This is a genomic window from Bradyrhizobium sp. UFLA03-84, from assembly GCF_002289535.1.
Classification (GTDB): Bacteria; Pseudomonadota; Alphaproteobacteria; order Rhizobiales; family Xanthobacteraceae; genus Bradyrhizobium; species Bradyrhizobium viridifuturi.
Map to the genome: position 1 here is coordinate 674,022 of NZ_NSJY01000017.1, position 113,480 is coordinate 787,501.

Annotated in this window: 107 protein-coding genes and 1 pseudogene (1 of these 108 only partly in view); 42 read left to right on the forward strand and 66 right to left on the reverse strand. The window is 63.1% G+C overall.

All coding sequences use genetic code 11. The features are described 5' to 3' along the window. Window positions 1-298: 298 nt before the first annotated feature. The 5 genes from CK489_RS35890 (at window position 299) to CK489_RS35910 (ending at window position 5,748) form a co-directional block, all read left to right on the forward strand. A complete protein-coding gene (locus tag CK489_RS35890) occupies window positions 299-1,888 on the forward strand; it encodes an ABC transporter substrate-binding protein (RefSeq protein WP_095735595.1) in 1,590 nt (529 codons plus the stop codon). Window positions 1,889-1,943: 55 nt separating this feature from the next. Continuing rightward, window positions 1,944-2,879, forward strand: coding sequence for an ABC transporter permease (locus tag CK489_RS35895; protein ID WP_095735596.1), 936 nt, complete (start codon window positions 1,944-1,946; stop codon window positions 2,877-2,879). Window positions 2,880-2,946: 67 nt separating this feature from the next. Beyond that, window positions 2,947-3,768 (forward strand): ABC transporter permease, encoded by an 822-nt coding sequence (locus CK489_RS35900; RefSeq protein WP_095735597.1) that lies wholly within the window; start codon window positions 2,947-2,949, stop codon window positions 3,766-3,768. Further along, window positions 3,765-4,745, forward strand: a complete 981-nt coding sequence (locus tag CK489_RS35905; RefSeq protein ID WP_095735598.1) for an ABC transporter ATP-binding protein — start codon at window positions 3,765-3,767, stop codon at window positions 4,743-4,745. The genes CK489_RS35900 and CK489_RS35905 overlap by 4 nt, the downstream gene beginning before the upstream one ends. After that, a complete protein-coding gene (locus CK489_RS35910) occupies window positions 4,738-5,748 on the forward strand; it encodes an ABC transporter ATP-binding protein (protein WP_095735755.1) in 1,011 nt (336 codons plus the stop codon). Before CK489_RS35905 ends, CK489_RS35910 begins: the two co-directional genes overlap by 8 nt. Before the next feature lie 61 nt (window positions 5,749-5,809). Here the strand turns inward: CK489_RS35910 and CK489_RS35915 are convergent, their stop codons facing one another. Beyond that, complete coding sequence (locus CK489_RS35915; protein WP_095735599.1) at window positions 5,810-6,952, reverse strand: epoxide hydrolase family protein; 1,143 nt, start codon at window positions 6,950-6,952, stop codon at window positions 5,810-5,812. Between the two features lie 215 nt (window positions 6,953-7,167). Here CK489_RS35915 and CK489_RS35920 point away from each other — a divergent pair, with 215 nt between their 5' ends. Then, window positions 7,168-7,623: a hypothetical protein gene (locus CK489_RS35920; protein WP_095735600.1), complete on the forward strand. Its 456-nt coding sequence runs from the start codon at window positions 7,168-7,170 to the stop codon at window positions 7,621-7,623. A gap of 9 nt (window positions 7,624-7,632) precedes the next feature. Here the strand turns inward: CK489_RS35920 and CK489_RS35925 are convergent, their stop codons facing one another. The 5 genes from CK489_RS35925 to xoxF5 all read right to left on the reverse strand — a co-directional run bounded on the left by CK489_RS35925 (window position 7,633) and on the right by xoxF5 (window position 12,892). Next, the gene (locus CK489_RS35925) at window positions 7,633-8,586 is read right to left on the reverse strand and encodes a hypothetical protein (RefSeq protein WP_095735601.1); all 954 of its coding nucleotides are present in this window, start codon (window positions 8,584-8,586) and stop codon (window positions 7,633-7,635) included. A 136-nt stretch (window positions 8,587-8,722) separates the two neighbouring features. Then, complete coding sequence (gfa, locus tag CK489_RS35930; protein WP_050628634.1) at window positions 8,723-9,286, reverse strand: S-(hydroxymethyl)glutathione synthase; 564 nt, start codon at window positions 9,284-9,286, stop codon at window positions 8,723-8,725. Between the two features lie 33 nt (window positions 9,287-9,319). Then, complete coding sequence (locus CK489_RS35935; protein ID WP_095735756.1) at window positions 9,320-10,429, reverse strand: S-(hydroxymethyl)glutathione dehydrogenase/class III alcohol dehydrogenase; 1,110 nt, start codon at window positions 10,427-10,429, stop codon at window positions 9,320-9,322. A gap of 50 nt (window positions 10,430-10,479) precedes the next feature. Then, window positions 10,480-10,962 (reverse strand): c-type cytochrome, methanol metabolism-related, encoded by a 483-nt coding sequence (locus CK489_RS35940; protein ID WP_050628684.1) that lies wholly within the window; start codon window positions 10,960-10,962, stop codon window positions 10,480-10,482. A gap of 124 nt (window positions 10,963-11,086) precedes the next feature. Then, window positions 11,087-12,892, reverse strand: a complete 1,806-nt coding sequence (gene xoxF5, locus CK489_RS35945; protein WP_050628636.1) for a lanthanide-dependent methanol dehydrogenase XoxF5 — start codon at window positions 12,890-12,892, stop codon at window positions 11,087-11,089. A gap of 420 nt (window positions 12,893-13,312) precedes the next feature. Here xoxF5 and CK489_RS35950 point away from each other — a divergent pair, with 420 nt between their 5' ends. Both CK489_RS35950 and CK489_RS35955 read left to right on the forward strand, forming a co-directional pair. Continuing rightward, a complete protein-coding gene (locus CK489_RS35950) occupies window positions 13,313-14,287 on the forward strand; it encodes a helix-turn-helix domain-containing protein (RefSeq protein WP_050628685.1) in 975 nt (324 codons plus the stop codon). A 30-nt stretch (window positions 14,288-14,317) separates the two neighbouring features. Then, entirely contained in the window at window positions 14,318-14,713 is a 396-nt protein-coding gene (locus tag CK489_RS35955) for a YkvA family protein (RefSeq protein WP_095735602.1), read from the forward strand. Here the strand turns inward: CK489_RS35955 and CK489_RS35960 are convergent. Beyond that, on the reverse strand, window positions 14,694-16,067 hold the full coding sequence (locus tag CK489_RS35960; protein ID WP_095735603.1) for a histidine kinase: 1,374 nt from the start codon (window positions 16,065-16,067) through the stop codon (window positions 14,694-14,696). The two genes, CK489_RS35955 and CK489_RS35960, sit on opposite strands and share 20 nt — an antisense overlap. A gap of 181 nt (window positions 16,068-16,248) precedes the next feature. On the opposite strand from CK489_RS35960, the gene CK489_RS35965 reads away from it, so the two are divergent. Together CK489_RS35965 and fghA are read left to right on the forward strand one after the other, a co-directional pair. Then, entirely contained in the window at window positions 16,249-16,869 is a 621-nt protein-coding gene (locus CK489_RS35965) for a response regulator transcription factor (protein WP_095735604.1), read from the forward strand. Window positions 16,870-16,899: 30 nt separating this feature from the next. Continuing rightward, window positions 16,900-17,739 carry an S-formylglutathione hydrolase gene (fghA, locus tag CK489_RS35970; protein ID WP_095735605.1) on the forward strand — a complete coding sequence of 280 codons (840 nt, stop codon included), beginning with the start codon at window positions 16,900-16,902 and terminating at the stop codon, window positions 17,737-17,739. 13 nt (window positions 17,740-17,752) lie between these two features. On the opposite strand, the gene CK489_RS35975 is transcribed toward fghA, so the two are convergent. Next, window positions 17,753-18,229, reverse strand: coding sequence for a DUF3280 domain-containing protein (locus tag CK489_RS35975; protein WP_095735757.1), 477 nt, complete (start codon window positions 18,227-18,229; stop codon window positions 17,753-17,755). 176 nt (window positions 18,230-18,405) lie between these two features. On the opposite strand from CK489_RS35975, the gene CK489_RS35980 reads away from it, so the two are divergent. From CK489_RS35980 to CK489_RS36005, 6 genes are all read left to right on the forward strand, one after another. Further along, on the forward strand, window positions 18,406-19,587 hold the full coding sequence (locus CK489_RS35980; RefSeq protein ID WP_095735606.1) for a lanthanide ABC transporter ABC transporter substrate-binding protein PedA1: 1,182 nt from the start codon (window positions 18,406-18,408) through the stop codon (window positions 19,585-19,587). A 5-nt stretch (window positions 19,588-19,592) separates the two neighbouring features. Then, window positions 19,593-20,570 carry a YVTN family beta-propeller repeat protein gene (locus CK489_RS35985; protein ID WP_095735607.1) on the forward strand — a complete coding sequence of 326 codons (978 nt, stop codon included), beginning with the start codon at window positions 19,593-19,595 and terminating at the stop codon, window positions 20,568-20,570. Next, window positions 20,567-21,382: a lanthanide ABC transporter ATP-binding protein PedB/LutE gene (locus CK489_RS35990; RefSeq protein WP_095735608.1), complete on the forward strand. Its 816-nt coding sequence runs from the start codon at window positions 20,567-20,569 to the stop codon at window positions 21,380-21,382. Before CK489_RS35985 ends, CK489_RS35990 begins: the two co-directional genes overlap by 4 nt. Beyond that, window positions 21,379-22,227, forward strand: coding sequence for an ABC transporter permease (locus tag CK489_RS35995; RefSeq protein WP_502694158.1), 849 nt, complete (start codon window positions 21,379-21,381; stop codon window positions 22,225-22,227). Before CK489_RS35990 ends, CK489_RS35995 begins: the two co-directional genes overlap by 4 nt. Next, complete coding sequence (locus CK489_RS36000) at window positions 22,224-22,841, forward strand: hypothetical protein (RefSeq protein ID WP_245350640.1); 618 nt, start codon at window positions 22,224-22,226, stop codon at window positions 22,839-22,841. The genes CK489_RS35995 and CK489_RS36000 overlap by 4 nt, the downstream gene beginning before the upstream one ends. 126 nt (window positions 22,842-22,967) lie before the next feature. Continuing rightward, window positions 22,968-23,264 carry a copper-binding protein gene (locus CK489_RS36005; RefSeq protein WP_095735610.1) on the forward strand — a complete coding sequence of 99 codons (297 nt, stop codon included), beginning with the start codon at window positions 22,968-22,970 and terminating at the stop codon, window positions 23,262-23,264. A 37-nt stretch (window positions 23,265-23,301) separates the two neighbouring features. Here CK489_RS36005 and CK489_RS36010 read toward each other — a convergent pair whose 3' ends face one another. Continuing rightward, the gene (locus CK489_RS36010) at window positions 23,302-23,856 is read right to left on the reverse strand and encodes a PQQ-dependent catabolism-associated CXXCW motif protein (RefSeq protein ID WP_095735611.1); all 555 of its coding nucleotides are present in this window, start codon (window positions 23,854-23,856) and stop codon (window positions 23,302-23,304) included. Then, window positions 23,853-24,734 carry a substrate-binding domain-containing protein gene (locus CK489_RS36015; RefSeq protein ID WP_050628648.1) on the reverse strand — a complete coding sequence of 294 codons (882 nt, stop codon included), beginning with the start codon at window positions 24,732-24,734 and terminating at the stop codon, window positions 23,853-23,855. The genes CK489_RS36010 and CK489_RS36015 overlap by 4 nt, the downstream gene beginning before the upstream one ends. A 167-nt stretch (window positions 24,735-24,901) precedes the next feature. Here CK489_RS36015 and CK489_RS36020 point away from each other — a divergent pair, with 167 nt between their 5' ends. Together CK489_RS36020 and CK489_RS36025 are read left to right on the forward strand one after the other, a co-directional pair. Continuing rightward, complete coding sequence (locus CK489_RS36020) at window positions 24,902-25,828, forward strand: quinoprotein relay system zinc metallohydrolase 2 (protein ID WP_095735612.1); 927 nt, start codon at window positions 24,902-24,904, stop codon at window positions 25,826-25,828. Window positions 25,829-25,871: 43 nt separating this feature from the next. Next, window positions 25,872-26,696, forward strand: coding sequence for a quinoprotein dehydrogenase-associated SoxYZ-like carrier (locus CK489_RS36025; RefSeq protein ID WP_095735613.1), 825 nt, complete (start codon window positions 25,872-25,874; stop codon window positions 26,694-26,696). Window positions 26,697-26,723: 27 nt separating this feature from the next. Here CK489_RS36025 and CK489_RS36030 read toward each other — a convergent pair whose 3' ends face one another. Continuing rightward, window positions 26,724-27,068, reverse strand: coding sequence for a hypothetical protein (locus CK489_RS36030; protein ID WP_502694159.1), 345 nt, complete (start codon window positions 27,066-27,068; stop codon window positions 26,724-26,726). Between the two features lie 101 nt (window positions 27,069-27,169). Here CK489_RS36030 and CK489_RS36035 point away from each other — a divergent pair, with 101 nt between their 5' ends. Genes CK489_RS36035 through CK489_RS36050 form a run of 4 tightly spaced genes read left to right on the forward strand, consistent with a single transcriptional unit; the run spans window position 27,170 to window position 29,984 of the window. Continuing rightward, window positions 27,170-28,150: an ABC transporter substrate-binding protein gene (locus CK489_RS36035; RefSeq protein WP_095735615.1), complete on the forward strand. Its 981-nt coding sequence runs from the start codon at window positions 27,170-27,172 to the stop codon at window positions 28,148-28,150. Window positions 28,151-28,152: 2 nt separating this feature from the next. Then, window positions 28,153-28,890 carry an ABC transporter permease gene (locus CK489_RS36040; RefSeq protein ID WP_050628651.1) on the forward strand — a complete coding sequence of 246 codons (738 nt, stop codon included), beginning with the start codon at window positions 28,153-28,155 and terminating at the stop codon, window positions 28,888-28,890. Then, on the forward strand, window positions 28,880-29,590 hold the full coding sequence (locus tag CK489_RS36045; RefSeq protein WP_095735616.1) for an ABC transporter ATP-binding protein: 711 nt from the start codon (window positions 28,880-28,882) through the stop codon (window positions 29,588-29,590). Before CK489_RS36040 ends, CK489_RS36045 begins: the two co-directional genes overlap by 11 nt. 40 nt (window positions 29,591-29,630) lie before the next feature. After that, window positions 29,631-29,984: a hypothetical protein gene (locus tag CK489_RS36050; RefSeq protein ID WP_095735617.1), complete on the forward strand. Its 354-nt coding sequence runs from the start codon at window positions 29,631-29,633 to the stop codon at window positions 29,982-29,984. A gap of 3 nt (window positions 29,985-29,987) precedes the next feature. Here CK489_RS36050 and CK489_RS36055 read toward each other — a convergent pair whose 3' ends face one another. Beyond that, complete coding sequence (locus CK489_RS36055; protein WP_050628654.1) at window positions 29,988-30,221, reverse strand: hypothetical protein; 234 nt, start codon at window positions 30,219-30,221, stop codon at window positions 29,988-29,990. 210 nt (window positions 30,222-30,431) lie between these two features. Here CK489_RS36055 and CK489_RS36060 point away from each other — a divergent pair, with 210 nt between their 5' ends. Together CK489_RS36060 and CK489_RS36065 are read left to right on the forward strand one after the other, a co-directional pair. After that, window positions 30,432-31,499 (forward strand): efflux RND transporter periplasmic adaptor subunit, encoded by a 1,068-nt coding sequence (locus CK489_RS36060; protein WP_245350643.1) that lies wholly within the window; start codon window positions 30,432-30,434, stop codon window positions 31,497-31,499. Next, window positions 31,492-34,620, forward strand: a complete 3,129-nt coding sequence (locus tag CK489_RS36065; protein WP_050628655.1) for an efflux RND transporter permease subunit — start codon at window positions 31,492-31,494, stop codon at window positions 34,618-34,620. Before CK489_RS36060 ends, CK489_RS36065 begins: the two co-directional genes overlap by 8 nt. Window positions 34,621-34,724: 104 nt before the next feature. Here the strand turns inward: CK489_RS36065 and pqqA are convergent, their stop codons facing one another. Together pqqA and lanM are read right to left on the reverse strand one after the other, a co-directional pair. Further along, window positions 34,725-34,805, reverse strand: coding sequence for a pyrroloquinoline quinone precursor peptide PqqA (gene pqqA / locus CK489_RS36070; RefSeq protein ID WP_009031067.1), 81 nt, complete (start codon window positions 34,803-34,805; stop codon window positions 34,725-34,727). A 341-nt stretch (window positions 34,806-35,146) separates the two neighbouring features. Further along, complete coding sequence (lanM, locus tag CK489_RS36075; RefSeq protein ID WP_095735760.1) at window positions 35,147-35,545, reverse strand: lanmodulin LanM; 399 nt, start codon at window positions 35,543-35,545, stop codon at window positions 35,147-35,149. Window positions 35,546-35,747: 202 nt separating this feature from the next. Between lanM and CK489_RS36080 the strand changes: the two genes are divergently transcribed. The 4 genes from CK489_RS36080 to CK489_RS36095 all read left to right on the forward strand — a co-directional run bounded on the left by CK489_RS36080 (window position 35,748) and on the right by CK489_RS36095 (window position 39,186). Then, window positions 35,748-35,993 (forward strand): hypothetical protein, encoded by a 246-nt coding sequence (locus CK489_RS36080; protein ID WP_050628656.1) that lies wholly within the window; start codon window positions 35,748-35,750, stop codon window positions 35,991-35,993. A 229-nt stretch (window positions 35,994-36,222) separates the two neighbouring features. After that, window positions 36,223-37,887 carry a methanol/ethanol family PQQ-dependent dehydrogenase gene (locus CK489_RS36085; protein ID WP_050628657.1) on the forward strand — a complete coding sequence of 555 codons (1,665 nt, stop codon included), beginning with the start codon at window positions 36,223-36,225 and terminating at the stop codon, window positions 37,885-37,887. Window positions 37,888-37,957: 70 nt separating this feature from the next. Next, the gene (locus CK489_RS36090; RefSeq protein ID WP_244486165.1) at window positions 37,958-38,251 is read left to right on the forward strand and encodes a c-type cytochrome; all 294 of its coding nucleotides are present in this window, start codon (window positions 37,958-37,960) and stop codon (window positions 38,249-38,251) included. Beyond that, the gene (locus CK489_RS36095; protein ID WP_095735618.1) at window positions 38,248-39,186 is read left to right on the forward strand and encodes a substrate-binding periplasmic protein; all 939 of its coding nucleotides are present in this window, start codon (window positions 38,248-38,250) and stop codon (window positions 39,184-39,186) included. Before CK489_RS36090 ends, CK489_RS36095 begins: the two co-directional genes overlap by 4 nt. Before the next feature lie 16 nt (window positions 39,187-39,202). On the opposite strand, the gene CK489_RS36100 is transcribed toward CK489_RS36095, so the two are convergent. From CK489_RS36100 to CK489_RS36150, 11 genes are all read right to left on the reverse strand, one after another. Then, window positions 39,203-40,111: a flagellin gene (locus CK489_RS36100; RefSeq protein WP_050628659.1), complete on the reverse strand. Its 909-nt coding sequence runs from the start codon at window positions 40,109-40,111 to the stop codon at window positions 39,203-39,205. A gap of 16 nt (window positions 40,112-40,127) precedes the next feature. Next, on the reverse strand, window positions 40,128-41,906 hold the full coding sequence (gene flgK, locus CK489_RS36105; RefSeq protein ID WP_095735619.1) for a flagellar hook-associated protein FlgK: 1,779 nt from the start codon (window positions 41,904-41,906) through the stop codon (window positions 40,128-40,130). 27 nt (window positions 41,907-41,933) lie between these two features. Continuing rightward, on the reverse strand, window positions 41,934-42,389 hold the full coding sequence (locus CK489_RS36110; protein WP_050628688.1) for a hypothetical protein: 456 nt from the start codon (window positions 42,387-42,389) through the stop codon (window positions 41,934-41,936). A 19-nt stretch (window positions 42,390-42,408) separates the two neighbouring features. Then, window positions 42,409-42,666 carry a hypothetical protein gene (locus CK489_RS36115; RefSeq protein WP_347336300.1) on the reverse strand — a complete coding sequence of 86 codons (258 nt, stop codon included), beginning with the start codon at window positions 42,664-42,666 and terminating at the stop codon, window positions 42,409-42,411. Continuing rightward, window positions 42,663-43,934, reverse strand: a complete 1,272-nt coding sequence (gene flgE, locus CK489_RS36120) for a flagellar hook protein FlgE (RefSeq protein ID WP_095735620.1) — start codon at window positions 43,932-43,934, stop codon at window positions 42,663-42,665. The genes CK489_RS36115 and flgE overlap by 4 nt, the downstream gene beginning before the upstream one ends. Before the next feature lie 19 nt (window positions 43,935-43,953). Next, on the reverse strand, window positions 43,954-44,625 hold the full coding sequence (locus CK489_RS36125) for a flagellar hook assembly protein FlgD (RefSeq protein ID WP_095735621.1): 672 nt from the start codon (window positions 44,623-44,625) through the stop codon (window positions 43,954-43,956). 231 nt (window positions 44,626-44,856) lie between these two features. Beyond that, window positions 44,857-45,423: a hypothetical protein gene (locus CK489_RS42800; RefSeq protein ID WP_349626975.1), complete on the reverse strand. Its 567-nt coding sequence runs from the start codon at window positions 45,421-45,423 to the stop codon at window positions 44,857-44,859. Between the two features lie 103 nt (window positions 45,424-45,526). After that, the gene (locus tag CK489_RS36135) at window positions 45,527-45,970 is read right to left on the reverse strand and encodes a flagellar export chaperone FliS (RefSeq protein ID WP_050628663.1); all 444 of its coding nucleotides are present in this window, start codon (window positions 45,968-45,970) and stop codon (window positions 45,527-45,529) included. Further along, window positions 45,970-47,676: a flagellar filament capping protein FliD gene (gene fliD / locus CK489_RS36140; protein ID WP_095735622.1), complete on the reverse strand. Its 1,707-nt coding sequence runs from the start codon at window positions 47,674-47,676 to the stop codon at window positions 45,970-45,972. The genes CK489_RS36135 and fliD overlap by 1 nt, the downstream gene beginning before the upstream one ends. Window positions 47,677-47,739: 63 nt before the next feature. Beyond that, entirely contained in the window at window positions 47,740-48,564 is an 825-nt protein-coding gene (locus tag CK489_RS36145) for a flagellin (protein WP_050405219.1), read from the reverse strand. 139 nt (window positions 48,565-48,703) lie between these two features. Beyond that, window positions 48,704-49,405, reverse strand: a complete 702-nt coding sequence (locus CK489_RS36150; protein ID WP_095735623.1) for an RNA polymerase sigma factor — start codon at window positions 49,403-49,405, stop codon at window positions 48,704-48,706. Window positions 49,406-50,132: 727 nt separating this feature from the next. On the opposite strand from CK489_RS36150, the gene CK489_RS36155 reads away from it, so the two are divergent. From CK489_RS36155 to CK489_RS36165, 3 genes are read left to right on the forward strand one after another with little or no spacing between them, the layout of a single operon-like run. Beyond that, a complete protein-coding gene (locus tag CK489_RS36155; RefSeq protein WP_349626976.1) occupies window positions 50,133-52,418 on the forward strand; it encodes a hypothetical protein in 2,286 nt (761 codons plus the stop codon). A 58-nt stretch (window positions 52,419-52,476) separates the two neighbouring features. Then, window positions 52,477-53,835 carry a hypothetical protein gene (locus CK489_RS36160; protein WP_095735625.1) on the forward strand — a complete coding sequence of 453 codons (1,359 nt, stop codon included), beginning with the start codon at window positions 52,477-52,479 and terminating at the stop codon, window positions 53,833-53,835. Between the two features lie 29 nt (window positions 53,836-53,864). Then, window positions 53,865-54,590, forward strand: a complete 726-nt coding sequence (locus CK489_RS36165; protein ID WP_095735761.1) for a formyltransferase family protein — start codon at window positions 53,865-53,867, stop codon at window positions 54,588-54,590. A 14-nt stretch (window positions 54,591-54,604) separates the two neighbouring features. Here the strand turns inward: CK489_RS36165 and CK489_RS36170 are convergent, their stop codons facing one another. Further along, window positions 54,605-57,640: an ATP-binding protein gene (locus CK489_RS36170; protein ID WP_095735626.1), complete on the reverse strand. Its 3,036-nt coding sequence runs from the start codon at window positions 57,638-57,640 to the stop codon at window positions 54,605-54,607. A 292-nt stretch (window positions 57,641-57,932) separates the two neighbouring features. Between CK489_RS36170 and CK489_RS36175 the strand changes: the two genes are divergently transcribed. Next, the gene (locus tag CK489_RS36175; RefSeq protein WP_050628668.1) at window positions 57,933-58,421 is read left to right on the forward strand and encodes a hypothetical protein; all 489 of its coding nucleotides are present in this window, start codon (window positions 57,933-57,935) and stop codon (window positions 58,419-58,421) included. Window positions 58,422-58,515: 94 nt separating this feature from the next. Here CK489_RS36175 and CK489_RS36180 read toward each other — a convergent pair whose 3' ends face one another. The 4 genes from CK489_RS36180 to CK489_RS36195 all read right to left on the reverse strand — a co-directional run bounded on the left by CK489_RS36180 (window position 58,516) and on the right by CK489_RS36195 (window position 65,031). Next, complete coding sequence (locus tag CK489_RS36180) at window positions 58,516-59,469, reverse strand: aliphatic sulfonate ABC transporter substrate-binding protein (RefSeq protein WP_095735627.1); 954 nt, start codon at window positions 59,467-59,469, stop codon at window positions 58,516-58,518. Between the two features lie 23 nt (window positions 59,470-59,492). Next, the gene (locus tag CK489_RS36185) at window positions 59,493-59,735 is read right to left on the reverse strand and encodes a hypothetical protein (protein WP_095735628.1); all 243 of its coding nucleotides are present in this window, start codon (window positions 59,733-59,735) and stop codon (window positions 59,493-59,495) included. Window positions 59,736-60,102: 367 nt separating this feature from the next. Continuing rightward, window positions 60,103-61,557: a short-chain fatty acid transporter gene (locus CK489_RS36190; protein WP_050628671.1), complete on the reverse strand. Its 1,455-nt coding sequence runs from the start codon at window positions 61,555-61,557 to the stop codon at window positions 60,103-60,105. A gap of 51 nt (window positions 61,558-61,608) precedes the next feature. After that, window positions 61,609-65,031, reverse strand: coding sequence for a molybdopterin-dependent oxidoreductase (locus CK489_RS36195; protein WP_245350645.1), 3,423 nt, complete (start codon window positions 65,029-65,031; stop codon window positions 61,609-61,611). Window positions 65,032-65,151: 120 nt separating this feature from the next. On the opposite strand from CK489_RS36195, the gene CK489_RS36200 reads away from it, so the two are divergent. Further along, window positions 65,152-65,829 carry a GntR family transcriptional regulator gene (locus tag CK489_RS36200; protein WP_095735630.1) on the forward strand — a complete coding sequence of 226 codons (678 nt, stop codon included), beginning with the start codon at window positions 65,152-65,154 and terminating at the stop codon, window positions 65,827-65,829. Between the two features lie 36 nt (window positions 65,830-65,865). Here the strand turns inward: CK489_RS36200 and CK489_RS36205 are convergent, their stop codons facing one another. From CK489_RS36205 to CK489_RS36245, 9 genes and pseudogenes are all read right to left on the reverse strand, one after another. Then, entirely contained in the window at window positions 65,866-67,029 is a 1,164-nt protein-coding gene (locus CK489_RS36205) for an acyl-CoA dehydrogenase family protein (protein WP_245350647.1), read from the reverse strand. A gap of 122 nt (window positions 67,030-67,151) precedes the next feature. Continuing rightward, window positions 67,152-67,919 (reverse strand): crotonase/enoyl-CoA hydratase family protein, encoded by a 768-nt coding sequence (locus tag CK489_RS36210; RefSeq protein ID WP_095735631.1) that lies wholly within the window; start codon window positions 67,917-67,919, stop codon window positions 67,152-67,154. A gap of 26 nt (window positions 67,920-67,945) precedes the next feature. Then, complete coding sequence (locus CK489_RS36215; protein WP_095735632.1) at window positions 67,946-68,728, reverse strand: SDR family NAD(P)-dependent oxidoreductase; 783 nt, start codon at window positions 68,726-68,728, stop codon at window positions 67,946-67,948. An 18-nt stretch (window positions 68,729-68,746) separates the two neighbouring features. Next, complete coding sequence (locus CK489_RS36220; RefSeq protein ID WP_050628675.1) at window positions 68,747-69,997, reverse strand: acetyl-CoA C-acetyltransferase; 1,251 nt, start codon at window positions 69,995-69,997, stop codon at window positions 68,747-68,749. Window positions 69,998-70,237: 240 nt separating this feature from the next. Beyond that, window positions 70,238-70,501: pseudogene (locus CK489_RS42450) on the reverse strand (helix-turn-helix domain-containing protein); the annotation flags it as partial. A 1,338-nt stretch (window positions 70,502-71,839) separates the two neighbouring features. Next, complete coding sequence (locus tag CK489_RS36230) at window positions 71,840-72,817, reverse strand: HEAT repeat domain-containing protein (RefSeq protein ID WP_198961116.1); 978 nt, start codon at window positions 72,815-72,817, stop codon at window positions 71,840-71,842. 2 nt (window positions 72,818-72,819) lie between these two features. Further along, complete coding sequence (locus tag CK489_RS36235; protein ID WP_008141081.1) at window positions 72,820-73,053, reverse strand: 4Fe-4S dicluster domain-containing protein; 234 nt, start codon at window positions 73,051-73,053, stop codon at window positions 72,820-72,822. A gap of 33 nt (window positions 73,054-73,086) precedes the next feature. Continuing rightward, window positions 73,087-74,829, reverse strand: coding sequence for a fumarate reductase/succinate dehydrogenase flavoprotein subunit (locus tag CK489_RS36240; protein WP_095735763.1), 1,743 nt, complete (start codon window positions 74,827-74,829; stop codon window positions 73,087-73,089). A gap of 105 nt (window positions 74,830-74,934) precedes the next feature. Then, window positions 74,935-75,708, reverse strand: coding sequence for a ferredoxin--NADP reductase (locus CK489_RS36245; RefSeq protein ID WP_095735634.1), 774 nt, complete (start codon window positions 75,706-75,708; stop codon window positions 74,935-74,937). Window positions 75,709-75,929: 221 nt separating this feature from the next. On the opposite strand from CK489_RS36245, the gene CK489_RS36250 reads away from it, so the two are divergent. From CK489_RS36250 to CK489_RS36270, 5 genes are all read left to right on the forward strand, one after another. After that, on the forward strand, window positions 75,930-76,235 hold the full coding sequence (locus CK489_RS36250; RefSeq protein ID WP_095735635.1) for a gamma-butyrobetaine hydroxylase-like domain-containing protein: 306 nt from the start codon (window positions 75,930-75,932) through the stop codon (window positions 76,233-76,235). A 208-nt stretch (window positions 76,236-76,443) separates the two neighbouring features. After that, window positions 76,444-77,220: a Crp/Fnr family transcriptional regulator gene (locus tag CK489_RS36255; RefSeq protein ID WP_050631737.1), complete on the forward strand. Its 777-nt coding sequence runs from the start codon at window positions 76,444-76,446 to the stop codon at window positions 77,218-77,220. A gap of 180 nt (window positions 77,221-77,400) precedes the next feature. Further along, window positions 77,401-78,822 carry an ABC transporter substrate-binding protein gene (locus CK489_RS36260; RefSeq protein WP_095735636.1) on the forward strand — a complete coding sequence of 474 codons (1,422 nt, stop codon included), beginning with the start codon at window positions 77,401-77,403 and terminating at the stop codon, window positions 78,820-78,822. A gap of 38 nt (window positions 78,823-78,860) precedes the next feature. Then, window positions 78,861-79,730, forward strand: coding sequence for an ABC transporter permease (locus tag CK489_RS36265; RefSeq protein WP_095735764.1), 870 nt, complete (start codon window positions 78,861-78,863; stop codon window positions 79,728-79,730). Continuing rightward, entirely contained in the window at window positions 79,727-80,599 is an 873-nt protein-coding gene (locus tag CK489_RS36270; RefSeq protein ID WP_198961108.1) for an ABC transporter ATP-binding protein, read from the forward strand. Before CK489_RS36265 ends, CK489_RS36270 begins: the two co-directional genes overlap by 4 nt. A gap of 682 nt (window positions 80,600-81,281) precedes the next feature. Here CK489_RS36270 and CK489_RS36275 read toward each other — a convergent pair. The 7 genes from CK489_RS36275 to CK489_RS41560 form a co-directional block, all read right to left on the reverse strand. After that, the gene (locus tag CK489_RS36275; protein ID WP_095735638.1) at window positions 81,282-82,568 is read right to left on the reverse strand and encodes a TAXI family TRAP transporter solute-binding subunit; all 1,287 of its coding nucleotides are present in this window, start codon (window positions 82,566-82,568) and stop codon (window positions 81,282-81,284) included. 154 nt (window positions 82,569-82,722) lie between these two features. Continuing rightward, a complete protein-coding gene (locus CK489_RS36280; RefSeq protein WP_143278298.1) occupies window positions 82,723-84,456 on the reverse strand; it encodes a glycosyltransferase family protein in 1,734 nt (577 codons plus the stop codon). Window positions 84,457-84,471: 15 nt separating this feature from the next. Further along, window positions 84,472-84,954 carry a DUF2059 domain-containing protein gene (locus CK489_RS36285; RefSeq protein ID WP_050631724.1) on the reverse strand — a complete coding sequence of 161 codons (483 nt, stop codon included), beginning with the start codon at window positions 84,952-84,954 and terminating at the stop codon, window positions 84,472-84,474. 70 nt (window positions 84,955-85,024) lie between these two features. Further along, window positions 85,025-86,212, reverse strand: a complete 1,188-nt coding sequence (locus tag CK489_RS36290; protein WP_050631739.1) for an OpgC domain-containing protein — start codon at window positions 86,210-86,212, stop codon at window positions 85,025-85,027. Between the two features lie 69 nt (window positions 86,213-86,281). After that, complete coding sequence (locus CK489_RS36295; protein ID WP_245350649.1) at window positions 86,282-86,794, reverse strand: copper chaperone PCu(A)C; 513 nt, start codon at window positions 86,792-86,794, stop codon at window positions 86,282-86,284. Between the two features lie 29 nt (window positions 86,795-86,823). Next, window positions 86,824-88,095: an OpgC domain-containing protein gene (locus tag CK489_RS36300; protein ID WP_158226545.1), complete on the reverse strand. Its 1,272-nt coding sequence runs from the start codon at window positions 88,093-88,095 to the stop codon at window positions 86,824-86,826. 414 nt (window positions 88,096-88,509) lie between these two features. Beyond that, on the reverse strand, window positions 88,510-88,647 hold the full coding sequence (locus CK489_RS41560; RefSeq protein WP_158226546.1) for a hypothetical protein: 138 nt from the start codon (window positions 88,645-88,647) through the stop codon (window positions 88,510-88,512). Window positions 88,648-88,873: 226 nt separating this feature from the next. Between CK489_RS41560 and CK489_RS36305 the strand changes: the two genes are divergently transcribed. Next, window positions 88,874-89,197 carry an AraC family transcriptional regulator gene (locus tag CK489_RS36305; protein ID WP_143278299.1) on the forward strand — a complete coding sequence of 108 codons (324 nt, stop codon included), beginning with the start codon at window positions 88,874-88,876 and terminating at the stop codon, window positions 89,195-89,197. A gap of 10 nt (window positions 89,198-89,207) precedes the next feature. Here CK489_RS36305 and CK489_RS36310 read toward each other — a convergent pair whose 3' ends face one another. Genes CK489_RS36310 through CK489_RS36360 form a run of 11 tightly spaced genes read right to left on the reverse strand, consistent with a single transcriptional unit; the run spans window position 89,208 to window position 103,016 of the window. Further along, the gene (locus CK489_RS36310; protein ID WP_050631726.1) at window positions 89,208-90,482 is read right to left on the reverse strand and encodes a molybdopterin molybdotransferase MoeA; all 1,275 of its coding nucleotides are present in this window, start codon (window positions 90,480-90,482) and stop codon (window positions 89,208-89,210) included. A 25-nt stretch (window positions 90,483-90,507) separates the two neighbouring features. Next, a complete protein-coding gene (locus CK489_RS36315) occupies window positions 90,508-91,098 on the reverse strand; it encodes a DUF2478 domain-containing protein (RefSeq protein ID WP_095735642.1) in 591 nt (196 codons plus the stop codon). Further along, window positions 91,067-91,606, reverse strand: a complete 540-nt coding sequence (mog, locus tag CK489_RS36320; RefSeq protein WP_050631728.1) for a molybdopterin adenylyltransferase — start codon at window positions 91,604-91,606, stop codon at window positions 91,067-91,069. Before mog ends, CK489_RS36315 begins: the two co-directional genes overlap by 32 nt. Continuing rightward, the gene (locus tag CK489_RS36325) at window positions 91,570-92,337 is read right to left on the reverse strand and encodes a carbonic anhydrase (RefSeq protein WP_095735643.1); all 768 of its coding nucleotides are present in this window, start codon (window positions 92,335-92,337) and stop codon (window positions 91,570-91,572) included. The genes mog and CK489_RS36325 overlap by 37 nt, the downstream gene beginning before the upstream one ends. Before the next feature lie 49 nt (window positions 92,338-92,386). Further along, entirely contained in the window at window positions 92,387-92,722 is a 336-nt protein-coding gene (locus CK489_RS36330) for a hypothetical protein (protein WP_095735644.1), read from the reverse strand. A gap of 9 nt (window positions 92,723-92,731) precedes the next feature. Beyond that, entirely contained in the window at window positions 92,732-93,556 is an 825-nt protein-coding gene (locus CK489_RS36335; protein ID WP_095735645.1) for a peptidylprolyl isomerase, read from the reverse strand. A 3-nt stretch (window positions 93,557-93,559) separates the two neighbouring features. Next, on the reverse strand, window positions 93,560-94,270 hold the full coding sequence (gene narI / locus CK489_RS36340; RefSeq protein ID WP_050631731.1) for a respiratory nitrate reductase subunit gamma: 711 nt from the start codon (window positions 94,268-94,270) through the stop codon (window positions 93,560-93,562). A 9-nt stretch (window positions 94,271-94,279) separates the two neighbouring features. After that, window positions 94,280-94,990, reverse strand: a complete 711-nt coding sequence (gene narJ / locus CK489_RS36345) for a nitrate reductase molybdenum cofactor assembly chaperone (RefSeq protein ID WP_095735646.1) — start codon at window positions 94,988-94,990, stop codon at window positions 94,280-94,282. After that, window positions 94,990-96,510 carry a nitrate reductase subunit beta gene (gene narH, locus CK489_RS36350; RefSeq protein ID WP_095735647.1) on the reverse strand — a complete coding sequence of 507 codons (1,521 nt, stop codon included), beginning with the start codon at window positions 96,508-96,510 and terminating at the stop codon, window positions 94,990-94,992. Before narH ends, narJ begins: the two co-directional genes overlap by 1 nt. Then, entirely contained in the window at window positions 96,507-100,259 is a 3,753-nt protein-coding gene (locus CK489_RS36355; RefSeq protein ID WP_095735648.1) for a nitrate reductase subunit alpha, read from the reverse strand. Before CK489_RS36355 ends, narH begins: the two co-directional genes overlap by 4 nt. A 12-nt stretch (window positions 100,260-100,271) precedes the next feature. Further along, window positions 100,272-103,016: a nitrate/nitrite transporter gene (locus CK489_RS36360; protein WP_095735649.1), complete on the reverse strand. Its 2,745-nt coding sequence runs from the start codon at window positions 103,014-103,016 to the stop codon at window positions 100,272-100,274. 202 nt (window positions 103,017-103,218) lie between these two features. Here CK489_RS36360 and CK489_RS36365 point away from each other — a divergent pair, with 202 nt between their 5' ends. Next, a complete protein-coding gene (locus tag CK489_RS36365) occupies window positions 103,219-103,920 on the forward strand; it encodes a cyclic nucleotide-binding domain-containing protein (protein ID WP_050631742.1) in 702 nt (233 codons plus the stop codon). A gap of 344 nt (window positions 103,921-104,264) precedes the next feature. Here CK489_RS36365 and pcaG read toward each other — a convergent pair whose 3' ends face one another. Genes pcaG through CK489_RS36390 form a run of 5 tightly spaced genes read right to left on the reverse strand, consistent with a single transcriptional unit; the run spans window position 104,265 to window position 108,093 of the window. Further along, window positions 104,265-104,861 (reverse strand): protocatechuate 3,4-dioxygenase subunit alpha, encoded by a 597-nt coding sequence (gene pcaG / locus CK489_RS36370; RefSeq protein WP_095735650.1) that lies wholly within the window; start codon window positions 104,859-104,861, stop codon window positions 104,265-104,267. 1 nt (window position 104,862) lies between these two features. Beyond that, window positions 104,863-105,564, reverse strand: coding sequence for a protocatechuate 3,4-dioxygenase subunit beta (gene pcaH / locus CK489_RS36375; protein WP_095735651.1), 702 nt, complete (start codon window positions 105,562-105,564; stop codon window positions 104,863-104,865). Between the two features lie 38 nt (window positions 105,565-105,602). Beyond that, on the reverse strand, window positions 105,603-106,142 hold the full coding sequence (locus tag CK489_RS36380) for a 4-hydroxylaminobenzoate lyase (protein ID WP_050631620.1): 540 nt from the start codon (window positions 106,140-106,142) through the stop codon (window positions 105,603-105,605). A gap of 14 nt (window positions 106,143-106,156) precedes the next feature. Further along, entirely contained in the window at window positions 106,157-106,885 is a 729-nt protein-coding gene (locus tag CK489_RS36385) for a nitroreductase (RefSeq protein ID WP_095735652.1), read from the reverse strand. Continuing rightward, the gene (locus CK489_RS36390) at window positions 106,861-108,093 is read right to left on the reverse strand and encodes an ABC transporter substrate-binding protein (RefSeq protein WP_095735653.1); all 1,233 of its coding nucleotides are present in this window, start codon (window positions 108,091-108,093) and stop codon (window positions 106,861-106,863) included. Before CK489_RS36390 ends, CK489_RS36385 begins: the two co-directional genes overlap by 25 nt. 229 nt (window positions 108,094-108,322) lie before the next feature. Here CK489_RS36390 and CK489_RS36395 point away from each other — a divergent pair, with 229 nt between their 5' ends. Further along, window positions 108,323-109,300 (forward strand): LysR family transcriptional regulator, encoded by a 978-nt coding sequence (locus CK489_RS36395; RefSeq protein WP_095735654.1) that lies wholly within the window; start codon window positions 108,323-108,325, stop codon window positions 109,298-109,300. 27 nt (window positions 109,301-109,327) lie between these two features. Here CK489_RS36395 and CK489_RS36400 read toward each other — a convergent pair whose 3' ends face one another. Further along, window positions 109,328-110,512: an ABC transporter substrate-binding protein gene (locus CK489_RS36400; RefSeq protein WP_095735655.1), complete on the reverse strand. Its 1,185-nt coding sequence runs from the start codon at window positions 110,510-110,512 to the stop codon at window positions 109,328-109,330. Between the two features lie 214 nt (window positions 110,513-110,726). Here CK489_RS36400 and CK489_RS36405 point away from each other — a divergent pair, with 214 nt between their 5' ends. Beyond that, entirely contained in the window at window positions 110,727-111,317 is a 591-nt protein-coding gene (locus CK489_RS36405) for a MarR family winged helix-turn-helix transcriptional regulator (protein WP_158226547.1), read from the forward strand. Window positions 111,318-111,334: 17 nt separating this feature from the next. Here the strand turns inward: CK489_RS36405 and CK489_RS36410 are convergent, their stop codons facing one another. From CK489_RS36410 to CK489_RS36420, 3 genes are all read right to left on the reverse strand, one after another. Then, on the reverse strand, window positions 111,335-112,573 hold the full coding sequence (locus tag CK489_RS36410; protein WP_095735657.1) for an NAD(P)/FAD-dependent oxidoreductase: 1,239 nt from the start codon (window positions 112,571-112,573) through the stop codon (window positions 111,335-111,337). Next, complete coding sequence (locus CK489_RS36415; protein ID WP_050631614.1) at window positions 112,570-112,926, reverse strand: non-heme iron oxygenase ferredoxin subunit; 357 nt, start codon at window positions 112,924-112,926, stop codon at window positions 112,570-112,572. Before CK489_RS36415 ends, CK489_RS36410 begins: the two co-directional genes overlap by 4 nt. A 71-nt stretch (window positions 112,927-112,997) precedes the next feature. Then, window positions 112,998-113,480, reverse strand: the end of a protein-coding gene (locus CK489_RS36420) for a Rieske 2Fe-2S domain-containing protein (RefSeq protein WP_095735658.1). It continues 741 nt past the right edge of the window; only the last 483 of its 1,224 coding nucleotides appear in the window; the start codon falls outside the window, past its right edge; its stop codon occupies window positions 112,998-113,000.

Sequence of the window (113,480 nt, forward strand, 5' to 3'; positions counted from 1 at the left end):
TTGCGCTTCGCTCGACCGATAGCAGCCTGGGTTGTGACCCTGCCTTGGCGAATTCAGGACGGAACCCGAAATCCGTTCAATCGCAATCGCTTACATACAAGCAAAAGTTGCACTGCAGTCGACGCCACCGCATCGCAGATGCACGCCATGCCTTGCTCTTCGCGATCCCGCTCCTCGCATCGTAGCGGCACAATTATTTGGTGCCGGTCGCCATCGACACGACATGAGGACCTTGCGCTTCACATGCCGCCGATGGTCAACTCGCGGATCGGAATGTTCCTGCATCGTTGGGGGAAACATGAAGTTCAAGTTGATTGCGATCGCGGCCGGCCTGGGGCTCGCGCTCGCCACCACGGCGGCGGCCCAGACACCGCGCAAGGGCGGGACCATTCGCATGACGGCGCCCTATGGTTCCAGCTTCACCAGCATGGACATCCACACGACGCCACGCGCCCAGGACGAGATCTACGCCAAGGGGCTGCACCGGTCGCTCTACATCTGGGACTCTACCGAAGGGAAGCCGGTTCTGGAACTTGCCAAGGAGGTCGTCGTTTCGGGCGGAGGTCTCGTTCACACCTTCAAGCTGCGCGACGACGCCTATTTCCACAACGGCCGCAAGATGACCGCGGACGACATCATCTGGTCCTACAATCGCATCATGGACGGCACCAAGGCCTATCCCGGCGCGCGCTTCGTCCGCATCATCGAAGGCGCGGCCGAGGTCGAGAAGGGCCAGGCCAAGGAGATCTCCGGTCTGAAGAAGATCGACGACTTCACCCTCGAAATGAAGCTGACCGAGAAGGTCGATCCAGCCTTCTATTTCTTCACCGCGCTGACCTCGATCTATCCCGCCGACGAGGGCGGCAAGGAAAGCTTCCTCCAGAAGCCGATCGGGCTTGGTCCGTTCAAGTTCGTCGAGCACGTGCCGGGATCGCGCATCGTGCTGGAACGCTGGGACCGGTTCTACAAGTCAGGCAAGCCATACGCCGACAAGCTCGTGATCTCGCTGATGGGCGAAGCCGCGGCGCGCGATGTCGCCTTCCGCAACAAGGAGATCGACACCTCGGTGCTGGGGCCGGCACAGTATGTCGCCTATCAGGCCGATCCCGACCTCAAGGGCACCATCGTCGAGGTCGCCGAGGTCTTCACGCGTTATATGGGGATGAATCCCGCCTTCAAGCCGTTCTCCGACAAGCGGGTCCGGCAAGCCATCAACTACGCGATCGATGCCGATCTGATCATCAACAAGCTGGTCAAGGGCAAGGCCTATCGCGCCACGAGCTGGCTGCCGCTGACCTCGCCTGCCTACGACAAGGCCATGAAACCCTACCCCTATGATCCCGCGAAGGCCAAGCAATTGCTGGCCGACGCGGGCTATCCCACCGGCTTTGAATTCGAATGGACCACCAGCCAGAATGAAAGTTGGGGCTTACCGATCGTCGAAGCCGCGATCCCGATGTTGGACAAGGTCGGCATCAAGGTGAAGGTCAAGCAGGTCGAGACCGCGGTGCTGGCGGAGGTCATTCGCAAGGGCGACTTCCAGGCCTTCATCTATTCGCAGGCGACCGGCCCGGATCCGCAGGCGGCGCTCAAATGCTTCCACTCGGCGACGCCGCAATCGGCCTGCAACTATACGAACTTCAAGAACGCGGAGTTCGACAAGACGATCGATGACGCCGGACAGACCGACGACCCCGCAAAGCGCGTCCAGCTGCTGCAAAAAGCCAATTCGCTGCTCCGTGAGGAAGCGCCGATCTGGTTCTTCAACTACAACAAGGCCGTCATGGCGGTGCAGCCCTGGCTCAAGGGGATTCAGCTCGACGCCACCGAACTGACCCATCAAAATGTCGAGGATCTCTGGGTCGACGAGACCTCGCCCGCGAAGTGACCGGTGCCATCGTCCTCCCTCCATCACGAGATGGAGGGAGTGAGGAAAACGTTCAATGCTCTCCTTCGCGATCCGTCGAATCCTGCAAACCATTCCGACCGTGCTGGCCGTCGTGCTGCTGATCTTCGTGCTGTTCAGCGTCGTTCCGGGCAGCATCGTGTCGAGCATGGGCGACGATGGCCGAGGTCCGACGGACCCGCAGGTCGTGGAACGCATGAAGAAACAGCTCGGCCTCGACGATCCCGTTTACGTGCGTTTCGGCTCCTATATCGCCAAGCTCGCGACCGGCGATTTCGGCACCTCGTTCCGGACCCGCGAGCCGGTCACGACCATGATCACCAAACGGATGTGGCCGACGCTGCAATTGATCTTCGCGGCGCTGGCATTTGCGGTCACGGTCGGCGTGCCGCTGGGCTTCATCGCCGCGCTGAGGCCGGGCAGCATCGTCGACACGCTCTCGATGGTGCTCGCGGTATCGGGCCTCTCGATGGCCAAGTTCTGGCTCGGACTATTGCTGATGTACCTGTTCGCATTGAAGCTCGGCTGGCTGCCGAGTTTCGGCTACGGCGATGGCGGGCTCAAATATCTGCTGTTGCCCGCCATGACTCTCGGCGTCTCGCCGATGGCGCTGCTGGCGCGGACGACGCGTGCCGCGGTGCTCGAGATCATGACCGCGGATTTTGTCCGCACTGCGCGCTCGAAGGGCATGAGCGAGACCCGGGTCGTGACCTGGCACGTGATGCGCAATGCCCTCGTCATCATTCTCACCGCGATCGGCCTGCAATTCGGTGTTGTGATGGGGCAAGCGGTCGTCGTCGAGAAGCTGTTCTCCTGGCCGGGCATCGGCTCACTGCTGGTCGACAGCGTTTTGCAGCGCGACATTCCCGCCGTGCAAGGCACCATCCTCGTGGTGGTGCTGTTCTTCCTTGCCGTCAATACGCTGGTCGACCTGCTCTACGGGGTGATCGATCCCAGGATCAGATACGCATGAGCGGAAGCCGGCTTCATCACGTCTTTGCACAACCGGCCGCGCAACCTGCCACGGCGGAGCAGCCGCGATGAAGCTTGGAACCAGCGCGATCATCGGCGGGCTGCTGTTCGCGCTGGCGATCTTCGTCGGCCTGTTCGCGCCCTGGCTGGCGCATACCGATCCGGTGATGGGCGCCAATCTGATGAATGCCGAGGAGCCGCCGAGCTGGATCTGGTGGTTCGGCACCGATGCACAGGGCCGCGATATCTATTCCCGCGTCGTGCACGGCGCGCGCATCTCACTGACGGTCGGCATCGTCTCGCAGCTCGTCAACAGCGTCATCGGCGTGACGCTGGGCCTGACTGCGGGCTATTGGGGCGGCTGGTGGGACGATTTCGTCAACGGGCTGACCAATGTCATGCTCGCGATCCCGTCGCTGATCTTCGCACTCGCCATCATGGCGGTGCTTGGACCCGGCCTGACGAGCCTGCTGATCGCGCTGGGATTGACCAACTGGTCCTTCACCTGCCGGATCGCACGGGCCTCCACGCTGTCGCTCAAGAGCCAGAGCTATGTGCAGGCAGCAAGGGTGCTCGGCTATGGTGATCTGCGCATCATGATCACGCAGCTGCTGCCGAACATGGTCGGTCCCATCATCGTCATCGGCACGCTCGGCATGGGCGGTGCGGTACTTGCGGAAGCCTCGCTCTCGTTCCTCGGCCTCGGCATCCGTCCACCCTATCCAAGCTGGGGCAGCATGCTGTCGGAGGCACGCGACCAGATCACCACGGCGCCGTGGCTTTCAGTGTTTCCGGGGCTCGCGATCTTCCTGACGGTGCTCGGGCTCAATTTGCTCGGCGACGGCTTGCGTGACGTGCTCGATCCCCAGTCGCGGAGCCGGCGCGCATGACGGCCGTTCCGCTGATCGAAGTCGAGGACCTGCGCATCGATCTCGATGACGGCGCCACGCATGTCGCGGCAGTCGAGGGGGTTTCGTTCCGCATCGATCGCGGCGAGACATTCGGCCTGGTCGGCGAGTCCGGCTGCGGCAAGAGCATCACGGCGCTTGCCATGATCGGATTGCTGCGCCGGCCGCTCTCGATCGCCGCCGGCGCCATCCGCTTCGAGGGCCGCGAGATCCAGGGATTGTCCGCGGCCGAGCAGCGTGCGCTGCGCGGCAACCGCATCGCAATGATCTTCCAGGAGCCGATGACGGCGCTCAACCCTGTCTCGCCGGTCGGCCGGCAGATCGCGGAAATGTTCGTGCTACACAAGGGCAAGAGCTGGCGCGAGGCAAACGAGCTCGCCGTCGAGGCGCTGGCGAATGTCCGCGTCCCCGCGCCGGAACGGCGGGTGAAGGATTATCCGCACCAGCTTTCCGGCGGCATGCGCCAGCGCGTGATGATCGCGATCGCGCTGGCCTGCGATCCGGATCTTCTGATCGCCGACGAGCCGACCACCGCGCTCGACGTGACGGTGCAGGCGGAGATCATCGAGCTGATGCGCAATCTGTGCGCCGAGCGAGGCACTGCGATCCTGATGATCAGCCACGATCTCGGCCTGGTCGCCAATGTCTGCCGCCGCGTCGGGGTGATGTATGCCGGCCGCATCGTCGAGGAGCGCGGCTCGGACGACATCTTCCGCGCCGGCGCGCACCCGTACACGCAGGGCCTGGTCGACTCGCTGCCGCGGCTGGGAAGCCGCGTGGCGCTTGGTCGGTCGCGGCTCAGGGAAATCGCCGGCGTCGTGCCGGCGATTGCAGACTTCCCCGCCGGCTGCCGCTTCAATCCGCGTTGCGCGCAAGCGACCGAGATTTGTCGGACCACCGTGCCGGAGACGACATGGCTCGATGCAGGCGGCCTCGTCAGGTGCCACCACCATGGCTGAACCCGCGGTGAGGCCCGATGACAACGTCATCCTCAGCGTGAAGGATCTCGCGGTGCATTTCCCGCTTGGCGGCGGCCTGCTCGGCGGCGACCGGCGAGTGCTGCGCGCGGTCGACGGCATCGATCTCGAACTGAAGCGCGGTGAATGCCTCGGTCTAGTCGGCGAATCCGGCTGCGGCAAGTCGACCGTCGCACTTTCGCTGCTTGGACTGCTGACGCCGACGCGTGGCAGGATCGTGCTGGACGGACACGTCGTGACGGAGCGGCGGTCGGTCGATCGAAAGCGATTGGCTCGTATCGCGCAGATGGTATTCCAGGATCCCTACGCCTCGCTCAATCCACGCCAGACCGTTCGCCGCACGCTTGAGGACCCGCTGCGCCTGCATGGCGTGACGGCCCAGAGCGAGATCGACGGACGCGTTGCCGAGATGCTCAGGCAGGTCGGCCTACGGCCGGAACAGGCCGGCCGCTACCCGCATGAATTCTCAGGCGGCCAGCGCCAGCGCATCGGCATCGCTCGCGCGCTGATCCTCAATCCGAAGATCGTCATCTGCGACGAACCGGTGTCGGCGCTCGATGTCTCGATCCGCGCCCAGATCATCAATCTGCTGCTGGAATTGAAGGAGAGCCTCGGCCTCTCCTATATCATGATCAGCCACGACCTCGGCGTGGTCGAGCACATGAGCGACAGAGTCGCGGTGATGTATCTCGGCCGCATTGTGGAGACAGGCGGCTGGCGCGACATCTTCGAACGGCCGGCGCATCCCTATACGCAAACCCTGATATCAGCGATTCCCGATCCGCTACGTCGCGTGCCGTTGGCGACGGCAAGGGGCGAGCTTCCCAATCCGCTCGATCCGCCGGACGGCTGCGCATTCAGTCCGCGCTGTCGTTATGCCGAAGCGGTGTGTCACCGTGAACCCGGGCCTTCGCTCGAGACGCGTCCGGATGGGCACGCGGTCCGGTGCTGGCGGGCCGACGAGATCGCCAGTCAAGCGAGCTGATCTCTCTTAAGTTCGAGCATGATCCCTTCGGAAAGCCGGCTTCCACTTTTCCGGATCGTGCTTAGCGCAGCTTCCCGAAGAACTCCCGCACCTCGCCAACGAACAGCTCGGGCTGCTCGAACGCGGAGAAGTGCCCGCCCTTCGGCATCTCGCTCCAGTGCTGGATGTTGGTGAAGTTCGTCTCCATCCATTTGCGGACCGGCGTGACGATCTCCTTGGGAAACACGGCAACGCCCGTCGGCACACTGACCTTGTGCGGGGTTCGCTTGCCGGGCCCGAAGCTTTCCCAATACAGCCGCGCCGACGATGTCGCCGTCTCGGTGACCCAGTACAGCATGACATTGTCGAGCAGTTCATCACGGCTGAGGATGTTTTCCGGATGCCCGTCGCAGTCGGTCCAGGCCCAGAACTTTTCCAGGATCCAGGCCGCCTGCCCGCTCGGCGAATCCGTCAGCGCATAGCCGAGCGTCTGCGGCCGGGTGGACTGCTGCTTGGAGTAGCCGGAATCCCAGTCGGCATAATATTTGATACCGTTGAGCGCGCGGGTCTCCTCCGGCGTCGGCTGCCCCTCGACATTGGGCCGGGTCGACATCGCCAGCGTGATGTGGATGCCGGCGCAATGCGCCGGATCCTGCCCGCCGATCGCGGTGGTGACCGCGGAGCCCCAGTCGCCGCCTTGCGCGAAGTATTTGGCGTAGCCCAGCCGCTCCATCAGGGCGGCCCAGGCCTTCGCGATCCGGTCGACGCCCCAGCCTGTCGCGGCCGGCTTGGCCGAGAAGCCGAAGCCCGGCAATGACGGGCACACCACATGGAACGCATCGGCGGCGCTGCCGCCATGCGCCGTCGGATCGGTCAGCGGCTCGATCACCTTGTGGAATTCAACCACCGATCCCGGCCAGCCATGGGTGATCATCAGGGGCCGCGCCTCCGGATGCTTTGAGCGGACATGGATGAAGTGGATGTTGAGTCCGTCGATCTCGGTGGTGAACTGGCTGAACCGGTTCAGCCGCGCCTCGCGCTGCCGCCAATCATAGGTCTCGGCCCAATACTGGCAGATGTCCTTGATCCAGTTGAGCGGCGCGCCCTGGCTCCAGTCGTCGACCAGCTCGGCCTCCGGCCAGCGCGTCCGGCGCAATCGGGTGCGGAGATCCTCGAGGACATTGTCGCCGACGGCGATGCGAAACGGACTGATGGCGTTTGTCATGGCGTCTCCCGGGGATGCTGAACTTTCCGGACAAGATAGGGGCGCGCGGCTCGCTGATCAAATCAGTGCCCCGATTTGACGTACCCCTATCCGTCGCCTGCACAAACCCTGCACGACAAAGCGCGAATTCTGCATGACAAAGCCCGCCACAGCCCTCGCCATCTTGTTAAGACAGAGGCGGCGATCGATCGGCGTGAATCACGAGCGAGGCACGCATGTTGCGGCTCACGGAGATTATTGTGGCACTGTATTTGACGAGCATCCTGAACGTGCAAGACGTTCTGTTGAAGATCGGGCTGCCGGTGCTCATTATGTTCTTGTCGGCGTGGATCATCATCAGGCGATGGGTGACGACGCCTGGCATTGCTTCATCGGGGTTTTCACCGGCCGCAACGTCTGCCCTGTTCGCTCCACTTCTCCTCATCATGTACTTCTTTCTGCTGCAATCCTGCACGCAGGAAGGCGTTGCCGCGCATGCCGAGCTCGTCGTGTTGTACGGTGCGATTTTCGTACCGACATTTGTGCTCTTGCTCCCATTCGGGGTTACGTCCCTGAACAGGGTGCGCCGACAGGGTAAGCCGCTCAGCCATGGGCTGCTGTGCATCGCGATAGCGGCCTGGCCGATCTTGCAGGTGGTGTGGATGTGCCTGCTGTTCGGCGAGTGGGAATAGCGCGCTAGACTACTTGCCGAGCGCCGTCTCCAGCAGCGACTGAGCCTGTTTGGTGGCCGCGGCGAAGGCCGGCTGCCGTGGCGCCTGCTGGACAAAGCAGCGCTTGAATGCGTCGTCGCCCTGCTGGCGCAGGTCGCCGAGCTTGTCGTAGGCCGCCCGGGTGATCTGCTTGCGCTCGAGTTTCTCGGCCGCGGCGTCGGCCTTCTTGTTGTAGTCGGCGCGGATCGCGGTGCAGGCCGGCACTTGGACCGTGGGTTCGATCTCGCCATAGGCGATGTAGAACTTGCCGTTGGCGAGCGCTGCGACGAAAACCTCGTCGGCGGCCTCGGGCGTCGAGTCCTGGGTGCGGCCGGCCAGAAAACCGTAGGTAAGCGTTACCGACGCCGGCTTGGCGACCGGCAGCTCGTTGAAGTTGATCACCGCCGCATCGGTCGAGATCGCCTGGGTGTAGAGGCCCTCGAACTTCAGGGCCGGCTCGATCTGCTGCGGCACGTTCTTGCTGCCCTTGTCCCACCAGGTCTTGTGCTCGTGCAGCCAGCGGGTGAACAGGGTTTCGGATGTCACGATGATATGGGCCTTCGGCTCGACGAAGCTGCCGTCGGCACGCTTCTCGCCGATCTTGGCGCCGTCCCTGCCGGTGTCGGCATCGAAGCGCAGGCCGTCCAGCATGCCGAACCCCATGTCGCTCTTATATAGAGTGTCGAGATTGAGCTGGGCCGGCGCAAAGCCCGGCCGGGCGGGCTGGGACAAGATCGCGGCCAGCTGCCCCTTGAGCTCGTCGCGCGCGGCCGCCTCGGCCTTGTCGACGGCCTCGTTGATCTTGTTGTCGTTTGACAGCTTGGCGAATTTGGCGATCGCGGTGTCACGCGTCGCGATGTAGCGATCTTCCGGCGACGCGGCGCTGGCCGGCGACAGGGTCAGGATCGGGGACAGGACGAGGGCAAGGCGGAAAATAAAATGCATGCCCTGTGGTCGCCCGCAAGGCATGCAAGGTTCAAGGTCACGGGTACTACCAGCATATCCGTCGCCGGCAGGCTCTCTGCCGACGCCGAATCTCGTCAGGACGAACCGGTCAGGCCGCCTCTGTCGGCTAACCTGGTCAGGCCGCTTTGGATTTCGCCACATGGGTGGCGATCGCATCCATCAGCGGCGGCGACAGACAGTCATAGGGCTCGAGCCCAAGCTCCTTCAGCCGCGACCTGATCCCGGCCATATCGGCCGGCTTGACGCCGGATTCGATCACCGATGACACGAAGGCGGCAAAACCCGGGGCTGCCGAGCCTTGCTCCTGGAACAGTTCGGGATGGATGAAGTCGAGGCCATAGAACGGATGGCCCTTGTTCTCGATCCGACCGTACATGTGGGTGCCGCATCCGGTGCAGGCATGGCGCTGGATCACCGCCGCGCTATCCACGATCTTCAGCTTGTCGCCGTTCTCCAGCACGGTGACGTTCTCGCGCGGAACGACCGCGACTACCGAGAAGGTGGCGCCCGCAGGCTTCCAGCACTTCGTGCAGCCGCAGGCGTGGTTGTGGGCGACATCGCCCTTGACCCCGACCTTGACCTTCTTGTCCGCGCATTTGCAGACGAGCGTGCCGCCGGCAAAACTGCCGGAGCCTTGTTTGACGCCATTGTCGACCGACGGGTGGATATGAACAGTCATTGGTCTATCCTCCTAGTGCTTGGTGTTTTGATTTCAGAATACGACGACCGAACGGATCGACTTGCCCTCGTGCATCAAGTCGAAGCCCTTGTTGATCTCGTCGAGCTTCAGCACGTGGGTGATCATCGGATCGATCTGGATCTTTCCGTTCATGTACCAGTCGACGATCTTCGGCACGTCGGTGCGGCCGCGCGCGCCGCCGAACGCGGTGCCCTTCCACACCCGTCCGGTGACGAGCTGGAATGGCCGGGTCGCGATCTCCTTGCCGGATTCCGCGACGCCGATCACGACCGAGACGCCCCAACCGCGGTGGCAGGCTTCCAGCGCCTGACGCATCACATTGGTGTTGCCGGTACAGTCGAAGGTGTAGTCGGCGCCGCCGTCAGTCAGCCCCACCAGGTGCTGGACGATATCGCCCGAAACCTTGGTCGGGTTGACGAAATGCGTCATACCGAACTGACGGCCCCAGGCATCCTTCGCGTCATTGATGTCGACACCGATGATCTTGTCGGCGCCGACCATCTTGGCGCCCTGGATCACGTTGAGGCCGATACCGCCGAGACCGAACACCACGACGTTGGCGCCCGGCGTCACCTTGGCGGTGTTGACGACCGCACCAACGCCCGTGGTGACGCCGCAGCCGATGTAACAGCTCTTGTCGAATGGCGCGTCCTCACGAATCTTGGCGACCGCAATCTCGGGCAGCACGGTGAAGTTCGAGAAGGTCGAGCAACCCATATAGTGGAAGACCGTCTTGCCCTTGTAGCTGAAGCGCGAGGTGCCGTCGGGCATCACGCCCTTGCCCTGCGTCGCGCGGATCGCGGTGCAGAGATTGGTCTTCTGGCTGAGGCAGCTTTTGCACTGGCGGCATTCGGGCGTGTAGAGCGGGATCACATGATCTCCCGGCTTCACCGACGTCACGCCGGCGCCGACCTCGCGAACGATGCCCGCGCCTTCGTGCCCGAGGATCGACGGGAAGATGCCTTCACTGTCGAAACCATCGAGCGTGTAGGCGTCGGTGTGGCAGATGCCCGTCGCCTTGATCTCGACAAGGACCTCGCCGGCCTTCGGGCCTTCCAGGTCGAGCTCGACGATCTCAAGCGGCTTCTTGGCTTCGAATGCGACTGCGGCGCGGGTCTTCATCTTGGTCTCCACAAAACATCAAACAGGTTTGTCATTCGCGCCGGTCACGCTCACTTCTTGTCGTTGTGACCCATGCAGGCGTCTTCCGCCTTGCCGTAGGCTTCCGATTTGTCTTCGTGCTTGGCCGGCCGTACGCGCCCAACCGCATCATTGGAACGAGCGCGCAGGTACACATAGAGGTCGTCCATGTAGCAAGCAACGTTCGGATTGTCGCCGAACGCGGGCATGACGTTCTCCTGTGACGTCGAGACGTTCTTGCGTCCGCTCGCGACCACGCCGAGAAAATCGGCATAGTTCATGCTTTTCAACGAGTCCTTCAGCGCGGGCGCGTACGTCGAACCCATGCCATCGGGCCCGTGGCAAACATGGCATTCCGAATGGTATCGGCGATATCCGGAGTAGGTGTACCAATCCACGGTCCCGTCAGCCTCAACCTTGTAGGTCGGGTTACCGTCTTTATCGAGATACTTACCGTCCTCGGATTTGACCGCTGTCGGGTCGCCGGGAGCTTCGGCAGAGGCAACTCCTCCCATTGCCACGACGAAAATCGCAGCAGTCACAAACCAGATCTTACGCAAAAGCATATCCTCGCGTGCGGATTGAAGACGGACCGGCGCATGGAGATCGCCCCATGCGCCGGAACGAGGCTTGCTCAGCTCACTGCTGCGGCAGCGAGAACACGGTGAGCGTTCCACCGAGCGCGGTGTAGTTGCTCAGCGCCGCATAGCCGCCGACTGCGCCGAGACCGGCCGTCGGGTCAGTCAGACCGGCCGCGAGGCCGATGCCTGCCCAACCGCCAACACCCGACAGAACTGCGACGTACTGCTTGCCGCCATGTTCATAGGTGGTGACGTTGCCGATGATGCCGGACGGAGTCTTGAACTTGTAGAGCTCCTTGCCCGTCTTCGCGTCGACAGCCTTCAGATAGCCTTCCAGCGTGCCGTAGAACACCACGCCGCCGGCGGTTGCGAGCGCACCCGACCAAACGGAGAACTGCTCCTTGTTCGACCACACGATCTTGCCGGTCTTGCCGTCCCAGGCGATGAAATTGCCCATGTTGGTCTCACCGGGAGGCGGATACATCGACAACGTCGCGCCGACATATGGCTGACCTGCGGTGTAGCTCACCTTGAACGGCTCGTAGTCCATGCAGACGTGGTTGGTCGGCACGTAGAACAGTTGCGTCTCGGGCGAGTAGGCTGCCGGCTGCTCGTCCTTCGAGCCGAGCGCTGCCGGGCAGATGCCCTTGACGTTGTGGTCTTCGCCGGCCTTGTCGGTCGACGCCGCGTCAAGAACCTTCGGACGACCATAGGTCGGCGAGCTCTTGTTCATGTCGACGCCGGAAGTCCAGTTCACCTTCGGATCATACTTGTCGGCGACCAGCAGTTCGCCGGTGGCGCGATCGAGCGTATAGCCGAGGCCGTTACGATCGAAGTGCGTCAGCAGCTTGCGCGGCTTGCCGTCGATGCTCTGATCCGAGAGGATCATCTCGTTGACGCCGTCATAGTCCCATTCGTCATGCGGGGTCATCTGGTAGACCCACTTGGCAACACCGGTGTCCGGGTTACGCGCCCAGATCGTCATCGACCACTTGTTGTCGCCGGGACGCTGCTTCGGATTCCAGGTCGAGGGATTGCCCGATCCGTAATAGACGAGGTTCAGTTCGGGGTCGTAGGAAATCCAGCCCCAGGTCGCGCCGCCGCCGATCTTCCACTGATCGCCTTGCCACGTCTTCAGGCTCGAGTCCTTGCCGATCGGCTTGCCGAGCTCGGTGGTCTTGTCGTCGACCAGGAGCTGGTCATCCGGACCTTCCGAGAAGCCGCGCCAGACCAGCTTGCCGGTCTTGATGTCGTAGGCGCTCATGTGAGCCTGCACGCCGAACTCACCGCCGGAGATGCCGATCAGGACCTTGTCCTTGATCACCATCGGCGCGGAGGTGCCGGTCGAGCCCTTGCTCGGATCGCCATTCTTCGCCGTCCACTCCACCTTGCCGGTCTTGGCATCGAGCGCGACCAGCGTGGTGTCGGCCTGATGCAGGAAGATCTTGCCGTCGCCATAGGCGACGCCGCGATTAACGGTATCGCAGCACATCACCGGAATGACGTTCGGATCCTGCTTCGGCTCGTACTTCCAGACGATCTGGTTGTCCTTGGAAAGGTCAATAGCGTAGACCTTGTTCGGGAACGGGGTATGCACGTACATCATGTTGCCGACGATCAGCGGGCCGCCTTCGTGGCCGCGCAGCACGCCGGTCGAAAACGTCCACGCTACCTGCAACTTTCCGACGTTCTGGGCGTTGATCTGATTCAGCTTCGAGTAGCGCTGATTGGCGTAGTCGCCGGTCGGCATCACCCAGTCTTTCGGGTTCTGCGACATTTTGTGGAGTTCGTCGTTGGCGCTGGCAGCTCCGACGGCAAACACCGCCATTGCCCCAAGACCAGTCGCGTAAAGCATCTTGCGCATCGTGGATTTCCTCCCAGGTTCAAGAGCTCAAGGGTTTCCGCCGAAACGGCCCCACTTCTTCCATTTTGGTGCTCCAGTCGTAATCCGATCGAACCGTGCTGACTTGCCCAATAGAGAAGAGGCGTTTGCTCAAAAGCGAAGCTGCGACAGATTTTTGCAGGCCGGCCCCGAATGGGTGGAAAGGGTTGCTTCATGTTGCAGGGCATCAATCGCGGCCAGCAAATTCGAAGCGCCAGATTGACGCGTTCTAAGGTTGCGCTTGACGAGCCCAGAACTAAGTCGGAGGATCACCCGACATTAACCGGGAAGAAATCCCGCCACCTCCCTAAGCTGTTCAGAATCAGGGAGAAGGCGCATCGTCCCAAGCCAGATTGAGCTCGGTGAGCAGTCACGTTGGGGATCGAATCGGTGGCTGGAAAGATGTCCGATACAGTCCATTCACTCAGCACGAACGGATTGACGCCCAAGCGGCAGATCCAGCGCTGGTCGGATGCGCTCACTGACCTCTGCGGTCAGTTCGACGTCGATGCGCTGGAAGGGTCCTCGCTCGAGGGCCGCATCAATTTCACGACGGTCTCACGCTTGAAGCTGTGCCAGATCGAGGCAAGCCAGCACCGGATCGCGCATACCATCTCGCGCATCAAACTGAGCGAGCACCCCTACATCAAGATCGTATTCCAGACCCACGGCGTCTCGCATTTCGAGCAGGACGGCCTGCACTTCGACATCATGCCGGGCGACTGCTTCGCCTACGACGTGTCCTGTCCGCATACGATCATCAGCCCGTCCCTGACGCGTCACGAGGTCGTCATCGTTCCGAAGGACCTGCTCAAGGAGCGCGGCTTCCAGCTCTCCAAGATGGCGCCGTGCAAGCTCTCGGCGCGCAACGGCACCGGCCGCATCGCCTATGATTTCGTCCATGCCGCGTTCGGCGAGGCACCGACGCTAACCCCGGTCAACGCGGTCGGCGTCGCCGATGCGCTGATCGATTTGCTGCTGCTGCCGCTGCGCGAGACCGGCGCCATGTTCGACCGCGGCAGTGCCGAGGCGACCTATGTGCGGGCCCAGGGCTTCATCCGCGAGCATCTGCGCGATCCCGATCTGTGCATCGACCGCATTTCGGCGGCGCTCGGCTGCTCGAAGCGCTATTTGCACATGCTGTTCAGCGATCGCGGAATGACGGTCAGCGACTACATCTGGAAGGCCCGGTTGCAGAATTGCCGTCAGGAGCTGGAATCGCAGAACGGCAAGACCATCACCGACGTCGCCTTCTCGTGGGGCTTCTCGAGTTCGTCCCATTTCAGCCGCGTGTTCCGGAAGTACTTCGGTATCGCGCCCTCTTCCGTCCACAAGGGTCTCCACGGCGGCCTGCCGGTGGATGTGGTGCTGGAATAGTGCTTCTGTCCGGCGTGCAGGCGTCACGCCATGCTGTTCGCCATCAAGTTTTCGTCAATCAAGGCCTGGGCGCGCAACCTCAAACGGGACAGCGTTGCGCTATATCTCGCGTCGCGTGATCCGCGCGTACCGTGGCACGCAAAAGCCGTGGCGGTCGCGGTGGCAGCCTATGCGCTCTCCCCGATCGACCTGATCCCGGACTTCATCCCGGTCATCGGCTATCTCGACGATCTGATTCTGCTGCCGCTTGGCATCTGGCTCGCGCTCGCGCTCGTTCCGGACGAAGTGATGGAGGAGTGCCGCACCAAGGCCAGCGCGCTATTGCAGCGTCCCAGCAGTCGCGGCGGAATGATCGCAATCATCGTGCTCTGGTTCGCCGGCGCATTGGCGCTGGCGTGGGCCGCCTTCAGATACTTGCCGCGGTAGCGGCCTTCGGCACCAGCGCTTCGACCGTCACGCCATCATCGGTGGAGTTGATCTTGAGCGAGCCGCCGAGCGCCAGGATCCGCTCCTGCATGCCGGTCAGGCCGCGACCAAGCCTGTGATCGGCTAGCATGCCGCGGCCGTTGTCGCGAACCCGCACCAGCGCGCCGCCGCGGCTGCCGCGCGAGCCCGGCTGTCGCTCCACAGGTTCGATGGTAATATGGACCGCCGTTGCGCCGGCGTGGCGGAACACGTTGGTGAGCGCTTCCTGGACGATGCGGTAGATCGTCAAATCGGCCATCTCGCCGGTATCGCCGAGTGTGGGCGATATACGGCTCTCGATCTCGACCTCCGGGTGCGTCTCGCTCCACAACCGCACCAGCGCGCCGAGCGCTTCCGCAAGCCCAAGCTCGGCCAATCCCACCGGCCGCAATCGCTCCAGGATACGGCGGGTGAACTGCTGGAGCGCGTTGACCTGCTCGAGGATGGCATTGCTGTGCTTGCGCAATACGGCAGGGTCCGCCTTGTCCACCTCCGACAGCCGGTTCAGCGCGCCGGCATGTGCGCGCAGTGCAAACAGATAGGGCCCAAACTCGTCGTGCAGTTCGCGCGCGATCTCCTTCCGCTCGGAATCCTGCAGCGAGACGGCACGTTCGGCGAGCTGTCGTTTGCTATCCACGGCCTCGCCAAGGGTCGCCGCCAAATGGTTCAGTTTGGCACAGATCGCGGCCAATTCAGGCGATCCGCCGGGCTCGACCCGTGCGTCGTAATTCCCAGCCTCGATGCCGGTCATGGCTTGCGACAACGCCTCCAGCGGCGCCAGGGCACGGCCGACCACCAGCATGGTCACCAGCAGCAGCGCGACCGCGATCGCGGAGCCGACCTCGAGCTGGGTGACGATGCCGTCCCAGATCTCGGCGATTTCGTCGTCGGGATGCGAAGTGATGACAAGCGATTGCGGCTTGCCGTGAACCGAAATCGGCACCCGCACCGAGGTCTGCTCGGGATGAACCAGCGCGACGAACCACTCCGGCGGAGCGCGCGGATCGGTGGCCTCCTCCGGCCGCCCGGGAGACTTTGCGGTCGCGTCATCCTGCCGCGTGATGCTGACGTGACGCAGCCGGCTCAGGTCCTGCACGATCTGGTCGAGCCGCGCATCCGGGTCCGGCGCCTCGTCGAGACCGGCTACGATGGTCGTAACAAACTCGCGCGCCAGCCGGATAACGCTTTGGTCTTCTGCCTGCACGCGAGGTCCCGCCTCCAGCACCAGCCGCGCGATATTGATGCCCAGTCCAAGCGCCAGTATCAGCGCGAGCAGCAGGTTGATCCGTGCGCGCAAGGATAGCTTTTGCCACATGACGTTGCCCCCGACCGCGATCCCTCCTCCGAGAGGATCGTTGACAGCCAAATTTGCCCGGCTATCTAATCGCACCCTATCGCAATCCCGTGCGAGGTGCACAACCGGTCGGAACCGAGGTGTTCTTCGTGCTAGCCGATGTGACGCCGCGTGAATCGAAGCAGGTCGCCGGAACAACGCCATGCGCATTCTGATCGTTGATGATCATCCCATCGTTGCTTCCGGTTGTCGCACCGTGTTCGCCGACGATCCCGGGATCATCCTGCTCGAAGCATCTGATGCCGAGAGCGGCGAGCGGGCTTTCGTCGCGGAGAAGCCCGATCTTTGCGTGATCGACATCAATCTGCCGACCGTCTCCGGCTTCGAGCTCGCCCGCCGCATCCTGACGCGTGACGCGTCGGCGCGCCTCATCATGTTCAGCATGAACGACGACCCGGTGTTCGCCGCCCGTGCCATCGACATCGGCGCCAAGGGCTACGTCTCGAAGACCGGCGATCCCAACGACCTGGTGGAAGCGGTGCGCGAGGTCGGCAATGGCGGCGTCTATCTGCCGCCGGCGATCGCCCGCAATGTTGCCTTTGCACGGCCGGGCTTTGCGCAAAATCCGCTCTCCAAGCTCACGTCGCGCGAGATGGAGATCCTGCGCCTGCTCAGTTCCGGCAAGAGCCTATCGGAAATCGCCTGGCTCGTGCATTCGTCATACAAGACGGTCGCGAACACGTCATCGATCATGCGCCAAAAGCTTGGCGTGCGTACTTCGGCCGAGCTGGTGCGCCTCGCGATCGAGAGCGGCGTCGCCTGACGCCGCGCGCCAACACAAAGGAATACGACGATGCAGACGGTTTCCCAGAACAAGTCGCATGGTGGCACGCAGGGCGTTTACCGCCACCCCAGCCGCGAGACCAAGACCGACATGACGTTCTCGGTGTTCGTCCCGGAGCATGCGGCCGGCGCCAAATTGCCTGTCGTGACCTACCTGTCGGGCCTGACCTGCACGCACGCCAACGTCACTGAGAAGGGCGAATTTCGCCAGGCCTGCGCCGAGCTCGGCCTGATCTTCGTCGCACCGGATACCAGCCCACGCGGCGAAGGCGTCCCCGGCGATCCCGCCAATTCCTACGATTTTGGCCTCGGCGCCGGTTTCTATGTTGATGCGACGGAGCGGCCGTTCGCGACCAATTACCGGATGTGGAGCTACGTCACCGAGGAGTTGCCGAAGCTGATCGCGGAGCAATTTCCGGTCGACACGACGCGCCAATCGATCCTCGGTCACTCCATGGGCGGTCATGGCGCGCTGACCGTGGCGCTGAGCCATCCCGATCGCTATCGCGCGGCGAGCGCGTTTGCGCCGATCGTGGCGCCATCACAGGTGCCATGGGGCAACAAGGCGCTCGGCGGCTATCTCGGCAGCAACAAGCAGGCGTGGCGCAGGCACGATGCGGTCGCGTTGATCGATGACGGCGCGCGCTTCTCCGACCTTCTGGTCGACTACGGCGATGCCGACGGCTTCCTCACCGAGCAATTGCGGCCCGAGCTGCTGAAGGCTGCATGCGAGAAGGCGAACATCCCGCTCACCCTGCGGCGCCAGCCCGGCTACGACCACAGCTACTACTTCATCTCGACCTTCATGGCCGACCATCTGCGCTGGCATGCTGCGCGGCTGAAGGCCTGACGATCGCATCGCGCTAACGCGCTTGCGGCGCGCCGTAGTTCGGCGCGAGCAGGCGGTTTCGTATGAGGTAATCGGTGGCGCGCGACCAGGATTCGTCGGTATTGCCGCGCATATCAGCACTCGCTGCAGCCACCAATTGCCCGGTGTGCACGTCGCGCAGATAGAGGTTGATGTTGAGAATGAGGTTGGAGACCTTCTGCACCACGCCGGTCATCGCAAGGTCGGCCCCCAACTCGCCGGCCAGCTTCACGTCGCAGCCGCCACAGGCCTGAAGATTGCTGCCGTGCGCCGCAGCATTGACAGGTGCGATGTCGAGCACGTGGAACTTGCCGGAGTCCGCGAGCTCCTTGCGTACCTGCTCGCCGGTGCGGAGCAGCCGCGCCTGTTCGTCGGTCCGTGGCCCGTTCATCTCGCCTTGCAGGCTGGTATCGATCATCTCGAGGTCGAACACCGCGAGCTTGGGCGGCTCGGCGCGCGCAGCCCCAGACATCACCAGCAAAGATAGGACGATGGCGGACGCTGATCTCATCATTGTGAACCAATCGAAATTTGTGACCTCGCAACGACAAAAAGCGGGGTTGCAAGCCGGGCCAATTTCGTCATCTTGCATGTCAACGCATGGTCCGACAATGCCGTGCCGAGTGAAGAAAGACTGCGGGAGGAGTTATGTTCCGATGGCTGATCGGCACGATCGCGCTCAGCATAGTGGCGACCGGAGCGCTGGCGGCTGATCCCGTCGAGATCCATATCGGCTATCTCGGCCATGCCGGTGTGAAATCGACGCTCTCGCTGGTCGAACAGCCGGCCGACAATGACGGCATCGCCGGCGCACGCCTTGCGATCGAAGACAACAATACGACCGGAAAATTCCTCAACCAGCGCTTCGCGCTCGACGAGGTCAAGGTCAAGGATAGCGACGACGTCGTCAAGGTCGCGACCGATCTCGCCGGCCACAGCGACTATATCATCACCGACCTGCCGGCCGACGCACTGCTCAAGGTCGCCGATGCACTGCGCGACCGTGGCACCGTTCTGTTGAACGCGGGCGCGATCGACGACCGGCTGCGCGAGCAGGACTGCCGCGGCAACGTCATCCATGTCGCGCCGACCCGCTCGATGCTGGCGGACGCGCTCGGCCAGTACCTGGTCTGGAAGCAGTGGAGGCGCTGGCTTCTGGTGACAGGCTCGCATGATCAGGACAAACTCTACGCCGACGCGCTGCGCCGCGCGGCCACCCGTTTCGGCGCCAAGATCGTCCAAGAACGCACCTTCGAGGACACCGGCGGCGCGCGCCGCACCGATTCTGGCGTGACGCTGATCCAGCGCCAGATGCCGGTATTCACGCAGCAGGCGCCGGCATACGACGTGCTGGTCGCCGCCGACGAGAGCGAGGTGTTCGCGAACTATCTGCCCTACCGGACCTGGGACCCGCGCCCGGTGGCGGGCTCGGCTGGCCTGGTGCCGACCAGCTGGGACGCGGCTCATGACCAATGGGGTGCGGTCCAGATCCAGAACCGCTTCGTCAAGCTGAACATGCGCCGCATGACGGCGCTCGACATGCAGGCCTGGACCGCTGCGCGCATGATCGGGGAAGCCACGTCCCGCACCAATTCGGGGGATCCCAAGAAGGTCATCGCCTTCCTCAAGGGCAAGGATTTCTCGATCGCCGCCTTCAAGGGCACGCGACTGACCCTGCGAGACTGGAATTGGCAGCTCCGCCAGCCGATCCTGCTGGCCGATGGTCGTATGGTCGTTTCGGTCTCGCCGCAGGAAGGTTTCCTGCACCAGGTCTCCGAGCTCGACACGCTCGGTGTTGACCGGCCTGAAACGAAGTGCAAGCTGCAGTGAGGGAGATGGAACGTATGTGGTGCCGCTGTCTGTTGACCGGGATGCTGGTTTGGCTTGCCGCGGCACCGGCGTCCGCTTTCGTTGCCTATGTCTCCAACGAGAAGGGCAACACGGTCACGGTGATCGACACCGACAGCTGGACGGTGACCAAGACCATCAAGGTCGGGCAGCGGCCGCGCGGCATCGAGTTCTCGCGCGACGGCAAGTTCGTGATGGTCGCGGTCGGCGACGACGACACCATTCAGGTGATCGACACCAAGACCCAGGAGATTGTCGACACCCTGCCCTCCGGCCCCGACCCGGAACTGTTCACCCAGGATGCCGCCGGCAAGACCATGTATGTCGCCAACGAGAACGACAACACGGTCACCGTGATCGATCTCGAGAAGCGCGCGCGGCTCGGCGACATTCAGGTCGGCGTTGAGCCCGAGGGCATGACCATCAGCCCGGACGGCAAGATCCTGATCAACACGTCCGAAACCACCAACATGGCGCATTTCATCGACACCACGACGCGCCAGATCGTCGCCAATGTGCTGGTCGATTCGCGGCCGCGCTTTGCCCAGTTCAAGCGCGACGGCTCCGAATTGTGGGTTTCCTCGGAGATCGGCGGCACGGTGTCGATCATCGATCCGGTCAAGCGCGAGGTGACCGGCAAGATCACCTTCGACATTCCCGGCCTGCGCAACGAGGCGATCCAGCCCGTCGGCATCGGCATGACCAAGGACGGCAAGACCGCGTTCATCGCGCTCGGCCCCGCCAACCGCGTCGCGGTGGTCGATGGCACGACCCACAAGGTCCTCAAATATCTGCTGGTCGGCCAGCGGGTCTGGCACATGGATTTCACCCCCGACGAGAAATATCTGATGGTCACCAACGGCGTTTCGAACGACGTTTCGGTGATCGACGTCGCGGCCCAGAAGGTGATCAAGACCATTCAGGTCGGCGAACTGCCGTGGGGGATCACGATCGCGCAGCCATGACCGCAACCGACACCCATATCGCGAGCCAGCCTTCGCCGGATGCAGCCACCGTAGCGGCCGTGCAACCGGCGCTGTCGATCGGCAATGTCAGCCACAGCTACGGTCCGCGGCGCGCGCTGATCGACGTCAATTTCACGGTTCAACCTGCGAGCTTCACCGCATTGCTCGGCCTCAACGGCGCCGGCAAGAGCACGTTGTTCTCGCTGGTGACGCGGCTGTTCGGCATTCAGAACGGCCAGATCAAGATCTTCGGCCACGACATCAGCCGGACGCCCGGCGAAGCGTTGCGGCTGATGGGCGTCGTGTTCCAGCCGCGCACGCTTGATCTCGATCTGTCGCTGACCCAGAACCTGCTCTATCACGCCGCGCTGCACGGCATCTCGCGGCGCGAAGCGCGGCTGCGCAGCGCCGAGGTGCTCGACCGCATCGGACTTGCCGACCGCGCCAGCAGCAAGGTGCGCGACCTCTCGGGCGGCCAGATGCGCCGGCTCGAGATCGCCCGCGCATTGCTGCATCGGCCACGGCTGCTGCTGCTCGACGAAGCGACCGTCGGGCTCGACGTCAAGGCGCGCGCCGACATTCTCGACCATGTCCGGCAGCTCGTCACCGAGCAGGGCATCGGCGTGCTCTGGGCGACGCATCTGTTCGACGAGATCATGCCGGGCGACGACCTCGTGGTGCTGCACCAGGGCCGGATGCTGGCGCACGGCCCGATGTCGCGCGTGATCGCCGACGCCGGCGCGCAGGACGTCAACACCGCGTTCATGCGCCTGACCGGAACGGCAACCCTCACCGGAAAACCGCCAACATGAGCAGCATGACGGTCACGCCCGAACGCAGCGGCTTCTCGGTGTCGGAATACATCGTGTGCCTAAACGGCATCGTGTGGCGCGAGGCGCTGCGCTTCCTGCATCAGCGCGAGCGCTTCGTCTCGGCGCTGGTCAGGCCGCTGGTCTGGCTGTTCATCTTCGCAGCCGGCTTCCGCCAGGTGCTCGGCATCTCGATCATCCCGCCCTATGAGACCTACATCCTCTACGAGGTCTACATTGCGCCCGGCCTGATGGCGATGATCCAGCTGTTCAACGGCATGCAATCCTCGCTGTCGATGGTCTATGACCGCGAGATGGGCAACATGCGCACGCTGTTGGTGAGCCCGCTGCCGCGCGGCTATCTTTTGTTCTGCAAGCTGCTCGCCGGCACCGCGGTGTCACTGCTGCAGGTCTACGCCTTCCTGCTGATCGCGTGGTTCTGGGACATCACGCCGCCGACCATCGGCTACCTCACCGTGCTTCCGGCGCTGGTGCTGTCGGGCCTGATGCTCGGCGCGCTGGGCATGCTGATCTCGGCCAGCATCAAGCAGCTGGAAAACTTCGCCGGGGTCATGAACTTTGTGATCTTCCCGATGTTCTTCGCATCGTCGGCCCTCTACCCGCTCTGGCGTGTGCAGGAAGGCAGCCCGATGCTGTATTATGTCTGCCAGTGCAATCCATTCACGCATGCAGTGGAGCTGATCCGGTTTGCGCTCTACGGCAAGATGAACTGGGTTTCACTCGCGGTGGTCGGCGGCTGCACGGTGGTGTTCATGATCGGCGCGATCCTGGCTTACGATCCATCGCGCGGCCTGGTGCGCCGCGGACCCGGCGGAGGCGAGGCATGACAGGCTGGCGAACGGGACTTGGCGCGCTGCTCGCGATGGTTCTGTCGAGCCAGGCCGCATCGGCTGCGGACCCGCGTTACCCGGACTGGCCCTGCCAACAGGCCAAAGTGCCGGAGATCTCGCTGGCCGCGGTTTGGGCCGGGCCGCCGCTCGGCGACGCCGAGACCAAGTGGAGGGACGATCCGAAGATCAGCGCACTCGCGACCAAGCTCGCGGCGCGCCGGATTCCGCTGGATGATGCGCAGAAGCAGATCACCGAATTCCTGCAGGCCGCCGCGGCCGACAAGGCCAATGCGGGGAAGCTGCTGTTCGCCGGCCTGTTCGATACGCTCAACGGGCAGCGCGCCTCGGTCATGAACGGGCTGGAGCGCGTGATGCGCAAGCAGCGCGAGGCCGCGGAGAAGATCCGCGATGACACGATCAAGCTGCAGGCACTGCAGGATGCCACGCCACCGGACCAGGCCAAGGTCGACGAGCTCGGCAACCAGCTGGTCTGGGAGACGCGGATCTTCGAGGACCGCGGACGGGTCGTGAAATTCGTCTGCGAGGTGCCGACCACCATCGATCAACGGCTGTTTGCGCTCAGCCGCACCATCCAGCAGGAGCTGGATTGAGGCCTGCGACCGATCGCCCCGGCAATCATTGACCTGTTCCCCAGGTGCTTCTTGACCACGGCGGTCCGGAACCAACCGCGCTCCTCGCTCGTTGTCTCCAACTATATCTGAAGTTGGGAGACCTCGATGAGAGCAGCCAAGATCGTCATGACCAGCCTCGCCGTAGCGAGCCTGATCACCTCCGCGGCTTTGGCCCAGCAATCCATGTCGGGAATGGTCACCAAGATTGACCGACTGCGCAGCACCATCTCGATCCAGCAGACGCAGAGCGGCACGGTGGGCGCGACCAGCGCTGCGATTCAGGAATACAAGGTGCCCAAAGGACAGTCGCTCGAACCCTTCCACGCCGGTGACAAGGTGACGTTCACCGCCTCGGACAGCGACGGCGGCAAGACCATCGACAAGCTCGACAAGGAGAAATAACGCGCTTGAGCGCTTTCCTGGCCGTGCGAGGACGGCGTCACTGCTCGCCCTCGCGCGGCTCGGGCTCAACGTCCGCCAGCGGCAGCTTGGCCCGTTCCCACCCGTCGGTTCCCTCGGGATACCACGCGACGTTGTGGTAGCCGTAGGACAGCACGCGCTTGGCCGCGTTCCACGACATCCAGCAACTCTCCTGGCAATAGATTACGAGCAATCTTGCTTTGTCGTCGCCGGAGGCACGAGTCAGGCCGCGCCGCAGATAGTCCTCGGTTGAAGCGGCAAGCTTGCCGTAGCCGGTGTCGGGCAGCCAGATGCTGCCCGGAATATCGCGATGCGGCCGCTCGCGCCACACCGTGCCGGCGGGCAGTTTCGGCTTAGGCGGGCGTGGCAGCACGTCGACGAAGGCACCGGACTTGTCGCGCCAGATCGCTGCCGCGTCCTCCGTCGTGAGCACGCGTGCGCCGGTGAGCGTGGCGGGCACAGGTGTGCGGTAATCCTCGGTGCGGTACCCCTCGGGCTCCGCAGGCTGGTCCTGAGCGCGGACAGGCGAAACGGCGACCACCAGCACCGAAAGCATGGCCGCGAGCCTGATCATGGCGACTTGGTTGCGGTCTCCGGCCCGATCGGACGGTCGTTCTCGTCGAGCAGCGGAACGCCGAAGTCGAGCAGGATCTTGTTGATCGCCGGCTGGTTATCCTGGATCAGGCGATTGAGCTGCCGCTTCCAGTTCTGGTCGGAGCCGCGCACGCCCATGCCGATGCGATACACCAGCTTCGGTCCCGTGGTCTCCTTGACCAGCGGCGTGACATGCAGCGGCGGGTTCGCCTTCTTGGCATAAAAGCCCGCCATCGGCCCCCACAGGATGCCGGCGTCGATCTCGCCCTTTTCGAGATCGTTCATCATCGCCCCCGCCGAGGAATCGTAGCGCGTATCGATCATCAGCGGATAAGGCTTCGCGTTGCCCATCAGCCCGTTGATGGCCATGTTGGTCGCGGGCGGCGTCCCGGCGACGATGCCGATGTGCTTGCCCTTCAGCCGCTCATCCTCGAGAGTCGTGACCTCGTCCAATCCGCTGCCCGGCTTGGCGACGATCGCATAGGCCGTGCGGTAATACGGATTGGTGCCCTGCGCGAGATCATCACCTTGCGGGAAACCCATGATCACGTCGCAGCGATGCGAGCCGAGGGTGACCCGCACGAAGCCGGTCGCCTGCGGAAAATACATGTAATCGAGCTTTTTCTGCAGCTTCTCGGCGAAAAGCTCGCCGATCTTGTTCTCAAAGCCTTCGCCCTTGTCGTTCGAGAACGGCAGGTTGCGCGGATCGGCACAGATGCGGAGCACCTTGGGATCAACCAGCTCGATGGAGAGCTCGCCCTGCTCATTGACCTGCGCAAGCGCGATGTCACGGCCGGCGAGACAGGCGATAAAGCCGACAAGCGCAAACAGGACAGGACGGCATCCGACAACTCTCATTACGCGGTCTCCTCTTGAGCAGACAGGTCACCGTGGTCAAGCAATTGCCCGGCGCGCCATGACGTGCAACAGGGATAATGATCGCAACGGCGCCGCGTTGCTTGTTGCAGCGCAAACGGACGCTGGACGACATCGTTCGCGCGTCCGGGAAAAACTGAGGCGGAAACATGGCTCATGCCGGTTCGGTGCTTGCGCTGCTCCTGATGCTTTGGGCGCCGACCATAGCGCGGGCGCAAGAGGCGGAATTGCCTGTGAGCGAAGTCGCCCCCGGAATCTTCGTTCACACCGGCGTCACCGCACTGATGACGCGCGAGAACGAAGGCGCCATCGCCAATGTGGGGTTCGTGATCGGCGATAGCGCGGTCGCCGTCATCGATACCGGCGGCAGCGTCCGCGAAGGGCGGCAACTGCTCGCCGCGGTGCGCAGCCATAGCGACAAGCCGATCCGCTACGTGATCAACACCCACGCGCATCCGGACCACAGCTTCGGTAACGCGGCATTCGTAGGCGACGGGACCAGTTTTGTCGGCCACAAGGCCCTGCCCCGCGCGCTGGCGGTACGAGGACAATTCTATCTCGACGGATTTCGCCGGACCATGGGCGATGCGTTGATCGACGAGGTCCGCATCATTCCACCGACCGTGCTGGTCGAGGACACGCTGAAGCTCGACCTCGGCGGACGGTCCCTCACCCTGAAGGCATGGCCCCCTGCCCACAGCGACAACGACCTCACCGTCTTCGATGAACGCAGCGGGACCCTGTTCGCCGGCGACATGGTGTTCCTTGAGCATATTCCCGTGGTCGACGGCAGCCTCAAGGGCTGGCTGCGTGCGCTGGACCAGCTCGCCGCGATTCCCGCCGAGCGCGCGGTTCCCGGTCACGGACCCGTGAGCGCATGGCCTGCGGCGCTCGCCGATGAGCGGCGTTATCTCGAGACGCTGGCCGCGGACGTTCGTGCGCTGGTCAAAAGCGGCAAGCCGATCACGGATGCAGCGGAGCAGGCCGCGGCAGCCGAGCGGCCGCGCTGGCAATTGTTCGACGATTACAATGCCCGCAACGCAACTGCAGCATTCTCGGAAATTGAATGGGAGTAGCTGTTGGTCCTATAATGGGCCAGCAGCATAGGATCTTGCGAACATGACCGGACATCGCGCCCGCCTGCTTTGCATCGCCAGCCTCGTTGCGATCGCGCTGGGCATACCGGCTGCGCCCGCGGCGGAGACCTATGATCCCTGGCCGGGCCTGGTCCAGGACATCTTCAGCAACCGTCCGATGAATGACGGCAACGATGTCATCGGCATCGAGATGCCGGTGCGCGCGGAAGACGCGGCGATCGTGCCGGTGACATTGCGCACCAAGCTGCAGCCCAGCGACAGCCGCCGCGTCGTCGCCATCACCTTGGTGATCGACGAGAACCCGGCGCCGATGGCCGCGAAATTCACGCTGGGGCCGGACGCCAACGTCACCGAGATATCGACCCGCGTCCGCGTCAACAACTACACCAACGTGCACGCGGTCGCGGAGCTCAGCGACGGCAAGCTCTATGTCAGCAAGGTTTACGTCAAGGCATCCGGCGGCTGCTCTGCACCGGCCGGCAAGAACGTCGAGGAAGCCAAGAACCGGCTCGGCCAGATGCGCTACCGGCAATTCACAAAGTCCGAACAGGGGCCGGCGACCAGCACGCGCGAAGCCCAGATCATGATCGGGCACCCGAACAATTCAGGCCTGCAGATGGACCAGGTCACGCAGCTCTATATCCCGGCCTTCTTCGTCAACGAGCTGCACATCTGGCAGGACGACAGTCCGGTGCTGGCGATGGAAGGCGGAATCTCGATTTCCGAGGACCCCAATATCCGCTTCACTTACGTCTCGAACGGCGCCAAGCACTTCCGTGCCGAAGCCAAGGACACCGACGGGCACGTCTTCGAGCACGAATGGAAGGTCGAGAATCCCGGGACCTGAAGGGCACGCGATCTCGCGATCAGCGCTCTAGAAACATCGGACTTCGGCTTCGGCCTGGGCGCGCCTGAGGTCGTTGAGCGCGTTGGCGGCCTGCTCGGACGAGCGGAACTGGCCGCCCAGATTGCCACGCACCTGCGCCATGCTCAGCACCGTTTCGGCGGTGACGTAGCGATCATAGGGGATGATCGAGGCGACGATGTCGATCGAGCAGGAACACTGCTCGATCGACTGCCGGGATTCGCCATTAGCCTTCATGCAGCCGAACACATACTCCGCCCGCGCCGAGGTCGGATAGTCGTTGACCTCCTGAGCCCGCGCGCCCATGGAAGTCCCGGCGAGCACCGCCAGGACGGCGACAATCGGTCGTAGCATGCCAGCTCCTGCCATGGTCGTGCTTCCTCTTCTCTTCCCGCAAGCTATGCTATGGGTGTTGATCAGAAAAGAAAACATTCGGGGAAGTGGCTCAAGAAACGATGATCATGTCTGTACGCATGGTGTTGGCTGCGGCAGTTCTGGCGGTCACGCAGCTCGGCACCTCGTGCGCCGCGGAGACCATCCGCGTTGCAGCGCAGAAGACCGGAACGCTGGCCTGGGAACTGGCTGTCATTCGCTCCCACGGTCTCGACAAGAAGGCCAATCTGTCGATCGATGTCGTCGAGCTCGCCAGCCCCGAGGCCGGCAAGATCGCGTTGCGCTCCGGCACGGCCGACGTGATGGTATCCGATTGGCCCTGGGTATCGCGCGAGCGCTCGCTCGGCGCCAAGCTGCAGTTCTATCCGTATTCGAGCGCACTGGGCGCCGTGATGGTCCCGGCCGCCTCGCCGATCAAGACGCTCGCGGACCTCAGGGGACGCAAGCTTGCCGTCGCGGGCGGCGCGATCGACAAGAACTGGCTGCTGCTGCAAGCCGCCTTGAAGCAGGACGGCGTCGACCTGAAGTCGCAGGCGTCCATCGTCTATGGCGCACCGCCGCTGCTCGCCGCCAAGACCCTCGGCGGCGAGATGGACGCGACGCTCAACTACTGGAATTTCTGCGCGGCGCTCGAGGCCAAGGGCTTTCGCCGGCTCGCCGGCATGGAAGAAATCCTGCAGAAGCTCGGCAGCAAGGGCCGCATCGCGATGATCGGCTACGTGTTCGACGAGGCCTGGGCTGGCGCCAACAAGGACCTGGTGGCCCGCTTCATCGCCGTGACGCGTGCTGCTAAGGACATTCTCGCAACCTCGGATACCGAATGGGACACGATTGCGCCGCTGACCGGCGCCCAAGACGCAGCAACCCTGCAGGCCTATCGCGACCGCTACCGCGAAGGCATCCCGCGCCGTCCGATCGCTGACGAAGAGGCGGATGCCCGCGTGCTCTACCGGGTGCTGGCGCAGCTCGGCGGCCGCGACCTGGTCGGCACCGCAACCGAGCTCGATCCCGGCACCTTCTATCAAGCGATCCCGGGAGACTGACGGTGCTGCGCCTCCTGTCATTCGCGCTGTTCATCGCAACCTGGTGGATTGCCTCACTCGCGATCGGCGACGCGAAGCTGCCGGCGCCGCCGGCGGTGCTTTCGGTGCTCATCGCCGAGGCCCGATCGGGAGCGCTGTTCGTCAACCTCGGCGCAACGCTGGCCCGCGTCGCGCTGGCCTTCACGCTCGCAATGGCGCTCGGCTCGGCGATCGGCTACCTGATGGGCCGCGTCTCGCTCGCCAATCGCCTTGGCGATCCCTGGCTGATCCTGCTGCTCAATTTGCCGGCGCTGGTCGTCATCGTGCTCGCCTATATCTGGGCCGGGCTGACCGAGGTCGCGGCGATCGCGGCCATCGCCATCAACAAGCTCCCGACCGCCGTCGTCACCTTGCGCGAGGGCGCTCGTGCGCTCGACCCCGCGCTCGACGAGATGGCAACGGCGTTTGCATTGCCGCGCGGCCGGGCGTTCCGGCATGTGATCCTGCCACAGCTTGCGCCCTACATCGCGGCCGCGGCGCGTTCCGGGCTCTCGCTAGTCTGGAAGATCGTGCTGGTCGCGGAATATCTCGGCCGGCCGAACGGTGTCGGCTTCGAGATCGGTGTCGCCTTCCAGCTGTTCGACATTCCATTGCTGCTTGCCTACTCGCTGAGCTTTGCCGGCGTCGTGCTGGTCATCGAGACCCTGATGGTGCAGCCGTTCGAAACCAGGCTAACGCGGTGGCGGCTCCGTGCAGCTTGAGGTCAATATCACAGGCAAAAGCTTCGAGAGCGCGGCCGGAAAGCGGCACGACGTGCTCGATAACGTCACCTTCGCGTTGAACGCCGGCGAGGTTGGCGTGCTGTTCGGACCGTCGGGTTGCGGCAAGAGCACCCTGCTGCGGATTCTCGCCGGGCTCGACGGCAATTACCGGGGCCACGTCAACCGCTCGCCCGGCATGCGCCTTGGCATGGTGTTCCAGGAGCCGCGGCTGCTGCCCTGGCGCACCGTGGAGGAGAATGTGCGGCTCGCCGCGCCTGACGTCGACGACGGCACGCTGGCGGCGCTGTTCGAGGTGCTCGAACTGAGCGCGCATCGCAACCACTTTCCCGGCGAGTTGTCGCTCGGCCTCGCCCGCCGCGTCGCCCTCGCGCGCGCCTTCGCCATCGAGCCGGATTTCCTGATCCTCGACGAGCCGCTGGCCTCGCTCGACAATGCCCTCGCTGGCAGGCTGCGTGACCAGGTCGCGACCCTGGTGGCCAGCCGCAAGATGATGACGCTCCTGGTCACCCACGATCTCGACGACGCGGTCCGTCTCGGTGATCGCCTGTTCTTCCTGTCGCCGCGGCCGGCCCGAATCCTTCACGTCGAGACCATCACCACACCACGTGCGACGCGCGGCGAGCTCGAGATCGGCGAGATCAAGCGGCAGCTCTCGCAGTTGGACCTTGCAAATATGTGAGACGCCGTCATCCTTGGACGATGCGTAAGGGAGAAGTCGGATGTCGCGTGCGTTGATTGCCGTTGGAGTTGCCTTGCTTTTACTGCCGACCGCAGCGCTCGCCCAAAGCAAGGGCAAGGGCATCCGGTTGTGGAATCTGACCAGCGCCACGATTGCGAGCTTCGAGCTGTCGCCGGCCGGCAAGAATGAATGGGGTCCCAACCAGACGCTGAACGACAAGGACAAGGAGGTCGACCACGACGAGCGCCTGCGTATCACCGGGGTCGAGCCCGGCCGCTACGACGCCAAGGTCGGCTATAGCGGAGGCAAGCAGTGCTTCGCCCGCGACCTCGAGATCAAGGCCGATGCCGTGTTTTCGGTATCCGACAAGGACCTGAAGGACTGCAACAAGTAACGGCTACGCCGGCGGCTTGCCGTCCGCGCTCGCGCGATCATTGGTGTGCGGATATTCGCAACGCCATCGCACCGCGGTCCATTTCGGATGTTCGCCGACCCATTGAGCAATGTAAGGCGGCGCGGCCATGGCGCATTGCTGCAGCGAGCCGCTCCAGTTGAACACCAGATGCTGCTCCTCGCAGGTCGCCGGCGACAGCACGGCACATACGGTGACGATCAGATCAATCGGGTTCATGCATGAAACCTCGCGAGAGTCGTGAAAAGATAACATAAGCGCTACGCCCGCAGCAGCCGGAAGTTTCATTTTCGCGCGAGATCAAGCGGAACCCGACGGTCGCCGCCCCGCCGGCACGTCGGCGTCACCCGAGCCAACAACCGTGAAACCGACGCCTTGCCGCCGGTTCATTTCGTCAATAAGCTGGTTCCCACAACTGCTAACAGGCTGATGGCTCTTACGGAAACCTCCCGGCGCGGCGTCGCGGTCGCCATATGCCTGCTGGCGCTCACCGCCGGCGCTTGGGCTGTCACGGGGCTGGTTCGGGGCACAGCGGCGGAGTCGCAGCCGGACAAGCCAGATTCGGGGCGCACTGAGCCCTCCCGCACCGCAAACAGCGATCAGGCACCGGTCAAGCTGACGCCCAGCCAGCAGGGACAGATCGGGCTCGAAACTTCGGTTGTGAAAGCCGCACCGCATCCTGAGCAGTTCCGAGCATACGGCGCGGTGCTGGACATCTCTCGCATCACGGAGCTCACCAACAGCTACGCCAATGCGCAGGCTCAACTCCAGACAGCGCAGGCCAAGCTCGAAGTCGCGAAGAGCGCATTCGACCGGACCAAGAATCTTGTCGACTCCGCCGCGCTCCCGAAAAAGGAAGCCGAAACCGCGGAGGGCACGCTGCGAACCGACAGGGCCGCGCTTGCCGCGGCGGAATCGCAACTCAGGACTCTCGCAGCAACAGCACAACAGGAATGGGGACCGGTGATCGGCCACGGAATCGTCGAGCGTTCGCCCGCGGTCGTGAGGCTGATCGAGCGCGATCAGTTTCTGGTTCAGGTGACGCTCCCGCCCGGCGTGAGTGTCACCGAGACTCCGGGAACGGCCCTCGCACAGGCGCCGACGCGCAATGCGAATATCGATCTGCAGTACATCTCCCCGGCAACACGCACCGACACCCGTATCCAGGGATTGAGCTATTTCTTCTCGGCGCCTGGCGACAGTGGTCTGCTGCCCGGCATGAACACCACAGTTTATGTGCCGTCGGGCACCACTTACGAAGGCGTGTTCATCGAGGATACCGCGATCGTGCGATGGCAGGGCCGATCGTGGGTTTACCTGCGCGTGAGCCCCGACAGCTTCCGACGTCATCCGATCAGCACGGATCAGCCGGTCTCGGATGACGACTACGTCGTCCGCGACATCCCGTCGGGATCCGAAATCGTCATCCGGGGTGCACAGGTCTTGCTGTCCGAGGAGGCCAAGAGCGAGCTTCGGAGCGGCGACGACAATGACTGACGGCACCGGCTCCGACCGTTCAGGACCGCAAGCCGCTCTCGTCGCGTTCGCCATCCGCTTCCGCGGCATCGTGCTCGCGCTTTCGTTCGCGCTGCTCGGCTACGGCCTGTTCGCGCTCGGCGAGGCCAAATACGGCGTCTTCCCCGAATTCGCACCGCCACAGGTTACTATCCAGACCGAAGCTCCCGGCCTTAGCCCGGAGCATGTCGAGATTCTGGTCACGCAACCGATCGAAACGTCGATCAACGGCCTAGCCGGGGTCGAAAGCCTGCGCTCGTCGTCGATCCAGGGCCTCTCCGTGGTGACGGTCGTCTTCCAGCCGGGCAGCGATATCTACCGGGCGCGCCAGTTGGTGACTGAGCGTCTCTCGGCCGTGGCCGCGCGGCTGCCACAAGGCGTGCAGCCGCCCTCGATGACACCGTTGACGCCGCTGGCCGGCACGGTGCTGGTCATTGGCCTGACGTCCGACCGGCGCTCGCTGATGGATTTGCGCACCGTTGCGGACTGGACCGTGGCAAGACGGCTTCTGGCCGTCACGGGCGTGGCACAAGTATCCACTTACGGCAAAGACGTCAGGTCCCTGCAGGTGCAGGTCCGTCCGGACGACCTGATCCGGTTCAGGGTCGGCATGAACGATGTACTCGCCGCCGCGCGCAAGGCCACCGGCGTACGGGGCGCCGGCTTCATCGATACCGCCAATCAGCGCGTCACGCTGCAAACCCAGGGACAGTCCCTGACGCCCGATCAGCTTGCCCGCACCGTTCTGCTGCACGAAGGCGGCGCAAGCGTGGTCCTCGGCGACGTCGCCACCGTCGTGACCGCTCCCGAGCCGCCGATCGGGGCCGCCCTCATCGACGGCGTGCCCGGCATCATGCTCATGGTGAGCCAGCAATACGGCGCGAATACGCGGGAGGTCACCACGCGGGCGGAAGCCGCCCTGCAAGAGCTTCGACCGGGCCTTGAAGCCGACGGTGTCAAACTCCACGCGGACATTTTCCGGCCTGCCAATTTCATCGACGCGGCGACCGAGAACGTGCTCAACGCCTTGTTGATCGGCGGGGCGCTCGTGGTCGTCGTCCTGTTTTTGTTTCTGTTCGACTGGCGCACCTCGATCATCAGCTGCACTGCCATTCCGCTCTCGTTGATAGCGGCCGTGCTCGCGCTGCAATGGATGGGGGAAACGCTTAACACGATGACGCTGGGCGGCCTCGCAATCGCGATCGGCGAAGTCGTCGATGACGCCGTGATCGGCGTCGAGAATGTGGTACGTCGACTGCGCGAAAACCGCCGGGCGACAGCGCCGAGACCCGAGGCTCGCGTCGTGCTCGAGGCCTTCCTCGAAGTGCGTACCGCCGTTGCCTATGCGACATTTGCGGTGCTGCTGGTCTTCTTCCCGATCCTGACGCTTTCCGGCATTGCCGGCCGCCTCTTCGGGCCGCTCGGCATCGCCTACATCTTGGCCGTGCTCGCCTCGCTGGCAGTCGCTCTCACGGTGACGCCGGCGCTTTCCATGCTGCTTCTGGTCGGGAGGACCGGCGGACAGCGCCTGCATGAACCGCCCGCGGTACGGTGGTCCCGTCGCTACTACGAGGCCTTGCTGCGTCATATCGGCCGTTACCCGAAGCTGGTAACGGCGGCGGCCGCGGTTTTGACGATCGCAGGCGCTGCAATGCTGCCTTTCTTCGGCGGGACGTTCCTGCCGGATCTGCGCGAAGGCCATCTGATTCTGCACGTCTCAGCGATCCCCGGCACTTCGCTCGACGAATCGCTTCGGATCGGCAAGCTGATGACCGATACGCTTCTAAAAATTCCGGGTGTGCGCCGGGTGGCGCAGCATGCAGGCCGCGCCGAGGCCGGCATCGACACGGTCGGGCCACATTCCAGCGAGTTCGAGGTCGACCTGGAGCCGGGGCTCTCGGGTCGGGCGCAATCCGCCGCCGAGGCGCGCATCAGGGTCGCTCTTGCCGGCTTCCCCGGGGTCTCCTTCTCGAGCAAGACCTATCTGACGGAACGTGTCGAGGAGACCGTCTCCGGCTTCACCGCGGCGGTAGTCGTCAACATCTACGGGCCCGATCTCGATTTGCTCGAGCGCGCGGCGCGCGACGTCGCGCGAGAACTGGATGAAGTCGCGGGGGCCGCCGACGTGCAGCAACGATCCCCGCCGGGAATGCCGCAAGTGAACGTAACGCTTCGCCCGACGGATCTGCAGCGCTGGGGACTTGATGCGGTCGAAGTGCTCGAACTCATTCGCACCGCCTATCAGGGCGATGTCGTCGGCCAGGGATATGAAGGCAACGCCGTCTTCAATGTCATCGTGATCCTCGACGCGCATGTCCGCGCCCGAGTCACTCAGATCGGTGACTTACCTGTACGCACGCCGAGCGGCGCTTACATTCTGCTGAAGCAAATCGCCGACGTCTACGAGACCTCGGGCCGTTATCAGATCCAGCACCTGAATGCGCAGCGCGTTCAGACCGTAACGGCGAACGTCAGCGGACGCGATCTCGAATCCTTTGTGGCCGCCGCCAAACGCAAGCTGGCCCGCGAGGTCACGTTGCCGCCCGGTGCTCACGTGGAATTTGCCGGTGCAGCCGAGGCGCAGGCGCGATCGCGGCACGATCTCATCATCAACTCCTTGCTGGCCGGGACAGGCATCGTCGTTCTTCTTGCGATGGTGACCGGCCATTGGCGAAATCTGTTGCTGGTCTTGATCAACTTGCCGTTTGCGTTTGTCGGTGGCGTGTTCGCACTGGCGTTGACCGGTGGCCTGCTTTCACTCGGATCGATGGTCGGCTTCGTCACGCTGTTCGGAATCACGCTGCGCAACTCGATCCTGATGATCTCGCATTACGAGCACCTCGTCCTGGTCGACGGTCGCGTGTGGGGGCTGGATACCGTGATCGAGGGCGCGGCCGACCGCCTCGTCCCGATCCTGATGACGTCTCTCGTGACTGGCCTTGGATTGCTGCCGCTGGCGATCGGTGCAGGAGAGCCGGGGCGTGAAATCGAGGGCCCGATGGCGGTCGTCATCCTTGGGGGTCTGATGACGTCGATGGCGCTGAGTCTGCTGGTGCTGCCGACCCTCGCGCTTCGATTTGCACGCTTCAAGAGCCGCCCCTGAGCACGGGCAAGGCGCGCGATGATGCGTCGAGAAGGGATAGGTCGACAATGCCACGGCTTCGACGGCATTCGCCATAGAAGCCGTGGCAGGTCGTCAATGGTGTCTTACTTGCGCGCTGCGCAGGCGTACATGTTGATTTCCATGCCCACCGGCACTTCGACGATCTTCGGTGTTTTCCAGGCCATTTCCTTCTCCCAAGTATAAGTTGGCGCAAGCCTCGCGCCGCACGGCAAGCTAGGGCTGGCCTTTCCAGGGCGCAAGCCGGCCGGTTAAGGACCCGACTTCGCTGCTGGACATGCCGAAGCGGACGACGGCTCGCTGACGTCCGTCCGGCTCTTGAACGGCCGGGAAATCCCGACGCTGATCTGTCAGGCATTTTCCGACTGCCGGGCGACGACGCACGGATAAGCAGACCCGATTGCGCCGGCGACGTCTTGCCCAAGAGCGAAATCGCAACTTTTTTTGTGATGCGCAGAATCCTGCATCAATAACCGGAGTCCACCCGGCACAATCCTGAGGCACGGACTTATTTGAGCAGGCGCAGCAGCGCCCGGCCGGCGCGCGTCTTCAGCTCTTTCGCATCCAGCGTTCCGTCGTTGTCGGGATCGGCGGCCTTGAAACGCTGCTCGACGACCGCGAGGTATTCGTCGAGCGTCAGGGTGCCGTCGTGATCCGGATCGGCCATCTTGAGCTCCTTCGCGGTCAGCCGTCCGCGCAATTCGCGGACGTCGAGCGTGCCATCGTGGTCGGGATCGAGCTTCGCGAACAGGTCGGCGGCAGCCTTCTTGGCTTCGGCAAGGTCGACGGTACCGTCATTGTCGGGGTCGAGCATCTTGAGCGCGCTGCGGCCACCCGATGCGGCCAGAGCGGGACCGGACAGGACGGCAGCGGCCAAAGTCAAAGCAAGCGATCGGCGCGAAATCATCATTCGTCTCCCTTGAGTGCCGCTCCGCCGCGGACGCGGAGTGTGCCCTGTGATCAAGGCCCACCATAGCAGCTTCGACGAAGCTTCCTACAGCGCGTGCGACCAGCACGGCCTGTCGGGATTCGGGTGGAAAGAAACTGCCTCACGGCTCATCTGTGGCAGTCGGCTAGATGGCATTGCACCGGAACAAGCGAGGTAACCCATGCGCGGCATTTGCGGGACCATGTTGGGCTGCGTCGTCGCGCTCGGTCTGAGTGCGCCCGTGTCCGCGCAAAACACGGTCCCTGCCCCGGCGGCGAAGGCCGTCCAGCCGCGTGTGCTCACCGGCAAGGAACGGCTCGGACGCAAATGGACCGACGAGCAGCGCATCGACAATTGCAATGTGCCGCTGGACAAGCGGGGCACCAAGCCGCGGCCAAGTGCCTGCCCCCATGCACCGTCGAGCTGATCGAACCGTTCGCGCTGCGGCATAAGGTCGAGCCGACCGTGGCCTTGCGTATTCCATACGACGGTAAGCTACGGACGCATCAGCGGAAAAGTCGACGCCCTCGATCGGCCTTTCGCGGTGACTGGGGTTCGTTCACGTTTTCGTATTGACCCGTTTTGGTTTCAGGCCGATGGTTCCATCCGCAACGTCAGGAATAGGCGTGCAGCAAAAGGTTCATTGGGAGGATAGGATGAGACGCATTGCGCTGGCCGCAAGCCTCGTGATTCTTGCATCTTACGGTGCAAGCGCTCAGACCAACGAGCAGTTGGTCAAGGGTGCGACGGATACATCGAACGTTCTCAATTACGGAATGGGTTACAACCTTCAGCGCTTCTCGACGCTGAACCAGATCAACAAGGACACCGTCAAGAATCTGGTGCCGGTCTGGAACTACAGCCTGAACGACGACCGCAGCGAAGAATCGCAGCCGCTCGTGTATCAAGGCGTCCTCTACGTCACCACGCACAACGCCACGATCGCGATCGACGCCAAGACCGGCAAGCAGATCTGGAAGACCAAGGTCGAATATCCCGCCGAGACGCCGCGCATCGTCTGCTGCGGCATCATCAATCGCGGCGCTGCCCTCTATGACGGCAAGCTGTTCCGCACCACCCTCGACGCCAATGTGATCGCGCTCGATGCCAAGACCGGCAAGGAGCTGTGGCGCGAGAAGGCTGCGGACATCAAGGAAGGCTACTCGATGACGGTGGCGCCGCTGGTCGCCGACGGCGTCGTGATCACCGGCATCTCGGGCGCCGAATTCGGCACCCGCGGCTTCATCGACGGCTGGGATCCGGCCACCGGCAAGAAGCTCTGGCGGACCTACTCGATTCCGACCCCGGACGAGCCCGGCGGCGACACCTGGAAGGGCGACACCTGGAAGCTCGGCGGCGGATCGACCTGGATCACCGGCTCCTACGATGCTGAATTGAACACGGTTTATTGGGGCATCGGCAATCCCGGACCGTTCAACTCGGCTGTGCGTCCCGGCGACAACCTCTACACCTGCTCGGTGCTGGCGCTCGATCCGAAGACCGGCAAGATCAAGTGGCACTATCAGTTCTCGCCGAACAACCCGTTCGACTACGACTCGGTGGCCGAGATGGTGCTCGCCGACATGAATGTCGAGGGCAAGCCGACCAAGGTGCTGATGGACGCCAACCGCAACGGCTTCTTCTACGTGCTCGACCGCACCAACGGGAAGCTGCTCGCGGCCAATCCCTATGTGAACGTCAACTGGGCCACCGGTGTCGACCTGAAGACCGGACGGCCGATCGAGACCGACGTCGCCAAGGATGCGCGTGACGGCAAGAAGGTCACGGTCTACCCATCGATCCTCGGCGGCAAGAACTGGGAGCCGATGTCGTTCAATCCGCAGACCGGCCTCGCCTATGCCAACACGCTCGCGTTCGGCGGCAAGTACAAGGCCGAGCCGGTGACGTTCAAGCAGGGCGAATGGTATCTCGGCATGGACCTCACCGACCCCTGGGAATGGGGCACCGGACCGCGCGGCCATCTCAAGGCGATTGATCCGATGACCGGCAAGGCGAAGTGGGAAGCGCCGAGCGATATTCCGCGCTTCTCCGGCGTGCTCTCCACGGCCGGCGGCGTGGTGTTCTCCGGTCAGCTGACCGGCGAGTTCGAGGCGTTCGACGCCGACAACGGCAAGAAGCTCTGGCAGTTCCAGACCGGCTCGGGCATCGAAGGACAACCGGTGACCTGGCAGCAGGACGGCGTGCAATATGTTGCCGTCACCTCGGGCTATGGCGGCGTCTATTCGCTGTTCTCGGGCGACGAGCGGCTTGCCAAGGTGCCGCCCGGCGGCTCGGTGTGGGTTTTCGCGGTCAAGAACTGAGCGCGGAGCACACGTGACTGAAAGAGTAACCCTGTTGACGGCGGCGATCTTCGCCGCCGTCGCGGCGGCCTTGATCACCTTGATCCCGGCGGCCGCGCAGCAAGCCAGTGCAATCGACCTTGAAGGCCAGACCGACCAAGGCAAGGTCACCTACGCCAAGAACTGCTCGCATTGCCATGGTCCCAACATGGTCAACTCCGGCACCATCACGCCGGACCTGCGCGCGTTTGCCGGCGACAAGACGCGCTTCGTGACCACGGTGAAGCAAGGCAAGAACGGCAAGATGCCGCCCTGGGCCGATATCCTGAGCGAGCAGGAGATCGCCGACGTCTGGGCCTTCCTGTCGAGCCGGAGGACCCAATGAGGGCCCTGCTTGCCGGCATTGCGACGGCTCTGCTTCTCGCCACGACGGCGCTGGCGCATGCCGCCGACGCGCCGCTCAAAGTATGCCTCGACGAGGACCTGCCGCCCTTGTCGGCGCATCATCGCGGCAAACCGGACGCCGGCTTCGACGTCGCGCTCGCGCAAGCGATTGCCGAGCGGCTCGGGCGTCCGCTCAAGATCCAGTGGTTCGAGAGCAAGCTCGACGAGGATTCGAGCCCGGCGCTGGAAGCCAATGCCCTGCTGTCGGACGGACGTTGCGCGCTGGTCGGCGGCTACGCGCTCACCACGGATTCGCTGAAGGCGCCCGGCGTCACGACGGCCAAGTTGCCGGACTTCGATGGCGCGACCCGCGACGATCGCCGCCGCCGGATCCCGATCGGAGTGCTGGCGCCAAGTCAGCCCTACATCTATTCACCGATGACCGTCGTGCTCGGTCCCAAGGCCAAGGACAAGCTCAAGGACCGCAAGATCGCCAATATCGGCGATCTTGCCGGCCTTCGCCTGACTATCGAAAGCGGCACGCTGGGCGATGCCATCCTGATGACTTTCGACAAGGGAAAACTGATCGAGGACATCACCCACCTCGTTCCCGGACGCAGCGACCTCCTGGGAGACCTCGAGCGCGGTGACTTCGACGCCACGCTGCTCGACCTGCGCCGGTTCGACGCCTATCGCGCTGATCATCCCGACACCAAGATCACGGCGTCGGGATATTATTATCCGATCGGCGCCAACCGCGGCTACGTCGCGCTCGAAACCGACAAGGCATTGCTGGAGGCTGTCAACAAGGTGCTGTCCGATCTGCAGGCCAACGGCACCATTGCCGAGCTCGGCAAGGCGGCAGGCCTCACCTGGCTTCCCCCGCGCGAGCCGATCATTCTCGGCGATGTCTGGCTGAAGATCCTGAACCGATGACGGAGGAGATGGCGGACTATCTCAAATAGCTCGCCAGGTTCATGCTCTGGATCTTGGAGATCGCCGAGTAGGACGCCGTCAGCTGCGCCTGATAGGTCGAAAGCTGCGCCGTTACGGCTGCGACGTCGACGCTGGTGAGGTTGGTCGACAGCGTCTTGGCAAAGTTCTGGTAGTCGCTCTGGTCGGTGCTGGCGGTCTCGATCTGCGACGCCGCGGTCGAAAGCTTGGCCTGCACGGTCGACGTTGCATCCAGCGCTGTGCTGGCGAGATCAAGCGCTTGCGTGATGTCGGTCGACGACAACGTCGTGCTGTTGCCGACGTATTTCAACAGCCGCATGACCTGTTCGAAGGCCGGATTGTCGGCGGTGACCCCGTAGGAAACGGACTGGCTGTCCGAAACCCGCACCGACGCGATCTCACTGTCACCCTTGTAATAGCTGGTGTCTGATGTCGTCAGCGACCCGGTTCCGGTGTCGAAGCTCGATAGATTCGCGGGTGCCGTGTCGGTGCGGGCACCGCTGAAGACATATTCGCCGTCATACTGGGTATTGAGCAGGCCCTGCATCTGCGACATCGCCTGCTGGGCGTAGTTGATCACCGATGCAGTCGCCGTGCTGCTGCCGGTGGTAGCCGCGCTGAGCTGGGTCCGCAGCTGCGTGATGATATCGGTCACCGAGCCGACCGCCGAATACATCGCCTGCACCTTGTTATCGGCGAGATTGCTGGCATCGATATAGGTCTGGGCGCGCGTCACCGAGACCTGCAGATTGATGACGCGACCGGCGTTGGAGCCGTAGCCGCCGAAATCCTCGGATTGCAGCCCGGAGGACTCCTGCACCTGCTCATTGGCCATCGCCGCCTGCAGGCGCAGCGCGCTTGATATCATCTGGTCCGACTGCGCGAAGGTGGCAACACGCATCAGCATGACGACGGCCTCACACTCAAGCTGCGGTCATCGCAGTCATCAGCGCCGAGAACATGGCGTTGATGGCCGTGATGATCTGGGACGCCGCAGCGTACTTGTTCTGCAGGGCACTCAGATTGGCGCTTTCCTGGTCGATGTTGACGCCGGATTGCGACGACAGCGAACTCGCATAGGTCGATTGCGCAGTCTGCTTGGCGGTGTAGGTCGACGACGCCTGGGTCGCCTTGCTGGCGACGTTGGCGACGATCGCGGCTGCATAGTCGGTGAACGAGCCGGTGGTGGCGCCGAGCCCACCCGCCATGGCAAAATTGGTCGACCCGGTCAGCGCGCTCGAGAGCGCGTTCACGACCGTTGCCGAGCCCGCGGACAGCACCGAGCTTCCAACGGACAACGTCGACGATGCGTCGAGTGTCGACGTCGGCAGCGTCGCCGTGCCGCTGAGGATGTCGCTGCGAACCGCGATGTTGGAAGCGCCGGTCCCCGTGATCAGGTCGTTGAGTCCGAAGTAATCCGAGAAGCCCTCGCCCGAACTGCCGACCGAGCTCGTCATCTGGTTGATGGCAATGCCGTTGCCGGATCCCGTGGCAGAGATCGTCAAATGTCCGTTGGCATCGACCGATGCGGATACGCCCGAAATCCCGTTGATCGCGGTGGCGAGCGCGCCGACCGTCGTGTAGGACGCCAGATTGAGGTCCTGGTAGGACACCAGATTGCCGCTCTTGTCCGCGACCGCAATCCGCACCGTTCCCGTTGCCGACAGCGGTGTCGCGTTGCTCACGGTGGTGGTTCCGGTCAGGCTGGCCGGCGGCGGCATCGACGTGCCTTGGTTCGATACGGCGTTGACGCTCGCGGCGAACTGCTGGGCAAGTTCGTCGAGCTGCGACTGCGCGGCCGGCAATGTCTGGTCCCGCAGGGCGATCAGCGCGCTGACCTTGCCGGAGGTGATCTGCGAGGTGATGTCGACCCCGTTGACGGTGATGCCGCTGAAGCCGCTTGTCGCCGATCCCGCCACATACGTCGTCGATGCCGTGACATTGGACGTCGGCGTGTAGCTCAAGGGGTGCGCCGTGCTGTCGACCAGCGCCTGGCCCGAGCCGCTATAGATCTGCAGATCACCGCTCGAATTGCTGAAATAGCTCACATTCATTTGCGACGCGAGGTCCTGCAGCGCGCTGTTGCGTTGGTCCTCGAGATCGGCGGTCGGCTGGCCCGCAGCCGCTTCCTGCTTGATCTGCTTGTTGAGGTCGGAGATCTGCTGCAGATCGGAATTGATGTCGCTGACCGACGAGGCGATGTCCTGGTCCGCATCGGCGCGCAGCTTCTGGATGCCGCTCGAGGTCTGCTGCAGCTGCGTTGTGACCGCGTTGAGCGCGCTGACGGCGTTCGACTGAAGCGAGGCGCTGCTCGGCGTGCTCGCGAGCGACGACAACGCCGATTCGAATGCCGCGAGCGTATTGGCCAGCGAGGTGCCCGTCGTGGAGCTGTCCCCGCTCGAGGTCGAGCCATAGAGCTGCTGGAGCTCGGTCAGATAGTTGTTGTTGGTGTCCGCGGCCCCAAGATCGGAATCGGCTCCGACCAGCGACTTCAGGAGCAGCTTGTCCACCGAGCTGCTGATCCCGGTGATCGTAACGCCGGTACCGACGCCAGCGGTGACGCTGCTGCTCTGGTTGGCGGTCTTCTCGGTATAGCCCTTGGTGTCGGCATTGGAGATATTGGCCGAGGCGATGCTGATCTGCACCTGCGTGGCTGACAGCCCGCTGAATGCGATGCTCCGTGCAATATCGAGCGACGACACGACCTGTTCCCTCCAGCGCCGGCCCGATCAGGCCCGCACGTTGGTGCCATAGGACATCGCGGGCGTGACGCGACGGCCGCCGGCCCCATAAGGCGATACGTTGGCGAGCTGCTCACGGATCGCCTGCATGATCGCCTCGATCCTGCGATTGCTGGCATCGATCGCCGCGCGCAGCCGCATCACGTTCTCGTCCATCGCGACCCGGAGCTTCAGGATCCGGTCCAACAGCTGCTCGCGCAGCACGCGGTCCTGGACGTTGAGGTTCGCGGTCTTGCCGACGGCTTCGGCCACACACTGCTCGAACAGCGTGGCAAGCCGGTTCTTCTCGTCGACCTGCTTCAGCCGCGAGGCCGGCAGCCCCTTGGCGAGCTCGACATTCTCCTCGTTCACGATCGCGATCAGATTGTCGATCAGCGCGATCAACGACCTGGCGCGCTCGTCATTGCCCGCGGGATTGATCTTGATGTTGCGTTCCGGTGTCATGTCATCGCTCCCGTTCAAGCTAGTGTCCGCGACGCAGGGCGCTGACCGATCGTGCGCTGCGCCCATACGCGGTGATTGCCGTTACCCGGGCCGAAGCCCGGTTGAATTCCTGGTCGAGCCGTGCGCATTCGCGCATCAGCAGATCGCGCAAGGTTCCGATGTCGTCGAGCAGCGCGACGAGCTGCGCCCGGTCGTCCGCCTTGACGGCGCCCGCCCGCGCGGTCAGGCGCCGCAGCTCGCGCAGCAAGGCATCTTCGCGGCTTGCGTTTGCCATCATCGCGACACCGCCGAGATCAGCGTGTCGAACATCTTGTTGACGGTGGTGATCACCTGCGACGCCGCCGAATAGGCCTGCTGCGCCGAGATCATGTTGGAGAACTGGCCGCTGGTATCGGTGGTGCTGGATTCCAGTTCGCTGCCGTAGATCGTGCCCGCGCCGTTGGTCCCGGACGTCTGCAGCGTGGCGCTGCCGGAAGCCGCTGTCGCGGAATACATGCCGTCGCTCGCCGCGTTCAATCCGTTCGGGTCGCTGAAGGTCGCGACCGCAATCTTGTAGATCGCGATCGTCTGCCCGTTGGAGTAGGTCGCATCGACTACGCCGCCCTTCCCGATCGCGATGCTGCTCAGCTTGCCGTAGGGAAGGCCATCGGGCGTAATGCCGGTGAGATTCACCTGCGGCGTCGTCTCGCCCGACGCGTATTGGGTGAGGCCGTCGGTCTTGCCGACGGTGCCGAGATTGAGCGCGATGCTGCTGTTGGCGGCGCCGTCGGTCCAGCCCGTCACCGAGATTGTGGGCGGGCTCGGATTCGTCGAAGCGAGCGAACCATCGCTATTGAAGGTGATGGCCACCGTGCCGCTGCTCGTCGTTCCCGTCGTGGTGCTCGAATTCGAAGCGAGCGTCGGGTTACCAAAACTCGCGGTCCAGGCATTGGCGCCAGTCTTAGTCCAGGTGATCTGGATCGAATTCGCGGTTCCGAGCGAGTCGTAGGCGGTCATCGAGCTGGTGAAGGTGGCACCGGTCGCGGCATCGGAGGGCAGGTTCGCTGCGATCGTCGCCTTCGTGGTGGCGCTGCCGCTGGTCGAGGCGACCTGGGTATTGATCGGCCCGAGACTTGCGGCTGACGCATTGCCGATGATGTTGCCTTGCGCGTCGGTGCGCCAGCCCTCGAGGTAATTGCCGTTGTTGACGAGATAGCCAGCGTTGTCGGTGGTGAACGCACCGTTGCGCGTATACGAGGTGGTGCCGCCGGCCGTCGCGTTGGTAGTGACGAAGAAGCCGCTGCCCTGGATCGCGACATCGGTCGCATTGGTCGTCGCGGACAACAGGCCCTGCTGGGTGATGTTGGCGCGGCCGGACACCGTGACGCCGCCGGACGTGTACGAGGTTGCGGTGTTCGACGCCGTCACAAGGTCTTCGAACATCGCAGACGTGGTCTTGTAACCCGTGGTGTCGGCGTTGGAGATGTTGTCGGAAATCATTGCCAGCGACTGGCTCTGCGAATTGAGCGCCGAGATCGCCGAGGAAAGTGCGCCAGTAAGACTCATGATAATACTCCGGTAGCAATCAGGACGTGACGCCGATGATGTTGGCGGCGCTGATCGGGACGCCGTTCACGAGCAGCGACGGCGTCGAGCCGGAAGCATCGATCCCGGTCACGATTCCCGTCATCGTGGTGTAGCTGAGCAGCGAGTTGCCGGCGGCGTCGGTCGCGGTCACCTGGATCGTGTACTGGCCGCCATTGCTGAGCTGGGTGCCGCTCGTGGTCTGGCCATTCCAGGCGAAGGTGTTGGAGCCGGCGTTTCCGGTCCCCTTGCCGCTCCACACCGTATTGCCCGACGAATCCTGGATCGCGATCGCGACGTTGGAAGCGGCCGATGTGAGCGAGTAGCCGAAGGTCGCCGAGCCGTTGGTCAGCTCCGCCGTGTTCGTCTTCGCCTCGACGGTGTGGCCGATATAGTTGACCGAGTTGAGCGTCACGAGGCTCGAGAACGAGCTCGCGAGCGACGTCATGCTGGCGTTGGTCGACTGCTGCTCGGTGAAGTTGGCGTAAGAGGTGAGCTGGTTGATGAAATCGGTCGTGCTGGTGGCGTTCAGCGGATCCTGGTTCTGCAGTTCGCTGACCAGCAGGTTGAGGAAATCGGTGGAGCTCATCCCCATCGACGCGCTCGTCGACGAACTCGACGACGAGCTCGAGGCGGCGGAGGTCGCAGCAGAGGTTGCCGAGGAAACGGTCATGACAAGTCTCTCTTCGCCGCGGGCTAGGGCGGCGGAACGCGTTGGAACATTGGGTCGTGAAGTCGTTCGCAGATAAAACGGATGACGCGCCGATTTCAGGCGCGGATTCATCCGCCTGAAATCATTTGATTAATCGGCAGATTTTGCCGATCGGCCGTGGCTCCGCGGCATGCAAACGCGCGCAGACCGCCTCGCCGCGGAACGGCGCGGAGTGCAACAAGAAATGAAAGCTCAGAGCGAAAGGCTGATCGGCAGATCCTGCTCGCCGAGCATCAATGCCGGCGGCGCCAGCGCGGGCAACAGGCACAGCGCCAGCAAGAGTGCAGGCAGCACCTTGCCCTGCTGGTCGGACTCGCCTTGGCCTTGCGCATCATTCAGCTGCGCCTCGGGCGAATCCGGCTCAGAGGCCGCCGCTTGTGGCCGTTCCTCTTGGGGCAGCTTCTCTTGAGACAGCTTCTCTTGGGGCAAATTCTCTTGGGGCAGTTTCGCGGCCGCGGTCACGATGCGATCGACCAGCCCCTTGGGGGCTCGAACCGGCGGCGCTGCGAGCGCCCGGCGCACCGCGCTGGCCTGCTCATAGAGCGTCCGCGCTTCGGCGGAGGAGGCAAGCAGCTGGACAGCGGCAAGACGTTGATCATCGGGCCAGCGGGACAGATCCTCCCCCAGCCGGTCGATCAGGTCTTCGAATGTCGCAACGTCCATCCCGCGCGCAGATCCAGCCTCGTCGCCAAGGCCGTCATAAAGCATTCGCGGGACGGCGGAAATCAATTTCCGCCGCCGGTGCGTCAGGTCCAGCATTGTGCCCACCGGGCGGCTCTTTTCCCCACCAGGACGCCCGTCCTGGCGCCCTGCCCCCACCCGGAGAAGCCGCCTTGCCGGGTGATTCGCGCCTTCCCCGCGCTCAGCGGCCGGCGGCCGATTCGAGCGTCTTGTCGGCTGTCTTGGCCTTGGCGGCCTTGCCGGCGGTTGCCTCGACATACTTCCAGGCGTCGCGGAGCTCGGTCAGGCTGGCGATGATGCGGCGGAAATTCTCCCTCGCCTGCGGCCGGCCGTAGGAGCGCAGGCACGCCATGATCAGGGCATTGTAGGTCCGGAACAGGCGATCGGCCATGGCGCCGCCGCGGGTGACGTCGAGATGGTGGCTCAGTCCGCGCAGGATCGCGGTCGCCCGCGTCAGATAGGCGTGCCCTTCCTCGAAGCGCTTCGCCTCGTGCGCGTCCAGCGCCTTCTGCAGAAACGTGATGGCGCCGTCGCACAGCATCACCACCGCCTTCAACGGCGGCACCGCCACCGCGGCGGATCGGTAGGCATTGTTGGCGAGATAGGCCGTGGCATTCTGGGTCATTATTTACTCGATGATGCGTTCAGGAGGGCGCTCAGGTAGCCCAGCGTGTTGTTCGCGCTTTCGATGGCGGCCTGATAATTGGCGTATTGAAGCTGCAGCTGCGCCTTGAACGTCGCCGCATTGCTCTGGATGTCACTGACCTGCGACTGCAGATCGGTGTCGCGAGACTGCAAATTGGTGATTAGCGTCTGCAACTGACCGGTGGTCCCCGCACTGGTGTGCGCAAGCTGGTAGAGCTGCGACGCAAGACCCGATGTCGACGACACGGTGATCGATTGCGAGGTCGATCCGGTGTAGGTGAACGCCATGCCGGCGTAGATCGTGCCCGAGTTGCCGATGATGGTGTTGCCGACCACCGAAAAGCCGGAACTGTCGCCGCCGACGGAGGCACCGCTCAGCGTGCCCGTCGAATCCACCGTGACATCGAGCGTGAAGGATTGCGGCGAGGTGCCGGTGTTGACGACGTTCAGCTGGCTCGACGAGGTCGTGGTCTGCGCCGACAGCAGCTTGGTGACGCCGGCCAGATTCTGCGTCAACACGGTCGACAGCGTGCCGGTATCAAGCTGCAGCTCGTTGTTCTCGTTGAAGGACAGGCCGAGATCGGCCATCGTCATGCCGTTGACCGATCCGCTGAGCACCTGCTGGAGCTGGGTCATGATATCGCGCATCGTGCTGTCGCCGAACAGCACCGCGCTCGATGCGGCCGTGCCGTCGGAATTCTGTGCCGACTGCGCGATCACCTGGTCGCGAAACGCGTTGTAGTTGGTGACGAACGTCTGCAGCGCCGTGGTGATCTGGCTGGTATCGGTCTGGATGCTGATATTCAGGCTGGTGCCGCTCGGCGTCGGCTGCAGCAGATCGAAGGTGACGCCGGACAGCACGTCGGAAATATCGTTGGTGTTGCGGGTGAGCGCGATGCCGTCGAGCGTGAACTGCGCGGACTGCGCCTTCTGCAGAACGTCGGTGAAGGCTCCCGTGGTGTCGGTGACGCCGAGCTTGTTCAGGATGTCATCGCCTGAAGTCGACGAATAGGTGATGTTGGCTGCGTCCTGGGTCCCCGTCAGAACCATCTCATAAGATCCGCTCGAGACCTGGACAATGGAGGCTTGGACGTTGGTGCTCGAGGTCTGGGCGTTGATGGTGTCGACGACGTCCTGCATCGACATCCCGCTGGTGATCGAGATCGCCGTGCTGCTGCCGCCGGCCAACCCGAGCGAAAACGTGCCGGAGAGGCCCAGCGCCGTCGACGTGCTCGACTGCGTGGAGCCGATCACCTTCTGCGCGGTCGCGAGCTGGGTGATCTGGAGCGTGTGATCACCGGTGGCCGAGCCGCTGTTGACGCTCATGTTGAGCGCCGAGGACGCGCTGACGTCGCCGGTGGAGGAAATCGTCGCTGAACGCGTGGCGAACGCGTTGGTGGCGATCGAGTTGATGATCGAGGTGCTGAGCGACGACAGCCCGGTTGCCAGTGTCGACAGTTCGGCCTGCAGGGATTGGTAGGCCGTGATCTTGGCCTGGTTGGCGGTGATCGACGTGGTGATCGTGGTCGCCGCGGCCAGTTTGGCGTTGACTTCGGCGTCGATCAGCGCAGTCCAGTCGATACTGGCCGAATTGGTCGTACCGGTCGTGGTCACCGTGCTGGCGGAGCTCGCCGACGTCGTGCTTGATGTGCTCGAGGTGCCCGAGGTGGCGCTGCTAACCGTCATATCGACACTTCCGCCGCAATAGAAATCGGGCCGGCATCATGCCGGCCCGATTTGTCCGTCGAATTAGCCGAGCAGCTTCAGCAGGTACTGCGGCATCTGGTTCGCAGCGGTTTCCGCCGAGACTGCCGCCTGGGTCTTCACCTCGGCCGAGGACAGCGTCGCCTGTTCGGAGGCGATATCGACGTCCTTGATCGCCGAGTTGGCGGACTGCAGGTTCTGGGTCTGGGTCGAGATCGAGTCGGCCGAGAAGTTGAAGCGCGATTCCTGGGCACCGATCTCGGCGCGGGCGGACGACACGGTGTCGATCGCGCTGTCGAGGGCCGACATCGCGCTGGTGGCGCTCGAAAGGCTGGAGACGTCGAGCGAGGTCACGCCGAGCGAGGACGCCGTCAGGCTGGTCAGGGTAATGGTGATGGTGTCGGCCGAGGTCGAGCCGACCAGCACCGAGACGCCCGACGAGAACACGCTCGAACCATCGAGCAAGCTCTGGCTGCTGTAGCGGGTGCCGGAAGCGATGGAGTCGATTTCGCCCTTCAACTGCGTGAATTCCGAGTTGATGTAGGCGCGGCTGGAGTCGGCGACGGTGCCGGAGGCGGACTCGGAGGCCAGCGACTTCATGCGGGCCAGGATGTCCGAGATGTTGGAGGCGCCGCCGTCGGCGGTCTGCAGGATCGAAGTCGCCTGCGCAGCGTTGGTGGCGGCCTGCTGCAGCGTCGTGATATCGGAAGAAATACGTGTCGAGATCGCGAGGCCGGCCGCGTCGTCGGAAGCCGAGGTGATGCGCGAGCCGCTCGACAGCTTCGACAGCGCGCTGGTTTCCTGCATCGAGTTGATGTTGAGGTAGCGGACCGCGGAGTTCGCGGCGGTATTGGTGGAAATTGCGGGCATGTCTAGCTCCTGTGCTGATGGGGCATGGCATGCCGCATCGTGAAAAGTGAGGTGACGCGGTTCCAGCCCCCGTCCGTCCGATCAAACGGGTCGGCCGCCGGTGGTCAGGCGCGAAATCTTCAGAAGCCGAAATTTATGGTTAGCAGTCGGTAAACGCGCCGCGCAGGTCACGCTCGTGCCGCTTGAGCATCTCGCGCAGCTGTTGCCGCCCGCGCTTGAGCAGCGACTCCACTGCGGCCACGGTCGTGTCCATCACCTCGGCGATCTCGCCGTTGCTCATGTTCTCGTGATACGAGAGGATCACCGCGACGCGCTGCTGTTCGGGCAGCCGCTGCATCGCGACCTCCAGGAGATTGCCGATCTCGTTGCGCTCGATGACGGTGCTCGCGTCGAGCTGGGTGTCGGCGACCTCCGGCACGACGTCGACATTCTCGGTGCGCGGCTTGCGGCGCAGATCGATGCAACGGTTGCTGACGACGCGATAGAGCCAGGTCGAGAACTTGGCGCGGCCATGCTGCCAGCGGCCGCGATGTGTCCAAACCTTCAGCATCGTGTCCTGCACCACGTCTTCGGCATCCGCGGCGTTGCCGACGATGCGCAGCGCGATCGCGTAGGCGCGATCGACGTGACGTTCGACGAGAGCACGAAACGCCGCCTCGTCGCCAGCGGCGAGGCGGTCGAGCAGTTCCTTGTCCTCGTCCTGGATCTCGACGGTGTCGAGCGGGCCCGCATCGGCAACGGTGGGGACGTTGCTCCAGGGAGCAGCGGCTTCGACCGGCGCAGCCGCGGCCGCCGTGGCCTCCACCTCGACCGCTGCCATCACATCAAGCGCGTAACTCATCCGCCGCTCTCCAACCAACGCCGCTGGCACACATCCCATGCGGCTTCTGAGCGTTGAACGGAGGGCTGGAGCAAATCAGGCGAACTTTTTTTGTTATTTTTCAAATGCTTAGCTGGATTATTTTGCCGACTGCCCGGCAAAAGCTGCCGCTGCGCGGAGGCGCAGCCGGCAATTCTACGGAGTCTGGAGCAGTCGTTCAGCATCGCCTCGCATGCCCGCGGAAGAATTCGTCGCGTCGGAAAACGCTGTTGTCACATCAACTAACGCCACGCGAACAAATGCATGCGCGGAGCATGCGAGTGATCCATCGCCGTTGGTCGCCATCTTGCATTCGATGAATGCGACTAGGCAATTTTTTCCGAATCACCATTTCGACGTTATCCGATTTTTTGAATCTGTCAGTCGCGAAGCGCGCGTTTTCGAATCCCGCATCAACTTTTTTGAATCATCGCGCCTGATTTGTCTCATGCAGGCGTTCAACGCATGAGGACTGGCGGGAATTTTGCGCATGACGATCATGACGGTCGACGCAACGCGTCGAGCGCAGAGTGTTTCTGCATGTTCATTCGATGTTTTCGATACATTTCTGTTGCGCGCCTGCACGACGCCGGATGGCGTATTCGAAAGGGTTTTTCAGCTTTCGCGCGTTGCTGAAAAATTTCCGAATGTATCCGTCAGTTTCGTTCAGCATCGAATCCAGGCGGAGGCGCGTGCGCGCAAGCTGGCGTTGGAACGTAGCGGCTCCACCGAAGTCCGCATTGCCGACATCTATAAGTACTTTCCGTTCAGGCTGTTCGGTCTGAGCCGCGATGCGTTGCAGGATCTCGCGCAGATCGAATTCGAAGCCGAGCTCGAGCTGTGCCGCGTCAATCCGGAAATGCTCGAGCAATATATGGACATGAAGCGCGGCGGTCTCCGCACCGGCTTCATCTCCGACACGTACTGGAGCACCGACCAGCTCGCGCAGCTGCTGCGATCCTGCAGCCCGGGACTGAGCTGGGATTTCCTCTACGCATCCTGCGATCACGGCAGCAGCAAGAGCGAGACGCTGTTCGAGGCCTATCTCGCCGAGCAGGGTGTCGACGCCACGAGTTCGTTCCACATCGGCGACAATCACCACGCCGACATCAAGGGTGCCCGCCGCTACGGCATCCGTCCGCGCTACTATCCGCAGGCCAGCGCGGCATTGGCATCGAAGCTTCAGCGAGAAACATCGATGTTCGAATTGCTGTGTCCCGATCAGCCGTCGCGGCTCGATTGCGGCGCCCGCACGCTGCGACGCGTGGTGACGGCGCGCAGCGCCGAGCAGTCTCCGGCTTTCAACCTCGGCGTGACCGTGCTCGGCCCCGTCATGGCGGCGTTCGACGCATTCATCGATGCGCGGCGGGCCGCGCTGGCGCGCGAGGGCGCGCGCGTTGCAGTCGGATTCCTCGGTCGCGACGGTCTGCTGCCGTATCGCGTCTGGCAATCAGGCCATGGCGAAACCGGTGCCTATGTCGAGATCAATCGTCGCGTCAGCCTGGTCGGGTCCGCCGATACGCTCGAGCCTCTCAGCGAGCTGCTGAGCCGCGTCGTCAAGATCGACGCGCCAACCTTCGTCGATATCGTCAAGGCGCAGCCGCCCGCCGTGATGAACTTCTTCGCGCAATATCCCGACGGTATTGCGAGCGGCCGCGAGCTCGCCGACGTCCTGCCCGACCTGATGGACCCGCGCGAAATCACCGATATCGCCGCCGGCGTCCGCGAGCGCCTGCTCGCCTATCTTCGCGCCAGGATCGCGGATTTCGACGGCTGCACCGACCTGATCCTCGTCGACCTCGGCTATTCCGCAAGCGTGCAGAAGTCGCTGCGGCGTATCTTCGATCGAGAGGGCATTCGCATCCGCCTGCACGGCGCGTATCTGCTGACGCTGGACGATGCGTTCGACGATATCGCCGATGACGACACCGCGGAAGGCCTGATCTCGGATCGGATCGTAACGCCGCATGTCAAGCGCATGCTGATCCGCAACGTTGCCTTGCTGGAGCAGCTTTGCTGCTCCGATGAAGGATCGGCGCGCGACTATCGCGGCGGTGAGGTGCTGCGCGAGGGCGATCAGCGCCCCGCGGCCCAGCTGGCGCTGGCGAATGAGGTGCAGTCCGGGACGCTGGCCTATGTGTCGCGCGCCCGCGAGCTGGCGCAGCGCTATGCATTGCAGCCCGACGCCGATCCCATAGTCGCGGCACGCTGGGCCGCCGCCGTGCTCGGACGCCTCCTGCTGCTGCCCGACGATGATGAGCTCGTGCTGCTCGGCGGCATCAAGCATGACGTCAACCTCGGCACGCAGGCTCTGGCGCCGCTGCTCGACGCCAACTTCATCAATGATTGCATCATCGCCCGGGGCCTCTCGACGGCGTGTACGGCTCCGGCCCCGCCGATGTGGCTGGCCGGAAGCTTTGCCGCGCTGTCGCCGGCGCACACCTATCTTTACACGCTGTTCGGCGCCAACCGCCTGCCCGCGAACGTGTTCGGCGAGGCGCAATGCGGGACCTTGCAGGTCGGCCTGTTCGGGCGCGACGGCCAGGCTGTGCTTGAAACTGTCAGCGTCTATCACACCGGGCTCGGCGACCTTCGCCTGCGGATTCCGCTGTCGCGCCGCATGGCGGTCGCGACCATCGCGCTGCCGCTGGCAAAGCTCACCCGCCACGGAACGCTCCACGGCATCACGGTGCAGTACGGCGCGAGCGCCGCGAAGGCAGCGGAGAGCTCGAACGTGAAGACGATCGCGGAAGCACGGCTCATTGACGCCGGCCTCGAGAGGTGCGGCCGTCAGTTCCGCGCCTCCAGTGACGACGGCATGCTGCTGATCCCGGTCGACGGCTTCGAAGACGACGTCGCGATCTACACGGTCGCGCTGACTGCCCTCGACCATGATCGCATCCTTTCGGTCGAGAACCGCGACGGTAACCGGGCGCCTGCGGCCACGCTGACCTGGCGCGGCGCCAACGGTGCGCAAGCAACCAGCGCCGAGTGATTTGTCCGCCTGATCTGGCCGCCCCGCCCGTAGAAGGTTAACGAGGGGTAGCGCGGGCATGACTTCGGCTGAGACGGTGCAAGCGGACGGCTTGCAAACGAATTTTGATCAATTGCTGGCGGAGAACGGCATCCGGATGAGCGCTGCGCAGCGCCGCCGGCTCGCCTGGCTGTCCGATCGGCTCGGAGGCGCGACCGTCCATCGGGCCGGTTCCGTGCCAGGGCGCGACCATGGCGTCATCATCCTCACTGAGCCGCCGAGCGGCCCCGCCGCCGAATTGCTTTACCGGTCGCTCCGCACCGATTGCGCGGTCGTCGTCCCGTTCGGCGAGAATCCCGCGTTCGATTTCCTGAAGTCCAAGCTCACCGACTTCGGGACGATCGGACCGAGCTTCGACGGCCCGCACGAGATGTGGTGGGGCGGTCTCAACTGGCGGCCGATCGCGCCGGCGGAGGGCTCGCGATCCGACGCGGCGCTGCGCGTGGTCTCCTGCTATCCCCGCGCTTGCGGCGATGACCATGCTCGCGCGCTCCGGGAGAAGCTGGCTGAATTCGAGATTGCCTGCGACATCGTGCCGATCGACACCGCCGACGGCGAGCACATGCGTCCATCCGACAAGTCGGGCTTCATGCTGCGGATGTGGGAAGAGCACCGCGAGCCGCTCCTGTTCATCGAGGCCGATGCAACGCTCAGCGAGCCGCCGCTGCTGCCGTCATTCCTCGATTGCGACATCGCGATCCACAAATGGAACCGGTGGGAGATGTCGGCGCGCACTCTGTATGTCGGCCGTTCCTCGGCCGCCGAAGCGCTGCTGCGCAGCTGGCATCACATCGCGACCGCCTATCCCGCGGTCTGGGAGGGCTACCTGCTCGACCAGGCCTGGAGCCTGACGTCATCGCAGACGGCGCTCGACACCGTCTGGCTGCCGCGCTCGTACCATGCCCCTGCGGAGGACGCCGGCACGCCTCGCCATACGACGATCGTTCACAACCTGCCCACCGACAACGGCGATCTCGGGCCCGACGCCGAGTTCGGCGTCGCAATGCGCCCCGCCCGGCGCGCCAGCCGCAGCGGCGGCCGCGACGCCATGATCGTGGTCAGGTCGCAGGCGGCCTCGAATGACGCGATCACCGTGATCATGCGCGATATCGCGACCAGCGACGCACGCGAGATGGCGGCCAGCATCGAGGCCGTCACCGGGGCATTCGCCGCCGATTGCGGCGGGTTCGGCCGGCTCGAGCTCGCGCTCTGTCCGTGGCAGGACGATATCCGCGCGGCGAAATCGGCAGCCACCAGCGCGAACAACCGGATCATCGAGATTGCGCCGTGGCAGACCTTGCCGGCCGACCTGTTCCGCACCGTGGGCCAATCCCGCGATGCCGGCAGCGTCGTCGTCATGGCCGGGCAGCGCGGCTAGCGGCACAAGAGCAAGAGAAGGACATCGACATCATGAAGACCATCATCCTTCTCACCGGCGTCGCCAGCCAGCAATTCGCACTCACCGAGCTGTTGAAGGCGCACAATCCGGCGCTGTCGTTTCGCTGCGCGGTAACGGGCGAGGAGCTTGCGGCGATCGAGCCCGAGGTGCTTCGCGAGGCCCGGCTGCTCGCCTTCACCACCAGCGTTATCGTGCCTGAGAGCATCCTGGCGGCGCTTGGACATGGCGCCTACAATTTCCACCCCGGCCCGCCGCAATATCCCGGCTGGGCGCCGGCGCATTTCGCGCTCTATGACGGCGCGCGCACGTTCGGTGCGACGGCCCATGTGATGGCTGCGCGGGTCGATTCCGGTCCCATCGTCGGGGTCGAGTCCTTCATCATCCCCGACAAGATCAGCGTGCGCGGGCTCGAGCAGATCGCCTATGTGCGGCTGGCCCATCTGTTCTGGCGGATGTCGCGCGAGCTCGCCCGTGATCCCTCGCCGCTGCAGGAGCTGGAGATCGCCTGGTGCGGCATCAAGAGCACCCGGCAGATGTACCGTGACATGTGCGAGCTGCCCGCCGGCATCAGCCCGGTCGAGCTGGCCCGCCGGATCCGCGCCTTCCACGACGACTTCCGCGCGATCCCGCTGACCGTCTCCGTGCACGGCATCCGCTTCGAGCTGGCGACGACCGCCACGCAGACGCCCGAGGCGCCGCAGGTGGTCTCGCCGCCCCTTGCAGCTGCCTCCTAGCGGCGCAAGACGCTTCACCGGGAATCGGCGAGCATTCCGTTCAGAAGCGCTTCCGCCCGCTGCAGCAGCGGCTTCGCGCCACTATCGGATGCAATCGTGATCGCCGCGCGCACCTGGTTGAGAACCGCATTCGTCTCGTCCGCGTTCGTGGCAGGCGATATCGTCGCTTCGCTGAAAAGCGCCTCGGCTTCCAGACCGGAAAAGCCCTGCTGCCGCGCGGTGTTGCGCGCCTCTCGCAGCATGTTCAGCGCGGCCCGTGTATCGCCGAGCCGGCTGACAGCGAGCGCCAGGTAGATCGAGGTTCGCAGCACAATCGAGGTGTAGCCAACCGATCTGGCTTCTTCCCGGGCTTCAACAAGCGTCAGCCGCGCTTGATCGAGACGCCCCTGCTCCAGATACGCGATGCCGAGATGACATGTGACAACTGGCACGAAGAGCCGAATTCCATACTTCTGCCCGAGCGCGAAAGCCTCCTCCAGGATGTCAGCCGCTCCGCCGGGGTTGCCCTGCCCGAGCATCAGGAAGCCGCCGCTATATCCCGCAGCAACGCGATCAAATGGCCGATTGCTCTCATTGGCGATCGCCGCGGCGCGCTGGTGAAATTCGATGCCGGTGTCGATCTCTCCAAGTGTAGTGTGGGTTACGCTCTTCATCATGCAACTCAGCAACAGCAGAGTTCTCGGCGTCGTCCCGGGCGGCGCGCTGGCATCCGGCCCGGAAAGGCGGAGGCACGCCTGTCCCAGCATCTGCTCGGCTTCGCGAAACCGGCCGGCGATGAAGTAGGCTTGGCCAAGGCTATATTGAGCCAGGTTGAGCCAACCGGGATTGCCCCATTCACCGGCCAGACGAGCAACCTCCTCGCCGGTTTCGATGGCTTCGATCGGCGTGCCGTAGAAGTTTTGGGCTCCCGACCTGACCGCCATCGCCGCGACCTTCCGCCCGATATCGTCGACTACGTTGGCGCGTCCCTCTGCGTCCCTTCCGAGGTCGAACCATTCGGCGACCTTGCCGGCGCTCATGAACGCCGTGCGCGCCTCGATGCGAAGGTCGATCGCGTCCGCCTCGCGCGAGCGAGCGAACGGCGTCTTGTCGAGCGCGGCCATTGCGATCTCGAAGTAGTTGGTTGCGTCGGCAAATGCCGATCGTGCCAGGCTCTTCCGCGCGGCAGTTCTGCCGTAAGTGAACGCCTTTTGCCAATCCTTCGCCCGCATCGCGTGAAAGCAGAGCTTGCTGGGTTCATCGTACGAACTGCCATTGCCTTCCAGCGTCGCAAGAATCCGCGCATGGACGCCCTCTCGCAGCTTCTCGACCATCGAGTCGTAGGTCACCTGGCGAACCATCTCGTGCGGGAATTCGAGCAAGCCGTCCTGCTCGACATCGATCCTCACGAGAAACTCGACGCGATCAAGCGCCGTCAGGCAACGCTGAAAGGCCTCTTGCGGCAGGCCGGACACCTCACGCAGCATGGATTCCGTCGAAGACGGTCCCAACGCCGCCGCAATCTGCAACAGCGCGCGCTCCTCCTTCGATATGCGATCCAGACGTGTGGCGATGACGCCCTGGATGCTGCTCGGAATTCCCAGATCACCAACCGGGCGTACGAGCGCCAGTTCGCCCCAATGGCCCCGGAGGATTCCGCTGTCCTTGAGGCTGCGACAAACCTCCTCAATGAATAGCGGTACGCTGGCGGTATGAAGAACGACGCGGTTCTTCAGATCAGCCATGTTCGCCGACGAGCCCAGGATGTCGTCCAACATCTCGCGTCCAGCATCCTCATCGAGCGAACGCAATACAGTGATTTCAGCATTACTGCGCGCGACCCAATCGGGAATTCCATTGGGCCGGCTGGTCAGCAGCACCAGAAGGCCGGGCGCCTTCAGCGAGGTGAGCGCGGCCATCACGGTCTCGCTGGCGCGATCGATCCAGTGCAGATCCTCGATGAGAATCACCGCGCGCCGGCTAACGACAAGGCCTTCGAGGATCGCACAGCATGCCTCGCTGATCGCGCGACCGCGCGCATGGGGCTCCAACTCGGCCCATTCCGGATCCGAGATCGGGCGGTCAAGCACCGCATTGATGGCTGAACGCTGAATCGCTGTGAGTTTCGTCAAGCTGTCCATGTCGGCCGCGGTTCCCTCCAGGATCGAGAGCACCAGCGCCTTGAGCGTGCTGAACGGCGCGCCTTGAAGATTCGGGCTGCATTCGGCGTGGATGGGAAGCCAGCCCTCCCGGGTGAGCTGGTCAACGAACTCATGCACCAGCCGCGATTTCCCGATGCCGGGATCGCCGATCAAGAGCGCCGTTTGCCGGTCAGGGTCAGCGCCGTGCGCCAACTGCCTGAGCAGCGCCGTTTCCTTCAACCGGTTGACGAACCGCGCAACGCTTCGTGCCCTGCGGACCCGCCAGCTGGAGACGTCAGTCGCACCGGCGACGCGGTATATCGGTACGAGCTCACTGAATCCCTTGAGCTGCTTCCGTCCCAGATATTCAAACTGGACGTTGCCTTCGGCTAGGTTCTGACAGGCTTCGGACGCGTAGATCTGGTTCGGCTCGGCGACCGCTTCAAGCCGTGCCGCAAGATGCTGCGCCGCCCCACCGATCTCGTAAACCTTGGAGTACTCGCTGGCGACCATGTAGGCCACCACGCGCCCCGAATGGAGCCCGACCCGGACCTGCAGCCCCGGATCGCCCAAACCTGCCACTCGTCGAACCAGTTCGATCGCCGCATGGCAGGCCAGCGGCGCGTGGTTGTCGTCGGCGATCGGCGCTCCAAATACCGCGGCGAGCCCATCACCCAGCTCCTTGCTGACAATGCCGCCGAACTGGCGCACGGCTCCTCGCATCGCGATCAGGGCTGGCTCCAGGCGCGAGACCGCCTCTTCCGGGTCCAAATCCGCGACGAGCCCCGTCGAGTCGACCACGTCGGCGCGAAGAATCGTCACAAATCGTTGTTCGCTATCGGGGTCTGCGCGCTTAGCTACAGCAGCACCGCATTTGGCGCACCAATTGTCGTCCGCTCCGATTGTCGACTGGCATGCAAAGCAAAGCATTCCCCTGCTCTCAAAGGCTACTGCGATATCGCCGGCTCCCCCCGGTGAGCAGCCTAGGGTAGAGATTACCCATCGCGACCTGCTTATCAATCCGGACGTGCAATCCACCTGCATCCGCGCCAACCCGAGAGGTTGTCGAACTAGACGGGATACAGTCTTGAGTGGTAGGTCGGGGCGCGAGAGAAATCGGACGGCACAACTTGAGCCGCATGACCTATTCGATCGACGTACCAGCGTTGCATAACTTACGTATAGCCAGAGCAATTCAAAGTTGCAATGAAAGGGAAATCCTATGGGCGGAAGAGTATTCAATAATCAACAATTTAAAGACCATATCAACGCGCACTACTATCCTTTGCAGAACATGATCAAGAGCGTCGCTATACTTAAGGCGTCGGATCATATCGACATTGAGACGCTGGAATATGGCCAATACCAGCCGATCCTGTCGCCCCGGGACCAATGGCCGGGCGGCAGCGGCAAGCGGTGGCAGCGGGAGATGGGCAAGGCACGTCTGGACCTCGCCACTCAGGCAAGCACCGCCCCCCTCTCCAAGGACCAAGCCGGCGTCGTGCCGCTGACGAAGTGCGCCCTGCTCGATGCCAGCGTCCGCAAATGCTTCAACTCCGAACCGCCGATCCCGATCAAGATCGACGTCAAGGAGAAGGACAAGAACGCGCCGAACGCCGATCGGCACGACATCTTGCTGGTCTGGGAACATGCAAACGGCGACGGTCAACCGCCGACGCTTCTGCTGCTGACGATGGTCTGCCCGGCCTGATTTCGGCACGTGCCGCCCGTCGCTCGCTCGGGTATCGAGCCCGAGCGACGACCGTCGCAAACGAGGCCCGCGCTCGCAAATGCCCGAAGGACGTTCACGAGCCGGGCGTCCATTTCCAGACGATATCGGATACGTTGATCGGCTTCGGAATCAGCCCGATTGCCTTGAAGCGATCGGCAATCGCCTGCTGGCTCCTGACAACCTCCGCATCGACCGGCACCACCTGGTAGTTCGAGCGCGCGACGAAGCGCCTGATGGCCTCGATGTCGACCCCGGTCGCCTCAGCCTGCGCGCGGGCCACCTCCTCACGGTGATCGGCGGCCCATTTACCTTCGGCCGCGAAGATCGCGTTGAGCTTGGCAACGATGGCGGGATACTTCGCAACGAAGTCCGATCCCGCGATGTAGAACGCGTTTGGCTTGTGCACGTCCTTGTCGAAGGCAATGACGCGCACCTTGTCCTTGATCTCCGCGAGCGCCAGATAGGGATCCCAGATCGACCACGCGTCAACGATGCCCCTGGAGAAGGCGACAGTTGCATCCGCCGGCACCAGCGGTGTCGGCGTGATGTCGGCCCAGCCGAGGCCGGCCTTGTCGAGCGCCGCGACCAGCAGGTTGTGCGCGCTCGAACCCTTTCCGAATGCAACGCGCTTGCCCTTGAGGTCGGCGAGCGTTCGGATCGGGGAGTCGGCCGGCACGATGATCGCCTGGTTGCTGCCGTCAGACGTCACCGCTGCGACGTACTCGATCTCGGCTGCACCGGCCTGCGCGAAGATCGGCGGCGTATCGCCGACGAAACCAAAATCGACACTGCCGACATTGATCGCCTCGAGCAGCGGCGGCCCGAACTGGAAGTCGATCCACTTGACTTCGATGCCGAGCGGCTTGAATGCGTCCTCGACGGTATGACGCTGGCGGACGGCCGGGAACAAGCCGCCCTTCTGTGTACCGATGCGGATCTCGGCCGGCTTGTCTTCGGCGCGAGCCGGCGCGGCCACGAACGCTGATAGCGCCAGTGCGGCCGCAAGGATGGTGCGTCTGGTCGTCATAACAATCCCTTCAAAGGTTGCCTTCAGATACTGCGTGCATTTGATGATGGCTGACCGCGCACCGGGCGACGCTGCAAGTGCGCCCTCACCGCGCGCTCCGCGGCGCGCGCGGAGCCGAAATAGCCGCCGTCGAGACCGTCAAAGGCGCGGTCCGAGGAGAAGAAGCAGAAGCCGCGGCTATCGCTGACAACGATACCTGCGGTTCGATCCGAGACCTCGATGACGTAGGCCTGGGCTTGTGCTTGGGACGTTTGGGCTTGGGACATGCGTGCTCACGCGCCGAATGACGGCGCTCCTGTCTGATTGTCGGATGCTCTGGATTTTCGAAGCGATCAACAACAGACACCGGTCGCCGCCGAGACGCAGCGATGCTGCATGCGGCGTCGCATATCGCACATCAGCCTGCGGGGATTATGTCTCATTGCGGTGACCTTCAACACGGATATCGCGGATCAATATCCAGCCGAACCGCGCAGCGGTCAATGAAATGGCAGTCCAAAGATGACCGTCCAGCGCGATACCTCATTCGCGACGGCCTGGAAAACCAGCACAGATTTGGTGATGACGGCGGCGGCTGCTGAATTGGCGGCCGCTGGCCGGGCGCCGCGTGACCTGGTGCCCGGCCATGATCGCTCAAGGCAGGATCGGCGGGTGATAGGTGAAGGTTGCCATCAGGATCGCGGCCAGCAGCATCACGATCGGGAAGTGAATGAAGAACTGCACCGACGTGTAGCCGATCAGATCCTTCGACTTCAGGCCGAGGATACCGAGCAGCGGCAGCATCCAGAACGGGTTGATGAAGTTCGGCAGCGTCTCGGCGATGTTGTAGACCATGACCGTCCAGCCGAGATGCGCGCCGATGTCGTTGGCCGCCTTCATGATGTAGGGCGCCTCGATGATCCACTTGCCGCCGGCCGACGGCACGAAGAAGCCGAGCAGTGCCGAATAGATGCCGACCAGGAACGAGAACACAGTGGAATTGCTGGAGGCGCCGACGAACCAGTGCGCAATCGTGTCCGACAGCGTGGTACCGCTGCTGTTCGGCACCTTGGTCAGAATCTGCGCAATGCCGGCATAGAACGGAAACTGCAGCAGCACGCCGGAGACGCTCGGCATCGCCTTGGAAAAGGACTCGATCAGGCTGCGCGGTCGCCAGTGCAGCACGATGCCGAGAATGAGGAAGACGAAATTGTAAGTGTTGAGCCCCGACAGCGTGATCAACGGGTTGCCCGACTGGAAGGTCTGCCACAGCCAGCCGGCGGCAAGCAGCGCGATCAGGATCGTCAGCAGCGGACTGAACTCGAGCCAATCGCCCGGACGCGCCGGCTTCCTGGCTTCGATGCGGTCATCGCCGAGCGCAACGCCGAGATCTTCGGCCGTCTTTGCCTGCTCCGGCGCCGGTGTCGTGAAATAGCAGATCGCTGCCGATACGACGCTCACCATCACGACCGTGACCATGTTCTGCCAGGTCAGAATGGTTTCCGAGAAGCCGATCACGCCGGTGATCGGCAGAAGCGACGCCGGAATGCTGCCGGCATTGGCCTGCAGCTGCGCGGCAGACGACGTGATGCCGAGGGTGAAACCGCAACCGAGTCCGAGATAGCCGGCCGCGCCGGCTGCCCGATAATCGAGCCGGATATCCGTGCGCCGCGCGATCTCCCGCACCAGCAGGCCGGAGAAAATCAGGCTCAGGCCCCAGTTCAGCAGCGACAGAAAGATGCTCAGCATCCCGACGAAGACCACCGCGCCGCGCCCGGTCTTCGGCACGCTCGCGAGCCGCGCCAGCACGGCAGCGACCGGCGGCGACATCGCCACGACGTAGCCGCCGATCGCAACCAGCGCCATCTGCATCGTGAAGGGAATCAGATTCCAGAACCCGTCGCCGAATGCGCGGCTGACGGCGAGCGGCGAACCGCCATGCAGGATCGCCCCCCCGGCAACCGCAATCACGGCGATCAGGACGAAGACATACGCATCCGGAAACCAGCGCTCTGCGAACGCCACCAGGGCTTGCGAAAACCGCGCCACGATGTTGTCCGCTACAGGTTTTCGCAGGCTCATGGTCTGGTCGTGCGTTGCATTCGTCATCAATCTGGTCCCCCTCCGGTGATGCGGTTGGCGTTCAATGGTGTTTGGTCATCAAAGTGCGAGCGTGAGGTCGGTGAGCGGCACGGCCTGGCAGGCGAGGCATCGGCCATCGCTTGCATCGACAGGCCCGAGATGAGTGAACTCCCCGTCGACGACCTCGACCGCGCAGCTTTCGCACTGCCCGACACGGCAGCCGCTCGGCAGCGCGACACCCGCCGCACTCGCCGCGTCGAGCAGCGTCCCTTGCTCGGGTGCCCATGAAAAACTCTGCTTGCTGCCGATCAGCCTGATGGTGCGCGGCGCAAGGTTGTCCGGCACCGCCGGCGGCGACACGAAGCTCTCGGCAAAGATGTCAAAGCGCGGGATACCGAGCGCCGCTGCGGCCTCGATCTGCGCTGCAACAAAATCCGGCGAGCCGCAGATGTAGACCAGCGGACGGCGCGCCAGCAGCGGCTTGACCTGTTCGAGATCGATCCGCCCCTTGCGCAACGTATGCGAGCCGATCTGATCCTGCGCGAACGGCACCGAGTAGAATGTCACGCGCGTCAGCTCCGGCGTGGCGGCTTCCAGCTCCGCAAGCCGCTGCGCGAACGGATGCTCGCGGCTGCTGCGGCAGCCATGGAGCAGCAGGACTTCGGCGACGCGATCCTGTGGCGCAACGCGTTGCAGCGTCTCGAGATGGCTGATGAACGGCGTGATCCCGATGCCGGCCGCGAGGAAGACCAGCGGCCGCGGTCCTTTCAGGGGTGGGGTGAAGATGCCGCCCGGCGGCTCCAGCAGAACCTCATCTCCGACGGCGAGCCCATGCAGCCGATCCGGCATGAAGAATGGCGCGTCGGCGGCCTTGGCTTCGTCGAAGAAACGTCCCTTCACCGCGATCGACAGCGCCTGCGGCAGATCGCCAGATCCGGTCAACGAATAGGCCCGCGCTTCGGATGCACCGGGCGACGCCGTCATCACGTGCTGTCCCGGCAGGAAGTCGGGCAGCGGACCACCGTCAAGCGGCAGCAAGTTGAGGGCTATGACATTGTCGGCCTCCGCCCGGCGCTCGCCGACCACGAACCGCCGCCGGCCGCTCCAGACGCCGCGACTGGCCACGCTGTCACGCCGGATATCGCAGACGATCGCGCGCAGCGGGACGGAGCCGCTGACCGGATCGCGCGCGTCGTCGCGCAGCACCGCATTGATGTTGCGAGTGAGGGCGCCTGCCGCAGCCGAGCGATCGCGGCCGAGCGGCGGACAGTCTTCCCACCAGCCGAATTCGGCAACGACGACCCGCGCATCGAGCGCCGCGTTGAGCCGCACCTTCAGGCGTACGGCACCGCCCTGTGTTTCCACCACGGCCCAGTCGCCTTCGACGAGCCCCCGCCGCGCGGCAAGTTGCGGACTGATCTCGACGGCCGGGTCGGGCGACTTCCGCCGCAGCGAGGCGACATGGCGCCAGGACGAGTGAATGAACCAGCCGCTCTTGGCGGTGGACAGCACGAGCGGAAAGCGTTCGTCCGCGGCCGTCGTGAGCGGGCTGCCGACCGGTTCGACATGATCGGGCAACGGATCATACCCGTGTCCCAGCATCAGCTCCGAATAGATCTCGACGCGGCGCGTCGGCGTCGCAAAGCCCGCCGCCGTGCCGTCCTCGCGCGTGACGGCGTATTTCTCGTCGCGGAAGACCTGCGGGAAGCGCCGTCCTTCGGGATGACCCCGCAGATCCTCGACGCCGACGCCGAGCGGTGCCAGCTGATAATTCCAGCCGGCCTCGATGTCGCCGCCGAAGAACAACTCGCCCATGCCGAGCTTGAGCGCGAGCGCGGCGGCGATCTCGTAATCGGCTTTCACCGCACCGACCGGTTCGACCATGCGTGGGCGAAACTGCACGGTCTCGACCGCCGCTTGCGTGATCTCGAACCCGATCTTGAGCGCATCGCGCTCCCACGGCGTGCTGGCCGGGAGCACGAAATCGGCGCTCTCCGCGGTCGGGTTCATGAACATGTCGACATGAACCTGGAATTCCAGCGCGTTCAGCGCGGCCTTGTTGCGCTCGGAATCGCCCTGCGAGACCACGAAGTTGGTGCCGAACGCCACCAATGCGCGGACCCGGTAGGGTTCGCCTTCGAGCACGGCCCGGCTGAAATCGCGCGCCGTGATCCAGCCCTTTGCGGGCGGCCCGAGCGGCAGTTCGGCGATGCCGAGCGCCTTGGCCTGCTGCTCCGGCGGCAGGATGTTGTAGTCGTTGAGCGGACGCGTCGGCGGCGGCACCGGCCAGCGATTGCCGCCAGGCCGATCGCAGGCGCCAGTCAACGCGTAGAGCGACGCGATCGCGCGCTCGATCGCGGTGGCGTTAGTGTGCTGCCCGACGCCGGTCCAGGAGTGATAGGCGAGCCGCGGCCGCGCAGCGAGCAACGTGTTGAACGCCTCGATGTCCGCGATGGGTAGCCAGGTCTGTTCCGCCACACGCGCCGGCGTGTAAGGCGCGGCGCGCTCGACGAGCAACTCGAACGCGGTTGCCGCCGAGATCGTCCGACCGTCGCGGGCAGGGATCGACAGCGTGCCTCGCAGCCGGCCGCAGCCCTCCGGCGCGTAGCGCGTATCGCAAGGCACCGGCGAGCCAGACGCATCAAGGCGAACGAAAGCGTCCGCCGCGCCATCCGGCCATAACGCATCGGCGCGCAGGAAGCGGCCGGTGGCGCGATCGACCAGCAGCGATCCGTTGGTCCATGCGTCGACGAAGTCAGCGTCAAAGCTGCCGGTCGCAATGAGATGACGGATTGCGCCCATCGCAAGCGAGCCATCGGCGCCTGGGCGAATGCGCAGCCATAGATCGGCTTGCTGACCGGAGCCGTTCGGCTTGGGATCGACCACCACAACCTTGGCACCGCGCCGCCGCGCGTCAGCAATCCGCGTCGCTTGGGCGAGCCAGGTGCGCGCGGGGTTGTGGCCCCACAGCACGATCGCATCCGCGTTGTCGTAGTCGGGAAAGCCGATGCCGCGACCGAAGGTCAGCGCGTGCGCAAAGTCCTTGTGCCAGCCGCAGATCTCGACCGCGTAGATCAGGTTCGGACTGCCGAAGCCGCGGATGAAGCGCTCGACCCATTCAAAGCTGTCGACCATCGGAGTGCCGCTCGGCGTGGTGACGCCGAACGCCACCGCCTCGGCGCCGCTCTCGGCGCGGATCCTGCCGAGCCGGTCGGCTATCTCGGTCAGGGCCTCGTCCCACGACACCTCGACCCAGCCGGGATCGGCGGCGGCGCGCGGGCGGGTCCGCTTCAGGGGGACAGTCAACCGGCGCGGGCTGGCCACGATTTCCGGAGCCGCGCGCCCCTTGGCGCACAGCGCACCTCCGGTCGGATGGTTATTTAATACCTCCACACCGACAATGCGTCCGTCCTCGACGACGGTGACGGCGCCGCAACGCGAACGACAAAGCGTGCAATAGCCGGGTAGCCGCTGTTTCACCGCCGTTTTACCCTCAGTCACCTTGTGACGCATTTTTGTAGCGCGTTACACATTTACGTCATACGCTACCGGTCCCGTCAAGACTAAGTAATAATCAGGGACGAATCGGAGTTCCCGGCGAGAAGGCGGCTGCGACCACCCATGGACCAGAATTTGCGCGAACAGGTGCTGCAGCGGGTGCGCGCCGAGATCATTTCCGGGCAGAGCCTGCCCGGCACGATGTATTCGGTGCCGAGCCTCGCCACGAGCCTCGGCGTCTCCTCGACGCCGGTGCGCGAAGCGCTGCTCGAGCTCAGCCGCGGCGGTCTCGTCGAGCCGATGCGCAACCGCGGCTTCAAGGTGGTGGAGCCGTCGCTGACCGAGCTACGCAATCTGTTCGATATGCGCGAGGTGCTGGAGTTGCACGCCGCGGTGCTGGTCGCCGCCAATCCGCCAAAAGATCTGCCTGCCGTGCGTCGCTGGGCCGATGAGATCGCCAGGGCTGTCGAGACCGACGACATCCAGCTCTATCTGGAAGCCGACCGCGCCTATCATCGCGAGTTCATCGCCGCCGCCGGCAACGAGCTCCTGACCGAGATGGTGATGGGCCTTCGCGACAAGATGCGGCTCTACGGCATCAGCTCGCGCGCCGGCCTCGAACGCCAGCAGGCTTCCGTGCCCGAGCACTACCGGCTGATCGAACTCGCGCTCGCCGGTGAGAACGAGGCGCTGCCGACGCTGCTGCGCAGCCATATCCGCTCCTGGGAGCCAATCTTCGTCGATGCGTTGATGCGCTCGAAGGAACACGCGCGCGAGCCGCTGCGGCAGGCGCGCGGCTGACGCGGAGCAAGATAGACGGCTAGCCGCGGTGAGCGGCTAGTCCAGAATGCTCTTGTAGTGCTCCGAGAAGACGTCACGGCCGATGATCAGTCGCATCACTTCGGAGCTTCCGGCCAGGATCCGGTTGACGCGCGCATCGGTGAACATCCGGCTGATCGGATATTCATCCATATAGCCGGCGCCGCCGTGCAGCTGCACGCCGAGGTCGAGCATCTTCCACTCGACTTCCGACGACATCATCTTGGCCTTGGCGCCCATGTTGCTGGTCAGGCGTCCGGCATTGTGCTCGGCGACGCAGTGATCGACATAGACCTGCACGAGATCGATTTCGGCATCCATCTCCGCCATGCGGAACTGGGTGTTCTGCTGCTCGGCGAGCGGCCGGCCGAACAGCTTGCGGTCCATCACGTAAGTGCGCGTGATGTCGAATGCCTTGCGGGCATTGGCGATCGATCCGACCGCGGAGATCAGCCGCTCTTCGGCAAGGCCTTCCATGAGATAGTAAAAGCCCCTGCCCGGCTCGCCCAGCACATTGGCCTTGGGCACCTTCACATTGTTGAAGAACAGCTCGGCGGTGTCCTGCGCCGGCATGCCCATCTTCTTGAGATTGCGGCCGCGCTCAAAACCTTCCATGCCGCGCTCGACGATCAGCAGCACCATGGCGTGCTTCTTCTCGGCGCCCGCGAGCTTCGCCGCCACGATCACCACGTCTGAATTGATGCCGTTGGAGATATAGGTCTTCGAGCCATTGAGCAGGAAATGATCGCCCTTGTCCTCTGCCGTCGTCCGCATCCCCGCAAGGTCCGAGCCCGCGCCGGGCTCGGTCATCGCGATGGCCAGGATGGTCTCGCCGCTGACGCATTTGGGCAGGAAGCGATCGCGCTGCTCCTCGGTGCCGAAGCGCTTGAAGTAGGATCCGACCAGGCGGCTGTGCAGCGTGTTGAACCAGCCCTTGCAGCCCGAGCGCGCGGTCTCCTCGATGATGATCTGCTCATAGCGGAAATCCTCGTCGCCCATGCCGCCGTATTTTTCCTCGGGCCAGATCATCAGGAAGCCGAGGTCGCCGGCCTTCTTGAACGCATTGCGATCGACGATGCCGGCCTCTCGCCACTCCTCCATATGGGGCGCGATCTCGCTGGCGAGAAACTTGCGGTAGGAATCGCGGAAAATGACCTGGTCTTCGGTAAAGCTGCGCATCATTCACCCAATAGCGCTCTCAAGCAGCGCGGAAACCCGCCGGCGTGCGGCGCGGCACTCACAAAAAAATCGGAGCGCCGGTTCTGCAATCAAAACCGGCGCTCCGTTTTCGAACAATCGCGGCCTTACTTGCCCTTCCAGTTCGGCGCGCGTTTTTCTGCGAAGGCAGCGGCGCCCTCGCGGGCATCCTCGGACACGAAGACCGGACCGACGATCTCCTGCTGCTTCTTCCACATCTGGTCTTCGGGCCAGAGCCGGGATTCGACGATCACCTGCTTGGAAGCCTTCACGGCGAGCGGGCCATTGGCGCCGATCGCAGCTGCAAGCGCGAGCGCGGCGTCCAGCGCCGGGCCGTCGGTGACGCGGTTGATGATGCCGAGCTCATAGGCGCGCTCGGCGCCGAAGAACTCGCCCGTCAACGCGAATTCCATCGCCACGCGGAACGGCATCTGGCGCGGCATGCGGATCAGCCCGCCGGCTGCCGCGGCCAACCCGCGCTTCACCTCGGGGATCCCGAACTTGGCGTTGCGGTTGGCGACGATCATGTCGCAGGACAGCGCGATCTCCATCCCGCCGGCGAGCGCGTAGCCGTCGACCGCCGCGATCAACGGCTTCTTCGGCGGCGCCTCGGTGAGGCCGGCGAAGCCGCGGCCGGGGATCGACGGCCGCTCGCCTTTCAGGAACCCCTTGAGGTCCATGCCCGAGCAGAACGTGCCGCCGGCGCCGGTGATGATGCCGACGCTGAGCGCATCGTCGGAATCGAGCCGGTCGATCGCCGCAGCCACGCCCTTGGAGAGGGCGAGATTGGCGGCGTTCTTGGCCTCCGGCCGGTTCAGCGTGATGATCAGGATCGGTCCGCGGACTTCAGTGAGGACCGGCGTTTCTTCGGACATCGCTTTTGTCTCCTGTTGCCGTGCGCTTAACGGGGAGCCATGCGGATCGCGCCGTCGAGACGGACGTCTTCACCATTGAAGTAGCCGTTGGTGATCATGGTCAGCGCCAGATGCGCGTATTCCTCCGGCATGCCGAGACGCTTCGGGAACGGCACCGACGCGCTGAGCGCGGCCTTGACGTTCTCCGGGGCGCCCTGCAGCAGCGGGGTGTTGAAGATGCCCGGCAGGATGGTGTTGACGCGGATGCCCTCGGCCATCAGGTCACGCGCGATCGGCAAGGTCATGCCGACCACGCCGGCCTTCGAAGCCGAATAAGCCGCCTGCCCCATCTGGCCGTCCTCGGCTGCGACCGACGCCGTATTCACGACCGCGCCGCGCTCACCGTGCTCCAGCGGAGCCAGCGACAGCATGCCCTGCGCCGACTTGGCGATGCAGCGGAAAGTGCCGACGAGGTTGATCTGGATGATGCGATTGAAGGCATCGATCGGGAAGTGCGTGGGCTCGCCAGTCTTCTTGTCGCGGCCCGCGGTCTTCACCGCGTTGCCGGTGCCGGCGCAGTTCACCAGGATGCGCTCCTGGCCATGTGCCGCGCGGGCCTTGGCGAAGCCCGCATCGACCTGCTCGTCGGAGGTGACGTCGACCTTGCAGAACACACCGCCGATTTCCTTGGCGATGGCTTCACCCTTCTCTTCGTTGAAGTCGAAGATCGCGACCTTCACGCCCTGCACGGCGAGCGCGCGCGAGGTGGCCGCACCGAGGCCCGACGCGCCGCCGGTGACGACGGCGGCGACCGATGAATCGAGTTTCATTGCGTTATCCTTTCGCGATCAGAGGCGTTCGATGATGATGGCGGGCGCCATGCCGCCGGCGGCGCACATGGTGACCAGACCATAACGTCCGCCGCTGCGCTCGAGCTCGTCGAGCGCGGTGCCGATCAGGATCGATCCGGTCGCACCGATCGGGTGGCCGAGCGCGATCGAGCCGCCATTGATGTTGACCTTCTCGCGATTGAGATCGAGGTCACGGATGAACTTCTCGGCGACGACCGCGAACGCCTCGTTGATCTCCCAGACGTCGATGTCGTTCTTGGTCAGTCCGGCCTTGGCGAGCACCTTCTTGGCCGCCGGAACCGGCGCGTTGAGCATCAGCGTCGGATCATCACCCTGGTTGGCATAGGCCACGATGCGGCCGCGCGGCTTGAGGCCGTGCTTCTCGGCATATTCCTTCGACGTGATCAGCACCGCGGCGGCGCCGTCCACAACGCCGGAGCTGTTGCCGGCATGATGCACGCCCTTCCACTCGAGGCCCGGGTAACGGCGCTGGATCTGCTTCTTGAAGGTCGTGCCGTTGCCGAGATCGAAATCGGCAAGCTGCTCGAAGCTCGGCTTCAGCGAAGCCAGGCCTTCGGCGGTGGTTTCGGGGCGCGGAAACTCCTCACGACCGAGCGCGACGCTGCCGTCGTCGTTGAGCACGGGGATCACCGACTTGGCGAAGCGGCCCTCGTCGATTGCCCGCTTGGCGCGCTGCTGGCTCGTCAGTGCTAGGGCATCGCAGGCCTCGCGGCTGATGCCCTCGCGCGTCGCGATGGCGTCGCCGCACACGCCCTGGTGCGACTGCGGGTGAATCTCGTCAAGCGCCGGATTGCCCGAACCCATCATCCGCGCCGGCTGGCCCGCCTTGGAGCGCTCGGCTGCGAGGGTCTGCTGATAGCTCATCATCTCGGTGCCGCCCGCGATGACGCAATCTTCCATCCCCGACATCACCGAGGCTGCCGCGAGGTTCACCGAAGTGATGCCGCCGCCGCAAAAGCGATCCAGCGTCGTGCCGCTGGCATTGATGTCATAGCCGGCCGCGAGCGCCGACATGCGGCCGAGATCGCCGCCCTGCTTGCCTTCCTGGGTCGACGTCGACCAGATGATGTCGTCGACGGTCGACGTATCGAGCTTGTTGCGCTCCTTGAGCGCGGCGAGCACGGTGGCCGCCAGATGCTGCGGATGCAGGTGCGACAGCGCGCCCTTGCCCGGCTTGCCGATGCCGCGCGGCGTGCGGACGGCGTCGATGATGTATGCTTCAGGCATGCGTTTCCCCTTCGTTTCAGATGTTTCGCTCAAATTGGCTGGTGCCGACGTCCCGGCCGTTCCGGCGCGCGTGCTGCTTCGGAATGAGATGGGTCGTCAGCGGTGCGGCGTCACCGAAAGCGGCTCGGCAATCGAGTTGCGCTGATCTTCGAAATATTCGAAGCGCGGCACCGTGCGGAGTTCGCGCTCGTCGGCACAGGCGGGCTTGTCGCCTCCTTCCGCAAACAACGGAGCGCCGGGCGCGGCGGCGTGCGGCCCGAGAGCATATTTCTGCTCTTGCGGCAGGTAGATCAGTTGGCCGATCTGGGTGAGCGTCAGCGTGAGACGGGAGACCGTCGATCGCGGAAGACCGCAGCGATCGGCGATCTCGCGATTGCCCAGGCGAATGCTCCGGCCTTCGAAGCAACGCACGATGTCGAATGCGCGCGACACCACTTGGATCACGCGCCGGTTGTCCGTGCCGGCGGTCTCTTGCGCCATCAGTACCTCAGATCGACGTCCCATCGTTTACGCCTCACTCCTCATTTTGCGTACGGGTGAATGAAGCCCGCCCTGGTTCGGGCAGGACACGCCGATCCGCGAGGTCGCTGTCGCGCGTGCAGCGCCACGCGGCGCTCGCGCGAGCGGATCTGCAGAAAGGATCTGACCGCAGGCGCCTGGTCTTCCAGCCTGGTGAAGCCGCGACCGCGGGGCGAGCAGCTTCTGGTATCGATGGCCGGCCGGCATCAGGCGGATTCTTTCCCTAGGGTTTCAGACCTTAATTAATTGATTAATTAGTCAGGTGATTAAAGTGAGCGCCTCGCCCTGTCAACTGCGGTTGCCGCAGGGCGCCCCGCGCGCATCGCACCCCGCTCAAATCGTTCCGGCCAATGTAGCAGAAGCAGTGGTCGGCGCCGCGCTACCGCGAATTTCAAACCGTGCGCGAACGGAACACGCCGCCAGCATCACCGCTCGGCACGGCAATCGCCGGACGCGGCGCGACGAAACGGATGCGGTGAGAGATCAGCAGATGTCTTGAGAAGCGAACCTGGGCAGTCGATGGTCCGACGCGACACGACTGCCGGCCGGCGTGGCCGATACGAGGGCGAACCTAAGCTATTGAAAAGCTTGGTGGTGGGCGCACCAGGGCTCGAACCTGGGACCGCTGATTAAGTGACGCATGATATGCAAGAAGGATCAGTACCTATTCCGACAAATAAGGGGATGGAACTGCATTGAAGGCACGAGAGCTTTTCCAATTGTCGGAATGCTGGGTTTCGACTCGCGAGTACGACGCGCCGGCTCCCGTTCGGAAGAGCAGTCGGGGAGGCGTCGGGGATTCAAGTCACTGGAGCGCTATCGCCTTTCCCCACACCAATCCAACCTACGCTATTTTATCTAATCCTCCGCATTAGGCCAGTTTCTTGAGCCCCCGCCAGGACGCCGGCCAAGCGGCGCTTTCCAACTGCGAGACTTCCAAATGGACACCGAAACCAACCGCAAGATCTTGATTTCGGAGCCGACGTTTGGCTTGAGCGAATGCGAGAATGGCGGAATCAAAATCAGGCAGCACTCTCAGATATATTCGTAACTATTCTGAATTTCGCGCCGTTTTCATCCCCAATTGGATCAATAGGTTACACAGCGGTTCAGAATAAAGAGGGAGTACGTCGGACAAGCCAAACGCGCCGGCTCGTCGAAGTAGCCATAGCTCCGGACTGCGGACGCGCATGCTCCGGAGTGCGTTCGCATTGGCGGACAACGTTGGCCCTGTGCCGCCCCACGGCAATGGGTTTTGCTTGTGAACGTGGCCGTCGTCGGGTTCGCGACGATCCGACCAATTCGCGGAACGAGCTCTCTGATCTACGATTTCGCCTTCGACGTTTTCGCCGCGATTTGTTGCAGGGCCCAGCGCGCGTTCTTTCGTACGTCGGGATCCTGGTCGTCCGCAATGATCGCCAAGAATGCTGCGCCGTCGGGATGAGCGATCTCACCCAACGCGGCGGCCGCTTCCTTGCGCAAATTCGCCTGCACGTGATTGACGCAATTCCCGATCGGGCGCACGGCCCGCTCGATCTTCATCTTCCCGAGGCTGCGAACGGCCTTGAGCCGCACCTGCCAGAACTCGTCCGCGAGCAACGCGACCAATTGATCGGCCGCCAACGCACCATTGACGTTGAGCCCCAGCGTTTCGGCCGCCATCTCGCGCACCATCCAGTCGTCGTCCTGGAGCGCACGCCTGATGGTTTCCGCCGCCGGTTTCATCTGCGAAAACGCCAGCGCGCTCACCGCGGCGCGGCGCACATGCGCGTCGGGATCGTGGATTAGCGCCGTCAGGGCAGGAATCGATTCCTCGAGCTTGAGGAAGCCGATGACTCCGATCGCCTGCACGCGCACCGCCGCGTCCTTGTCCCGCAGAGCCTCGAGCGCCGGCTTCAATGTGTCCTTGCGGCGCAATTCCTTCAGCGCCCGCAACGCCCCCATGCGGACGAAGGCGTGGGCATGGTTGACCAGCGGCAGGATGACATCCGCACAGGCCGGGTCTTTGAACTCGGCCATGCTGTCCGCCGCGGCCGCCGCGACGATGCTCTCGGGGTCGATCAGCAATCCTGCCAGCGCATCCGCCGCCTCCGGCCCGTCGAACTCCCCGAGCGCCATCGCGACCTGCTGCCGCACGCCGGCATCAGGATCTAACACCATCCTGGCAAGATGGCCGACCGCGGCCGGGTCCCCCGAATGGCCAAGTGCAATGATGGCGACGCGACGTTCCGCAGGGTCCGCCGCCTGCAGCCGCTCGTCGGCGTCCTCGAGATCGTCGTAGGATTCGAACGGGCTCGACATGCTCACCTCAACAGATAGGGAATATTGACGGTCACAGCGCCAGTCGGGCAATCCGCCTCGCAGGGCATGCAGTACCAGCACTCGTCATACGCCATGTAAGCCTTGCCGGTCATGTCGCTGATGCGCAGAACGTCCAGCGGACAGACGTCGACGCACACCGTGCAGCCCTTATCCGCGATGCATTTGGCGTCGTCGACCACCACGGGAACCGACGTCTGATAGGAAGCGAGTGGCATCGTCCAATCTCCTGTTGTATGTGGTCGGTCTGATCACACGCTGGCGCGGACGCGCTGCTTGTCGTAGAGATCCTTCTCATCGTCCGCGATCGGCACGATGTAGGGCTCCACGGCGCGCTTCGCACTCGTCATCCGACCATCCTGATTGGACAGCAGCGTGTGGCAGAACCAGTTCTCGTTGTCCTTCTCCGGGAAATCCGTTCGCCAGTGGTAAAGGCCCCAACGGCTCTCCTCGCGGAACAGCGAGGCGTGCGCTGCCATGTCGGCGCAATCCATGATCGACTGCACTTCGAGCGCGCGGAGCAGCTCATGCGCGTTGCGCGCGATCATTCGCTGCGTCATGTCCTCGCGGACCTCAGCGAGCCGACGCATGCCAAGTTCGTATTTGCGCGTGACCTTCGGCGGCTGCAGATAGTCGTTCACTAGGCGGCGCGTCTTGTATTCAATCTGGTTCGGCGGAATACCGTCCTCGCGCGTGGTCGGTGCCAGCACGCGCTCACGCTCCAGGGCGACGTCCGCGGCGTCGAAATCAGCGAAATCGTGGCTGTCGGCGAATTCCATCGCATCGGTGCCGGCGACCGAACCGTTGGTGAAGGCGCCCAGCATGTAGTTGTGCGGCACGCTGGCCATGTCGCCAGCAGCGTAAAGGCCTGGCACCGTCGTGCGCGCATTATCGTCGACGAAGACGCCGGAGGCGCTGTGGCCGGAGCAGAGGCCGATCTCGGAGATGTGCATCTCGATCGATTCCTGCCGATAGTCGACCCCTCGCCCCTGCTGGAACAAGCCGCGCGTCGGCCGCTCAACCTTGTGCAAGGTCGATTCGATCTCCTCTATCGTCTTCTCGTGAAGATGCTTGAGCTGGAGGAACACCGGGCCCTTGCCCGAAAGCAACTCATTGTAGAACTCGAGCATCATCTGGCCCGACCAGTAATCGCACTCGATGAAGCGCGAGCCCTCGTTGTTGGCGGTGAAGGCGCCGAACGGACCGGCGACATAGGCACAGGCCGGGCCGTTATAGTCCTTGATCAGCGGATTGATCTGATAGCATTCCAGGTTCGCGAGCGCCGCGCCGGCATGATAGGCCATCGCGTAGCCGTCACCCGAATTTGCGGCGTTCTCGTAGGTGCCGAACATGTAACCCGAGGTCGGAAGTCCGAGCCGTCCGGCCGCGCCCATGCACAGGATCACGGCCTTGGCCTTGATCACCAATATCTCGGCGGTGCGGGTGTTGACGCTGATCGCGCCCGCGACGCGACCATCGCCGGATTTCAGCAACCGTGTCGCCATGTAGCGGTTCGAGATCAGGATGCGGGCGCGGCGAAGCTGGCGATACAGCGCCTTCTTCACGGTGTCGCCGTTCGGCATCGGCAGGACATAGGTGCCGATATGGTGCACCTTCTTGACGGCGAAGTCGCCGTTCTCGTTCTTCAGGAACCGGATTCCGAAGCTGTCGAGCTCCTCGACGATCTTGTAGCAGTTTTGGGCGTATTTATAGACCGCCTTCTGATCGACGATTCCGTCGTTGGCGATGGTGATTTCCTTGGTGTACTGCTCGGGCGTTGCGTACCCGGGAATGACGGCGTTGTTGAGCCCGTCCATGCCCATCGAGATCGCGCCGGAGCGCTTGACGTTGGCCTTCTCGAGCAGCACGACGTCGGCTTTCGGATTCCTGAGCTTCGCCTTGAGCGCCGCCATCGGGCCGGCCGTGCCACCGCCGATCACCAGCACATCGCAGGAAACCTCCGAAAGTCCGTCTACGATCTGATCTAGCGCCATCGCTTGCTCCTGGTTCATCGGCGCGACCGGCGCCTCTGCATGAGATTTGTTCAGACGATCAAGCGGCGATAGCAATTAGTTGTCGCCGGCGGACAATTTCCGCTGTTAGCGCTCGACAAAGGCCTTCTCGATCACGAAGTGGCCGGGCCTGCTGTGATTGCCCTCGGCAAAGCCGCGTGCGGTGAACATCGCGTGGAGCTCTTCGAGCATCGCCGGACTGCCGCAGAGCATGATACGGTCGGTCTCAACGTCGAGCGCCGGCTGCCCGATGTCGTCGAACAGCTGGTTCGAGGCGATCAGATCGGTGATACGGCCGCGGTTCCTGAACGGCTCGCGGGTGACGGTCGGATAGTAGACCAGCTTGTCCCGCATCAGATCGCCGAGGAATTCGTGGTCGCGCAGGCTCGCGATGAGGTGCTCGCCATAGGCCAGCTCCGAAACCTGGCGGCAGCCATGCCCGAGCACGATGCTGTCATAGCTCTCGTAGACTTCGGGATCCTTAATCAGGCTCGCGAACGGCGCGAGCCCGGTGCCGGTCGACAGCAGCAGGAGCCGCTTGCCGGGGAGGAGGTTGCCGGTGATCAAAGTGCCGGTCGCCTTGCGGCCCACCAGGATGATGTCGCCCTCCCGGATCTTCTGCAGCCGCGAGGTCAACGGACCGTCGGGCACCTTGATGCTGAAGAACTCGAGCGCCTCCTCGTGATTGGCGCTGGCCAGGCTGTAGGCCCGCATCAGGGGCCGGCCGTCGATCTCGAGCCCGATCATCGCGAACTGGCCGTTCTGGAAGCGAAAGCCCGGATCGCGGGTTGCGGTGAAGCTGAACAGGGATTCGGTCCAGTGCTTGACCGAGATGACCGTCTCCTTCTGAAAAGCGCTCAATGTGCTCTCTCCTTGCGTGCTCGATGCCGCGCAAGGTTTCGGAGAGCGACGCGTCCCGCAACGACGAAGCGCCGTTCTCGGTCGATTAGTTTCACATTTGGCGATCGATGACCGGCGAACAGGCAGCGTCCCTTCTAGACGCGCGACCTCGAGACTGATCCGGCAATTAGTTGCTATCGCGGTCGCCGCATCGGTGTCAGGAAGGACGGTGGAGAGTAGCCATGACCATTACCGCATTGGTGGCACCGACAGTGACTGGCTACGAGGTCAGCGCCGATCTTGCGACGCTCGTCGTGCGCACCGCGCGCGACGATGAGGTCAGGCTCGGCGCCGAACAGCTCCGGCTCTCCTGCAAATGCGCGCATTGCACCCGCGCCCGCTTCGATGGCCGCTTCCCCGAGCGGTTTCCCGGCATCGCGATCACCGAGATCGGCGATTTGGGCTACGGGCTCAACATCTCGTTCTCCGACGGGCATAACCGCGGGATCTATCCAAAAATTTATCTGCTGAGCCTGGCGGGACACTAGCCGATCTCCCGTTCTATCCCGGAGGCCGTTCGGCGAGCCCCTGTTCCATAAATCCCCCCGTTCTCAATGATGAATTTTCCGGGCCGGCGCGCCGCGTGCCATCCCGGGATGGCGCAAGCTTCGGCGACCACCCGTCGCCGGCTTGCCAACCCGCTCTGGCACGGACATTGCTCCTGTTTAGAACGGTTTGAACACTGGAGGCGGCTCGATGTTGCTGCAGGCGGCCAATGCGGTTCGCGGAACCATTCCCGCAAAAATCCGGCCCGCGGGCAGCTCCTCGCTGCTGCTCACCGAGAACCAGCAATGGATCGGCGGGCCGCCGCCGCTGATGGACAAGCTGGCGCCGCGCGAGCGCGAACTCGTGTTGAAGCAGGGCCGCCGCAAGGTGCTGAACCGCGGCCAGACCCTGTTCAGCCAGGGCGGCAAGCATGACGGCATCTGGCTGATCGAAAGCGGTCGCATCCGCGTCTTCTATACCTCGCCGCTCGGGCGCGAGATCACCCTTGCCTATTGGCATGTCGGTAATTTCGTCGGCGGGCCCGAAGTGTTCGAAGGCACAGTGCATCAATGGTCCGGCGTCGCATCCAGCAATTGCAGCGTCGTGCATCTTCCGGGAAAGGAGCTCCGCGCGCTGGCCGCCGAGATACCGAACCTCGCCATCGGCCTCATCGAGGGCCTCACATTCAAGGGCAAATGCTATTCGGCGCTGGCCCAGATGCTGGGAACGCGCTCGATCACCCAGCGCCTGGCGCATCTGCTGCTGCACCTGGTCGATCTCTATGGCGTGGAGGACGCCGACGGCACCGTGATTGCGGCGGCATTTACCCATGCCGACATCGCCCACATGGTCGGCGCGACCCGGCAGTGGGTAACGATCAGCCTGAAGCGCATGCAGGAGAAGGGAATTGTGGTCACCAAACGCTCTCAGATCGTGGTTTGCCGGCGCGAGATCCTGGAGGAGATGCGGGGCCAGGCCTCTGACTAAAGGGCATCCGATTGAGGCCGATGCACATGCAATCGGCTTTCGGCCGCAAAACTGCACAAGTACTAAGCAATCGGCATTTCCCGGCAACTAATCGACCGCGACGATGAATCCGGATTTGCCCGGCTTGCGCCCTCACCCAATCATGGCCGCCACAGCACATCCAACCGAAAGAGGATGAGAATGGTCCGCCATCTTCCCACGCTCTCGCTTGCGATATCGGTGACGTCGCTGGCGCTTCTGCTCGCGCAGCCGGCAGCGGCGGAAACGGTGACGATCGGCATCGGCACGCAAGACACGACCACCAACACGGCCACCGCAGGCACCGTCATCCGGCAGCTCCATTTGTTGGAAAAATACCTGCCGACCAACGGCAAATACGCCAACATCAAGTTCGAGCTGGACTGGCAGAATTTCACCTCCGGTCCGCCCGTCACCAATGCGATGATGGCGAACAAGCTGCAGATCGGCATGATGGGCGACTATCCGCTGATCGTGAACGGCTTCACGTTCGAAAACAATCCCGAGAGCAAGAGCCGGCTGATCGCGATCGCCGCCTACAATCTCTCCGGCTCGGGCAACGGCATCGTCGTCCACAAGGACTCGCCCTACTACGATCTCGCCGACCTCAAGGGCAAGCTCATCAGCGTGCCGTTCGGATCCGCCGCGCACGGCATGGTGCTGAAAGCGATGCAGGACCGCGGCTATGCATCCGATTTCTTCCAGCTGGTGAGCCAGAGCCCGGAGGTCGGATCGACCAATCTCCAAGAGAAGAAGATCGACGCGCATGCCGACTTCGTGCCGTTCGCGGAGCTGCTGCCGTTCCGCGGCTTCGCGCGCAAGATCTTCGACGGCGTCGAGACCAATCTGCCGACCTTTCACGGCATCGTCGTGCGCACCGACTTCGCCGAAAAATATCCCGAGGTGGTCGTCGCCTACATGAAGGCACTCATTGCCGCCAATCAATGGCTGCGCGACGATCCGAAGCGCGCCGCGGAGAAGATCCAGGAGTGGACCGGCATCAACAAGGAGGTGGTCTACGTCTTCCTCGGACCGGGCGGCAACATGACCACCGATCCCACGGTCAAGCCGGCGCTGATCGACGCCGCCGTCACCGACGTCACGGTGCTGCAGAAGCTCGGGCGCATGAAGGAATTCGATCCGAGAAAGTGGGTCGATGATTCCTATATCCGCAAGGCCTATGCCGAGATGAAGCTCGACTACGACGCGCAGCTCGCCAGCACCGGGAATTACGAGATTTCGGGCCAGGACAGCTTCTGCAAGAAGCCGATCGCCGATCCGCGCAAGGCCGGTGAAGTCTGGGTCGACGATGCCGGCATCCTGCCGTTCGCGAACGCCGCCTGCACGCTCGGCGCCTACGCCGACTTCAAGGCCAAAGGCAAGAAGATCAACGTCGCCTACGTCTTCGATACCACCCGCGGCATCAAGCTGTTCGCCGATCAGGCGTTCTACGCCGTCGGCGACGGCGAGGTGGCACCGTTCCTCCTGAAAAAGGACGCCGAGGCGTATGCGGCCAAGATCGGCGGCAAAGTGCTCGGCTTCGACGATGCGGTGAAATCGGCCGTCGGCGGAGGCAAGACGTGAGCAGCAGTCCAGCCGTCCTGCGGCACCAGGAGGACGCCATGCCGTCGGCCGGGGCCGAGACCAAGCCCGCGGTCGCATCCGCCATGGCGCCCGGCCCCACACCGTCATTCGCCGCGCTGGCGCGGCGCTGGTACCGGCTCAATCAGGCTGGCCTGCGCGCGACCGTGATCGGCGCGATTTCACTCGCCGCTTTCCTGGTGGTCTGGCACCTGCTCACGACCTATCGCGTCGTCTTCTTCGTGCGTTTCGTCAACGTGCCCACGCCGCTTGCGGTCTATGCAAGCTTCACCAAGGCGATGCACGATCCCAAATTCCTCATGCACCTGCTACTGAGCTGCCGGCGTATCTTCATCGGCTTCTCGCTGGCCGCCATCGTCGGCGTGCCACTGGGACTGATCATGGGCCGCTTCAAGCTGGTCCATGAGGCGGTGTTTCCGGTCGCCGAAGTGCTGCGCCCGATCCCCGCAATCGCCTGGGTGCCGATGGCGATCATGCTGTGGCCAACCAACGAGCAGAGTATCGTGTTCATCACGTTCCTCGGTTCGTTCTTCCCGATCCTGGTCAACACGCTGCACGGCATGTCGCTGGTTGATCCGGTGCTGGTGCGCGCGGCGCAATGTCTTGGCGCCCGCGAGCGATCGATCTTCCGCGAGGTGTACTTCCCCGCCTCGCTGCCGCACATCTTCACCGGCCTCACCGTCGGCATGGGCGTGGCATGGGTATCCCTGATCGCTGCCGAGATGATCTCCGGACAGTACGGGATCGGCTATTTCACCTGGGAAGCCTATTCGCTGGTCCAATATGCCGACATTGCGCTCGGCATGATCGCAATCGGCGTGCTCGGACTGGCATCGAGCCTGTTGATCCGGGCTGCAGGTCGGCTGGTGATGCCATGGAGGCCGAAATGAACGAGGTTCGGACCAAGCCGCCGCTGGGTCGCATCGAGGTCAGCAACTTCTCGCTCAGCTACGAAAGCATCGACGGTGCGGTGCAGGCCGTCACCGATACCCGCATCCATGTCGATCCCGGCGAGTTCGTCTCGATCGTCGGCCCCTCCGGCTGCGGAAAGTCCACGCTGCTCAACGCGGTTGCCGGCTTTCTCAAGCCCACCACCGGCGTCGTCACCGTCGACGGCGAGCCCGTGAACGGCCCGAGCGCCGAACGCGGCATGGTGTTCCAGCAATATTCGCTGTTTCCATGGAAGACGGTGCGGGAGAATGTCGAGTTCGGCCTGAAGATGCGCGGCATGCCGCGCTCACAGCGCGAGCGCGCGGCCCGCACGTTGCTCGGGCTCGCCGGGCTCGAGGCGTTCGAGAAGCACTATCCTGAGCGACTGTCCGGCGGCATGAAGCAGCGCGTCGGCATCGTGCGCGCGCTTGCGACGGGACCGAAGGTGCTGCTGCTAGACGAACCCTTCGGCGCACTGGACGCGCAGACCCGCGTCATCATGCAGCAGATCCTCACCAACATGTGGCAGCGGCTGAAGATCTCGGTGCTGTTCGTCACCCACGACATCGACGAGGCGATCTTCCTGTCGGACCGCGTCTACTGCATGACCGCGCGGCCCGGCTCGATCAAGGCCGAAATCCCGATCCCGCTCGAACGCCCGCGACAGCAGTCGATGATGATGTCGTCGGAATTTCTCGCCCTCCGTCGAGGGTTAATGTCCCTCATCCGCGAAGAAAGCCTGAAGGCGATGGGCGGCGAGATCAATGACCTGGGCATGCAGGGGCTGACAATCGAGTTGCAGGGGCATTCGCTTGCCGAGGTACTTTGATGGCAACATGCGCAATGCGGCGGGACGTCACCGCCCGACCAACTTATGAAATTACATGCCTCGGCCGGGCATGATTACCGGGGGTGTCAGGGGTTCGCGTCAACCGGGGCGTTATGAACCCGTGAGGTGGGGATGTCCCTGCGTCCCGAACGCAATCGGCGATCGAAACGATTAGCAAAGACGATGAAGCCCGATCCTGATTGACCACCGTTATCTCTGTTTGTTCACGGAGTTTCGGTGGTCGATCGGTGGTTGGCTTCTCTTTCGAGCGACAACAGAACGCACCCATTGCCTGTATCCGAGCGGTTCGAGCCGCGACGCGCTGCATCGCTAGGTTCGCCATTTGCGAAGCGCGCTTCAAGGCAGCCCATGCATTTCGTCAAAGCTGCCGTCCGAAACGCCATCATCGGCAGGCTTGGAAGACGTCCGAGTTAGTTCACATGCACGGTCGTCGGCCCCGTCGCCGGCGAGACAAGTACCATTGCGAAAGCCGAGCTTCCAAATGCGCAGCTGAAGCGGCCGCAAGATCTTGGATTTCCAGGCTGGAGCAAATCCAGAATGGCGGGATCAAAACCTGCTTGATCATTCAACGATTTCAAGCCGCATTTGGAAAACTCGGCCATATTGGCTCGACCAAAGCTTGCTTGACAGTTTACGGCGTCCCTGTCGCAAAAGAGCAGCGTCAAGTCATAGCGGCCAGACGCGTGCGCACGAGATCAATATGACCCCGCAGCGTATATAGACTGCTCGCATAGACATTTGGCAATTGCAGATGGTTCGCGCGTTGATCAATCAGATCAAGTTTCTTGTTCAGCGCGCTGACATCGATCTTCACTCCTTGCGCCTCCATCTCGCTCTCGATCAACCTGATCTCGTCATAGAGTCGCCTGATCCGGAGCTGCATCATCCAGTCGTACGACTGCGGCAGCAACTTGAACGCGGGAAAGAGCAACGCGGCTAGTGGGACAAACACGACCAGGAGCTTCTCGACCAGCGTCGCGGCCCAGAATGGAAGATAGCCTTGCAAGAATGGTCGTCCGGTCTTGTAAAAGCGCTGCGCTTCCTGACTAAGCGGAAGGTCGATGGCTTCGGCGGCAGGAAACTCTCCTGCCTTCTGGAAAATCCCCGGCGGGGAATGAATCTCGACTGCTGCATTGAGCAACAGATACTGCAACGCAGGATGCAGGTCGGCGCGCACGGCAAGGCTGGCTTTCGGCGCCAATAGAACAACATCGTTCGGCGGACGGTTCGTCAAGAGATCGATGACACCGGCAGGCAGTATCAATTTATGCAGGTAAGGATAAATTGCGACGAAAGCGTCCGCGCGCTGAGCGCTTGAAAGCTCGATGCCCGTGGCATGGAGAAGAGACTGGACGACGGGAGACTCCCAGGCTGTCACAATAAATGCCGCGTCGATGTCGCCGGCGATCAACTTTTCAGCCGCAGCCTGCGGCGGAAATCCCGACAATTCGGCGACAATACTGTCAAGCCTCGTCCTTTCGATGACCCGCTGCGCCAAGGCACGCCCACCGCTTCCCTCGGGACCTATCGAAAGCCGTCGGCCCCGCAATCCCTGTACGCCTTCGCCGATTCCGGCGCGGCGAAACAGCCATAACGGTTCGTAGAAAACAGTGCCGAGCGACTCCAGCTTCGGGGCCTCCTTCCTGGTGGTCGTGCCCCCCTGTATGAATCCAACGCTGACCCGCGAGGTCGGATCGAGCAGATATCTCAGATTGGCCAGGCTGCCGGCAGTCGGCTGCAGCTGCAGCTTGACACCATCTTTCGCCAGGATATCGCGATAGCGTATCCCCAATTCGTAATTGGCCCCGCCTTCAGCGCCAGTCGCCATCACCAACTCACGCGGCGGTAACGTTGCCACAACGAACCAGCTCGCGCCGAAAAATATCGCCACGGTCGCGGCAATTGCAGCGTAGCGCCAGATCCTGTGGGCATAATCTCCAATCATCATCGCGCGCCGATCCTTGGTGCCGTGGCGACCTAGCCAAATAGTCTTACTGAAACGTGGTCTGGCCCGTGATTCGAAATGCAGCGAACTAGCGCCTTCTTCCCAGTGACGTTGCCAACAGCGCGAAATGAATGAATAGCGGGTAGCTGGACCAGGATTACGGAATGCTCCTCGTCCGGGCGGTGGCCTCCTGACCCAACGATGGCGACGCGACTGTGTCCACCGGCCGCTTTGCAATGGCCCGCCGGTCTTTCACATAAGCTATGGGAACACCGAACCTCTCCACCGTGCCGATAACATCGCCGTCAAGATCGTGGTCGCAGTTCATCTGTGTCGACGCGATAAAGAATTCCGACTCATCCCATTCGGACCTGAAGTCCCAGCGCAATTGTGGAAGAGTGACAGCCCGATCAAAAGGCAAACGCTCCCCGCATACGGCGACGGAATAAACCTTGGATGGATGGATAGAATCGATGTGGGTCTGGTCACGGACGAACGCCTCAAGCGTACGGATCGCCTCCGGCATGCTGTTGAACCAGTAGTCGAGCTCATACCGACGGAATGCGCCCGGAAGACCGCCGACCAGCGCATTGTAGGAGAGGTTCTCGTAGGGATGAAGTCTCGCCAGCGTCACGCCGTCCCACAGGAAGCATGCAGAGACTAACGCGAGCCCGGCCGATGCCAATCGGGGCCCACGCGTCGAAAGCGCGTCAAAGCCCCTGCTGAAACCCACGCCGGCCAACGTCGCAAGCGGTGGAAGCACGAACAAGAAATGACGCATGCCGGTAAAGCCGGGTCCACGAAGCAGCACTTGGCAGGCCAGCGGGAAAAGGACGCTCAACGAAACCAAGGCCAGATCGCTGCGGTGTCCTCCGCGGTCCTCATCGCGCTGTTGCCAAAGCAATGAGCTCATCGCAAGCGCCGCGCCCGCGAGCGTAATGAGCGGGACGCGGATGAGGAGATAGACCGGAGTATAGAGCCGCGGCACATCGGCCATCTCGTAAACGCGTCCCTCGAACATGGTGCGGATGTCGTAGTGAAACTCCGAGAACGCAATTAGACCGCGGATCGGGTTGAGCGGCGACAGCGCGGCCCACGGCCAGGCCAGGATCATGATGAAGCCGGCGAGCACCACGGCCGGCAACGCCTTCAACGCGGAAGTGGCGGCAAAGGAGAGGCGCATGCCGCGCTCGCGCCAGGGCAGGCAAATAGCGACGGCAAAGCCGAGATAGAGAATCAGCAGCAAACCGAGGCTTCGCACGCCGAGCGCCGCCCCGGCCAGAAGGCCAAACCCCGCCACGTCGACGGCGCGCGGCGACGGCAGACGGCGAGCAATCCGCACAAGAAACAGCGTCGCTCCCATCATCGCGGACGCGAAGGGAATGTCCTTGGTGTGGTTGAACATGGCGCCGTACCAGCCACCGCAAAGCGCAAGCGCGACCGCGGCGATCAGACCTGCACGCGATCCGGCAATCAATCGCGCGGTCACTGCACTGGCAAAAATCCCACCAATCCCGATCATCGCGCACAGGATGTGGCGCAGCTCGTAAGCCTCCACAGGGACGACATGCGCGAGCCCAACGGCAATGATGTCAAACAGCCCGCCATAGAGATAAAGGTTCTCGAACGCGAAAACGTCGCGATCTTTGAACGCGCTCTGATAATAGCTGATAATCAATTCGCCATAGTGGTGCTGCACGCCCTCATCGTTGGAGATCGCGTAATCCCTGAAGGTGAGCCACACCGCGAGAACGAGGGTTGCGAGAAGCGCGCCGGTGGCGATGTCATAGATGTCGAATCGCGCGATCGATCGCATCGCCCTGTTCCGGGACAAATTGCCCTCCGCGATGCCGGAAAAGCGTTCTGTGCGCCGCGCTTCGGTCCTGCTCATTCCTCGCCATCACACCTAGTGTGCTGTCTGGCGCAGGAGCTCGGTCAGCCGCGCACGTAGAGCCTCGCTCGCCTTGCGCCCGGCTTCCTGGCCAACCTGCGTGCTTTGCTGGGCAATTGCTTGTGACTTTTCCAGAAATTTCCTCCCGGCTGGTCGGCTATAGAACGCCTCGATCTCATGCAGCTCGTCGACTGTAAAATTGTTCGCGTAAACGGTGGCGGCAGCGTCGATCATCGCACTGTAATATGGAGCATAGGTCTCGGTCATCTTCGGCAGCAGCGCGTCGAATGCTCGCTCCATTTCCGGCCTTTCCTGCGTCAGCCCCGGCTTGAGGCCCAGCAGAATGACAGGCAGCAGCGCCTTGTACTGGTCGGGTACCCCTAAAGTGGTAACCAGGCTTCGCGCGGCGGTCATCGCCTCGGTGGATGGCGCTTGTGCCCGTGCGACGCACGTCGAACATAGGAGTATGCTACAGATGACCAATAAGCGTTTGGACATAGACCGACTCCTCCGACGACGTCCGAATGGACGATGGTATTCAAATCGCGGCTTCCGGGCATCGGCGCAGTCACGCCGTGCCCGAACCGGTCGCTGCTTTTGACGTATCAAGATCGGTTACCTCGACAAACAAGTCGGGGACCTTCTGGCTCTGATCCAAAGCCCATGCGATCGCCATCATGATCAGGAAGCCGGCGAGGCTGACGCCAATCTGCGCCAAGATGCCCGAGTCGTACTGCACCAGGATCCAATGCGCTCCAAAAGACAGGAACACGCCGACGCAGAAGAGCGGCAGTGAATGCCGGCCACACAGCCTGAGCGGATAAGTCCATTTTGCGGTGAGCTGCCGCCAGTTGTACGGGACATATCGCGACACTACGACCGCCACGGCAAGAAAGTGCGTAAAGCGCAGCATGTCGAGATCGGTCTTGTCGATCGGATAGATCACCTTGATCATCCATTTCGGAATCAGTGACGCCAGGAATTCGCTGTGCCAGGTCATCACGATCAGGAAGGCAAAGCCAATCCACGCAACCGATAGGGCGAATACCGCGCGCGATTGAATCAGGCTCCAGTATTTTGCGGCGCCGCCGACGCTGCACCATGCGGCCAGGAAAAACAGCAATTGCCAGGCGAACGGGTTGAAGTACCACGTTGTCCCCGGCGGATAAGACGGCAGATTCCAGTCGAACCAGCGTGCCAGAACATACAGGACCGCCGAGCAAAGCAAGGTCAGGTTCGGGCGGCGTACCATGCACCACAGGACCAGCGGTGAAGCGGCAATCAACGAAATGTAGAGCGGCAGCACGTCGAGATCGACCGGCTTGTATCGCAGCGTGAGGGCCTGCCCGATCAGTACGTCGGGATGCTGGAGGAAATTGAAGACATTGAACTCATTCTCGTACATCGGATTGTCAAATTTTCTCGCGGCGCGCGCGATCTGCGCTGTGAAAATCAGGAAGAGCATAATGTGGGCGACGTACATCTGCACAGCCCGCTTCCAGAGTCGCTTTGTGGCCGCGAGGAACTGCCCGCCGGCAATGAAAGGGCCGTAAATGAAGCCGGCAAGGTAGCCGGAGATGAACACGAAGAACTCGGCGGCGTCGCTGAAGCCGAAATTGCGAAGCGTCAACCAGGAGACGATGTTGTTCGGAACGTGATCGAGGAAGATCATCCACAGACCCAAGCCGCGGAGCAGATCGAGCCGGAGGTCGCGCTCGACGGGACGCATGAGATATTCGTCATCCTTGTGGGTCATCATGCTCCATCCATTCTTACTCGTGGTACGTTGCACTGTGACAACGGCGACAACCTGCTCGCCGAAACTTCATTTCTTCATCATGCTCCCATCTGCCGCTGAAGCTTTCGGCGCGACGGGTCCTGTCGAGGCGGCGCCAAGCACGTCGAACGAAACAGTAATCTTGCCCGCTTTCTCGAACTCGAGCGTCATTGGCACAGCCGTTCCTTTCTTCATCTTCGCCTTGAGGTTCGACAGGGTGAGATGAATACCGTGAGGCGCCAATACCACCTTGTCACCGGGAGAGATCGTCACTCCTCCGGCAACAGGGTTTAAGGTCAGTCCGCCCCCGACCATGCTACTTTGCTGGATTTGAAGCTTTTCGGCGATATCGGTCGCCCCTCCGATCAAGCGGTCCGGCACAGTCCCCTTGTTTTCGATCGTGACATAACTACTCGCCAATTCTGCACCGCGCGGCGCCGCGCGGCTCCAAGCTTGTGAAATGACAAGATCACCTGCCTTCACTTCCTGCGCTCGCACAGGCAGGCTTTGAAGTGCACCAGCAAGAAGCAAGAACGCGACGAGATGTCCGCTGACTTTCACTGTTCCCTCCCTTTAGCGACCCGGTACCGTCACAGTGTTCTTGACAGCATTGGAGCGCTCTCGCTCCCAACCGTCGCCCACTTGTACCAGGTGAACGTCTGCGCAACGCAGTACATGACCAGAAGGCCGGCGACGCCCACGATGAAATGCAGCGCGGCGCCGGCATCAAGCTCCATCAGAAGCGCGTAGCCAGCAAATGACAAGGCGACCCCGAGTGCGAAAATCTGAAGGGAATATTGCCCGCACAGGATCAGGGGCCGGGCAAAGGGCGACTTCAATCCTGCCCAGTCGTTCCGCACGAATCGCAGTACAACGACCGTCAGTGCCAGGAAATGCGCCAACCTCAGGATATCGAAATCGGTCTTGTTGATCGGGTAGATCACGCGCGACAACCACGCTGGGATGAAACCCTCCAGCCGAGGGAAATGCCAGGTGAAGGTCACAAAGAGCGCCGCGCAAAGATAGGCGACGGCCAGCCAGAAAGTGAGCCTCGTATCTAGAATCGCGATCAATCGCCGTCCGCCGCCGAGAGCACACCAGGCGCCGAAGACGAAGAGCAACTGCCAGGCGCATGGATTGAATGACCAGAAGCCGTCTCGATAGGTCGACAGGTGAAGGTCGTACCGGATGGTGAGGATGTAGAACAGGATCGAGGCTGCCAGCGGAAGATCGCGATGCAATCGCGCAAGCAGGAAGACCAGCGGCAGGAAGGCCATCAGCACGATATAGAGCGGCAGAACATCCATGTTCAGCGGACGAAATCGCAGGAGCAGTGTCGGGATCATCACAGCTCCTGGATCCCCGAAGAAATCCGCGACTTCCATCTCATGAATGTAAAATGATGGCTTGTTTGAAACTGCCACGACGCAAGCGATCTCCGCCATAAGGACCAGGAAGAGCAGCAGATGTGCGGTGTAGATCTGCCAGATCCGCCGCAGCACACGTGCGGTCCCGATCACGAACCCAGACTCGAACGTTGCCCTGCCGTAGACCAGCGCAGCGGTGAAGCCGGAAATGAAAATGAAGAGTTCCGCGGCGTCGCTAAAGCCGTAATTTCTGATCGTGAGCCAGGTCAAATGGTCGGGCGAAACGTGGTCGATATAGATCATCCAGAGCGCCAGCCCACGAAAGAGGTCGAGCCGCAATTCCCGCTTGCCGCTCGCGACGACAAAAAGCGGCATCGAGACTGCCGACGCCGAAAGGATGCCTGTCGCGACCGGGTCCACCTTGCCCGTTGCGGAAGCTCCGGCGACCCCATCGGCAATCGATGCAAATCCGGCTTGATCAATACGAGGCATCATCTCGTCCTCGCTCCTGGTCATCAAGAACAGCAAGCCAACAGGCGACTACACTACAGTCCCGCTCCCCAACTCGATATGTCATATCGGAGGTAATCCGGGCCAAACTTGCCGGTAAATGGCTGCGGAAATACTCAAATTGCCAAGGCGCATACGGTGGCTTTCCCAACCAAAATGTTCGGCGCAGTCGGTGGCCTTCCGGTCCCCCAAAATGGTTCGGGAGCCTGGAGCTGTTCGAGGGCAACCGACGTTGCGGCCTGATGAGAGTACAGGCGCGGAGAACGCGCTTCCCATGCCGGCAGATAGAAGATCGCAGCCAGTGATGCTCATCATGCGGCTCCCAACTTGGTGGTGATTTCGCAGCCAAAATTCGACTTTGGACACTCCAACGGCCGGCGCACTGGCCCCCTCCTCTCATCACTGAAGCGAAAGAACGCCGATCTCAGCCCCGCCCAGCACCAGCACCGCCGGGTTGATCTTGGTTTGCAAAAGGGTCAGCAGGACACCCGTAGCGACCGCAGCCGTTTCCCGCCCGGAGACCGCGGACTTAGCCAAGGTGAAGCACCCGGCCAGTGGAAACCGGTGAGAGCCCCCGCTGGATCGACGTTCGCCATGGTCACGTCTCTAACCTCGACCAAAACCGGCCGACTGCGAAGGTTATTCAAATGCGACGTCTCGGAGGGCATGTTGATCAAGATCAACATCGTGCGCTTGTTATTTTGCGACAGCCAGCTCCGTGAAATCCCGGTCTGCCGCATGCATGGCGGCGAGGCGCAGCAAAATGGAAGAACAGCAGCGTATCGGAGTTCTCGTCGAACTCCCGCAAGTCTTGCGAGAAAAGGGCCAGGACCCGGCAACGATTATCGCAAGGGCCGACATCAACCCCGGCTTGCCTCGCAACCCGGAAAACTCCCTCTCCTTCGTCGAGCTCGACCGGCTTCTTATGGGCTGCGTGGCTGCGACAAAATTTCAGCATTTCGGACTTCTGGTTGGGCAGAGATCGGCGACCCTCAATCCGCCCCCTCGGCCATGCCTCGCCAATTGCTGCCATCAGTTTATCCGCACCTCTCGATTGAATTGCAGGATCAAACCGCTGACAAGCTAACAGCCCCCGATTATGCGTGTCCTTCGAGAGGCCGCCATCGTATCTTGTCGCCGCGTGCGACGGCCTCGGACTCGGGCGCTATCACGACAAAACCAGTGGCACAACTGAGCTGATGCAGCCTGCCGGAATTGGCGCCCGGCAACAGTTCAATCAGAGGAAACCCGTCAGCATCCCCGCGCTGCACGGCGGGAAGGTAGGTTGTGCGGCCCGGCTGCCCCCTCCAGTCGAAGTTTGCAATTGCGGCGCGCTCAACTGCGCAACCTGACTTGATCCCGGCACGAGCACCGAGGATCTGCTCGATCATGATCTTGAATGTCGTGAACAAGGCGCCCGGATTACCCGGGAGACCGACGTAGGTGGCGTCCGCGATCTTGCCGAGCACGAGCGGCTTGCCGGGCTTGATGGCGACCTTTCGAACCCACAGCCTGCCGCCGCAAAGCTGAAATGCATCCACCACGTGGTCTTCGTCGCCGACAGACACTCCGCCGGCACTTAGGATCACATCGGCGCGCGCCGCGGCGGTCTGGAACACGGCCCGCAGACTCGACGGCCGGTCGATGCAGCTACCAAGGTCGATGATGTCGATCCAAGGCTTTGCGAGCAGACCGCGGAGAATGAAACGGTTGGCGTCGTAGATTTCGCCGGGCTGGATATTTTCGCCGGGCTGCCGAAGTTCCGAGCCCGTCGTGAACATGGCCACCCGAAGCCTGCGAAGGACACGAACCCCGGGATAGCCGCAGGCTGCGGCGACGCCAACTTGCAACGGCCCCATGACCGTGCCGGCTTCGATCAGGCTGTGACCCAACCCGACATCCTCGCCTCGTCGTCTGATATTGTCACCGGGGCGTGGCACGCGGGTGAATATGATGCTGTTGCCGTCGCGGCAGACCTCTTCCTGGGCGATGACGGCGTTGGCGCCCGCGGGGATTGGCGCGCCCGTCAGAATGCGAAACGCACCGCCCTTCCGCAGAACCGGACTTCCAACGGTGCGGCCGGCGGCAATGCTGCCGGTGACCTTCAGCCGGATTGGGACAAATTCGGGCAGGCTGGCTGTGTCGACAGCGTAGCCGTCCATAGCGCTGGTGTCGAAACGCGGCAGCGGATCATCCGCCTTGATAGGCTCGGCCAGGACCCGTCCTGCCACTGCGGACAAATCGACTAGCTCTGTCTCCACGATAGGCTGCGCCTCGGCCAATCCGGTCGCTAGCGCATCCCTCACAGAAACGATCCCGCCCTTGGCAGGAGCCAGGCACGCGTCGTGCTGTGTCTGCAGCAAACTGGGCATTTTGCCTCCGCAACGACTGTTCAATTCAGCCAGCCGCCGGCAACGGCTCTTGCGCTACCGCAACGGGAAATCTTCTGTTGAGCCAGTCCAAGGCTGCGGATAGGTCACTGGAAAGTTCCAACTCCAAGCCGCCGGAAAACCTGCGCCACGCATCGAGGTTTCGGACCGGCACTCCGATGATAACGGGGACACCGCGATCGACCGCGATCGCGACCAGATCAAGTAAACCGCGGCCTTCAGCCTCCACCTTGCCGAACTTGTTCAGGATCAACAATTCGGAGGCAGTATCGAGCGAGCGCGCGACTTGCGCATTCACCTCAGCAAGCGCCGCAGCGTCAAGACGGCACCCGCTGGCGCCGGGCCCACGATCTTCGAACAGATTTGTCCGCAGTCCGGTTGTGAGTTCTTCAAGCGCCACGTTACAATGACGGGACAAATCGGGGCAGATCGAATGCTGGAGTACCCCGGCAATCCGAAGCCCGCGTTTGCGGCACTCTGTGACGAGTCCTTCGAAGGTCAATTGAGGGTAGGCTTCGTCGGCATACACGATCGCGACCAAATCCTGCCGGGTTTGCTCGCCCGGGCTACGCGGCGGGGCGGAATGCTGCGCATACATCTGGATTTACCTCTATCCGTCGCGCCCCGATCAGGTCGAGGCAGTAAGGTACGGCGGGAAACACCGCCTTCAGGCAGACATCGATTGCCGAGGGTCGTCCCGGCAGATTGATGATGAGGCACTTTCCGCGCGTGCCGGCGGTCTGCCGGGAGAGAATGGCCGTCGGCACCTGCTCCAGACTGATCCGGCGCATCAGTTCGCCAAAGCCTTCCAGTTCGCGCGCGATGACCATCCGCGTCGCCTCAGGCGTCAGGTCCCGCGGCGCCGGTCCGGTGCCGCCGGTGGTCAGGATCAGGTCGCAGCCCTCTTGCTCCACCATATCGATCAGCGCTCGCGCCACGCTATCGGTGCCGTCGGGCACGATCCTGACGATGGCCACCCAGTTTGACCGCATCACCCTGTCAAGGAAGTCGTTAATTGCCTTGCCGCTGATATCTTCATACTCACCGCCGCTGACGCGGTCCGATATCGTTAGAATGCCGATGCGCGCGAGCCGATTGTCCGCCATGTCAGCCCTCCTCGAAAAGCTGCGATTCCGGCATCGATAGGCCTGAAAACGCTTCCTCGGCGTGGCGCCGAACCATGGTGATCGGTTCGGCGAACCCCGCATAGTTCGCCTTCCCGATCGAGCTGCTCGGCCTGGTCGAGCGAGGACAGCTTCAACCCGAGATCGCGCAAGAGGCCGTCGCCAAGGCCATAGATCCAGCCGTGGACCGTGATCGGCTGTTGGCGTTGCCAGGCTCCACGTAAAATCGGCGTCGCTGCGACCCGTCTCAGCTGGAGTTCGACGTTCAACTCACAGGCACGGTCCATTCTGGCCGCATCGCTTGGAAGCCGCGCCAGGTCGCCGGCGCACCGCCGACACATCTCCCGCACCGGCGCCAGCCAGTGATCGATCAAACCGCCAGCGCCCGGGGGCTCGAACGCGCGACGAATTCCCCCGCAGCCGTAATGGCCACAGACGATGACGTGCCTCACCTCGAGCGTCTCGACCGCGAATTCCAACACCGACAGCAAATTCATGTCGCCGGTGTGAACGACATTGCCGACATTACGGTGCACGAACACCTCTCCGGGATCGAGACCGACGATGTCATTGGCGGGAACGCGACTGTCCGAACAACCGAGCCACAGATACCGTGGCGCCTGCTGTTCGGCGAGCCGCCGGAAAAAATCGGGATCACTGCGGGTCTTACCCGCCGCCCAGGCCACGTTGCGGTCGAACAGCTCGTCGATCATGGCCGTCGGACGCTCCAGGCAACGCTGTCAGAGTTCACGGCGCGGGACCTCACGAACAGCCTCCGCCGCCGCAGGTGCAGCCGGCATGGGCTGGCGGTTTGGGTGCCTCGTCTTTTGTCAGCGACCAGTTGATCATATAGATGAAGCATCCGATTCCCGGATCGTCGGCGCGCTCCACGACATTCATCAGGCCGAGCCAATCCTCATTGCCGGCGAGATTGGCAAAGCGACGGACGGCGCCGGAAGCATATTCGCCGACGGTCTCTTCATATCGCCTGGCCGCCTCGTCCACGCGGGCGACCAGCACGAGGTCGTTGCAGGCGAGCAGCGTCTCGCTGGCGGCCGCCTCCTCGCTGAAACCGCGAATGATGTCGCCAAGCTGCATTTCTTTGCTCTACTGCAAGAGGGGCGACGACGCTGCGGCAAGCGCAACACCCAATATCTCGGCCCTGCCCGCCAACAGCGATACATACTGCGCCAAGGCGCGGTGGCGGACCTTGGTCGCGAGATAATCGGCGATACGATCGCGGACGAGCTCGAACGATAGTTCCTGTCCGGCGGCAAATTCGTCGAGCCGGATCACGTGGAAGCCATAGCGCGTCTCGGCAACCGCAAATTCTCCTGGCCGCATCCGCTGCAGCGCCATCTCGAATTCCTTCACGGTCTGGCCGCGCGTCAACTGTCCGAGACGGCCGCCATTCTCGGCCGAGGTTTTGCAGTCGGACTCGGCACGCGCGAACTCGGCAAACAAAGCCGGATCGGATCTGACCGCACTGAGGATGGTATCCGCCTTGGCCCGGGCGGACGTCCGCGCCACGACATCGCGCTGGCGCGCGGCGATCAGAATATGGGCGGCCTCGTAGAGATCTCCCGAGCGAAAGCGCTCGCGGTTCTGCTCGTAGAAGCGTAGGCACGCGGCTTCGTCAGGCTCAGGCGTAACCACCTCGCGCTCGACCAATTCGCGCACTGCGGCCTCTTCCGGCGTCTCGCGACGTCCTTCCGGATCGGTCAATGGCTCGGCCTCGATGCCGAGACGCTGAGCTTCCTGCAATAGCAGCTCACGCACGACCAGCGCTCGCGCCGCCGCCTGCCAGGCCACGATCGGCTTTTCCGCCGGGTGATTCTGCACCTCGCGGGCGATGACCTCACGCGGGATCACGGCACCATTGACACTGATCGTCTTCGGCTTTGGCAGCGCGTTCGTGATCGAACAATCCATGGCCTACTCCGCGGGCTGCATTGGACGCGTAACGTTGCGGCTGCGAACCACCTGATAGCCACGGCGACCGAGGTACCAGACTGGCGCGCTCCAGATGTGGACCAGCCGAGTGAATGGAAACAGCAGGAACAAAGTCATGCCGAGCACGAGGTGCGCCTTGAAGATCGGATGCACGTCCAGGATGTTGGCGGCAACGCCGGGCTGGAGCGTCACGATGCCTTGCGCCCATCCCATGAACTTCACCATTTCATGGCCGTCGAGATGGCCGGACGAGACCGGAATGGTCGCCAACCCCAGCAGCAATTGCGCAAACAGCAACAGCAGAATCGCGGTGTCCCCGAAGGAGGAATTGGCACGAATGCGCGGATCGAACAGCCGCCGGTGCGTTAGCAGACTGATTCCGACGAGGCACATCAGGCCGGCAAGGCCACCGGCAACCATCGCCAGCATCTGCTTGAAGCTGTGCGAGACGCCGAGCATGTCGAACACCCAGATCGGGGTGAGCAAGCCGACGAAATGCCCGCCGAAGATCACGAGAATACCGACATGGAACAGATTGGAGCCCCATATCAACTGCCGGCGCCGCAGCAATTGGCTCGAGCCCGTGCGCCAGGTGTATTGCTCGCGATCGAACCGGAACAAGCTGCCGAAAAGGCACACCGTAAGGCAAAGATAGGGATACCAGCCAAATACGATCGAATTGAGCGTTTGCATGCTTCGCTCCTACTGCTGCGGTGATGGCGCGGAATTGACCGCACGCCTGGCATGGCGGAGCTTCGCGATCAGACCTTCGTGACCGCAGGCGCCCTGCCCCTGCGCACCAGGGCCGAAGCGCACTTCTTCCTCCTCCCAGGCAGCGTCGAGCGCCACGAGATCCATCGGGTCGCTGTCTGGCGCCTTCAGGAGTTCGTCGACGACTTCACGCCGGGGGGCATCGGCCGCAATCACCCCTAGTGCGTCGAACACCGCCTTGTAGGTTGACTGCCGCCGGCCGAGCCGTTCGGCCAACGCTGCAAAGATGTGCGCCGTCTGTCCAAGCAGGTCGCGTGCTTCAGAAAGCGGCCGGATCGACAGAAATTCCAGGAATAACGGTACGTAGTCCGGCAATTCGTTGGCTTCGATGACCAACCCGACATTTTCATACATGGCCTTCAAGTCGACCATCGCTTGGCCACGGTCACGGCTTTCGCCGTGCACATGCTCGAACAGATGCAGCGCCAGCGTCTTGCTGCGGTCGAACAGCAGGCCGTAGCGCTCCTGCAGATCGTACAGGTCGCCGGTCGCGATTTCCTCGATCAGCACATCGAGCGCCTGGCGGCATGACGCCGGCACCAGCCGGTCGGCGTCGAGCACCGACAGAAATTCCGGCGCGACTTCGATCAACTCTTCGGTCGGATAGCTCAACAACCCCGACAGGACCTTGAAGGTCTTCATCACGCCATCTCCATCGGGTTCTTTGCCTTGCGGGGTGAACCAAACAGATTAGTCTCGGTCTCGCCGCCGGAGCAGCCATTGCCAAAGGTGAAGCCACAGGAGCCGCGGATGTCGAAAGCGTCGGCGCCCAGTTCGCGATGCGCGGTCGGGATCACGAACCGGTCCTCGTAGTTCGCAATCGCCATGATCTGATACATCTCGTCGATCTGCGCCGCCGTCAGCCCGACACGCCTGGCGATGGCTTCATCGACCACGCCGTCGAGTGTCTTGGTCCGCATGTAGGCGCGCATTGCCATCATTCGTTCCAGTGCCAACGTCACCAGCGCCTCGTCGCCCGCCGTCAGGAGGTTGGCGAGATAGCGCATCGGGATACGCAACGACTTGACGTCAGGCATGCCGCCGTCGAGCCCGATCTTGCCGGCCGAGGCAGCCGAGGTAATCGGCGACAGCGGTGGCACGTACCAGACCATCGGCAGGGTCCGGTATTCCGGGTGCAGCGGGAACGCGACCTTCCATTCCATCGCCATCTTCCAGATCGGCGAGGTTTTAGCTGCTTCCAGCCATGTATGCGGAATGCCCTGCCGCTCGGCTTCGGCAATCACCTCGGGATCGTTGGGATTCAGGAAGATGTCGAGTTGCGCCTGATACAGATCCCGCTCGTCGGGCTTGCTGGCAGCTTCCGCGATCCGATCGGCATCATAGAGCACCACCCCAAGATAGCGGATGCGGCCCACGCACGTCTCCGAGCACACGGTCGGCTGCCCGGCCTCGATGCGCGGATAGCAGAAGATGCACTTCTCGGATTTTCCAGACGACCAGTTATAGTAGATCTTCTTGTAGGGACAGCCGGACACGCACATGCGCCAGCCGCGGCACTTGTCCTGGTCGATCAGGACGATTCCGTCCTCCTCGCGCTTGTAGATCGCGCCCGACGGACAAGCGGCGACGCACGCCGGATTGAGGCAGTGCTCGCACAGCCGCGGCAGGTACATCATGAAGGTATTTTCGAATTGGCCGTAGATGTCCTTCTGTACACCCTCGAAATTGTAGTCTTGCGAGCGTTTGGCGAACTCGCCGCCGAGAATTTCTTCCCAGTTCGGGCCCCATTCGATCTTCTCGATCCTCTCGCCTGACACCAGCGAGCGCGGGCGCGCTGTCGGCATCGCCTTCATCTCTGGCGCCTGCTGAAGATGCGGGTAGTCGAAGGTGAACGGCTCGTAGTAGTCGTCGATCTCAGGCAGATCCGGATTGGCGAAGATGTTCGCCAACACCCGCCACTTGCCGCCGATACGCGGCTGGATCGAGCCGTTGCGATTGCGCTTCCAACCTCCCTTCCAGCGCGTCTGGTTCTCCCAATCCTTCGGATAGCCGACGCCGGGCTTGGTCTCGACGTTGTTGAACCACGCGTATTCCATGCCTTCGCGGCTCGTCCACACGTTCTTGCAGGTGACGCTGCAGGTGTGACACCCGATACACTTGTCGAGGTTCAGCACCATTGCGATTTGCGCGCGGATTTTCATTCTGCGGCCTCCAGGCCGGGGTTGCCGGATCGATCTGCGGTCGGGGTGTCGAGCCAATCGACTTTCGACATCTTGCGAACGATGACGAATTCGTCGCGATTGGCGCCGACGGTGCCGTAATAGTTGAAGCCGTAGGCCTGCTGCGCGTAGCCACCGATCATGTGCGTCGGCTTTAGAACGGTGCGGGTGACCGAGTTGTGGATGCCGCCACGCTGGCCGGTCTGCTCGGAGCCCGGGACGTTCACGATCTTCTCCTGCGCATGATACATCATGCACATTCCCTGCTTCACGCGCTGCGAGACCACCGCACGCGCGACCAGCGCGCCATTGGTGTTGTAGGCCTCGATCCAGTCGTTATCGACGATACCGGCTGCCTTGGCGTCGATCTCGCTAATCCATACGATCGGACCGCCGCGCGAGAGCGTCAGCATCAGCAGATTGTCGGTATAAGTGGAGTGGATCCCCCACTTCTGGTGAGGCGTGATGAAGTTCAGCACCACCGAGCCATTGCCGTTCGGCTTGCGGTCGATGACGGGCTTGACCGTCTTGGTGTCGATCGGCGGCCGATAGACGCAGAAGCCTTCACCGAAGGCGCGCATCCACAGATGATCCTGATAGAGTTGCTGACGGCCGGTCAGCGTGCGCCACGGGATCAACTCGTGAACGTTGGTGTAACCGGCGTTGTAGCAGACCTTCTCCGATTCCAATCCGGACCAGATCGGCGAGGAGATGATCTTGCGCGGCTGCGCGACGACATCGCGGTAACGGATCTTCTCGTCTTCCTTCGGGATGGCGAGATGGGTGTGGTCGCGGCCGGTGAAACTGCCCAGCGACTCCCACGCCTTGACGGCGACCTCGCCGTTGGTTTCCGGAGCCAGGCTCAGGATGACCTCGCAGGCATCGATCGCACTGTCGATGCGGGCAAGCCCCTTCGATGCGCCCTCCTCGATGACGACGCCGTTGAGCTTCTTGAGCAAGTCGACCTCATGGTCGGTGTTCCAGCTCATCCCTTTGCCGCCGTTACCAAGCTTGTTCATCAGCGGCCCGAGCGAGGTGAAGCGTTTGTAGAGGTTCGGATAGTCGCGCTCGACAACCGTCACCGCAGGCATGGTCTTGCCGGGGATCGGCTCGATTGCACCCGTCTTCCAATCCTTGACGTCGAACGGTTGCGCGATCTCGCCGGGGCTGTCGTGCATGATCGGAGTGAGGACGACGTCCTGCTCCACACCGAGCACTTCCGGAGCGACCCTCGAGAACGCTTCCGCGATGCCCTTGTAGATGTCCCAATCGCTGCGCGATTCCCAGACCGGATCGACCGCGGCCGACAGCGGGTGGATGAAGGGATGCATGTCCGAGGTATTGAGATCGTTCTTCTCGTACCAGGTTGCGGTCGGCAGCACGATGTCGGAATACATGCAGGTGGTCGACATCCGGAAGTCAAGCGTGACCAGCAAGTCGAGCTTTCCTTCCGGCGCATGATCGAGCCACTTCACGTCGACGGGCTTCCTCCTGCCGTGCTCGCCGAGATCCTTGCCGATCACGCCGTGTTTGGTACCGAGCAGATGCTTGAGGAAATACTCGTGGCCCTTGCCTGAAGCGCCGAGCAGGTTGGAGCGCCAGACGAACATATTGCGCGGCCAGTTTCTCGGATTGTCGGGATCGTCACATGACAATTGCAACTCGCCCGACTTCAGCGACTTCGCCACGAAATCCTTGGCTTCCAGCCCGGCGGCTGCGGCCTGCTTAGACACTTCAAGCGGATTGGTTTGCAATTGCGGCGCGGACGGCAACCAGCCCATCCGCTCGGCGCGCGCGTTGTAATCGATCAGCGCGCCATCCCATGGCCCCTGCGGTGCGGTGGGCGACAGAATCTCCTTCACGTCAAGCGTTTCGTAGCGCCACTGGTCAGTGTGGGCATAGAAGGCCGAGGTGGAGTTCATCTGCCGCGGCGGGCGGCCCCAATCGAGGCCGAAGGCGAGCGGCGTCCAGCCGGATTGCGGCCGCAGCTTCTCCTGACCGACATAATGCGACCAGCCGCCACCGGACTGGCCGACGCAACCGCACATCACCAGCATGTTGATGATGCCGCGGTAGTTCATGTCCATGTGGTACCAATGGTTCAATCCGGCACCGACGATGACCATCGAGCGACCGCCGGTCTTCTCGGCGTTAGCGGCGAACTCGCGTGCCACCGTGATGATTTGGTCGCGCGGCACGCCGGTGACCTTCTCCGCCCAGGCTGGGGTGTAGGGCTGAACATCATCGTAATTCCTGCCGACATGGCCGCCGCCGAAGCCGCGATCGACGCCGTAATTGGCGACGAACAGATCGTAGACTGACGCCACCAGCGTCTCGCCATCCCTGAGCTTGATGCGCTTCGCCGGCACCTTGCGCATCAGCACGTCCGGGTGGTCGGTTCCCTGGAAATGATCGTGCTCGCGATTGCCGAAATAGGGGAAGCCGACGTCGGCCAGCTCATCCTTCGTATCGGAGAGAGAGAGCCGAAGCCTGGTGTCGCGGCTCCTCGATTCGCGTTCCTCCAGATTCCATTTGCCCTTCTCGCCCCAGCGGAAGCCGACCGATCCGTTTGGCACCACGATCTCGCCGGACGCCTCATCGTAGGCGACCGTCTTCCATTCGGGATTGTTGGTCTCGTCGAGCGAAGTGGCAAAATCCGAGGCGCGCACGAACCGCTCAGGCACGAGCCGTCCTTCGGATTCCACCAGGCGCACCAGAAATGGCATGTCCGTATACTGGCGCGCATAATCGTTGAAGTATTTTGCCTGACGATCGACGTGGAATTCCTTGAGGATGACGTGCCCCATGGCCATCGCTAGCGCCGCGTCGGTCCCCTGCTTGGGCGACACCCAAAGGTCCGCGAACTTCGAGGCTTCGGAATAGTCCGGGCTGATCACGACGCTCTTGGCGCCCTTGTAGCGGACCTCGGTGTAAAAATGCGCATCCGGCGTGCGCGTCTGCGGGACGTTCGATCCCCACAGGATCAGGAAGCCGGAATTGTACCAGTCCGCGCTTTCAGGCACATCGGTCTGCTCGCCCCAGGTCTGTGGCGAAGCTGGCGGCAGGTCGCAATACCAATCGTAGAACGACATGCAGACGCCACCGAGCAGCGACAGATAGCGCGCACCGGCCGCGTAGCTCACCATCGACATCGCCGGAATCGGCGAAAAGCCGAATACGCGGTCCGGACCATAGGTCTTGGCGGTGTAGGCGTTGGCCGAGGCCACGATCTCGTTGACCTCGGCCCAGGTTGCGCGGACGAAACCGCCAAGACCGCGCATTTGCACGTAGGCCGCGCGCTTCTTCGGATCCTCGACGATCGCCTTCCACGCCGCCACCGGTGTCATGGTGGCCCGCGCGGCGCGCCATAGCTTCAACAGCCGTGACCGCACCAGAGGATACTTCACGCGATTTCCGGAATAGAGGTACCAGCTGTAGCTCGCGCCACGCGCGCAGCCGCGCGGTTCGTGATTGGGCAGATCGGGCCGTGTGCGTGGATAGTCGGTCTGCTGGGTCTCCCAGGTGACGATGCCGCCCTTGACATAAACTTTCCACGAGCACGAGCCCGTGCAGTTCACGCCGTGCGTCGATCGCACGATCTTGTCGTGCTGCCAGCGCTTGCGATAGCCGTCCTCCCAGGACCGATCCTCGGTCGTCGTCACGCCGTGACCGCCGGCGAACTCTGCCTTGGGACGCGTGAAGAACGACAGCCTGTCGAGAAAATGGCTCACTGTCCCGTCTCCTTATTCTGCAGGCTGCACTGCGGGCGAAATCGGGCCGCCGCGCTCGATGTCGTGGAGCAGGCCGCCCTTGCGGGTATAGACAGCCCATGTGATCACGACGCAAATCACGTAGAAAATGAAGAAGCCCCAGAGAGCCGCCTGCACACCGCCGGTGAGATCGATCGAGGTGCCGTAGGATTTCGGGATGAAGAAGGCGCCGAAAGCAGCGATCGCGGACGTGAAGCCGGTGATCGCGGCCGATTCCTTTTCGGCCTGCCGCTGACGGGTGGCCGCATCGGCAGTGGGCATCAGCCGCTCCATTTCACGACGCATGATGTTCGGGATCATCTGGAAGGTCGACGCGTTACCGACGCCCGTCGCAAAGAACAGGAACAGGAACATCGCGAAGAAGCCCCAGAAGGCACCCGGCTGATCTTTGATGCCGAGGAAGTAGAGAATCCCGAGCACGCCGGCCATCATCATGACGAAAACCCACAGGGTGACACGACCGCCGCCCCATTTGTCCGAAATCCAGCCTGTAGCCGACCGCGAGAGCGCGCCGACAAGAGGCCCGAGGAAGACGAATTGTAGCGCATCGACCGTTGGAAACTGGGTCTTCGCCAGCAGCGGGAAGCCTGCGGAGTAGCCGATGAAGGAGCCGAAGGTGCCGGTGTAGAGCCAGCACATGATCCAGTTGTGCTTGCGCTGGAAGATGACCGCCTGATCGGAAAACGAGGCCTTGGCGGACGCGATGTCGTTCATCCCAAACCAGGCGGCAAAAGCGCTGGCTGCGATAAATGGCACCCAGATGAAGCCCGCATTCTGCAGCCAGAGCGGGGCCTGCTGCGGTCCGTTGGTCACCATCGTCGGATCGCCGCCGAACCAGCCGAACACACCGACCGTGATCACAAGCGGCACGACGAACTGCACGGTTGAGACGCCGAGGTTGCCGAGGCCGGCATTGAGCGCAAGGGCGTTGCCCTTCTCGGCACGCGGGAAGAAGAAGGAGATGTTAGACATCGAGGAGGCAAAATTGCCGCCGCCGAAACCGCACAACAGCGCCAGCGCCAGGAACACCGGATATGGCGTTGAAGGCGTCTGCACCGCGTAACCGATGCCGACTGCGGGAATCATCAGTGACCAAGTCGCAAGCGTAGTCCACAATCGCCCGCCGAAGATCGGCACCATGAAGGAATAGAAGACACGGAGCACCGCCCCGGAGATGCCGGGCAACGCCGCCAGCCAGAACAGCTCAGCCGTGGTGAACTTGAAGCCGACCGTGGGCAGCTTTGCTACCACCACCGACCAGACCTGCCAGATCGCGAAGGACAGCAGCAACGCCGGGATCGAAATCCAGAGATTGCGTCGCGCGATCGCCCGGCCGCTCGTTTCCCAAAAGGTCTTGTCTTCGGGACGCCAGTCGGTCAGTACCACGCCAGACAGGGCACCGACGTGCTCCGGCTTGTGAATCTCCTCCATCTCGGGAAGTTCGGGGAGCGTCTTGAGCGCTTCGCCGACGAGTCCGCGCTCCATCTGCCGGATCGACACGTGCATCCAGACGAGGGAAACCGTAACCAGCAGAAACAGTGCCATGAAACAACTGGTCCACAGCCCCGTGAGGTCGACCAGAGCGCCGAAGGCGATCGGAAGGACGAAGCCGCCGAGACCCCCAATCATGCCGACCAACCCGCCGACGGCGCCGACGCTGTTCGGGTAATAGACCGGGATGTGCTTGTAGACCGCCGCCTTGCCCAGCGCCATGAAGAAGCCGAGCACGAACACCGTCACGGTGAACGGCACCAATCCCATTTCCAGATGGAAGGCGACCGCGCCGTTGACCGTCTTCACCAGATAGTCCGTGGGCGGGTAGGATAGAATGAAGGTCGCGACCACGCCGACCAGGAAGGTCCAGTACATGACGCGGCGTGCGCCGTAACGATCCGAGAGGTGGCCACCGTAGGCCCGGAATACACTGGCGGGAAGCGAGAACATCGCAGCCACCATGCCGGCGGTCTTGATGTCGACTCCATAGACCTTGATCAGATATTGAGGCAGCCACAACGCCAGCGCCACGAAGGCGCCGAACACGAAGAAATAGTACAGCGCGAAACGCCAGACCTGAATGTTCTTCAGCGGCTCGAGCTCCAGCCAGGCGCTTTTCGGCTTCTCGTTGTTTTCTCGCCGCGCACGGACGACGGGGTCTTCTTCGGAGAATAGCCAGAACGTAATGCCCATCAGGCCGATCACGAGTGCCCAGACCTGGGCAACCGTCTGCCAGCCATAAGCCACCAGCACGAACGGCGCGACAAACTTGGTCAATGCAGCGCCGACATTACCAGCGCCGAAGATGCCGAGCGCGGTGCCCTGCTTACCCGCGGCATAAAATCGCGATACGTAGGCGATGCCGACCGCGAAGGATCCGCCGGCGATGCCGACGAAGAACGCAGCCACTAAGAATTCGGGATAGGTGTGCGCCCAGATCAGTAGATAGGTTGCAACCGCGGCGGCTAGCATGACGACGGTATAGACCCGGCGTCCGCCATACTGATCCGTCCAGATACCGAGCAGAAGGCGGATCAGGGATCCGCTGAGAATGGGGGTACCGACCAGCAGGCCGAACTGGGTGTCGTTTAGTCCCAGCTCCTGCTTGATGCGGATGCCGATGATCGAGAAGATCGTCCAGACCGCAAAGCAAATGGTGAAGGCGATGGTCGAGAGCCAGAGCGCCCGGCCCTGATGGACGGTACTTGAAGTTGGTGATGCCATAGTTAGCCCCCGAGAAAGCGTTCGAGGGAATGGATGGCCGAAACCGGGTTCACACAGTTTGTGCTACGTCAAACAACTGGCGGCCAGCCGATCATGCGGGCTCTTTTCGACGAAGATTTGTCGAATCCCGTCACCTCAATTGATGCTAGTCACATCTATATTTGATAAATGTCACAGATTGATCTCAACACAGGATGGAAAGTTGCTCCGCTCTGACCAACTTAAGCAAGTCACGAATCTCCCGCTGTTTTCCGGAATCGCGGAAGAAGCGCTCGCCGATCTGCTTGATGCCGCACTCTTGCAGCAATTCCCGGCGGGGGTCGTTCTGATCTACGAAGGGCATCATCCGGATTTTCTGCATATCCTTATTGATGGATTGGCCGAAGTTTTTACTGAACAGGATGGTGAAGAATGGGGAATTTCGCTGGTCGACCCCGTTACAACCTTCATCCTCGCGGCGGTCGTCAGCGACCAACCTTACTTGAATTCCGTCAGGACGCTGTCGGACTCGAGCGTCCTATTGATTCCCGCGCAACGCGTCCGCGATATGTTTGATCGCGACGTAGCGTTTGCACGTGTGGTGGCGAGAGAACTCGCCTTTGCCTATCGGTCGTCGATCAAGAAATTGAAGGGCTACATGGCCCGGTCTGCGGTCGAGCGTCTTGCCAACTGGATCTTGACCGAAGCGAACAAGGGTCCGGCAGCGGAAGCCGTCGTGATCCCATTTGACCGCGGAAAGCTCGCCTCGCATATCGGAACGACGCGAGAAAACCTGTCTCGGAATCTCGCTCAGCTTACCGAGCACGGTGTCCGCATCCGCGGGCGAGAGATAGTGATCGATAACAAGAAGTCGCTAGAGACCTTCGCGCGTCCACAACGGCTCATTGACGATCCCGACTCTTAAAGCCGGCGGACACGATCTTGATTTACGTCAATGCGCGTTCGCCAAGTTCGCGGGAAATTATTATTTTTATCCGCGATGCATGATCGCAATCTTCTCCCTGCCGCTCATAACGGTCTGGTTGCAGTTTCGAGTCCTGCCGGGCTCACCAACGAAAACTCCGTTCTCGTCGCCCGCAGCGCGACGACCGCACCAGATACGTCCACTTTCCGTTTGCCCACCACAATCATGTCGCATCAGACAGTGTACCGGCACTTTAGTTCGCACAGGAAATGTGGCAGGCGTTCAGAACCTTACGCGCCTACGACACTGCGCGCGGCAGCGGCCACAATGATCAAGTCTTCTCGCTACACGTCGAAGAACACCGTCTCGTTGTCACCCTGCAGACGGACGTTGAACGCGTAGGTGTGGCCAGCACCGGGCTTGCGCTTGGCGATCAGGGTCGCACGGCGATCGGCCGGCACCAGCGCAAGCACGGAATCAGTCGCGTTGCCGGCCTCGTCGTCGAAATAGATCCGGGTGTATAGGTGCAGCAGCATGCCGCGCGCGAACACCGCGAGCACGATGTGCGGCGCCTGCGGCTTGCCGTCGGCATCAGGCACCACGCCGGGCTTGATAGTGTCGAACGAATAGCCGCCGCTCTTGTCGGTGCCGCAACGGCCAAAACCCTTGAACGAGGAATTCGGCAGTGCCCGCTTGTCCTGCGGGTCGGAGAAGCGGCCCTGGCTGTCGGCCTGCCAGATCTCCAGCATGCAATCCGGGATCACGGCGCCGTCGCCGTCATAGACCTTGCCCTCGACGCGGATCCGTTCGCCGGATGTATCCGGCGTCAGCAGATTGTTGGTGAAGGCGTCGTTCCACTCATACTCGCCGTTCGGCGTCAGGCCGTATTTGAAATACGGGCCGACGGTCTGCGAGGGCGTGATTCCATCAGGACGTGACACGTTACTTGGTCTCCATCGGCGTGGCGTTGCGCCCGCGCAGCACGATATCGAAGCGATAGCACAGCGCCCATTCCGGCTTGGTGTTCTCGAGATCGAACGACGAGATCATCCGCGCCCGCGCCTTCTCGTCGGTCACCGAATTGAAGATCGGGTCGAACGGGCACAGGGGATCGCCGGGGAAATACATCTGCGTCACCAGACGCGAGATGAAGGAATGGCCGAACACCGAGAAGTGGATATGGGCGGGCCGCCACGCATTGTGGTGATTGCCCCACGGATATGCGCCGGGCTTGATGGTGACGAACTTGTAGTAGCCGCTCGCATCCGATTGGGCGCGGCCGGCGCCGGTGAAGTTCGGATCGAGCGGCGCCGGGTGCTGGTCGACGACATGGATGTAGCGGCCGCAGGCATTGGCCTGCCAGATTTCGACCAACGTGTTCGGCACGCCGCGGCCGTCCTCGTCGAGCACATGGCCGTGCACGATGATGCGCTCGCCGAGCGGCTCGCCCTTGGCCTGGATGGTGAGGTCGCTGTCGTGCGCGCGCACCGTCTCGTGACCGTAGACCGGACCGGTCAATTCCGAGAGCGTATGCCGCATCGGGATCAACGGCTTTTGCGGCGAACGCTTGATCGCGCTCCGGTAGGCCGGAGACAGCCGCGCGGGATGGATGCGGTTCGAAGCGACCGGATAGATCAACGTCATGTGCTTGCTCCAGGCAGATTGGGCGCATGTGCCCGGCGTCAGACCGGCGCCTTGAAATCATACGAAATTCGGCCGGCCGGCAGATAGAACAGCGCAATGACCGCGCCGCCTCTGACTTCCGGATAATGCCGGCTGCCGGGATCCGGCGCGGTCCAGCCGGGTCCTTGCCAGCCCTGCAGCCCCTTCAACTCGGCGCCCTTGTCGAGGGGAACGACGAGATTGAGTTCGCCATAGGGGTGACCGTGATACTGCCCGCGCAACACGTCATGATCGTCGTCGTCCTTGAAACGGCGTGGATCGGCGCTGTTCATGTAGACCGCGGTGATGCTGAACTGGAACGTCTCAGGGACCGGCTCGAGGATGCGGCTACGCCGATAGTTCGGGCCCTCGACCTCCTGGTTCGCGGCCCAGCCCTCCTCGACTCCCGTTTTGATGAGGCGAGCGAGATCCTGATAGAGCGCGCTCGTCTCTCCATACGTCTCATTGAGCCAGCGCTCCATCGCCGCGCTCGGCGTCATGTCCTTGACTTCGCGCAGAAACGGAATGCTGCGTTCGATCAGTTGTTCACGGCTTCCCATGGCTTTCTCCTGTTCTAATCTTCGAATCCCTTGAAGGAGGCGAACGCCTCCAGATCTGCGCGCGGCATCAGCCGCGCCCTCCCGCGCTCCCTGGGGTGACCCACCGAGATTCCGCAGGCGACCATCTGCTCGGCCGGGATCGACAACGCCGGACGCAAGATCCGGTGATACTTGGCGAAAGTTTCCTGCGGACAGGATTGCAGCCCGCGTCCGACCGCCGCCAGCATCACGTTCTGGATGAACATGCCGAGATCGAGCCAGCTTCCCATCGCGAGGCGGCGATCGATGGTGATGATCAGCCCAACGGGTGCGCCGAAGAAGCCGAAGTTCTTCGCGGTCTGCCTGCTCCGCGCCGCGGCGTCGCTTTGCGCGATACCGAGCGAGCCATAGAACAATCGTCCGAACTCCTGGCGGCGGCCGAGATACGGCTCGGGAAACTCGCTGGCGTAGTATTGATATTCGGAGACGTGCTCGCTCGGCTCCGTCTCAAACGCGTGCAGCAGGGCAGCCGACACTTCGGCCTTGGCGGTGCCCGCGAGCACGTAGACGTGCCAAGGCTGGATGTTGGCACCGCTCGGCGCGAACCGCGCCACGCGCAGGATCTGCTCGATGGTCGCGCGCGCGACCGGGCTGCCCGAGAACTCGCGGCACGAGAGCCGGCTCGCGATCACCTCGTCGATCGGATCGCGCGCAACGCCGCGCGCTGTGTCCGGTTCGATCACGACTTCTTCACAAGCGGACATCCGCCGTCCTCCATCGGTCTGAAGGCTTCTTCGCCGGGGATCGTGGCCAGGAGCTGGTAGTAGTCGAACTGGTACTTCGACTCCTCGGGCGACTTGACGCGGAACAGATACATGTCGCGAACCAGCCGGCCATCCTGACGGATCTTGCCGTCGCGGGTCATGAAATCGTTGACCGGCAGTTCCCGCATCTTGGCGGCCACGGTCGGCCCATCGAGCGTGCCTGCAGCTTCGACTGCCTTGAGATAGTGCATGACGGCGCCATAGGTCCCGGCATGGATCATGGTCGGCACCTTCTTGGTCTTCTCGATGAAGCGCTTCGACCATGCCCGCGTCTCGTCGTTAAAGTCCCAATAGAACGCCGAGCTGAGCATCAGGCCTTGCGCGCTTTGCAGCCCGAGGCTGTGAATGTCGGCGATGAAGACGATCAGGCCGGCAAGCTTCTGGGTGCGCGTCACTCCGAATTCGCCCGCCTGCTTGACGGCGTTGATGAAATCACCGCCGGCATCGGCCAGCGCGATCACGTCCGCCTTGGAGGCTTGCGCCTGCAACAGGAACGATGAGAAATCGGGCGTGTTGATCGGATGCTTCACCGCGCCGAGCACCTTGCCGCCGGTGGCATCGATCACCTTGCGGCTGTCAGCCTCGAGCTGCGCGCCGAGCGAGTAGTCAGCCGAAAGGAAGAACCAGGACTTGGCGCCGAGCCGCGAGATCGCCTTGGTCGCGCCCTGCGACAGCGCGTAAGTGTCGTAGGTCCAATGGATGCCGGTCGGCGAGCACTCGTCGCCCGTCAGGCGGGACGTCGCCGCGCCGGTAGCGAGGAAGAGCTTCTTCTTGGCGCGGGTGATGCCCTGCACCGCCAGCGCGACGGCGGAATTCGGGACGTCCAGGATCGCCTCGACGTTGTCGTTCTCCAGCCACCGCCGGGCGATCGCTGCGCCGATGTCGGCCTTGTTCTGATGATCCCCCGCGATGATCTCGATCGGGCGCCCGAGCACCCTGCCCTTGAAATCGTCCACCGCCATCTGCGCCGCAACGACCGATCCCTGACCGCCGTTATCGGCGTAGAGCGACGACATGTCGGTCAGCACACCGAGCCTGACCGGCCCGTTCTGGGCAATCGCAGGTGCTGCGAGCATCGCGAGCGCCAGCACCAATCCGAGCGACCTGCACGCACCACCCTCGTTCGATTTCACCGAGGCATTGATCATGTTGTTTCCTCCCAACCCGGCGGCCGCACTCTTGGCCAGAACACGGGATTGCGGAAGTGAAAGTCTTGCAGGGTGATCCTGAACCGGCTTCAGAACGCCGACGGCGGCAAAAGCGGCAACCTGCCCCAGAAAATCCGGCCGGTTGCATCAGCCGGGCGCCTGGCCTTAACTGCGTGCGATCGCAAATTTCCGCACAGGCGCGCGATCCGCTACCGACGGGACTCTCATCGTGTCCGTTTCGTTCAATACATTGGACCTGAACCTGCTCAAGGTGTTCGACGCCGTGATGGAGGAGCGCAGCGTGCTGCGCGCCAGCCAGAAAGTCGCACTGAGCCAGTCTGCGGTGAGCCACTCGCTGGCACGGCTGCGCGAGATGCTGGATGACGAGCTGTTTGTCCGCACCGCGACCGGCATGCAGCCGACGGCGCGCGCGTTGACGATGGCGCCGCAGGTTCGCCAGGCGCTGCGGTCGCTCGAGACGGCCGTCGAGCTGCCGACCTTCGTACCGGCGAAATCCACCAAGCTGTTTACGCTGGCCGCCAACGACTTCACCACGATGGTGTTGGCACCGCCGCTGTTGAAGATTCTCGGCCGCGAGGCTCCGGCGATCGATCTCACGATCAAGCCGGTGACGCGGATCGATCTGGCCGAGCAGATCGACCTCGGCCGCATCGACGTTGCGATCGGCGTGTTCTCGTCGCCGCCGAGCCGCTTCCGCACCGCCCTGCTGTTCGAATATGACGACGTGCTGATCGTCGGCAAGAAGCGCAAGCTCGGCCGGCTCGACAACGCGAAGCTCGCCAACCTGCCGCTGGTTGTCGTCTCGTTTGGCGGCGAGCAGGAGGGCGCCATCGGCGGCTTCATCTCCGAGCGCGGGCTTGCCCGCCGTTCGGAGATGTACGACCGCCCCGCGCTGGAACGGGCGCTGTCCGACAGCGACCGGCCGCCGCGGATCGCGGTCTCGCTGCCGCACTTCCTCGCACTGCCCGCGTTGCTGATCGATTCCGAACTCGCCGCGATCGTTCCGCGGCCACTGGCGCGGGCGCTCGAGGCGGCGCACGCGATCACGGCCCATGAACTGCCCTACACCACGACGCCCGTGGAAGTCCGGCTGCTGTGGCACGAACGCGTCGAGGGCGAGCCGTCGCACGAATGGCTTCACGAGGTGCTCCGGCGCGCCACCGAGGAACTGAGGCGCGGCCGCTAGCAGCCGCACGCGATCCTCGGCCCACCCTCATTGCGCGGCCATGGCGCCGGACATCGGTACCCAGCGCTCGCCATCAAAACGCTGCGGCCGCAGCGATGTGATCAGGCGATAATCGTCCGGGCTGATGTTGACCGTGATGCCCGGGATCAGGCCGGGGAGCGCGAGGTTCTTCAGCGCGGTGGCCTGCTTCGTGATGTTCTGCCGGGACAGATCGTCGCCGCAGGCCTCAATGACCTTGGTCATCAGCACGGCGACATTCCAGCCGGTGAAGTTGAGCTGATCCTCGATATCTCCCTCGGGATAGTACTTCTTCATGAAAGCCAGCCACTCCAGATAGGCGGGATCGTTGGCCCATTCGGGATCGCCGACCGACTTGGTCGGTGTCGCCGAGATCGCACCCTTGGCGTTTTCGAGCCCGGCCGGCTTGAGGATGGTCGGCACGAAGTTGCTGCCGATCGGCAGGAACTGCTGTGCATGCCAACCGAGCTCGCCCGCCTTGCGGATCGCCTGCGAGGTGAACTTGCCGGTCGACGCATTGAGGAAGATGTTGGCGTTGGTGCTGGCCAGCGAGACCACCTGCGAATCGACCGTCGGCGACGTGACCTCGTAGGGCGACGCCGCGACAATCTCGGCCTTGGGATCGAGCCGGGCCAGCTCGGCCTTGAAGCTGCGGAGATATTCCCGGCCGTAGTCGTCGTTCTGGTACAGCACGGCGACGCGCGAAGCGGGCGTGTGCTCGGCCACCAGCCGCGCGTAGATCGCGGCCTCGGTGCTAAACAGCGTCATGCCCGAAATGGTGTAGGGGCTGGTCTTCGGGTCGGCGAAGCGCGCGCTCGCCGCGAACACGAACAGCTGCGGGATCTTCTTGCCGTTGAGATATTTCTGCACCGCGGCGTTCTGCGCGGTGCCCATGCTGCCGAAGATCGCGACCGCCTCGTCATTCTCGATCAGCCGGCGCGTCTGCTCCACGGCCTTCGGCGGGCTATAGCCGTCGTCGAGCGAGATCAGCTTGATCTTGTGGCCGTTGATGCCGCCACGATCGTTGATCATCTGGAAATAGCGGGTCTGCACCTTGCCGACCGCACTCAGCGCCGACGCTGGCCCGCTATAGGGCATGGTTTGCCCGAGAATCAGTTCAGTCTCGGCCGCCCGGGCCGAGACGCAAGCAGCGACCAAGGCCGCAAACATGACGATCGCGCGAAGTCCGCGCATGTGCTCCTCCCCTGTTTTCTTACCTGGAATATTCTTCCTAGGAAGATAATTGTCAACCGCGACGAAAGGCGGCAAATGGCCGCTTCGCGGAGCGACGTCCCCGGCGCGCAGCTATGCCGGGAACTTGCAAGGCGACACGATGACGTGGTGGTGTTAGATTGCTGCGATGCATGGTGCCGGCGCCTTGGCGCGGGACGAAGGGGACTGGAAGGGAATGAAGAAGAGCAGCGTGTCACGCCGCACCGAACCTGCGATCAAGCAGCCGCCGACACCCGACAGCACCCTTTACGACGACATCGAGGCCGCCTGGCTCGCCCAGCGTCCAGACCTCGACCTCGCTGCCGCCTGCACATTGCTGCGGCTGGAGCGCGTCAACCAGCTGCACGAAATGCGCCTGCAGGCGATCGCGAAGGCCGTCGGGCTGCAGACCGGCGAGCTTTACGTCTTGCTGGCGCTCAGGCGCTCGGGAAAGCCGTTTGAGTTGCGCCCGACCGATCTGTTCCGCGCGCTTCTCGTCACGTCGGGTGCCATGACCAAGCGCGTGGCGCGGCTCCAGGAAGGCGGCTTCGTGCTGCGCGTCTCCGCCAGCGATGATGGCCGCTCGGAGCTGGTCCGCCTGACCGCCAAGGGTCTTGCGGCTGCCGACCGCGGTATTGCCGAGGTCGCGAGAGTGGTCGAGGGCGTGACCGAGGCCAGCGGGCTGACCAAGGCGGAGCTCGCGATGCTCGACCGCTGCCTGCGCAAGCTCCTTGCCGTCCGATCCGTGAAGGCGACGAAGAAATCCAGCCGGCTTGCAGCGGATTAGCAGCGGCGCCGGTGGCACTACGCGACGGCCTTGCTGCCCGTCTTCAGGAGCGATCTGAGATCGCTCGAGCTATCTGCCGCCTGCGCCGGTGTCGGCGAGATGCCGGCTGCGATCAGGCGCCGCGCCACCATCTGGTCGGCTGGATTGTTGACGCTGTCGACCGCGACCAGTTTTCCTTGCCGGTAGTTGAACACGGAGAACCGGCCGGCCTCGGCCGCGCCGCGGATCACCGTGCGGTCGCTGCGCGCGCCGAAGCCGACGATCTGCAGCTTGAAATCATGCTGATCCGACCAGAACCTCGGAACGCTGTCATAGGCTTCATGACTATCCGCGATCGCAAGTCCGACAACCCGTCCCTGGTCCTGCGCATGCTGAACCGACTCCAGCCTGATCCAGCCCTCCGCGAACCGGCTGTAGTGATTGGCGCAGTCGCCGGCGGCGTAGATGCCCGGGCATGCCGTCCGGCCGTGCGCATCCACCACGATGCCGTTGGCGCATTCGAGGCCCGCGGCAGCGGCGAGCTCGTCATTGGCGATGCCGCCAATCCCGACGACGACAAGGTCCGCGGGAAGACGGATGCTTCCGGCCAGCTCGACCGCAGCAACCCGCCCACTCGTTCCGATCAATGCCGAGACCGCTGTGCCGAACTTCACCGCAACGCCCGCCGCGGTGTGAACGTCGAGCAGGAAGCGCGACACTGCCGGAGACACGGCCCGTTCGAGCAATCGCGACGCAGCCTCGATCACCGTCACCCGCTTGCCGAGCCTGGATGCCGAGGACGCGACCTCGAGGCCGATGAAGCCACCGCCAATGATCACGATCTCGCGGGCCTCGCCGAGCCGCGCCCTGAGATCGGCGGCTTCGGCGATCGACCTGATATAGCACACCCCGTCGAGCTCAGTGCCGGGGATCGCGATCCTCCGTGCGCGCGAGCCGGTAGCGATGACGAGATTGTCGAAGCCGAGCGCCGCGCCTCCGTTCAACACTACCTGGCCGGCGTTGCGATCGATCTCGACAACGCGGTGGCCCAGACGCAGATCGATTCGGTTGTCGGCGAAGACGGCCTCGTCGTGCATCAGGAGGCCCTGCGCGCCGATCTCGCCGAGCAGAAAATCCTTTGACAGCGGCGGCCGCTGATAGGGCAGTGCGTTCTCATCGGCGATCACGGTCACCGGCTCGGTATAGCCCGCATCACGCGCGGTGAGCGCTGCCTGAATGCCGGCATAGGAGGCGCCAATGACGACGAGGCCACTCACAGTTTGACGCCCGCACTGCTTTCGCCGGCGGCTTCCAGGGCAGCGCCGCCGTCGAGCTGCACATAGACCTCGCCATCGCGGATCTCGACCTTGAATGCCGCGATATCCTTATAGGCGCTCGACCGGCATTTGCCGTCGCGCACATCGAACATCGCGCCGTGCAGCGGACATTCGATCACGTGACCTTCGAGGAAGCCCGTCGAGAGCAACGCGAACGCGTGCGAGCAGACGTCGTCGGTTGCGAAGATATCGTCGCCGAACTTGTAGAGCGCGACGCGCCGCTCGCCCACCCTGAAGCCTAGCGGCTCCCCTTCCGATAGTTTCGCGGCAGCGCAGAGATGGTGCCAGTTCATGTGAAATCGTCTCCGGACCAAGGCTGAGACATGGGCGCGGACGTTACGTCCGCGCCCGGCTTGCGATCCGATCAGCGGGGAATCTGCCGCCAATCCTCGGCGGCGGAGGCGAGCCGGCCGCCGACTGCGCGGATGTCCTTGTAGGACATGGTCTCGCTCTGGCCACTCTTCGGCGGCTTGCCGGCCATGAAGCCGCGCACCTCGTCGAGCAGCTGGCGGCGCACCCTGACGATCGCCTGGTCCGCCGAACAGAGATACTCCTGCGAGCGGTCGACGATCGGACCCATGCTGACCATGACCACAAAATCCTCGATGACGATCTCGTGGAATCCGGTGCTGTTGCCGGCATCCATGATCTGGCGGTTCTGCCCCCAATTGTTGGATTGATCGCCCGGCAGGCCGCCGGCCATCGGCCACTGGTTGGCGCGCTGCACCTTGCGCCAGGAATCCACCGGCTTCTCGGGATTGTAGAAGATGTACCACTGGATCAGGTTCTCGTCGTCGATCGGCACCGCGATGATCGCGGTGCGATCCTGCTGCGGCCCGGAATAGAT

What these genes read in the sequence shown, in the direction of transcription:
- CK489_RS35890 (WP_095735595.1), top strand. Translation starts at nt 299, where the DNA reads ATGAAGTTCAAGTTGATTGCGATCGCGGCCGGCCTGGGGCTCGCGCTC.
- CK489_RS35895 (WP_095735596.1), top strand. Translation starts at nt 1,944, where the DNA reads ATGCTCTCCTTCGCGATCCGTCGAATCCTGCAAACCATTCCGACCGTG.
- CK489_RS35900 (WP_095735597.1), top strand. Translation starts at nt 2,947, where the DNA reads ATGAAGCTTGGAACCAGCGCGATCATCGGCGGGCTGCTGTTCGCGCTG.
- CK489_RS35905 (WP_095735598.1), top strand. Translation starts at nt 3,765, where the DNA reads ATGACGGCCGTTCCGCTGATCGAAGTCGAGGACCTGCGCATCGATCTC.
- CK489_RS35910 (WP_095735755.1), top strand. Translation starts at nt 4,738, where the DNA reads ATGGCTGAACCCGCGGTGAGGCCCGATGACAACGTCATCCTCAGCGTG.
- CK489_RS35915 (WP_095735599.1), bottom strand. Translation starts at nt 6,952, where the DNA reads ATGACAAACGCCATCAGTCCGTTTCGCATCGCCGTCGGCGACAATGTC.
- CK489_RS35920 (WP_095735600.1), top strand. Translation starts at nt 7,168, where the DNA reads ATGTTGCGGCTCACGGAGATTATTGTGGCACTGTATTTGACGAGCATC.
- CK489_RS35925 (WP_095735601.1), bottom strand. Translation starts at nt 8,586, where the DNA reads ATGCATTTTATTTTCCGCCTTGCCCTCGTCCTGTCCCCGATCCTGACC.
- gfa (WP_050628634.1), bottom strand. Translation starts at nt 9,286, where the DNA reads ATGACTGTTCATATCCACCCGTCGGTCGACAATGGCGTCAAACAAGGC.
- CK489_RS35935 (WP_095735756.1), bottom strand. Translation starts at nt 10,429, where the DNA reads ATGAAGACCCGCGCCGCAGTCGCATTCGAAGCCAAGAAGCCGCTTGAG.
- CK489_RS35940 (WP_050628684.1), bottom strand. Translation starts at nt 10,962, where the DNA reads ATGGGAGGAGTTGCCTCTGCCGAAGCTCCCGGCGACCCGACAGCGGTC.
- xoxF5 (WP_050628636.1), bottom strand. Translation starts at nt 12,892, where the DNA reads ATGCGCAAGATGCTTTACGCGACTGGTCTTGGGGCAATGGCGGTGTTT.
- CK489_RS35950 (WP_050628685.1), top strand. Translation starts at nt 13,313, where the DNA reads ATGTCCGATACAGTCCATTCACTCAGCACGAACGGATTGACGCCCAAG.
- CK489_RS35955 (WP_095735602.1), top strand. Translation starts at nt 14,318, where the DNA reads ATGCTGTTCGCCATCAAGTTTTCGTCAATCAAGGCCTGGGCGCGCAAC.
- CK489_RS35960 (WP_095735603.1), bottom strand. Translation starts at nt 16,067, where the DNA reads ATGTGGCAAAAGCTATCCTTGCGCGCACGGATCAACCTGCTGCTCGCG.
- CK489_RS35965 (WP_095735604.1), top strand. Translation starts at nt 16,249, where the DNA reads ATGCGCATTCTGATCGTTGATGATCATCCCATCGTTGCTTCCGGTTGT.
- fghA (WP_095735605.1), top strand. Translation starts at nt 16,900, where the DNA reads ATGCAGACGGTTTCCCAGAACAAGTCGCATGGTGGCACGCAGGGCGTT.
- CK489_RS35975 (WP_095735757.1), bottom strand. Translation starts at nt 18,229, where the DNA reads ATGTCTGGGGCTGCGCGCGCCGAGCCGCCCAAGCTCGCGGTGTTCGAC.
- CK489_RS35980 (WP_095735606.1), top strand. Translation starts at nt 18,406, where the DNA reads ATGTTCCGATGGCTGATCGGCACGATCGCGCTCAGCATAGTGGCGACC.
- CK489_RS35985 (WP_095735607.1), top strand. Translation starts at nt 19,593, where the DNA reads ATGGAACGTATGTGGTGCCGCTGTCTGTTGACCGGGATGCTGGTTTGG.
- CK489_RS35990 (WP_095735608.1), top strand. Translation starts at nt 20,567, where the DNA reads ATGACCGCAACCGACACCCATATCGCGAGCCAGCCTTCGCCGGATGCA.
- CK489_RS35995 (WP_502694158.1), top strand. Translation starts at nt 21,379, where the DNA reads ATGAGCAGCATGACGGTCACGCCCGAACGCAGCGGCTTCTCGGTGTCG.
- CK489_RS36000 (WP_245350640.1), top strand. Translation starts at nt 22,224, where the DNA reads ATGACAGGCTGGCGAACGGGACTTGGCGCGCTGCTCGCGATGGTTCTG.
- CK489_RS36005 (WP_095735610.1), top strand. Translation starts at nt 22,968, where the DNA reads ATGAGAGCAGCCAAGATCGTCATGACCAGCCTCGCCGTAGCGAGCCTG.
- CK489_RS36010 (WP_095735611.1), bottom strand. Translation starts at nt 23,856, where the DNA reads ATGATCAGGCTCGCGGCCATGCTTTCGGTGCTGGTGGTCGCCGTTTCG.
- CK489_RS36015 (WP_050628648.1), bottom strand. Translation starts at nt 24,734, where the DNA reads ATGAGAGTTGTCGGATGCCGTCCTGTCCTGTTTGCGCTTGTCGGCTTT.
- CK489_RS36020 (WP_095735612.1), top strand. Translation starts at nt 24,902, where the DNA reads ATGGCTCATGCCGGTTCGGTGCTTGCGCTGCTCCTGATGCTTTGGGCG.
- CK489_RS36025 (WP_095735613.1), top strand. Translation starts at nt 25,872, where the DNA reads ATGACCGGACATCGCGCCCGCCTGCTTTGCATCGCCAGCCTCGTTGCG.
- CK489_RS36030 (WP_502694159.1), bottom strand. Translation starts at nt 27,068, where the DNA reads ATGCTACGACCGATTGTCGCCGTCCTGGCGGTGCTCGCCGGGACTTCC.
- CK489_RS36035 (WP_095735615.1), top strand. Translation starts at nt 27,170, where the DNA reads ATGATCATGTCTGTACGCATGGTGTTGGCTGCGGCAGTTCTGGCGGTC.
- CK489_RS36050 (WP_095735617.1), top strand. Translation starts at nt 29,631, where the DNA reads ATGTCGCGTGCGTTGATTGCCGTTGGAGTTGCCTTGCTTTTACTGCCG.
- CK489_RS36055 (WP_050628654.1), bottom strand. Translation starts at nt 30,221, where the DNA reads ATGAACCCGATTGATCTGATCGTCACCGTATGTGCCGTGCTGTCGCCG.
- CK489_RS36060 (WP_245350643.1), top strand. Translation starts at nt 30,432, where the DNA reads ATGGCTCTTACGGAAACCTCCCGGCGCGGCGTCGCGGTCGCCATATGC.
- CK489_RS36065 (WP_050628655.1), top strand. Translation starts at nt 31,492, where the DNA reads ATGACTGACGGCACCGGCTCCGACCGTTCAGGACCGCAAGCCGCTCTC.
- pqqA (WP_009031067.1), bottom strand. Translation starts at nt 34,805, where the DNA reads ATGGCCTGGAAAACACCGAAGATCGTCGAAGTGCCGGTGGGCATGGAA.
- lanM (WP_095735760.1), bottom strand. Translation starts at nt 35,545, where the DNA reads ATGATTTCGCGCCGATCGCTTGCTTTGACTTTGGCCGCTGCCGTCCTG.
- CK489_RS36080 (WP_050628656.1), top strand. Translation starts at nt 35,748, where the DNA reads ATGCGCGGCATTTGCGGGACCATGTTGGGCTGCGTCGTCGCGCTCGGT.
- CK489_RS36085 (WP_050628657.1), top strand. Translation starts at nt 36,223, where the DNA reads ATGAGACGCATTGCGCTGGCCGCAAGCCTCGTGATTCTTGCATCTTAC.
- CK489_RS36095 (WP_095735618.1), top strand. Translation starts at nt 38,248, where the DNA reads ATGAGGGCCCTGCTTGCCGGCATTGCGACGGCTCTGCTTCTCGCCACG.
- CK489_RS36100 (WP_050628659.1), bottom strand. Translation starts at nt 40,111, where the DNA reads ATGCTGATGCGTGTTGCCACCTTCGCGCAGTCGGACCAGATGATATCA.
- CK489_RS36110 (WP_050628688.1), bottom strand. Translation starts at nt 42,389, where the DNA reads ATGACACCGGAACGCAACATCAAGATCAATCCCGCGGGCAATGACGAG.
- CK489_RS36115 (WP_347336300.1), bottom strand. Translation starts at nt 42,666, where the DNA reads ATGATGGCAAACGCAAGCCGCGAAGATGCCTTGCTGCGCGAGCTGCGG.
- flgE (WP_095735620.1), bottom strand. Translation starts at nt 43,934, where the DNA reads ATGAGTCTTACTGGCGCACTTTCCTCGGCGATCTCGGCGCTCAATTCG.
- CK489_RS36125 (WP_095735621.1), bottom strand. Translation starts at nt 44,625, where the DNA reads ATGACCGTTTCCTCGGCAACCTCTGCTGCGACCTCCGCCGCCTCGAGC.
- CK489_RS42800 (WP_349626975.1), bottom strand. Translation starts at nt 45,423, where the DNA reads ATGCTGGACCTGACGCACCGGCGGCGGAAATTGATTTCCGCCGTCCCG.
- CK489_RS36135 (WP_050628663.1), bottom strand. Translation starts at nt 45,970, where the DNA reads ATGACCCAGAATGCCACGGCCTATCTCGCCAACAATGCCTACCGATCC.
- fliD (WP_095735622.1), bottom strand. Translation starts at nt 47,676, where the DNA reads ATGACGGTTAGCAGCGCCACCTCGGGCACCTCGAGCACATCAAGCACG.
- CK489_RS36145 (WP_050405219.1), bottom strand. Translation starts at nt 48,564, where the DNA reads ATGCCCGCAATTTCCACCAATACCGCCGCGAACTCCGCGGTCCGCTAC.
- CK489_RS36150 (WP_095735623.1), bottom strand. Translation starts at nt 49,405, where the DNA reads ATGAGTTACGCGCTTGATGTGATGGCAGCGGTCGAGGTGGAGGCCACG.
- CK489_RS36160 (WP_095735625.1), top strand. Translation starts at nt 52,477, where the DNA reads ATGACTTCGGCTGAGACGGTGCAAGCGGACGGCTTGCAAACGAATTTT.
- CK489_RS36170 (WP_095735626.1), bottom strand. Translation starts at nt 57,640, where the DNA reads ATGCTTTGCTTTGCATGCCAGTCGACAATCGGAGCGGACGACAATTGG.
- CK489_RS36175 (WP_050628668.1), top strand. Translation starts at nt 57,933, where the DNA reads ATGGGCGGAAGAGTATTCAATAATCAACAATTTAAAGACCATATCAAC.
- CK489_RS36180 (WP_095735627.1), bottom strand. Translation starts at nt 59,469, where the DNA reads ATGACGACCAGACGCACCATCCTTGCGGCCGCACTGGCGCTATCAGCG.
- CK489_RS36185 (WP_095735628.1), bottom strand. Translation starts at nt 59,735, where the DNA reads ATGTCCCAAGCCCAAACGTCCCAAGCACAAGCCCAGGCCTACGTCATC.
- CK489_RS36190 (WP_050628671.1), bottom strand. Translation starts at nt 61,557, where the DNA reads ATGACGAATGCAACGCACGACCAGACCATGAGCCTGCGAAAACCTGTA.
- CK489_RS36200 (WP_095735630.1), top strand. Translation starts at nt 65,152, where the DNA reads ATGGACCAGAATTTGCGCGAACAGGTGCTGCAGCGGGTGCGCGCCGAG.
- CK489_RS36205 (WP_245350647.1), bottom strand. Translation starts at nt 67,029, where the DNA reads ATGATGCGCAGCTTTACCGAAGACCAGGTCATTTTCCGCGATTCCTAC.
- CK489_RS36210 (WP_095735631.1), bottom strand. Translation starts at nt 67,919, where the DNA reads ATGTCCGAAGAAACGCCGGTCCTCACTGAAGTCCGCGGACCGATCCTG.
- CK489_RS36215 (WP_095735632.1), bottom strand. Translation starts at nt 68,728, where the DNA reads ATGAAACTCGATTCATCGGTCGCCGCCGTCGTCACCGGCGGCGCGTCG.
- CK489_RS36220 (WP_050628675.1), bottom strand. Translation starts at nt 69,997, where the DNA reads ATGCCTGAAGCATACATCATCGACGCCGTCCGCACGCCGCGCGGCATC.
- CK489_RS36230 (WP_198961116.1), bottom strand. Translation starts at nt 72,817, where the DNA reads ATGTCGAGCCCGTTCGAATCCTACGACGATCTCGAGGACGCCGACGAG.
- CK489_RS36235 (WP_008141081.1), bottom strand. Translation starts at nt 73,053, where the DNA reads ATGCCACTCGCTTCCTATCAGACGTCGGTTCCCGTGGTGGTCGACGAC.
- CK489_RS36240 (WP_095735763.1), bottom strand. Translation starts at nt 74,829, where the DNA reads ATGGCGCTAGATCAGATCGTAGACGGACTTTCGGAGGTTTCCTGCGAT.
- CK489_RS36250 (WP_095735635.1), top strand. Translation starts at nt 75,930, where the DNA reads ATGACCATTACCGCATTGGTGGCACCGACAGTGACTGGCTACGAGGTC.
- CK489_RS36255 (WP_050631737.1), top strand. Translation starts at nt 76,444, where the DNA reads ATGTTGCTGCAGGCGGCCAATGCGGTTCGCGGAACCATTCCCGCAAAA.
- CK489_RS36260 (WP_095735636.1), top strand. Translation starts at nt 77,401, where the DNA reads ATGGTCCGCCATCTTCCCACGCTCTCGCTTGCGATATCGGTGACGTCG.
- CK489_RS36265 (WP_095735764.1), top strand. Translation starts at nt 78,861, where the DNA reads ATGCCGTCGGCCGGGGCCGAGACCAAGCCCGCGGTCGCATCCGCCATG.
- CK489_RS36270 (WP_198961108.1), top strand. Translation starts at nt 79,727, where the DNA reads ATGAACGAGGTTCGGACCAAGCCGCCGCTGGGTCGCATCGAGGTCAGC.
- CK489_RS36275 (WP_095735638.1), bottom strand. Translation starts at nt 82,568, where the DNA reads ATGATGATTGGAGATTATGCCCACAGGATCTGGCGCTACGCTGCAATT.
- CK489_RS36280 (WP_143278298.1), bottom strand. Translation starts at nt 84,456, where the DNA reads ATGAGCAGGACCGAAGCGCGGCGCACAGAACGCTTTTCCGGCATCGCG.
- CK489_RS36285 (WP_050631724.1), bottom strand. Translation starts at nt 84,954, where the DNA reads ATGTCCAAACGCTTATTGGTCATCTGTAGCATACTCCTATGTTCGACG.
- CK489_RS36290 (WP_050631739.1), bottom strand. Translation starts at nt 86,212, where the DNA reads ATGACCCACAAGGATGACGAATATCTCATGCGTCCCGTCGAGCGCGAC.
- CK489_RS36300 (WP_158226545.1), bottom strand. Translation starts at nt 88,095, where the DNA reads ATGATGCCTCGTATTGATCAAGCCGGATTTGCATCGATTGCCGATGGG.
- CK489_RS36305 (WP_143278299.1), top strand. Translation starts at nt 88,874, where the DNA reads ATGGAAGAACAGCAGCGTATCGGAGTTCTCGTCGAACTCCCGCAAGTC.
- CK489_RS36310 (WP_050631726.1), bottom strand. Translation starts at nt 90,482, where the DNA reads ATGCCCAGTTTGCTGCAGACACAGCACGACGCGTGCCTGGCTCCTGCC.
- CK489_RS36315 (WP_095735642.1), bottom strand. Translation starts at nt 91,098, where the DNA reads ATGTATGCGCAGCATTCCGCCCCGCCGCGTAGCCCGGGCGAGCAAACC.
- mog (WP_050631728.1), bottom strand. Translation starts at nt 91,606, where the DNA reads ATGGCGGACAATCGGCTCGCGCGCATCGGCATTCTAACGATATCGGAC.
- CK489_RS36325 (WP_095735643.1), bottom strand. Translation starts at nt 92,337, where the DNA reads ATGATCGACGAGCTGTTCGACCGCAACGTGGCCTGGGCGGCGGGTAAG.
- CK489_RS36330 (WP_095735644.1), bottom strand. Translation starts at nt 92,722, where the DNA reads ATGCAGCTTGGCGACATCATTCGCGGTTTCAGCGAGGAGGCGGCCGCC.
- CK489_RS36335 (WP_095735645.1), bottom strand. Translation starts at nt 93,556, where the DNA reads ATGGATTGTTCGATCACGAACGCGCTGCCAAAGCCGAAGACGATCAGT.
- narI (WP_050631731.1), bottom strand. Translation starts at nt 94,270, where the DNA reads ATGCAAACGCTCAATTCGATCGTATTTGGCTGGTATCCCTATCTTTGC.
- narJ (WP_095735646.1), bottom strand. Translation starts at nt 94,990, where the DNA reads ATGAAGACCTTCAAGGTCCTGTCGGGGTTGTTGAGCTATCCGACCGAA.
- narH (WP_095735647.1), bottom strand. Translation starts at nt 96,510, where the DNA reads ATGAAAATCCGCGCGCAAATCGCAATGGTGCTGAACCTCGACAAGTGT.
- CK489_RS36360 (WP_095735649.1), bottom strand. Translation starts at nt 103,016, where the DNA reads ATGGCATCACCAACTTCAAGTACCGTCCATCAGGGCCGGGCGCTCTGG.
- pcaH (WP_095735651.1), bottom strand. Translation starts at nt 105,564, where the DNA reads ATGACGTTGATCTATCCGGTCGCTTCGAACCGCATCCATCCCGCGCGG.
- CK489_RS36380 (WP_050631620.1), bottom strand. Translation starts at nt 106,142, where the DNA reads ATGGGAAGCCGTGAACAACTGATCGAACGCAGCATTCCGTTTCTGCGC.
- CK489_RS36385 (WP_095735652.1), bottom strand. Translation starts at nt 106,885, where the DNA reads ATGTCCGCTTGTGAAGAAGTCGTGATCGAACCGGACACAGCGCGCGGC.
- CK489_RS36390 (WP_095735653.1), bottom strand. Translation starts at nt 108,093, where the DNA reads ATGATCAATGCCTCGGTGAAATCGAACGAGGGTGGTGCGTGCAGGTCG.
- CK489_RS36400 (WP_095735655.1), bottom strand. Translation starts at nt 110,512, where the DNA reads ATGCGCGGACTTCGCGCGATCGTCATGTTTGCGGCCTTGGTCGCTGCT.
- CK489_RS36405 (WP_158226547.1), top strand. Translation starts at nt 110,727, where the DNA reads ATGAAGAAGAGCAGCGTGTCACGCCGCACCGAACCTGCGATCAAGCAG.
- CK489_RS36415 (WP_050631614.1), bottom strand. Translation starts at nt 112,926, where the DNA reads ATGAACTGGCACCATCTCTGCGCTGCCGCGAAACTATCGGAAGGGGAG.